At 52.5% G+C, this 115343-nt stretch carries 108 protein-coding genes and 2 pseudogenes (1 of these 110 running past the window's edge); 51 read left to right on the top strand and 59 right to left on the bottom strand.

The window, feature by feature from the left end:
* On the top strand, positions 1-96 hold the end of the coding sequence (locus INT21_RS19910) for an amino acid ABC transporter ATP-binding protein (RefSeq protein ID WP_009723183.1). The gene continues 633 nt to the left of window position 1, outside the view; 96 of the gene's 729 nt are visible here — the last part of the coding sequence; its start codon lies off the left edge, out of view; its stop codon occupies positions 94-96.
* A gap of 112 nt (positions 97-208) precedes the next feature.
* Here INT21_RS19910 and INT21_RS19905 read toward each other — a convergent pair whose 3' ends face one another.
* Entirely contained in the window at positions 209-802 is a 594-nt protein-coding gene (locus tag INT21_RS19905) for a histidine phosphatase family protein (RefSeq protein ID WP_193060681.1), read from the bottom strand.
* Between the two features lie 157 nt (positions 803-959).
* On the opposite strand from INT21_RS19905, the gene phnD reads away from it, so the two are divergent.
* The 8 genes from phnD to INT21_RS19865 all read left to right on the top strand — a co-directional run bounded on the left by phnD (position 960) and on the right by INT21_RS19865 (position 11241).
* Positions 960-1949: a phosphate/phosphite/phosphonate ABC transporter substrate-binding protein gene (gene phnD, locus INT21_RS19900; protein ID WP_089040299.1), complete on the top strand. Its 990-nt coding sequence runs from the start codon at positions 960-962 to the stop codon at positions 1947-1949.
* A 57-nt stretch (positions 1950-2006) separates the two neighbouring features.
* On the top strand, positions 2007-2813 hold the full coding sequence (phnC, locus tag INT21_RS19895; RefSeq protein ID WP_089040298.1) for a phosphonate ABC transporter ATP-binding protein: 807 nt from the start codon (positions 2007-2009) through the stop codon (positions 2811-2813).
* Positions 2800-3609: a phosphonate ABC transporter, permease protein PhnE gene (phnE, locus tag INT21_RS19890; RefSeq protein WP_089040297.1), complete on the top strand. Its 810-nt coding sequence runs from the start codon at positions 2800-2802 to the stop codon at positions 3607-3609. Before phnC ends, phnE (INT21_RS19890) begins: the two co-directional genes overlap by 14 nt.
* Entirely contained in the window at positions 3603-4412 is an 810-nt protein-coding gene (phnE, locus tag INT21_RS19885) for a phosphonate ABC transporter, permease protein PhnE (protein ID WP_089040296.1), read from the top strand. The genes phnE (INT21_RS19890) and phnE (INT21_RS19885) overlap by 7 nt, the downstream gene beginning before the upstream one ends.
* A gap of 87 nt (positions 4413-4499) precedes the next feature.
* Entirely contained in the window at positions 4500-4931 is a 432-nt protein-coding gene (locus INT21_RS19880; protein ID WP_089040295.1) for a host attachment protein, read from the top strand.
* 105 nt (positions 4932-5036) lie between these two features.
* Positions 5037-6908, top strand: coding sequence for a methyl-accepting chemotaxis protein (locus INT21_RS19875; RefSeq protein WP_193060680.1), 1872 nt, complete (start codon positions 5037-5039; stop codon positions 6906-6908).
* A gap of 10 nt (positions 6909-6918) precedes the next feature.
* A complete protein-coding gene (locus tag INT21_RS19870; protein WP_193060679.1) occupies positions 6919-9036 on the top strand; it encodes a methyl-accepting chemotaxis protein in 2118 nt (705 codons plus the stop codon).
* Between the two features lie 348 nt (positions 9037-9384).
* Positions 9385-11241 (top strand): methyl-accepting chemotaxis protein, encoded by a 1857-nt coding sequence (locus tag INT21_RS19865; RefSeq protein ID WP_193060678.1) that lies wholly within the window; start codon positions 9385-9387, stop codon positions 11239-11241.
* A gap of 20 nt (positions 11242-11261) precedes the next feature.
* Here the strand turns inward: INT21_RS19865 and INT21_RS19860 are convergent, their stop codons facing one another.
* On the bottom strand, positions 11262-12188 hold the full coding sequence (locus INT21_RS19860) for a LysR family transcriptional regulator (protein ID WP_009723195.1): 927 nt from the start codon (positions 12186-12188) through the stop codon (positions 11262-11264).
* A 183-nt stretch (positions 12189-12371) separates the two neighbouring features.
* Here INT21_RS19860 and INT21_RS19855 point away from each other — a divergent pair, with 183 nt between their 5' ends.
* Positions 12372-13148: a ferredoxin--NADP reductase gene (locus INT21_RS19855; RefSeq protein WP_038479478.1), complete on the top strand. Its 777-nt coding sequence runs from the start codon at positions 12372-12374 to the stop codon at positions 13146-13148.
* Between the two features lie 143 nt (positions 13149-13291).
* Here INT21_RS19855 and glnK read toward each other — a convergent pair whose 3' ends face one another.
* From glnK to INT21_RS19840, 3 genes are all read right to left on the bottom strand, one after another.
* The gene (glnK, locus tag INT21_RS19850; RefSeq protein WP_009098335.1) at positions 13292-13630 is read right to left on the bottom strand and encodes a P-II family nitrogen regulator; all 339 of its coding nucleotides are present in this window, start codon (positions 13628-13630) and stop codon (positions 13292-13294) included.
* 203 nt (positions 13631-13833) lie between these two features.
* Positions 13834-15081 (bottom strand): ammonium transporter, encoded by a 1248-nt coding sequence (locus INT21_RS19845; RefSeq protein WP_038479484.1) that lies wholly within the window; start codon positions 15079-15081, stop codon positions 13834-13836.
* Positions 15082-15126: 45 nt separating this feature from the next.
* Positions 15127-15465, bottom strand: a complete 339-nt coding sequence (locus INT21_RS19840) for a P-II family nitrogen regulator (RefSeq protein ID WP_038479487.1) — start codon at positions 15463-15465, stop codon at positions 15127-15129.
* A 360-nt stretch (positions 15466-15825) separates the two neighbouring features.
* Here INT21_RS19840 and INT21_RS19835 point away from each other — a divergent pair, with 360 nt between their 5' ends.
* From INT21_RS19835 to INT21_RS19805, 7 genes and pseudogenes are all read left to right on the top strand, one after another.
* Positions 15826-16167 carry an accessory factor UbiK family protein gene (locus tag INT21_RS19835; protein ID WP_089040291.1) on the top strand — a complete coding sequence of 114 codons (342 nt, stop codon included), beginning with the start codon at positions 15826-15828 and terminating at the stop codon, positions 16165-16167.
* Positions 16168-16352: 185 nt separating this feature from the next.
* Positions 16353-18488, top strand: coding sequence for a TonB-dependent receptor (locus tag INT21_RS19830; RefSeq protein ID WP_226930698.1), 2136 nt, complete (start codon positions 16353-16355; stop codon positions 18486-18488).
* Between the two features lie 49 nt (positions 18489-18537).
* Positions 18538-19506, top strand: a complete 969-nt coding sequence (locus INT21_RS19825) for a helix-turn-helix transcriptional regulator (RefSeq protein ID WP_226916747.1) — start codon at positions 18538-18540, stop codon at positions 19504-19506.
* Between the two features lie 168 nt (positions 19507-19674).
* Positions 19675-21801: a TonB-dependent siderophore receptor gene (locus INT21_RS19820; RefSeq protein WP_193085613.1), complete on the top strand. Its 2127-nt coding sequence runs from the start codon at positions 19675-19677 to the stop codon at positions 21799-21801.
* A gap of 158 nt (positions 21802-21959) precedes the next feature.
* Positions 21960-22865 carry an ABC transporter substrate-binding protein gene (locus INT21_RS19815; RefSeq protein WP_193085612.1) on the top strand — a complete coding sequence of 302 codons (906 nt, stop codon included), beginning with the start codon at positions 21960-21962 and terminating at the stop codon, positions 22863-22865.
* 86 nt (positions 22866-22951) lie between these two features.
* A pseudogene (locus INT21_RS19810) lies at positions 22952-23599 on the top strand (magnesium chelatase domain-containing protein); the annotation flags it as partial.
* Positions 23600-23684: 85 nt separating this feature from the next.
* Positions 23685-25469 carry a hypothetical protein gene (locus INT21_RS19805; protein WP_096277126.1) on the top strand — a complete coding sequence of 595 codons (1785 nt, stop codon included), beginning with the start codon at positions 23685-23687 and terminating at the stop codon, positions 25467-25469.
* Between the two features lie 536 nt (positions 25470-26005).
* On the opposite strand, the gene INT21_RS19800 is transcribed toward INT21_RS19805, so the two are convergent.
* Positions 26006-26461 carry a hypothetical protein gene (locus INT21_RS19800; RefSeq protein WP_089039601.1) on the bottom strand — a complete coding sequence of 152 codons (456 nt, stop codon included), beginning with the start codon at positions 26459-26461 and terminating at the stop codon, positions 26006-26008.
* A 376-nt stretch (positions 26462-26837) separates the two neighbouring features.
* On the opposite strand from INT21_RS19800, the gene INT21_RS19795 reads away from it, so the two are divergent.
* The 5 genes from INT21_RS19795 to INT21_RS19775 all read left to right on the top strand — a co-directional run bounded on the left by INT21_RS19795 (position 26838) and on the right by INT21_RS19775 (position 32250).
* Positions 26838-28040: a quaternary amine ABC transporter ATP-binding protein gene (locus tag INT21_RS19795; RefSeq protein WP_089039602.1), complete on the top strand. Its 1203-nt coding sequence runs from the start codon at positions 26838-26840 to the stop codon at positions 28038-28040.
* The gene (locus INT21_RS19790) at positions 28040-28876 is read left to right on the top strand and encodes an ABC transporter permease (RefSeq protein WP_089039603.1); all 837 of its coding nucleotides are present in this window, start codon (positions 28040-28042) and stop codon (positions 28874-28876) included. Before INT21_RS19795 ends, INT21_RS19790 begins: the two co-directional genes overlap by 1 nt.
* A 195-nt stretch (positions 28877-29071) precedes the next feature.
* A complete protein-coding gene (locus INT21_RS19785; protein ID WP_193060700.1) occupies positions 29072-29944 on the top strand; it encodes a glycine betaine ABC transporter substrate-binding protein in 873 nt (290 codons plus the stop codon).
* A gap of 160 nt (positions 29945-30104) precedes the next feature.
* Positions 30105-30527, top strand: coding sequence for a universal stress protein (locus tag INT21_RS19780; RefSeq protein WP_193060699.1), 423 nt, complete (start codon positions 30105-30107; stop codon positions 30525-30527).
* An 82-nt stretch (positions 30528-30609) separates the two neighbouring features.
* Entirely contained in the window at positions 30610-32250 is a 1641-nt protein-coding gene (locus tag INT21_RS19775; RefSeq protein ID WP_193060698.1) for a BCCT family transporter, read from the top strand.
* 80 nt (positions 32251-32330) lie between these two features.
* Here the strand turns inward: INT21_RS19775 and INT21_RS19770 are convergent, their stop codons facing one another.
* From INT21_RS19770 to INT21_RS19760, 3 genes are all read right to left on the bottom strand, one after another.
* Entirely contained in the window at positions 32331-33056 is a 726-nt protein-coding gene (locus INT21_RS19770) for a 3'-5' exonuclease (protein WP_089039606.1), read from the bottom strand.
* A gap of 1 nt (position 33057) precedes the next feature.
* Positions 33058-34968 carry a DUF294 nucleotidyltransferase-like domain-containing protein gene (locus INT21_RS19765; protein ID WP_193085611.1) on the bottom strand — a complete coding sequence of 637 codons (1911 nt, stop codon included), beginning with the start codon at positions 34966-34968 and terminating at the stop codon, positions 33058-33060.
* Positions 34969-35191: 223 nt separating this feature from the next.
* Positions 35192-35581, bottom strand: a complete 390-nt coding sequence (locus INT21_RS19760; RefSeq protein ID WP_089039608.1) for a DUF4168 domain-containing protein — start codon at positions 35579-35581, stop codon at positions 35192-35194.
* 182 nt (positions 35582-35763) lie between these two features.
* Between INT21_RS19760 and INT21_RS19755 the strand changes: the two genes are divergently transcribed.
* Positions 35764-36663: a DMT family transporter gene (locus INT21_RS19755; protein WP_443588582.1), complete on the top strand. Its 900-nt coding sequence runs from the start codon at positions 35764-35766 to the stop codon at positions 36661-36663.
* Positions 36664-36667: 4 nt separating this feature from the next.
* Here the strand turns inward: INT21_RS19755 and mtgA are convergent, their stop codons facing one another.
* The 3 genes from mtgA to INT21_RS19740 form a co-directional block, all read right to left on the bottom strand.
* Complete coding sequence (mtgA, locus tag INT21_RS19750) at positions 36668-37384, bottom strand: monofunctional biosynthetic peptidoglycan transglycosylase (RefSeq protein ID WP_193085610.1); 717 nt, start codon at positions 37382-37384, stop codon at positions 36668-36670.
* Positions 37385-37394: 10 nt separating this feature from the next.
* Positions 37395-38249, bottom strand: coding sequence for an S-formylglutathione hydrolase (gene fghA / locus INT21_RS19745; protein WP_193085609.1), 855 nt, complete (start codon positions 38247-38249; stop codon positions 37395-37397).
* A gap of 75 nt (positions 38250-38324) precedes the next feature.
* Entirely contained in the window at positions 38325-39434 is a 1110-nt protein-coding gene (locus INT21_RS19740; protein ID WP_089039612.1) for an S-(hydroxymethyl)glutathione dehydrogenase/class III alcohol dehydrogenase, read from the bottom strand.
* Between the two features lie 173 nt (positions 39435-39607).
* Here INT21_RS19740 and INT21_RS19735 point away from each other — a divergent pair, with 173 nt between their 5' ends.
* A complete protein-coding gene (locus INT21_RS19735; RefSeq protein WP_193085608.1) occupies positions 39608-40504 on the top strand; it encodes a LysR family transcriptional regulator in 897 nt (298 codons plus the stop codon).
* On the opposite strand, the gene INT21_RS19730 is transcribed toward INT21_RS19735, so the two are convergent.
* Entirely contained in the window at positions 40501-41868 is a 1368-nt protein-coding gene (locus INT21_RS19730; protein ID WP_193085607.1) for an L-serine ammonia-lyase, read from the bottom strand. The genes INT21_RS19735 and INT21_RS19730 overlap by 4 nt on opposite strands.
* Positions 41869-42066: 198 nt before the next feature.
* Between INT21_RS19730 and INT21_RS19725 the strand changes: the two are divergent.
* A pseudogene (locus INT21_RS19725) lies at positions 42067-42716 on the top strand (hypothetical protein).
* A 183-nt stretch (positions 42717-42899) separates the two neighbouring features.
* Positions 42900-44471, top strand: coding sequence for an AbgT family transporter (locus INT21_RS19720; RefSeq protein ID WP_193085606.1), 1572 nt, complete (start codon positions 42900-42902; stop codon positions 44469-44471).
* A 136-nt stretch (positions 44472-44607) separates the two neighbouring features.
* Here the strand turns inward: INT21_RS19720 and rpoD are convergent, their stop codons facing one another.
* From rpoD to rpsU, 3 genes are all read right to left on the bottom strand, one after another.
* Positions 44608-46464, bottom strand: coding sequence for an RNA polymerase sigma factor RpoD (rpoD, locus tag INT21_RS19715; RefSeq protein WP_038477590.1), 1857 nt, complete (start codon positions 46462-46464; stop codon positions 44608-44610).
* A 270-nt stretch (positions 46465-46734) separates the two neighbouring features.
* Complete coding sequence (gene dnaG / locus INT21_RS19710) at positions 46735-48651, bottom strand: DNA primase (protein ID WP_193068741.1); 1917 nt, start codon at positions 48649-48651, stop codon at positions 46735-46737.
* 178 nt (positions 48652-48829) lie between these two features.
* Entirely contained in the window at positions 48830-49045 is a 216-nt protein-coding gene (gene rpsU / locus INT21_RS19705; protein ID WP_007113641.1) for a 30S ribosomal protein S21, read from the bottom strand.
* Between the two features lie 220 nt (positions 49046-49265).
* Between rpsU and tsaD the strand changes: the two genes are divergently transcribed.
* On the top strand, positions 49266-50306 hold the full coding sequence (tsaD, locus tag INT21_RS19700; protein WP_193068740.1) for a tRNA (adenosine(37)-N6)-threonylcarbamoyltransferase complex transferase subunit TsaD: 1041 nt from the start codon (positions 49266-49268) through the stop codon (positions 50304-50306).
* A gap of 31 nt (positions 50307-50337) precedes the next feature.
* On the opposite strand, the gene plsY is transcribed toward tsaD, so the two are convergent.
* Entirely contained in the window at positions 50338-50907 is a 570-nt protein-coding gene (gene plsY, locus INT21_RS19695; protein WP_089040937.1) for a glycerol-3-phosphate 1-O-acyltransferase PlsY, read from the bottom strand.
* A 105-nt stretch (positions 50908-51012) separates the two neighbouring features.
* On the opposite strand from plsY, the gene folB reads away from it, so the two are divergent.
* Positions 51013-51369, top strand: a complete 357-nt coding sequence (gene folB, locus INT21_RS19690) for a dihydroneopterin aldolase (protein ID WP_095603986.1) — start codon at positions 51013-51015, stop codon at positions 51367-51369.
* Entirely contained in the window at positions 51366-51911 is a 546-nt protein-coding gene (folK, locus tag INT21_RS19685; RefSeq protein ID WP_089039619.1) for a 2-amino-4-hydroxy-6-hydroxymethyldihydropteridine diphosphokinase, read from the top strand. The genes folB and folK overlap by 4 nt, the downstream gene beginning before the upstream one ends.
* Before the next feature lie 20 nt (positions 51912-51931).
* Here the strand turns inward: folK and INT21_RS19680 are convergent, their stop codons facing one another.
* From INT21_RS19680 to INT21_RS19650, 7 genes are read right to left on the bottom strand one after another with little or no spacing between them, the layout of a single operon-like run.
* Positions 51932-53077, bottom strand: coding sequence for a polynucleotide adenylyltransferase (locus tag INT21_RS19680; RefSeq protein WP_193085621.1), 1146 nt, complete (start codon positions 53075-53077; stop codon positions 51932-51934).
* Between the two features lie 46 nt (positions 53078-53123).
* Entirely contained in the window at positions 53124-53939 is an 816-nt protein-coding gene (locus tag INT21_RS19675) for a symmetrical bis(5'-nucleosyl)-tetraphosphatase (protein WP_193085605.1), read from the bottom strand.
* A 22-nt stretch (positions 53940-53961) separates the two neighbouring features.
* A complete protein-coding gene (gene apaG / locus INT21_RS19670) occupies positions 53962-54339 on the bottom strand; it encodes a Co2+/Mg2+ efflux protein ApaG (RefSeq protein ID WP_089039622.1) in 378 nt (125 codons plus the stop codon).
* Positions 54336-55166: a 16S rRNA (adenine(1518)-N(6)/adenine(1519)-N(6))-dimethyltransferase RsmA gene (rsmA, locus tag INT21_RS19665; RefSeq protein WP_193068737.1), complete on the bottom strand. Its 831-nt coding sequence runs from the start codon at positions 55164-55166 to the stop codon at positions 54336-54338. The genes apaG and rsmA overlap by 4 nt, the downstream gene beginning before the upstream one ends.
* A 26-nt stretch (positions 55167-55192) precedes the next feature.
* Complete coding sequence (gene pdxA / locus INT21_RS19660; protein ID WP_193068736.1) at positions 55193-56242, bottom strand: 4-hydroxythreonine-4-phosphate dehydrogenase PdxA; 1050 nt, start codon at positions 56240-56242, stop codon at positions 55193-55195.
* A 12-nt stretch (positions 56243-56254) separates the two neighbouring features.
* Positions 56255-57292, bottom strand: a complete 1038-nt coding sequence (locus tag INT21_RS19655; RefSeq protein ID WP_193068735.1) for a peptidylprolyl isomerase — start codon at positions 57290-57292, stop codon at positions 56255-56257.
* Between the two features lie 39 nt (positions 57293-57331).
* On the bottom strand, positions 57332-59779 hold the full coding sequence (locus INT21_RS19650; RefSeq protein ID WP_089039626.1) for an LPS-assembly protein LptD: 2448 nt from the start codon (positions 59777-59779) through the stop codon (positions 57332-57334).
* Positions 59780-59849: 70 nt separating this feature from the next.
* Between INT21_RS19650 and INT21_RS19645 the strand changes: the two genes are divergently transcribed.
* The 4 genes from INT21_RS19645 to speD all read left to right on the top strand — a co-directional run bounded on the left by INT21_RS19645 (position 59850) and on the right by speD (position 63038).
* On the top strand, positions 59850-60860 hold the full coding sequence (locus tag INT21_RS19645) for an aminoglycoside phosphotransferase family protein (protein ID WP_193068734.1): 1011 nt from the start codon (positions 59850-59852) through the stop codon (positions 60858-60860).
* Positions 60857-61534, top strand: coding sequence for an N-acetylmuramate alpha-1-phosphate uridylyltransferase MurU (murU, locus tag INT21_RS19640; RefSeq protein WP_193061754.1), 678 nt, complete (start codon positions 60857-60859; stop codon positions 61532-61534). Before INT21_RS19645 ends, murU begins: the two co-directional genes overlap by 4 nt.
* Positions 61535-61604: 70 nt before the next feature.
* Positions 61605-62024, top strand: a complete 420-nt coding sequence (locus INT21_RS19635; RefSeq protein ID WP_038477634.1) for an OsmC family protein — start codon at positions 61605-61607, stop codon at positions 62022-62024.
* A 219-nt stretch (positions 62025-62243) separates the two neighbouring features.
* Positions 62244-63038, top strand: a complete 795-nt coding sequence (gene speD / locus INT21_RS19630) for an adenosylmethionine decarboxylase (RefSeq protein ID WP_030073826.1) — start codon at positions 62244-62246, stop codon at positions 63036-63038.
* A 72-nt stretch (positions 63039-63110) separates the two neighbouring features.
* Here speD and lpxL read toward each other — a convergent pair whose 3' ends face one another.
* The 12 genes from lpxL to INT21_RS19570 all read right to left on the bottom strand — a co-directional run bounded on the left by lpxL (position 63111) and on the right by INT21_RS19570 (position 73746).
* Positions 63111-64025: an LpxL/LpxP family Kdo(2)-lipid IV(A) lauroyl/palmitoleoyl acyltransferase gene (gene lpxL / locus INT21_RS19625; RefSeq protein ID WP_089039629.1), complete on the bottom strand. Its 915-nt coding sequence runs from the start codon at positions 64023-64025 to the stop codon at positions 63111-63113.
* A 12-nt stretch (positions 64026-64037) separates the two neighbouring features.
* Positions 64038-65138 (bottom strand): alanine racemase, encoded by a 1101-nt coding sequence (gene alr / locus INT21_RS19620; protein ID WP_193068733.1) that lies wholly within the window; start codon positions 65136-65138, stop codon positions 64038-64040.
* Positions 65139-65255: 117 nt separating this feature from the next.
* On the bottom strand, positions 65256-66227 hold the full coding sequence (gene rpoS / locus INT21_RS19615; RefSeq protein WP_038477648.1) for an RNA polymerase sigma factor RpoS: 972 nt from the start codon (positions 66225-66227) through the stop codon (positions 65256-65258).
* Between the two features lie 154 nt (positions 66228-66381).
* Entirely contained in the window at positions 66382-67473 is a 1092-nt protein-coding gene (locus INT21_RS19610) for a peptidoglycan DD-metalloendopeptidase family protein (protein WP_089039631.1), read from the bottom strand.
* 7 nt (positions 67474-67480) lie between these two features.
* Entirely contained in the window at positions 67481-68452 is a 972-nt protein-coding gene (locus INT21_RS19605; RefSeq protein ID WP_089039632.1) for a DUF368 domain-containing protein, read from the bottom strand.
* On the bottom strand, positions 68449-69126 hold the full coding sequence (locus INT21_RS19600; RefSeq protein WP_038477657.1) for a protein-L-isoaspartate(D-aspartate) O-methyltransferase: 678 nt from the start codon (positions 69124-69126) through the stop codon (positions 68449-68451). Before INT21_RS19600 ends, INT21_RS19605 begins: the two co-directional genes overlap by 4 nt.
* Positions 69113-69859, bottom strand: a complete 747-nt coding sequence (gene surE, locus INT21_RS19595) for a 5'/3'-nucleotidase SurE (protein ID WP_089039633.1) — start codon at positions 69857-69859, stop codon at positions 69113-69115. The genes INT21_RS19600 and surE overlap by 14 nt, the downstream gene beginning before the upstream one ends.
* Before the next feature lie 50 nt (positions 69860-69909).
* Positions 69910-70950: a tRNA pseudouridine(13) synthase TruD gene (truD, locus tag INT21_RS19590; protein ID WP_193068732.1), complete on the bottom strand. Its 1041-nt coding sequence runs from the start codon at positions 70948-70950 to the stop codon at positions 69910-69912.
* Positions 70943-71431 carry a 2-C-methyl-D-erythritol 2,4-cyclodiphosphate synthase gene (gene ispF, locus INT21_RS19585; RefSeq protein WP_089039635.1) on the bottom strand — a complete coding sequence of 163 codons (489 nt, stop codon included), beginning with the start codon at positions 71429-71431 and terminating at the stop codon, positions 70943-70945. Before ispF ends, truD begins: the two co-directional genes overlap by 8 nt.
* On the bottom strand, positions 71431-72147 hold the full coding sequence (ispD, locus tag INT21_RS19580) for a 2-C-methyl-D-erythritol 4-phosphate cytidylyltransferase (protein ID WP_193068730.1): 717 nt from the start codon (positions 72145-72147) through the stop codon (positions 71431-71433). The genes ispF and ispD overlap by 1 nt, the downstream gene beginning before the upstream one ends.
* Positions 72144-72497 (bottom strand): cell division protein FtsB, encoded by a 354-nt coding sequence (ftsB, locus tag INT21_RS19575; RefSeq protein WP_193068729.1) that lies wholly within the window; start codon positions 72495-72497, stop codon positions 72144-72146. The genes ispD and ftsB overlap by 4 nt, the downstream gene beginning before the upstream one ends.
* Positions 72498-72597: 100 nt before the next feature.
* Entirely contained in the window at positions 72598-73746 is a 1149-nt protein-coding gene (locus INT21_RS19570) for a GNAT family N-acetyltransferase (protein ID WP_193068728.1), read from the bottom strand.
* Between the two features lie 160 nt (positions 73747-73906).
* Here INT21_RS19570 and INT21_RS19565 point away from each other — a divergent pair, with 160 nt between their 5' ends.
* Complete coding sequence (locus tag INT21_RS19565) at positions 73907-75262, top strand: aldehyde dehydrogenase family protein (protein WP_193085604.1); 1356 nt, start codon at positions 73907-73909, stop codon at positions 75260-75262.
* A 197-nt stretch (positions 75263-75459) separates the two neighbouring features.
* Positions 75460-76323 carry a MurR/RpiR family transcriptional regulator gene (locus tag INT21_RS19560; RefSeq protein ID WP_038477687.1) on the top strand — a complete coding sequence of 288 codons (864 nt, stop codon included), beginning with the start codon at positions 75460-75462 and terminating at the stop codon, positions 76321-76323.
* A gap of 32 nt (positions 76324-76355) precedes the next feature.
* On the opposite strand, the gene INT21_RS19555 is transcribed toward INT21_RS19560, so the two are convergent.
* Together INT21_RS19555 and INT21_RS19550 are read right to left on the bottom strand one after the other, a co-directional pair.
* The gene (locus INT21_RS19555; RefSeq protein ID WP_038477690.1) at positions 76356-76715 is read right to left on the bottom strand and encodes a RidA family protein; all 360 of its coding nucleotides are present in this window, start codon (positions 76713-76715) and stop codon (positions 76356-76358) included.
* A 71-nt stretch (positions 76716-76786) separates the two neighbouring features.
* A complete protein-coding gene (locus INT21_RS19550) occupies positions 76787-77272 on the bottom strand; it encodes an Lrp/AsnC family transcriptional regulator (protein ID WP_083006767.1) in 486 nt (161 codons plus the stop codon).
* A gap of 218 nt (positions 77273-77490) precedes the next feature.
* On the opposite strand from INT21_RS19550, the gene INT21_RS19545 reads away from it, so the two are divergent.
* Positions 77491-79176: a 2-isopropylmalate synthase gene (locus tag INT21_RS19545; protein WP_193085603.1), complete on the top strand. Its 1686-nt coding sequence runs from the start codon at positions 77491-77493 to the stop codon at positions 79174-79176.
* Positions 79177-79180: 4 nt separating this feature from the next.
* On the opposite strand, the gene INT21_RS19540 is transcribed toward INT21_RS19545, so the two are convergent.
* Together INT21_RS19540 and INT21_RS19535 are read right to left on the bottom strand one after the other, a co-directional pair.
* Positions 79181-79522 carry a TraR/DksA family transcriptional regulator gene (locus INT21_RS19540; protein WP_193085602.1) on the bottom strand — a complete coding sequence of 114 codons (342 nt, stop codon included), beginning with the start codon at positions 79520-79522 and terminating at the stop codon, positions 79181-79183.
* Between the two features lie 18 nt (positions 79523-79540).
* Positions 79541-80395 carry a universal stress protein gene (locus INT21_RS19535; protein WP_193085601.1) on the bottom strand — a complete coding sequence of 285 codons (855 nt, stop codon included), beginning with the start codon at positions 80393-80395 and terminating at the stop codon, positions 79541-79543.
* A gap of 169 nt (positions 80396-80564) precedes the next feature.
* Here INT21_RS19535 and crcB (INT21_RS19530) point away from each other — a divergent pair, with 169 nt between their 5' ends.
* The 3 genes from crcB (INT21_RS19530) to INT21_RS19520 are packed head-to-tail and all read left to right on the top strand — an operon-like array spanning position 80565 to position 82322.
* Complete coding sequence (gene crcB, locus INT21_RS19530) at positions 80565-80951, top strand: fluoride efflux transporter CrcB (RefSeq protein WP_193085600.1); 387 nt, start codon at positions 80565-80567, stop codon at positions 80949-80951.
* Complete coding sequence (gene crcB / locus INT21_RS19525; RefSeq protein WP_089039644.1) at positions 80948-81334, top strand: fluoride efflux transporter CrcB; 387 nt, start codon at positions 80948-80950, stop codon at positions 81332-81334. Before crcB (INT21_RS19530) ends, crcB (INT21_RS19525) begins: the two co-directional genes overlap by 4 nt.
* 13 nt (positions 81335-81347) lie before the next feature.
* On the top strand, positions 81348-82322 hold the full coding sequence (locus INT21_RS19520) for an arsenic resistance protein (protein ID WP_193085599.1): 975 nt from the start codon (positions 81348-81350) through the stop codon (positions 82320-82322).
* Between the two features lie 50 nt (positions 82323-82372).
* Here INT21_RS19520 and INT21_RS19515 read toward each other — a convergent pair whose 3' ends face one another.
* Positions 82373-83230, bottom strand: coding sequence for a universal stress protein (locus INT21_RS19515; RefSeq protein ID WP_193061770.1), 858 nt, complete (start codon positions 83228-83230; stop codon positions 82373-82375).
* A gap of 19 nt (positions 83231-83249) precedes the next feature.
* The gene (locus INT21_RS19510; protein WP_089039647.1) at positions 83250-84740 is read right to left on the bottom strand and encodes a SulP family inorganic anion transporter; all 1491 of its coding nucleotides are present in this window, start codon (positions 84738-84740) and stop codon (positions 83250-83252) included.
* Positions 84741-85269: 529 nt separating this feature from the next.
* On the opposite strand from INT21_RS19510, the gene INT21_RS19505 reads away from it, so the two are divergent.
* The 5 genes from INT21_RS19505 (at position 85270) to INT21_RS19485 (ending at position 89231) form a co-directional block, all read left to right on the top strand.
* Positions 85270-86283: an isocitrate dehydrogenase gene (locus tag INT21_RS19505; protein WP_125750946.1), complete on the top strand. Its 1014-nt coding sequence runs from the start codon at positions 85270-85272 to the stop codon at positions 86281-86283.
* Positions 86284-86380: 97 nt separating this feature from the next.
* Entirely contained in the window at positions 86381-86950 is a 570-nt protein-coding gene (locus INT21_RS19500) for a sigma-70 family RNA polymerase sigma factor (protein ID WP_193085598.1), read from the top strand.
* A 12-nt stretch (positions 86951-86962) separates the two neighbouring features.
* Positions 86963-87178 carry a zf-HC2 domain-containing protein gene (locus INT21_RS19495; RefSeq protein ID WP_193061771.1) on the top strand — a complete coding sequence of 72 codons (216 nt, stop codon included), beginning with the start codon at positions 86963-86965 and terminating at the stop codon, positions 87176-87178.
* Complete coding sequence (locus INT21_RS19490) at positions 87165-87848, top strand: DUF3047 domain-containing protein (RefSeq protein ID WP_089039650.1); 684 nt, start codon at positions 87165-87167, stop codon at positions 87846-87848. Before INT21_RS19495 ends, INT21_RS19490 begins: the two co-directional genes overlap by 14 nt.
* A gap of 123 nt (positions 87849-87971) precedes the next feature.
* Positions 87972-89231, top strand: coding sequence for a PAS domain-containing methyl-accepting chemotaxis protein (locus tag INT21_RS19485; protein WP_193068720.1), 1260 nt, complete (start codon positions 87972-87974; stop codon positions 89229-89231).
* Between the two features lie 72 nt (positions 89232-89303).
* Here INT21_RS19485 and INT21_RS19480 read toward each other — a convergent pair whose 3' ends face one another.
* The 5 genes from INT21_RS19480 to dksA form a co-directional block, all read right to left on the bottom strand.
* Positions 89304-89954, bottom strand: coding sequence for a peroxiredoxin (locus tag INT21_RS19480; protein WP_095604014.1), 651 nt, complete (start codon positions 89952-89954; stop codon positions 89304-89306).
* Positions 89955-90056: 102 nt separating this feature from the next.
* Positions 90057-91094, bottom strand: a complete 1038-nt coding sequence (locus tag INT21_RS19475; RefSeq protein ID WP_193061774.1) for a CNNM domain-containing protein — start codon at positions 91092-91094, stop codon at positions 90057-90059.
* Between the two features lie 104 nt (positions 91095-91198).
* Positions 91199-92083, bottom strand: a complete 885-nt coding sequence (gene folE2 / locus INT21_RS19470; RefSeq protein WP_089039653.1) for a GTP cyclohydrolase FolE2 — start codon at positions 92081-92083, stop codon at positions 91199-91201.
* Entirely contained in the window at positions 92083-93189 is a 1107-nt protein-coding gene (locus INT21_RS19465) for a CobW family GTP-binding protein (protein ID WP_193068718.1), read from the bottom strand. Before INT21_RS19465 ends, folE2 begins: the two co-directional genes overlap by 1 nt.
* A complete protein-coding gene (dksA, locus tag INT21_RS19460; protein WP_193061776.1) occupies positions 93189-93674 on the bottom strand; it encodes an RNA polymerase-binding protein DksA in 486 nt (161 codons plus the stop codon). Before dksA ends, INT21_RS19465 begins: the two co-directional genes overlap by 1 nt.
* A gap of 104 nt (positions 93675-93778) precedes the next feature.
* Here dksA and INT21_RS19455 point away from each other — a divergent pair, with 104 nt between their 5' ends.
* Both INT21_RS19455 and INT21_RS19450 read left to right on the top strand, forming a co-directional pair.
* On the top strand, positions 93779-94438 hold the full coding sequence (locus tag INT21_RS19455; protein WP_193061777.1) for a DUF1826 domain-containing protein: 660 nt from the start codon (positions 93779-93781) through the stop codon (positions 94436-94438).
* A 76-nt stretch (positions 94439-94514) separates the two neighbouring features.
* Positions 94515-95222, top strand: coding sequence for an inorganic diphosphatase (locus INT21_RS19450; RefSeq protein ID WP_193061778.1), 708 nt, complete (start codon positions 94515-94517; stop codon positions 95220-95222).
* A 190-nt stretch (positions 95223-95412) separates the two neighbouring features.
* Here the strand turns inward: INT21_RS19450 and INT21_RS19445 are convergent, their stop codons facing one another.
* From INT21_RS19445 to doeA, 12 genes are all read right to left on the bottom strand, one after another.
* The gene (locus INT21_RS19445; RefSeq protein WP_089039658.1) at positions 95413-95880 is read right to left on the bottom strand and encodes an S-ribosylhomocysteine lyase; all 468 of its coding nucleotides are present in this window, start codon (positions 95878-95880) and stop codon (positions 95413-95415) included.
* Positions 95881-95934: 54 nt separating this feature from the next.
* On the bottom strand, positions 95935-96282 hold the full coding sequence (locus tag INT21_RS19440) for a putative quinol monooxygenase (RefSeq protein ID WP_193085597.1): 348 nt from the start codon (positions 96280-96282) through the stop codon (positions 95935-95937).
* Positions 96283-96343: 61 nt separating this feature from the next.
* On the bottom strand, positions 96344-97021 hold the full coding sequence (locus tag INT21_RS19435; RefSeq protein WP_193061780.1) for a haloacid dehalogenase type II: 678 nt from the start codon (positions 97019-97021) through the stop codon (positions 96344-96346).
* A 133-nt stretch (positions 97022-97154) separates the two neighbouring features.
* Entirely contained in the window at positions 97155-98588 is a 1434-nt protein-coding gene (locus INT21_RS19430) for an aspartate aminotransferase family protein (protein WP_193085596.1), read from the bottom strand.
* 70 nt (positions 98589-98658) lie between these two features.
* Positions 98659-100155 carry an NAD-dependent succinate-semialdehyde dehydrogenase gene (locus INT21_RS19425; RefSeq protein WP_193068717.1) on the bottom strand — a complete coding sequence of 499 codons (1497 nt, stop codon included), beginning with the start codon at positions 100153-100155 and terminating at the stop codon, positions 98659-98661.
* Positions 100156-100402: 247 nt separating this feature from the next.
* Positions 100403-103180 carry an aminotransferase class I/II-fold pyridoxal phosphate-dependent enzyme gene (locus INT21_RS19420; RefSeq protein WP_193068716.1) on the bottom strand — a complete coding sequence of 926 codons (2778 nt, stop codon included), beginning with the start codon at positions 103178-103180 and terminating at the stop codon, positions 100403-100405.
* 64 nt (positions 103181-103244) lie between these two features.
* Complete coding sequence (locus INT21_RS19415; protein ID WP_226912885.1) at positions 103245-104228, bottom strand: C45 family autoproteolytic acyltransferase/hydolase; 984 nt, start codon at positions 104226-104228, stop codon at positions 103245-103247.
* A 56-nt stretch (positions 104229-104284) separates the two neighbouring features.
* Positions 104285-105757: a biotin carboxylase gene (locus tag INT21_RS19410; RefSeq protein ID WP_089039663.1), complete on the bottom strand. Its 1473-nt coding sequence runs from the start codon at positions 105755-105757 to the stop codon at positions 104285-104287.
* Between the two features lie 154 nt (positions 105758-105911).
* Complete coding sequence (locus tag INT21_RS19405) at positions 105912-106781, bottom strand: carbon-nitrogen hydrolase family protein (protein ID WP_038477761.1); 870 nt, start codon at positions 106779-106781, stop codon at positions 105912-105914.
* Between the two features lie 193 nt (positions 106782-106974).
* Positions 106975-107451: an Lrp/AsnC family transcriptional regulator gene (locus INT21_RS19400; RefSeq protein WP_089039665.1), complete on the bottom strand. Its 477-nt coding sequence runs from the start codon at positions 107449-107451 to the stop codon at positions 106975-106977.
* Positions 107452-107459: 8 nt separating this feature from the next.
* Positions 107460-108491, bottom strand: coding sequence for a N(2)-acetyl-L-2,4-diaminobutanoate deacetylase DoeB (gene doeB / locus INT21_RS19395; protein ID WP_089039666.1), 1032 nt, complete (start codon positions 108489-108491; stop codon positions 107460-107462).
* 27 nt (positions 108492-108518) lie between these two features.
* Positions 108519-109718 (bottom strand): ectoine hydrolase DoeA, encoded by a 1200-nt coding sequence (gene doeA, locus INT21_RS19390; protein ID WP_089039667.1) that lies wholly within the window; start codon positions 109716-109718, stop codon positions 108519-108521.
* Positions 109719-109940: 222 nt separating this feature from the next.
* Here doeA and INT21_RS19385 point away from each other — a divergent pair, with 222 nt between their 5' ends.
* The 5 genes from INT21_RS19385 to INT21_RS19365 all read left to right on the top strand — a co-directional run bounded on the left by INT21_RS19385 (position 109941) and on the right by INT21_RS19365 (position 115304).
* Positions 109941-110876, top strand: coding sequence for a 2-hydroxyacid dehydrogenase (locus INT21_RS19385; protein WP_193085595.1), 936 nt, complete (start codon positions 109941-109943; stop codon positions 110874-110876).
* Between the two features lie 88 nt (positions 110877-110964).
* Positions 110965-111699 (top strand): hypothetical protein, encoded by a 735-nt coding sequence (locus INT21_RS19380; RefSeq protein ID WP_193061786.1) that lies wholly within the window; start codon positions 110965-110967, stop codon positions 111697-111699.
* A complete protein-coding gene (locus tag INT21_RS19375) occupies positions 111700-112632 on the top strand; it encodes a lysine exporter LysO family protein (RefSeq protein ID WP_193085594.1) in 933 nt (310 codons plus the stop codon). It begins immediately after the preceding gene.
* Between the two features lie 79 nt (positions 112633-112711).
* Positions 112712-113941, top strand: a complete 1230-nt coding sequence (locus INT21_RS19370) for a nucleoside recognition domain-containing protein (protein WP_193061788.1) — start codon at positions 112712-112714, stop codon at positions 113939-113941.
* Between the two features lie 130 nt (positions 113942-114071).
* Positions 114072-115304, top strand: a complete 1233-nt coding sequence (locus tag INT21_RS19365) for a DUF3422 domain-containing protein (RefSeq protein ID WP_120386423.1) — start codon at positions 114072-114074, stop codon at positions 115302-115304.
* Positions 115305-115343: the final 39 nt, after the last annotated feature.

Below are 115343 nucleotides of genomic sequence, written 5' to 3'. Positions count from 1 at the left end.
GGGCAAATCATCGAAGAAAACGCCCCTGAGCCGTTCTTCAATAACCCGCAGTCAGAACGTACCCAGCTATTCTTAAGCCAGATTCTGGGGCACTAAGTAACGCAATTGATAAAGCAGTTGATAAAGCAATGGGCCTCATCGAAGGCCCATTGTTATCTGCAACGATGCCGATTCATTGCCCGCTCTCTCACAACCACTGCCAACCCGACTAACTCCCCAGCGGGGTAATACTGGCAGGCTGCAGGGCAGGTTGCTCGCGGTGTTGCGTCAGCGGTTTATTGGCGAGTGCTGTGAGCAATATCTGTAGTGGATCGCCATGGCTCACCACCAGCACCGTTTCGCCTTCACAGCGGCGCTCTAGCTCCTCAATCACTGCATACATCCTTGCGGCGACCTTGCTGACCGCCTCCACCTGATGCTGTTGATGCTCAGCATCCTGGGCATCTAACTCCCAGACGTCAGGGTAATGCCTATCCGGTTGGCCATCGAGTTCACCGAAGTAACGCTCACGAAGGCGCTCCTCTTTTTCCAGCGTTAAGCCAAACGCTGCAGCAACTCTTTCAGCGGTTTGTGTTGTCCGCAAAAAGTCTGAGTGCAGCACCTTGGTGGGCGTCGGCCAACACCATTGTGCAACGACTGTTGAGAGCTGCTCTTCGCCCAGAGGCGACAAGCCGAAGTCGCAAAGCCCACGCCCAGGCGAACTAATAATGAGGCCTTGTTCGTTCGCTTGGCTATGGCCATGGCGCATCAACAGATAGCGATTTCGCCAATGGTAGAAGGCAGCTGTGAAAGTGTTTGACATATCTTCGTAATAAACCCTAGATTGAAAGAGATCGTTTTCGAAAAATAAACATCTAGCGCTACAAATGTCCACTTACGAAACGTACGCGCAGTAAAAGAAGCGCTGAATTCGATAGTGGATAGCACAACACAAAAATAACGCACATAAGAGGCTAACTATGGAAACGTCACGTTTCTGCAAGCGTCCGCTTGCCATGCTAGCGGCTGCATCACTGCTCCCCTTCGCACTCCTCTCTACCCATGCCTTGGCAGAGTGCGAGCGTGGTGACCTGGACCCACTGTACTGCGATGAAAACGGCGACATGGTGGCTGATCGGCCAAGCGACGAGTCTGGATGGGCAAACCCGGACACGCTTATTTTTGCTTATACCCCGGTAGAAGATCCGGCCATTTATTCGGATATCTGGCAGCCCTTTATTGATCATCTATCCGAGGTCACCGAACGCGATGTGCGCTTCTTTGCTGTTCAATCTAACGCCGCCCAAGTCGAAGCCATGCGCAGCGGGCGCTTACACATTGCTGGCTTCTCGACCGGCCCGACTCCTTTTGCCGTGAACTTAGCAGGCGCGGTCCCCTTCGCACTGATGGGGTCAGATGATGGTCAGTTCGGCTACACCCTGCAGCTATTTACCCACGTAGACTCAGACATTGAGAGCCTGGAAGACCTCAAGGGCAAGCGTGTTGCCCACACCTCGCCAACGTCCAACTCCGGTAATCTAGCGCCGCGTGCCTTACTGCCAGAGCTTGGCATCACTCCCGAAGAGGATTACGACATCGTTTACTCGGGCAGCCACGATCAATCGATGCTGGGCGTCGTCGCTCGGGATTACGATGCCGCGCCGGTGGCTTCTGAAGTGGTCGAACGTATGGCAGCACGCGGCCTTTACGATGAGGAAGATGTACGTCTGATCTACGAATCTGATCGATTCCCAACCACTTCCTATAACTACGCCCATAACTTACACCCGGATCTTGTAGAAAAAATCGAGGAAGCCTTCTTTACCTTCGATTTCGTCGGCACCGAGCTTGGCGAGGAGTTTGAAGGCGTCGAAAAGTTTATTCCGATTAATTACAAAGATAACTGGCAAGTGATTCGTACCATCCAGGCGGCTAATGACGTGAGCTATACACGAGAAAACCTGGAGTAACAACGATTGCGCCGCCCCCAGCGGCGCAATTATTCGCCTTTCGATGGAAACAATCACATGCTGGAAATTACCAATCTGGTCAAACGTTATGGCCACAACGAGGCGGTGCTGAAGGGACTCGATCTTAAGGTAGAGGACAACAGCGTTGTTTCTATTGTTGGCGCGTCTGGTGCTGGTAAAAGCACCATGCTTCGCTGTATCAATCGCTTAGTAGAACCTACATCGGGCTCTATCAAACTCAACGGCACCGAACTGGTGAATGTGAAAGGCGCTGAATTACGCCGTGCCCGGCGCAAAATTGGCATGGTCTTCCAGGGATTTAACTTACTTGATCGCCTCACCGTCATGGAGAACGTACTGGCTGGGCGGCTTGGCTACGTTAATCTCTATCAAGCAATCTCACGTCGCTACCCTCAAGCCGATATAGAGCGTGCATTTACCCTTATGGAGCGCGTTGGGATTGCTCATTACGCCAATAAACGTGCCGATGAGCTTTCCGGCGGTGAGCGCCAGCGTGTCGGGGTGGTGCGGGCATTAATGCAAGAACCTGACCTGTTGCTGGCCGACGAACCAACAGCATCGCTCGACCCACGCACGTCCGAGCAAATAATGATACTGCTGCAGAGCCTTGCCAGTGAGCTTTCGCTACCGGTATTGATCAATATTCATAACGTTGCGCAAGCAAAAACCTACACTGAGCGCATTGTCGGCTTACGCCACGGCAAGATGATTTTTGATGGCGTGCCTGCAGACTTCAACAAAGACGCTCTTGATGCCATTTATGGTGGTATTGAAGCGCCTGACGATGCTATTACCGAGCAGCCCGGTGCCCATGCTGAGGAGCCACGACATGACGCCGTCTGACTCCCCGTCTCCCCCACGTACCTGGAAAAAACCGCCATTCATTGCCAACCCCATCATCCGCTACGGCATTTTTATTGTCGCGGCGATTTATCTGGTGTGGGCTTTCGGTTCTTTGCCGTTTAACTGGGCGCGCATTTCAGAAGGCTTACCGCGGGCAGCGCGCATCTTTAGCGGGGGCTTTCCACCCAGCTTGGAACGTTACGAGTTGCTACTAACAGGCTTTAAAGAGAGCTTCCAAATTGCCATTCTCGCCACACTACTAGGCGTTTTTCTATCGATTCCTTTTGCGGTGATGGCCGCTCGTAACATCGCCCCGATGCCCATTTACGTGATTGGCCGCGCGGTCATTATTATCTCGCGCAGCTTTCACCCCGTTATCGTGGCTATTTTATTCGTGGCAGCCGTTGGGTTTGGGCCGCTGGCAGGTATTTTAACGCTGACTCTCTACTCCATCGGGTTTGTTGGAAAGCTGCTAGCAGAAGAGATCGAAGAGATTGACTGGGGGCAGGTAGAAGCCATGCGCGCGGCAGGAGCAGGCTACATTGCCACGCTTTATTACGCCGTCTTTCCACAAATATTGCCCCGCCAGGTCGGTCTATCGATGTACCAACTTGATAGCAACCTACGCGCCTCTGCGGTGGTCGGCATCGTCGGTGCAGGCGGTATCGGTGGCACATTAATGAATGCCTTTGGTCGCTATGATTACGACTTCGCCTTTGCGATTTTACTGGTCATTATTGCGGTTATTTTACTGAGTGAAGGCATCAGCGGCTGGGTGAGGAAAAAAATATGGTAGATCACGCTCAGCAACTTGCCGACCGTGTTTGGCATCGCTACGACCGTAAAGAACGCTTAATCCGCTACGCTGTACTGCTAGGCACACTGATGCTGGTGTTCTGGGCGGTTCGCGATATTGATATTTTCTGGCCCTGGGTATGGGACGCGCCCAACCAAATGTCTAATTTGGCTGCGCGAATGTGGCCGCCTAGCCCTGCCGGGTTAAGCAATATTCTGAACGCGCTGCTCGAAACAGTACATATCGCGACGTTAGCCACATTTCTGACTATTTTTCTCGCCTTGCCAGTCGCCTATATCGCCGCCCAGAACACCACCCCCAATCGTGCTTGCCTATGGCTGGGGCGCTTTATTCTAGTCTCCAGCCGCTCGGTTAATACGATTATATGGGCGCTGTTATTCGTGGCTATTTTTGGCCCCGGCGTATTAGCAGGGATCCTGGCGATTGTGTTTCGCTCGATAGGCTTTATTGGCAAATTAATGGGTGAAGCCATTGAAGAAATCGATCGTCGCCCGGTGGAAGCGATGGAAGCCACCGGTGCTTCCAAGGCAAAAGTGGTCGCCTACGCTATTGTGCCCCAGGTGATGCCAGCCTTTTTTGCCATCGTGATTCTGCGCTGGGATATCAACATCCGGGAATCCACCGTGCTGGGACTCGTTGGCGCAGGTGGCATTGGCGTGATTCTGCAAGGCGCTATCGACACCTTTGCTTGGCCGACAGTCGCTACTATTTTGATCGCGATTATCATTTTGGTACTGATTGGCGAAGCCATTACTAGCCTACTGCGCAGCAAAGTGCTTTAACCCCTTTTTACCTTCGCAAGTGTTTGACCAAACGGCAAACGCTTGCCATGGTTAGAGGGTAACTAACGACAAGGAGGACGTACGACGATGACCACCTATATCGTGGTAGCTGACGCCGCCCGCGCGCGTATTTTTACCCGTGATGCGTTGAATCTCACTGAGCATGAGAGCCTTGTACACGCAGCAGGCAGGCTGCACGAAGGTGATTTAATCACCGATCGCCGCGGTGCCGATGTTCATGAATCTACGTCAACCTCATCGCGCTCGTCTGGAGAAGAGGGCGCTGCCTCGCAGCATGAAAATGAGCTGTTTGCCAAAGAAGTCGCCAAGCGCTTATATGGTGCACGCGTCGATAACAGCATGGAAAAGCTTATTATGGTCGCGCCACCGAAATTTCTTGGGCTACTGCGAGAAAAGCTCGACAACACCACCCACAAACTGGTCATTCACACGCTTTCAAAAGATTTGAGTAAAGCTTCCCTGGCCGATATTCAAAACGCCGTTAGCGACCTACGCTAATGCTCTCTACGTCACCCTCGCTTTCCCACTAAGCACGCTTTTCTGCTAAAGAAGTGGTCGCTTTTGCCGATAGTCGTCTGACCCCTGACGATTTAGAGAGCGACCATGTTTTCCTCCCTGCGAGCCCGCATCTTACTAGCCGCCCTCACGGCCATTATTGTAGCCCTCATCATTAATGGCATAGCCAGCTACACCACCGTCAAGCATCACAACAATCAACAAGTAAGTCGCAATCTCAGTGCCGTCGTTAACGGTAACACCCAGGCGATTAATGAGTGGTTTAACGCTCGCTATACCATGCTGGCCAGCATGGATGATGCTGTTGGCAGCAGCGACCCGCTTGCCGCATTGCGACAGCTGTCTGATTCTGGAAGCTTCATGACGGCCTATATGGCTTATCCCTCTACGTCTGATGCTGTTTTTTCTGATAACTGGCAGCCGCCTAGTGATTATGACCCTCGCCAACGCCCCTGGTATCAAGACGCTGCCAACGCCAAAGACACCATTATCACAACGCCTTATGTCGATGCCCAAACAGGGGGGTTAATCGTTACCTTTGCACGCCCCTTCTACCGTAACGGGCAGCTCGCCGCTGTCATTGGTGCAGATATCACCATTGAAGATGTCATTGATATTGTGGCCAGTATCGCCCCGACACCTTCAAGCTTCGGTTTTTTGACGACGGAAGATGGCACGCTTGTGGCGCATCCTGACGCTGAGTTAACGCTTGAGCCGTCCTCAGTGTTGAGCAGCGATCTAACCAACGACAGCTTGGCCAAGATTATCCAAGCCGAAGAGCCTCAAGCGCTTGAACTGCAAAACAGTGGCAAGCTGCTGATGGGCAGCACAGTGGGCGGCAGTAGTGGCTGGCAGTTAGTCGTGGCGCTTGATGAGCACGAAGCCACCGCAGGCCTGCGTGCCATTGCGACTACCTCAATTATCACTTTGTTGATTGTCGCGGCCATCACCGCCGTTATATTTGGTGTCCTGCTTTCATTGATGCTTCGTAGACTGCTTGGCGTGCGCAACGCGATGGATAACATTGCCTCGGGAGATGGCGATTTAACCCTGCGTTTGCCAGAAGAAGGCAACGATGAAGTGACCCAAATTGCCAGCGCGTTCAACCGTTTTGTCGGCAAAATGGAAGCCGTATTGGTTGATGTCCGCACGAGCAGTGAAGCGGTTCATCACGCGGCCAACGAAATTGCCATGGGTGGTCAGGATTTATCACGCCGTACCGATAACGCGGCCGCAAGCCTGCAGCAAACATCTGCGTCGATCGAGGAAATCACCAGCACCGTTCAACACACTGCCGCATCTGCCCAGCAAGCCAACCAGCTCTCCCATGCCGCATCAAACGTTGCGAAGGAAGGCGGCCAAGTGGTGGCAAATGTCGTCACAACAATGGAAGACATTTCTCAATCCTCTAATAAAATTGGTGAGATTGTCACGCTGATGAACAGCATTGCCTTCCAAACCAATCTACTGGCACTCAACGCCTCTGTAGAAGCGGCCCGTGCCGGCGAACATGGCCGTGGCTTTGCCGTAGTGGCCGACGAGGTCCGCAAGCTTGCGGGGCGCAGTAGCGAAGCTGCCAACGATATTCAAAAGCTAATCGAAGACTCACAAAGCAAAGTCAACAATGGCACCTCTCTGGTACAAAATGCGGGTGCGACGATGCAGGATATTGTTGCCCATATCACCCGTGTTACCGATGTGCTGGAGGAGATTAACGCAGCCACCAGCGAGCAGAGCGACGGCATTAATCAAGTCAATATTGCCGTTGCCGAGCTTGATCGCATGACCCAGGAAAACGCTGCCATGGTGGAAGAGTCCACTACTGCTGCTGAGCAACTGAAAGAGCAAGCGGAGCATCTCGCGGGGACTATCAGCAGCTTTAAACTGTCCCACGCTGCCACGCCTGCTTTGCAAGTGCCCTACCAAACACCTGACAACCAACGTCGCCATATCGCCTAGGGATTACACTATGCATTTCCGCTCATTACGCTCTTTTGTCGTGGCACTAGCAGGCCCTTGCCTGTTAGCCATTGTGGCCGCCCTGGTGGTGTATAACTTGATCGCCGCCTCACACACTCAACAAACCGTGGATGACCACACCAGTGAGCTCATGGAAGGCGCGCTGGATGCCCGCTTAAACGCCATTGCCGAAGCAGAAGGTCAGCGCATTCAGCGCGAGCTGGACAAAGCGATGACGCTGGCCAGCCAACTCGCCATGACCAATGCGTTAATGGGCATGGACGATGCAGAAGGCCAACGCGCACTCTACTTAAGCCGCCGACAGCTATCAAACCTTGTGCGCCAAACCGTCGCCGACAACCCTGACCTAGTGGATGCCTATATCGGCTGGGAGCCCAACGCTTTTGGAGATGACGCGCGCTACGCGGGTGACGAGCGCTACGGCCATGACGCCAGCGGCCGCTTTATGCCTTGGTGGTACCGCACTGATGATGGCGAGCTGGCGATACTGCCGCTAGGTGAGGACATAGAGAGCGAAACGCCCCTGGCAAGCGGCGTGCGCGAAGGCGAGTACTACCTGTGTCCACGGGAAACCTTAGCTCCCTGTATTATCGACCCCGCGGCTTACGACTTCGGCGGTGAAACCCAGCTAGTCACCTCGTTCAACGCGCCGATCTTGGTAGATGGCGAATTTCGCGGTGTGGCGGGGATTGATTTGGCGCTTAACTTTATCCAAACCCTGTTAAACGATGCTAACCAGGCGCTTTATAACGGCGCTGGCCGGATGACACTGGTGGCGGGACGTGGCGGTTTGGTAGCGGATACCGCTGGCAAAGAAGCCTTGGGCTTGCCCGCTAGCGATTCGCTAAGTGACACGCTATTGGCAGGCATTGAGCAGGCAACAACGCAGGGCAGCCTACACAGCAGCATGGCCGATGGTATGTTCCAGCGTTATCAGCCTATCACCCTTGGCAATACGGACCAGCCCTGGGTGCTGGTACTGCAGCTTCCCGAGTCAGTGGTACTGGCCGAACTGAACGCCTTGCAAGACGTGCTCAGCGAGCAGCGTCAGCAAAACACGCTGGGCATGACGCTGGTGGGCTTATTGCTGGCCGCGATTGGTGTCGGCGCACTGTGGTGGATTGGTGGACGAATCGCACGCCCTCTTAAACGCCTAGCCAACCGGATGGAAGAGATCGCAACCGGACATGGCGACCTTACCCAACGCTTGCCAGTTCATGGCCGCGACGAGAGCGCAGCGGTAGCAGAACAGTTCAATGCCTTCGCGGAGAAAATCCAAACCATCTTGCTGGATGTACGGCGCAGCAGCGAAGCGGTTAACCATGCGGCCAATGAGATTACCCAAGGAGGGCACGATCTTTCTCGGCGCACCGAACAGGCCGCCGCCAGCCTGCAACAGACCTCTTCAGCCATGGAAGAGATCAGCAGTACCGTTGGCCACACCACCCACGCCTCACAGGAAGCCAGCGGGCTTTCCCAAACCGCCTCGGAGCTAGCGTCCCGTACTGACAGTGCGTTTGAGCAGGTGGTCGCCACGATGACGGATATTCGCACCAACTCTGATGAAATTCAGAGCATTGTCAGCGTCATTGATGGTATCGCTTTCCAGACTAACCTACTGGCGCTAAACGCATCTGTAGAGGCTGCCCGTGCAGGGGAGCATGGTCGTGGTTTTGCCGTCGTGGCTGATGAAGTGCGCAAACTCGCCTCGCGCAGCAGCGACGCCGCCAAAGATATTCGCCAACGCATCGATGCCTCGGCAGGTAAGGTAGAAAGCGGTACCCAAATGGTGCGTGATGCCGAAGCAGCTATGCATGAACTGGCTCAAAGCGTGACGCGCGTTACTCAAATGCTCGGCGATATCAGCACGGCCGCGCGAGAACAAAACGATGGTATCAGTCAGGTAAGCATTGCCGTCACCGATCTAGATCAGATGACTCAGCAAAACGCAGCCCTAGTGGAGGAGTCCACCACCGCCGCCGAACAGCTAAAAGATCAGGCGGATCGGCTCGATGCACTGGTGGGTGGCTTCACGCTTGAAGCACATGACAACCGCCACCCACAGAGCCAACACACGCTGCCTGCGCCAACGCCGGCACAGTACTAAACAGCGATTAAATCAGGCCGCCAGGAGATCGGCAGTAGCGGAGGTTTATCGCTACGCTGGGCTCCGGCGGTCATTATCCTGCCAGGCCTCATTGCGAGGCCCACCTCGTTATCCATCCTGCCTTAGCTCAGTTTACTCCAGGGCGTGTTCTCCCCCTTGCGAACCGATAACTACACGATCTTAAGCATACGCCTAAAGTCGTAATCATTGGTGCCGATAGTAGGGCTGCAGATAGTACTTATCAGATAGTACTTATCAGATAGTACGTAACAGATAGTACGTAACAGATAGTACCTACAAAGTGGCCTATTTCAGGCCTTAGCTTTCCTAACTAGCGAGACTATATTCATGCTGTCGTCCCTACGCTTGCGTATTCTTATCATCACATTAATGGTAATTACGCTAGCACTGACTATTAATGCCTCAGTCAGCTACCTGACCCTGCAAACACATAATGACCAGCAGGTAACTCAGCAGTTGGCCTCAATTGCACAGGGTAACGCCCTGGCCATTGAGGAGTGGGTTGATGCCCGAGCCGCCATACTAGAAGCCGCGCGCACGCCAGTGATCGATAATGACCCGCTTGCGCCACTCATTCAGGTAGCAGAGTCAGGCGGTTTCCTAACGGCATTTTTCGGCCAAGCCGATGGTAGCCACCTTTCGTCCGATGGCTGGGTACCAGACAGTGATTTTGATCCACGCCAGCGCGACTGGTACCAAGCAGCAACAAAGCAGGATCGTACTATCGTCTCGCTGCCTTACGTGGACGCTAATAGCAATCAGCTAGTGGTTAGCTTTGCTACGCCAGTCAAGCGTAATGGCCGTTTGTATGGGGTGATCGGCGGCGATGTCGTCATCGACAACCTAGTCAGTCAGGTCAACGCTATTCGGCCAACGCCTTCGAGTTTCGCCTTTCTAAGTAGCGGTGGCGAAACAGTCATTGCTCACCCCGACACTGCACTGACGCTCAAACCGCTGAGTCGAATTAGCGACACCCTGTCCCCTGCGTCCATCGAACAACTAAGTGCTGCGCAAGACGCGTGGGAGCCTATTGAAGTCGATGGCCTGGATAAGCGACTCTCAGTGACCCCCATCGCAGGAACCGACTGGGAACTCGGCGTGGCACTAGACGAGCATGAAGCTACTGCAGGGCTGCGGGCCATCCTCAAATCTTCACTGTTGACGCTAATCGCCATCATTGCTGTCACGGCGCTGCTGTTGAGCCTGTGGCTCAAACGTACTTTCGCTGGCCTAGAACGGGCGCGTGATGCCCTGGATGACATTGCCAGCGGCGAAGGTGATCTAACCCGCCGACTTCCCGAACAGGGCAGTGATGAAGTAGCTCAGATCTGCGGTGCTTTCAACCGCTTTGTAGGCAAAATGGAAGCGGTATTGGTCGATGTACGCACCAGCAGTGAATCGGTGCACCATGCCGCTAACGAAATTGCCTTGGGCGGCCAGGATCTATCCCGCCGTACCGATAACGCAGCTTCTAGCCTGCAGCAGACTTCTGCCTCAGTCGAACAGATAACCAGCACCGTAGAGCACACCGCTGCCTCGGCCCAAGAGGCCAACAAACTCTCTCAAACGGCCTCGAAAGTAGCGAAAGAAGGCGGGCAAGTGGTCGCCAATGTGGTTACCACGATGGAAGATATTTCCCAGGCCTCCCATAAAATTGGCGAAATCGTCACGCTAATGAACAGTATTGCCTTCCAAACCAACTTGCTGGCCCTTAACGCTTCCGTAGAAGCCGCCCGGGCAGGGGAGCATGGCCGTGGTTTTGCGGTCGTTGCTGATGAAGTACGCAAATTAGCAGGGCGCAGTAGTGAAGCCGCCAACGATATTCAAAAACTCATTGAAGACTCACAAAGCAGAGTGAATAACGGTACCGCATTAGTGCAAAACGCGGGCGCAACCATGCAGGACATTGTCGCTCATATCACTCGCGTTACCGATGTGTTGGAGGAAATCAACTCCGCCACGAGTGAGCAGAGCGATGGTATTAAACAGATCAATATCGCCGTGTCTGAACTTGACCGTATGACCCAGGAGAATGCTGCCATGGTGGAAGAGTCCACCACTGCCGCTGAACAGCTGAAAGAGCAAGCTGATCATCTGAAGGGCACCATCAGCAGCTTTAAGCTGTCTCGACACCCTTCGGCTCCCCTAACCGTCAACTCGCCCAACGTTTTGCCATCGTATTGAGTGACTATCGTATTGAGTGACTAAGGAATCGGCGGCAGTGGAATATCATCACTGCGCTTGGCACCCGCGGTCATCTCGCGGCAAAGTCGCAAGAACTCGCGCACCCCCGTGGTAAGGTACTTGTGGCGGTGCCAGATGAAAGTAAACTGACGTTTTAAGTCTAATTCCGGTGTTGGCAGAGGCACTAAGCTGCCACGCCGGAAAGCATCACGCAGTGCTAGCCTGGAAACGCAGCCAATCCCCAGGCCTGATTCTACTGCCCGCTTAATACCCTCGGTATGCTCAAGCTCCAACAGGGTATTAAACCGACTACGCCGATGCCGCGCGGCGTGCTCAAGAGTCATGCGGGTGCCAGAACCCTCCTCGCGCATAATCCAGTCTTCACGCAACAGTTGTTCCAGCTCAAGATGCTCGCGACCCGCCAACGGGTGGCGCGGTGAGCAGAAGACGCACAGCTCATCCTCTACCCATGGCTGACTAATAATCATATCGTCGTCGCACTGCCCTTCAATCAGCCCTAAATCAAGCGAGTGCTGGCGCACACTCTCAATAATGTGGCGCGTGTTACGCACCGCCAACCGCACCCGACTGCCTGGGTAGCGCTGCATAAAATCGCTGATCAACAGAGTGGCTAGATAATTGCCAATGGTTAGCGTTGCACCCACGTCCAATGCGCCTACGCCCTGCTGGCCGCGCAACAGTTCCTCTACCTCTTCGGCCCTGTCCAGCAAGGCCACCGCTTTTGGCAACAGTTGAAAGCCCAACGCATTAAGCTTCAGCCGTTTGCCCATGCGGTCGAGAAGCTGGCAGTCAAACTGACGCTCAAGCTCCGCTAGCGACGTACTGGTAGCAGATTGGGACATAGCGAGGGCACGCGCCGCCTGAGAAACACTTTCGTGCTGGGCGACGGCCACAAAGACTTCCAACTGGCGCAGGGTGTAATGCATAGAGACAACCTATCTTGTTTCGGCGACATATCTATTCTTTAGATAAGTGTTATCAGTATAATTCGCTTAACAGATATATCTCTCTTTATTTAGAATTAGTAGCAACATATTTAGCCATTTTTTATGCTTTTTTAGAATATGGCAGACGAGGCTTAGGCCACTCTGCCCATTGGAGGAGTTAGCATGAGCAAGTTTGCCCTGGAAGAAGTCCTCAGCGTTCACCACTGGAACGACACCCTGTTCAGCTTCCGCACCACTCGCGAGCGTAGCCTACGCTTCAAAAATGGTCAGTTTGTGATGATTGGCCTGGAAGTGAACGGCAAACCGCTGATGCGTGCTTACTCCATCGCCAGCCCCAACTACGAAGACCATCTGGAATTTTTCAGCATCAAAGTACCCGATGGCCCGCTCACCTCGCGCTTGCAGCACCTTCAAGTTGGCGACCAAATTATGGTCAGCCGCAAGCCTACGGGCACGCTGGTATGCGATGACCTGCTTCCCGGCCGCAACCTTTACATGCTTTCCACCGGAACAGGCCTTGCACCGTTTATGAGCCTGATCCAAGACCCAGAAGTGTACGAGCGCTTTGAAAAAGTTGTGCTGGTGCATGGCGTACGCGAAGTATCTGAACTTGCCTATGCCGACTTTATTACCAAAGAGCTGCCTGCTCACGAGTATTTAGGCGAAGAGATTGCCGAGAAGCTGGTGTACTACCCCACGGTTACCCGTGAAGAATTCCACACCATGGGACGCCTAACCGATCACATTCGCAGCGGCAAGCTGTTTGAAGATACCGGTCTTCCGCCGATTGATCCGCGCCAAGACCGCGCGATGATTTGCGGCAGCCCCGCCATGCTCGACGACACTAGCGCGCTGCTAGACGAATTGGGCCTGAATATTTCCCCGCGGATGGGCGAGCCGGGCGATTACGTGATTGAGCGTGCCTTTGTTGAGAAGTAAGGGGTGAAAAGTAAGAAGTGAAGAGTCAGAAATAGAAGGCAAGGAAAGGTTTGCCAACTCGTAAGTAACAACGCAACGCCCCGCTAAGCAGGCCGCTTAGCGGGGCGTTTTGGTAATTTTAGGCTGCGAAGCACCCGTCGCGATTAAACCGCGTCTTTACCGGTTTCGCCGGTACGAATACGAATCACCTGCTCCAGCGGCATAACAAAGATTTTGCCATCGCCGATTTTGCCGGTATTGGCAACCTGCGTAATGGCATCAATAACCTGTTCCGCCATATCGTCATCTACCGCAACTTCTAGCTTTACTTTGGGCAGAAAATCCACCACGTACTCTGCACCACGATATAGCTCTGTGTGACCTTTCTGACGGCCAAAGCCCTTCACTTCCGTTACCGTAATGCCCTGCACGCCGATATCAGAGAGCGATTCGCGTACGTCATCAAGCTTAAACGGCTTGATAATGGCTGAGATCAATTTCATTGCGACATCCTCTAGCTTGGTGGCCTTTTATTAAAGGTTGGCGGGACACTGCTGTTAGCCAAGCCCGTTAGCGTTAAGCATACACCGCTACAGGCAGAGAATAAAAAATCAGCGCCTATGGATTGTAACAATGCACTAAGGCAAAAAGGCCTCCCGTTAGGGGAGGCCAAAAGAGCACGCCAGCTCATTTCATTAGCGTAAGCTTATTTCTTAACGCTAAATTCAGGATAGGCTTCAAGACCGCACTCAGCAATATCGACACCTTCATACTCTTCTTCTTCGCTAACGCGGATACCCATGATGGCTTTCAGCACCAGCCACACCACTAGGCTGGCAACGAATACCCAGCCAAAGATACCAACGATACCGATCAGCTGTGCGCCGAAAGAAGCGTCGCCATTGGTCAGCGGAACCGCCAGCACGCCCCAGATACCCACCACACCGTGTACCGAGATAGCACCGACCGGATCATCAAGCTTCAGTTTGTCCAGCGTGACGATCGCAGCGACAACGATCAAGCCACCCACCGCTCCAATCACCGCAGCGCCTAGCGCAGAAGGCGACAGAGGATCCGCAGTAATCGCGACAAGACCAGCCAGTGCACCGTTAAGCGCCATGGTAAGGTCCGCTTTACGGAACCACAGTTTGGCAAGAATCAGTGCGGCAAGCACGCCACCGGCAGCCGCCGCATTAGTGTTAACAAACACTTGAGCAACGTTGTTGGCAGAGCTGATGTCGGACATTTTCAGTTCAGAGCCGCCGTTGAAACCGAACCAACCCATCCAAAGGATAAAAGTACCCAGTGTGGCCAGCGGCATGTTGGCGCCTGGAATCGCGTGGATAGACCCATCTTTACCGTACTTACCTTTACGTGGGCCAAGCACCAATACACCCGCTAAGGCAGCCGCGGCACCCGCTAAGTGAACAATGCCGGAACCCGCGTAATCGGAATAGCCGACTTCAGACAACCAGCCGCCGCCCCACGTCCAGTAGCCAGACACCGGATAAATAAAGGCTGTCATCACTACTGCGAAGGCCAGGAATGCCCACAGCTTCATGCGCTCAGCAACCGCACCAGACACAATCGACATGGCTGTGGCCACAAACACTACCTGGAAGAAAAAGTCAGAGCGCATTGAGTAGTAAGGCGCATCATCACCGCCTGCGGTCACTGCATCCACGCTGTTTTCAGCGCCAATCAAGAAACCAAGGTTGGGTAGGAAGCCACCCGCGCTGCTGGAATACATAATGTAGTAACCCACCAGCAAGTACATGGTGCAGGCAATCGCAAACAGCGCGATATTTTTGGTCAGAATCTCGGCGGTGTTTTTCGAACGTACCAAGCCAGCCTCAAGCATTGAGAAGCCAGCGGCCATCCACATGACGAGCACGCCGCAAATTAGGAAGTAAAACGTGTCGAGCGCGTAGCTCAGATCAGTCAACTCATTCATTTTAAGTTCCCCGTTGAACTATAGAAATGATCCGAAAAAACAGCTTCAAACGGCGTCTGCACCGCGTTCGCCTGTCCGAATCCGAATAACGTCTTCAAGCGGTGTCACAAACACCTTGCCGTCACCGATCTTGCCGCTGTTAGCTGCGCTACAGATCGCTTCCAATACGCTCTCTAACCGGGTGTCGTCCACGGCCACTTCAACTTTTACCTTGGGTAGAAAGTCGACGACGTACTCTGCCCCCCGATACAGCTCGGTATGCCCCTTTTGACGACCGAAGCCTTTAACTTCAGTCACCGTGATGCCCTGAACGCCGTTGTCAGCGAGCGCTTCACGAACGTCGTCAAGTTTGAATGGCTTGATGATAGCGGTGATGAGTTTCATCCCGGATCTCCCCTGCTGGATTAGGTAGCGGCAGCGCCGCCCGAATTAACTGCTTATCTCGTTAATGCGCATACCGTGCCACCCAACTTTTTTTTCTTATAAGTCAGCAGTTTGTTTTATAAAAATTAAGGTTTTTCGGTGGCAAGGAAGACTTAGTAGCCGCCGCCACTGCCCGCTTGCACCATAAAAGAACATGAATAAAAACGCGGCGCTCTATTTCGATGCACTCCTTCGATGCACCCCGCCGATAAAGAGAGGCCAGAGGCTAATTTGCAAACGATGCATGCGCATCGACGGCGGGTTGCGTATCCTTATTAGTAAGCAGTGCACATTTATGCGTGGTCATTTAAGGAGAGAGCGATGGCGCCTCAAGATCGCATTAGCCGTTTAGCCCAGCAAATTGGGGATCGTTTACAGAACGCCTCCCAAGCCCCGGAAGATATTCAAAAAGGCGTACAGCAGGTAGTGCGTGGTGCCTTTGACAGGCTGGAGCTGGTGTCACGGGAAGACTTTGATATTTTGATGGATGTATTGCAGCGCACCCGCTCACGCGTTGAAGCTCTAGAGCGCCAAGTGGCCAGCCTTGAGGCCGCCGTGGAAGCGTCTACCTCAACGAGCCCTTCCCCCATTGAAGCAGAAGCACCACCAACCCCCGCTCCTGAACCGAACAGTGATGGTTCAGAGGATGACAAGCCCGCCTAAATCCAGAACGGACGGCAATAGGTTGACGACGCCTATTGCCGACTAAGTGGTGGCTTAATACGTTGATGTTGATGACGTAAAGAGCGTCATACCCACTTAATAAACACGAATCAATATCATTGACTTTGATTGTTGTGGTGATACTCTCCGCCTCCTACTCCCTAACTGCTCGCGGATTGTTCACCATGTCTGACTGGTCTTCTTCAACGGCTACACTCATTGGCACGGGTCTATTACTAGGCTTTTCCGGCGCTGTTTTCGCCCAAAACACAACGTCTGGATCCACGCTAAACGCAAACGCTGGAGATACCATGGTGGTGGTTGGCTCCCGCACCCCAACCCAGATCAGTCAGATACCTGGCGCGGTATGGGTGATTGATAAAGAGATGCTGCAACAGCAGACCCGCAATGGTGCAGACCTAAAGACGGCTTTGGGGCAACTTGTGCCGGGGCTGGATCTAGCACCGCAAGGGCGCACCAATTATGGGCAAAACATGCGTGGTCGGGGCGTGCAGGTGCTTATCGATGGCGTATCTCTGAACAGTTCGCGTGGGCTTTCCCGTCAGTTCGATGCCATCGATCCCTTCAATATTGAGCGTGTAGAAGTGCTTTCCGGCGCCAGCAGCCTGTATGGCGGCGGTGCTACGGGGGGCTTGATCAATATCATTACGCGCAAAGGCGAAGAAGGCCTGAACTGGCGCACCGAAGCAGGCATCACCACAGGCTTCAACAACAGCGATGATATGGATCGACGTCTGTCGCAATCGATCAGCGGCGGCAATGAGCGGGTTCAGGGCTATCTGGGTACCTCCATTGTGGACAACGGCCGTCACTATGACGGCAGTGGTCAGGAGATCTTTCCCGATATTGCCCAGACCGACCTGCAGGACAATCGCAGCATTGATGTATTGGGCAACCTCTCGTTCCGTTTGACCGATGAACAGAGCCTGGAACTGGGCGCCCAGCTGTATCGTTCCGGTTACGAAGGTAACCGGGGGGTTTACTTTCCCAACCTCGACGCAGCCACGCCCAACTTGAACGATGCCGAGATTCGCGACGGCTACCGTTCACAGCGCGACCCGGAAACCGACCGCAAGCTGGTCAACGTCAACTATCACCACGCTAACCTATGGGGACAAAACTTCTATCTACAGGCCTTCCATCGAGAAGAGGAATCCAGCTTCCAGGCCTTTCCTTACCCTGTCTCGGATGGCCTGCAGTTTCGTGCATCGCAACAAAATACTGATTTAAGCGGTATTAAAGCGCTGTTTGAGTCGCGCCTGGGTGATGACATTTCATTGACCTATGGGCTCGACCTGGATCGCGAAAAATTCGATGCCAGCCAGATGCTGTTTAATACCGATGTATCAGATGCCACCGGAGGTTTGGTGCAGCAGGCTTCGGGCGTTGAGCCCCGCTACCCAGGCTATCAGGTGGACGGGCTTTCGGGCTTCGTCCAAGGTGACTGGCAGGCCACCCAGGCGCTTAAGCTCTCCGCAGGGTTGCGGCAGCAGCATATGGATGTCGAAGTGGGCGATTTCCAGGGTATTCCCGGCGGTAAGAACGATTACGAAGCCACGCTATTGAATGCCAGCGCCCTCTACGATTACGGCAACGGTCACCAGAACTGGCTGCAGTTTAGCCAGGGCTTCGAGCTGCCAGATCCCGCCAAATACTACGGCAAGAGCCCCGAGGTGAGTGTCAATAACAACCCTCTATCTGCCATCGAGACAGATCAGGTGGAGCTAGGCTGGCGCTACCAGGGGGGTAACTGGATGGCTCAAACGGCACTCTACTACGCTTGGTCGGACAAGGCAGTAGAGAACGCCCAGGATCTGAGCGTCAGCGTAGTGGACGAAAAGAAACGCGACTTTGGCCTAGAGAGCGCGGTAACCCGTTACTTCGACAACGGCCTGGAGGTCGGCGGCACTCTACACTTAGTGCGTTCCGAGCAGGAGAACAGCCAAGGGGAGTGGGAGAAGCGTGACGCCCGCTATGCATCGCTCTCCTCTTCAACGGCCTTTATCGGCTGGACCGACTACGTGCGTTCGGCGCGCTTGCAAGCCAGCCATACTTTCGATCTGAAAGACGACGCGGATCGTGAGATCGACGGCAACACCACCCTCGATCTATCGCTCAGCCAGGAGACCGATTTTGGCACCGTGAGTCTGGGCATACAGAACCTACTCGATGATCAGTACTCCACCGTCTGGGGCCAGCGGGCCGCTATGTTCTATTCGCCCTACTACGGTCCAGAATACCTCTACGACTATCAAGGGCGCGGACGTACTTACACCCTGAACTGGTCGATGGCGTATTAAGCACCGCCCCGCTACTCGCAGGCAGCCGCTCAACAGCGAGGTAATGGGAATGGCGACACTCGACACACTCGCGCCACTCACCACCTATGACCTGCTGGCCCTTGGTCAGCGCTTCGGGATCGATTACCGCTTTCCCGAAGCGCCTGACCACTCCCCATCGCCTTACGTGGCTCGCGGGCGTGTGATCGATTTCGAGATCACCCCAGCCCTACGCGTGACGCACTCAGATCTTGATGTTCTGCACGCTTATGCCTCCACCTCCCGTCGTACCGCTCCGTGGTTTCTCAGTGTGATACTTGAGGGCTGCATTCACGTGGGGCTCGGCCACCAGTCATTTCAATTACAGGCTGGCGACGCCTTCAGTGCGCACTTCAATCAGCAGACCGGGCTTGAGGTCTTCCAGCCGGCACCACAACGCTTACGCACCCTCAACGTGTCGATTCTAGATGGCCTCGAGTCTCTCTCTTCCTCGCCCATCAGCGTTGCCCCTCCAGCCACCCCAGTGCTACACACTTGGCAAGTACCGCCGCTCCTTCGCCATAGCCTAGAAACAGCACTGGCTTCGAACTGGTCAGCAGAACGGCAGTGCCTATTATGGCAAGGCCTCGCGCTCCAGTTACTCGCTCATGGCCTGCCTGCCGCTTGCCTGGAAACCGGCGACAAAAACACACAAGATGGCCCCCCTCCGGACCTTTCTCATCGCGATCACCAACGTCTGGAGCGCTTGCGCCAGCAGCTCGAACATTATCCCAACCAGCATTACCGGCTGGAGCAGTTGGCCCGAAATGCCGCTATGAGCCCTAGTAGCCTACGCACCAAGTTCCAGCGCTGTTACGGCTGCTCGATATTCGACTACCTACGGCGTTGTCGCCTGACCCAAGCTCAGGCGTACTTACGCAAAGGTTATAGCGTGCAGCAAACTGCCCACGCCTGCGGCTACCGCCACGCCAGCAACTTTGCTACGGCATATAAGCGGGCCTTTGGTGTCACGCCGCATGAGGTCTTCAAGTGTCGCTAACGTACTATCCATAACTACCCATAACGTCTTGCCGTAAGTTCCCCTACTCTGCATTTTTTGGCAGTGCGCATAACCTCTTTGTCATAGCGCATACCTTTCCAAAGCAATTAAACGCAATAATTCTCATTAACACATTGGTTAATTGCTTCTCATTGCAGGTATACCTCCATGTCTTTTACGCCTCGCCGTCTTTTACGCTCTCCACTCAGTGCCGCTGTTATCGCGGCACTCACGGCACCCTCGGTTTACGCTCAGGCAAGTGCGCAGGAAAGTACTCTGGAAAGTACAGCGCTAGGCACTGTGACGGTAACCGCCCAGCAGGCGGCCACTAAAGTCACCACCCCTTTTATTGAAACGCCGCAAAGCGTGTCTACGATTACCCGCGAACAAATGGAACACCGTGGGGTAGACACCGTTCAGCGCGCCACCGACTATACGCCCGGTGTTTACAGCAATCAGGTGGGCGCCTCCAACCGCTTCGACTACCTGGTACTACGGGGCTTTTCTGACGGCAGCTTGAGTAATACCTTCTTAGATGGTCTTAAAGTGATGGGCGATGCCAACTCCCATAGCAGTATGCGCATCGATCCGTGGTTTTTAGACAGCATTGAAGTGGTGCGCGGGCCTGCCTCGGTGCTCTATGGCCGCGCGTCGCCGGGTGGTGTGGTGGCGCTAAACAGTAAGCGCCCTGAGTTTGAACCAGGCGGTGAGCTACGTTTTCGGGTAGGCAATAATAACCAGCGCAGTGCCGCCTTTGACCTCACTGGGCCAATTGGCGCAGAGCAGCGAGTAGCGTTTCGCCTGACCGGCATTGCCAGCACCGCCGGCACCCAGTTTGGCCCCGCCGAAGAGGAGCGCTATGCCATTGCGCCGCGGCTAACCTGGGATATCACCGACGACACCAGCCTAACGGTTGAGGCCTATCTACAGGATGAACCCGAAGGCGGTTACCACTCCGGCGTGCCCTATGAAGGAGCGGTAGTACCCAGAAACGGCAAGCAGATCAGTAACAACTTCTTTGATGGCGAAGATGACTACAACGCCTACGAGCGTACTCAGCGCATGGCTGGCTATACTCTGGAACATCGCTTTAATGACGACGTAACGGGTCGCCAGCTACTGCGTTACCTCAATTCCGATGTGGTGCTGAATCAAGTCTACGGCTATGGCTGGACGTCACCCACCTCTGATGAACTAACCCGCTACTATTCTGGCAGTGATGAGTCCCTGGAAGCTTGGACTATCGACAATCAGCTTGAAGCCACCGTCAGCAGCGGCTTTATGGATCACACACTGCTTGTCGGGGTCGATTATCAACAGCGGGAAAACGACGTATCGTGGCCCACTGGGTATTTCCACCCCATCAATGCCTTTAACCCTGTCTATGGCAGCGGGCCGATTGAATTTTACGCACCTACCCGTGAGCGCCACGAGATTGATCAAACCGGCGTTTATCTACAGGATCAAATCGCCGTCGATAACTGGCGCTTCACGCTAGGCGGCCGCTACGACTGGGTGAATATCGACAATACCAACCGCGATAGCGGTGACACCAGTTCACTTAGCGACACCCAGTTCAGCGGCCGCGCCGGTGTGGTCTACCTGTTTGACAATGGAGTAGCGCCCTACCTGAGCTACTCCACCGCCTTCACCCCTACTAGTTTTGTGGATGAGAGTGGCGACCTGCTTCAACCAATGGAAGGCGAACAGTGGGAGGCCGGCTTAAAACTCCAGCCTAACGGCAGCGCCAGCCAATTCAGCGCGGCGCTGTTCCATATCAGCCAAGAGAACGTCGCGACCAAGGTGCAGCCATCCGACCCTTATCGCGCGGTAGGTGAAATTGAATCCCAAGGACTGGAGCTGGAGGCACAAACCCAGCTAACGGATACCCTCTCGGTTCAGGCAGGCTATAGCTTCACCGACATCACCTACGCCAAAAGCGATGATGGCAACCAGGGTAACAACGCGATTTACTCCCCACGCCACCAAGTACAGCTGTGGGGCCACTACGAGGCCAATAAGGGCTGGCTAAACGGCGTGGATGTCGGTGTTGGCGTACGCCACTATGCGGATATTGCCGCCGATCGAGCCAACACCGAAACCGTCCCTGACTACACCCTGGTGGATGCCACCATTGGCTACGATCTAAGCCAGCTCGGCGTGGAAGGGGTGGAAACGCGCCTCAATGTGAACAACCTGCTGGATAAGGAGTACGTGGCCTCCTGCAACTCGCTGGAGTACTGCTACTTCGGCGCCGAACGCGGTGTGACCGCCAGTGTTCACTACCGTTTCTAAACTTCCGTTTTAAGCCCTTGGCTAAGCATCATTACGTAATCGTTAACATATCTGCCCAGGCCGCTGTGCCTGGGCATTTTTCCTTGAAGACAAGTTTGCAAACAATAAATATTATCGTTTAAATACAGTTCTTATTTTCTGGATAGCCTCTCACCACCATGCGCCACACTAACCTGTTCTCTTTGCTCGCGCGCTGCGGGCTGTTCGCCGTTTGTATGCTGAGCGTTTCCACTGCCCAGGCGCAGTGGGCCACGGTGGATTGGACCATCGCTGAAACACTACTGGCCATTGATGCGCCAGTTAGCAGCGTTGCTCAACAGAGTGATTATCACCAGTGGGTGGGCGAGCCACAGATACCCGACACTGCCACCGATATGGGGCTACGCACCCAGCCTAATTTAGAACTACTGGCCCAAGTGCCTCCGGAACAGACGCTGATCTCGCCCATGTTTTCCGGTTTAACACCGCGCCTGGAGCGCATTGCCCCGGTCACTTCATTCTCGCTCTACTTGCCCGGCACCGATACCTGGCAAGAGATGCAAACCCTGACCCGTGAGCTGGGCGAGTTAACCGGGCACCAGCCCCAGGCCGAGCAGCTTATTGAAGAGACCCAAACGTTGATGACCACGCTGCGCGAATCTCGCCCCCTTTCTCAGTCTGAAACTGCGCCGCTGCTGATGGTACAGTTTATGGATGCCCGCCACGTGCGGGTGTTTGGGGAAAACAGCTTATATAACGCCGTGCTGGAGCAACTTGAGCTGCCCAATGCCTGGGATCAACCCACCAATGCCTGGGGGTTTGCACTAGCGGGGATTGAAACGCTGGCGCGCTACCCAGAAGCAACGCTGGTGATCATCGACTCACTGCCCATCGGAGCCGAAGAGCAGCTCGCAAACAGCGGCCTGTGGCAGCAACTCCCCAGCGTCAGGCATGACAGGATAGTCCGTCTACCGCCGGTATGGAGCTTCGGCGCACTGCCCTCCGCCCAGCGTTTTGCAAGGGAGTTGTTTGCTGCACTGTCGGCAGGCAGCCCAGCTCAAGTAACCGACTCAACTGTTAACTAAGGTCAGTTTTCCAGGCGCACGCTATTTTTAAACGTTCCAATTAACGTAGGGTTATCTCAGGAATAAAAAACTAGCGAGGGGGCGCCATGACACTAGCCATTGTGGCCACGCGCGCAGGGGTTGGGCTGGAAGCACCCGCCGTGCATGTCGAGGTACATCTAGCCAACGGCTTGCCGGGACTAACGCTGGTGGGGCTGCCAGAAACCGCCGTCAAAGAGAGCCGAGAGCGGGTGCGCAGCGCGCTCATCAATGCCGGGTTTGATTTCCCCAACACCAAGCGCATTACCCTCAACCTTGCCCCCGCCGACCTACCTAAAGAGGGCGGCCGCTTCGATTTGCCGATTGCGCTCGGCATTCTGGCCGCCTCTGGCCAGATTCCAGTAGATGCGCTAGAAGGCATGGAGTGCGCAGGTGAACTGGCATTGGATGGCAAACTACGCGCCGTGCCCGGCGTATTACCCTTTGCTCTCGCCACACGGCGCGTCAACAAAGCACTGATTATTCCCCGCGCCTGTGCCGACGAAGCCGCGTTAGCGGGCGACTTACCGGTTTTACCTGCCGACACCCTATGGCAGGTCGTTGCTCACTTGCTGGGACAAGAGAAAATATCGCCCCACCAACTGTCTGCCTCGGTGAGATCCACGGCCCCCATTGCCGACTTAGCCGACGTGCGCGGCCAGCAGCAGGCACGCCGCGCACTGGAAGTGGCGGCCGCTGGTGGCCATAACTTGCTGTGAATTACATTAATAAAAACGACTAAACAAAAAACTGCACGACTGGCATACTGCACTTAAGAAAAAAATAGGTGCTAATATTTGCATGGCTAGTCGAAATCTAATCACTAATTTTGAAGAATTTCCTCACGATGGTCGCCACTGGATGATACGGTGGGTAGATGGGTACCAATCGCATGAGGGACGAACATCAACCCCCTCTGTTGGCGTCAAGCTTTGTCCAGTAAGCTCGAACCCAAACAAACAAGAAATCTGCAAGCCTGCCAGCCTGAGTGAAGAGATCCTGGTACGCGCACATACGGGAATAGTTCCAGAGCTTGTTTTAGGTACCATATACAAAAATGGGCGCCTAATTGGTCGCGCTAATGCTCAAACTATTAATATTAATGCAGATTTAACAGATAACAGTTCTAGAATTGTTAAAGCAAACGATATCATGCCTGAAAGGCCAAGTTGGTGGAAAGATGAATTCCCATACCGTTGGATAGGGCAGTCAGAATACAATCTTGGAAAAGACTTTTCTAACAGCTACTGCGTTGTAATTCAGCAAGCACAAAGTACCTATATAATCCCTTGCCACGAAGTTTTTAGGGCCCTCATGGCACCCTCTTCTGAGTTCGCACTAGCATTAACAACGGGGCCATGGGCAACAACTAGGGAAAGAATTGTTAATATACAAAAAACTGGAACAATTTCCGATGACGAATGGTTGGTAATTTTAAGAAAGAGAATTAAGGATAAGTTTGCTGATAATGCAGCGAATCTCACTATTTCTGAACATGGCATTCAAGCAGCTAATGCTATTTATGCTAATGCCTTAAGGGCTACTGGTGAGTCTTATATATATGCAGGCATTCCTTTTCTAGTTAACAATTTTAAATTTTCTGTACGTGCAGTTCAAATACAATCAGAACCTAACAAATATCTTTGCTTGGAGATAATCTCAGCAACGTGGCCTTTTAGTAACTTGACAATCCACCATGGTCGCGACAATAGTGGCGAGACAGGCAAAGACACTATAGATTCAGATAAAGATAAGCCTTGGCCAAATGGCAGTCAGAACAACAGCAGCCCAAATGATGATTTAGCGATTTCTTCTAAAGAAGATCCTGCAGCGAATTCTGGGCTTGATGAAATCAGCTCTTTAGGGGTTGCTTGGAAAAACAAACCAGAATTAAAAAAAATTGAAAAAGAGGTTAGTTATAAATACCTTACAGGAAAAGTAACGCCTATTGAAAATCAATTTTTCAAGTATGGCACTTCTGGATTACCGACGCATGGAAATACAGAAACAAAGGAGGTTTCTGCGGAACAGGTCGGCCAAACAAACATGCCTTATAGGTTTTTGCAGTTAAAGAAAATGTTGAATCTGCTTCGCAATAAAAAAATAATAAGTAATCTTTTCTGCTATCAGCCACAAGAAGGCGGTCTGTTTAGAGATAACATTCTGACTTGGCCATTACCCAAAAGAGTTATAGACGAGTATCAAAAAAAACACAGAAGGGACAAATGGACCACGTTAACACTTTCAAAACATAGAAGCGTTTTAGTTTATCATTTTGACTACAGCGGAAGTAGAGTATTTCTTCTTGAAATTGAATGTAGAGAAAATGAGGGTGGGTACTGTGCGTTACTGCTTGAGATAACAGAAGAAAACCATCAAGCGACTATCAAAAAAGTTATAAACCACATAGCATTTTTCCGTGGAAATTTAAAAGGAGCTGAAAGTAAAATTCGAGCTTCTTCGGGTGTTTTAGATATGAAAACATGGGTACACGCATATAATAAAAAGCAAGATAGCAGTTCATCTATAAAGCCACTTAACCATGTAAGCTTCACCAAAGCTTTAAGAACGCTCACAGGCGAATAAAGACTAAAGTAATTTAAAATATATAAGCTAGGTGAAACGTACCGAAAGACGTCATCCAGAGGGCGGTTTTTGTAAGAGGCTACTTTAGCAGCCCTTCCGAAAGCCGCAATTCATGCTAAACAGCATTGCCCTCTTGCACCTTCAAACAATCCTGCCAGATTCACTATGCGACGATTTGGTCAGCCTCTGCGTGCCAGAAGAGACAGATATCCAGCGAAGCTATGTGGGATGCATCGACTCAACACGAATCGCCAAACAGGCACAACATGGATTCCCGCTAAGGGCCTGCGGGAATGACGAAGTGGCGGGGCATGCGGGAATGACGAGGGCGGCTCGGAGTACTGGGGTCGAGTCATCGTCAGGCACTTATCAAACAAAGCAAATCGGCGGTTTTTTTGCGTTCAGAAAGAAAAAAGCCAGCCAGCCTTGCCACAAAAAAACCCCGCTGGCGCGGGGGAAAAGGATGATAAACCGTGTGGAGCAGCCGCAGGGAACAGACAGCTGGGTCGGCTTATCATCGTAGGGAGCGTTAACGATTACTGGCCGCTATTCATCTCATCGTCATTCTCATCAGCACCTGGCATCGGGTCAGTACCTTCACCAAATCCTGGGGTTTCTTCAGGATCTTCTGGATTGCTAGCCTCTTCATTGGGCATAGATCCTTCGCCGGTCATAGACTCTTCACCGGGCATAGGTTCTTGTGATGCCGCTGCTTCATCACTTAGTCCAGGATCGCCCATGGCGGAGTCATCTGACGCTGCAGGCTCATCGTTCATCATGGGGTCAGAAGTAGTATCCGATGCGGTAGCATCACTTGCAGTAGTTGCCTGTTCAGTAGAGGAAGTCGCATCTTGTTCCATCGTTTCTGGCTGTTCGGCAGGCGGCATGGGTTCTTCATCGCTACCACAACCAGCAAGGGCTAATGTGCTAACGGTAGCTGCTAACATGCACAATGTAAGAACACGGGGGCGTTTGGTAACTTGATTATCCATTAGTCTTACCTTCCTTCTAGCCAAAATATCGATTAACTGCTTAATCTACTGCATAGCTCATACCAAAAAACCAAAAAATATAATTTTTTTATAAAAATCAAAATCTTATAAAAAACACCAGATTAATTCTATGTCCAGAAAATTGTTGCTAAGGGTTAAAACTGACACATGTGACACCTTTTGACGTTTAGCGGAGGAGGCGTTGTGACACACCCTGCCCACTTATGTATAATAAATATTAATAAATAACTAAACCAAAACTTAAATTCTAATTATGAACCGTTTTGTGTCGCTGTTTGCAGGGAAAGCCATCTGGTACCAGAAAGCGAGCTGAGCAACGACACAAGGCTGCTCATTCACGCAAAAGGCATCGCTGATGGACGAGACACGCCCTGTCAAAATTCAGGTTCGCGGCTTAAGCAAGGTATTTGGCAAGCAGCCGAAAAAAGCCCTTGAACTTCGTGACCAAGGTTTAAAACGCCCTGAAATTCTTGAGAAAACTGGTCAAACGTTAGGCCTTTCAAACATCTCATTCGATGTCTATGAAGGCGAACTGCTCGTCATTATGGGGCTTTCTGGTTCTGGCAAGTCAACGTTAATTCGGTGTTTGAACCGCCTGATTGATACCACCGAAGGCGAAATAATCATTGATGGCGAGAATATTCCCACGTTAAGCGAAAAGGCACTGTTAGAGTGTCGCCGCCGCCACTTTTCTATGGTTTTTCAAAACTTTGCACTGTTCCCACACCGTACTGTACGCCAAAACGCCGAGTTCGGGCTTGAAATCCGCGGTGTCGATAAAGCTGAGCGTAAGCAAATTGCCCAAAACGCGCTAACCCAAGTGGGGCTAGATGGCTGGGAAGAGGCTTATCCGAATCAACTTTCCGGTGGTATGCAACAGCGTGTCGGCCTAGCCCGCGCCCTAGCGAATGATTCCACCGTGCTATTAATGGATGAAGCCTTTTCAGCGCTGGACCCTTTAATCCGCAAGGATATGCAGCAAGAGCTGTTGCAACTGCAATCTAAAATGCAGAAAACAACCGTCTTCATTACCCATGATTTAGATGAAGCGCTCAATATTGGTGATCGCATCGTGCTGCTTAAAGATGGCGAAGTCGTTCAGATTGGTACACCTGAAGAAATATTAACCCAACCTGCTGATGACTATGTGCGCCGCTTTATCGAAGGTGTCGATCGTTCGCGTGTATTAACCGCCGAGAGCGCCATGCGCCCCGTGCGCTCTACCGCCCGCGAAAGCGACGGCCCGCGCACTGCACTACATCGTATGCGTGACCACAGTATTGATTCAATTTATGTCACTGATCGTGACCGCCGCCTCATCGGCCTGTTAGAGGCCGATGAGGCGAGCAAGGCGATTGATGCCAAGTCAGATACTATTATTGATCACCTGACTCAAGACTTCCGCAAAGTCCCCCCAGAGGAACCCCTGCAAAACCTGTTCGCTATGTTTAGCGATAAAAGCTTTCCCATCGCCGTCATTGACGAGCAGCGGCGGTTGCTAGGCGTCGTTGTGAAGGGCGCAGTACTGGATGAATTAGCACGGGCAGGAGAACAGTAATGGATATTCCAAGCATCCCCCTTGGCGATTGGATCGAAAGTGGCCTGACCTGGTTGACCAGCGAATATTCAGCCGTCACCCGGGCAATTTCCCGCTTTACTCAAACCGGCATTGATGTTTTGAACGATAGCTTGATGTGGCTACCTGAGTGGGCGCTACTTGGGTTAATCGCCCTACTCTGCTGGAAGCTAGCGGGTGCTCGCTTAGCGATTGGTTCAGTCGCCGGGCTAGCCTTGATTTGGAATCTGGGTCTCTGGAACCCGATGATTGAGACGCTCACGCTGGTGGTTTTCGCAACCCTGGTTGCCGTGGTTATCGCATTGCCTGTCGGCATTGCTGCGGCATTGTCTAATCGGCTGTACCGATTGATCATGCCGATATTGGACTTTATGCAGACCATGCCTGCCTTTGTTTACCTGATACCAGCCATTCCGTTTTTCGGCATTGGTTCTGTATCCGCCATTTTTGCAACGGTAATTTTCTCGATGCCGCCGGCGATTCGCTTCACAACGTTAGGTATTCGCCAGGTGCCGGTTGAGCTTATTGAAGCCGCCGATGCCTATGGCGCAACGCGCAGCCAAAAACTTTTCAAAGTTCAGCTTCCGCTCTCGCTACCTACGGTGATGGCGGGTATTAACCAGACCATTATGCTGGCACTTTCGATGGTGGTTATCGCCGCTATGATTGGTGCAGATGGCCTGGGTAGCGAAGTGTGGCGCGCTATTCAGCGACTACGCCCCGGTGATGGCTTTGAAGCGGGTATTGCCGTGGTCATTCTGGCCATGCTACTTGACCGTTTAACTCAGTCACTACGGAAAACGCGCCGCTCACAGTGAACCAAGCTATGAAAGGTCACGCAGACAATCACACTGCGTTGACCGGTCTTCTTGATGAACGCTTTTTACATGTGCATGCTGGTCGTATCTTCGAATTCTTAATTTAAGTGCATCTGATAGCATACTTACTACGGTTGTGGCGCTTACTCACCCTATTGATAACTGCCAACAACTGTTTCCCCAAGGAGCAAGTGAATGAAAACTCGTACGTTGAATCACCGGATCCGCCTCGCCTCATTAGCCCTCATTGCTGGCACTGGCATTGCCGCTGGAAGTCTGGCCCACGCCCAAGACCAGGGCACTATCAACCTTGCCTATGTTGAATGGTCGTCTGAAGTAGCCTCTACCAACGTCGTCGCTGCTGTATTAGAGCAAGCTGGTTTCGATGTTGAACTAACGTCACTTTCTGCCGCCGCTATGTTCCAGGCACTTTCCACTGGCGACGCCGATGCCATCGTCGCCGCTTGGCTACCCACGACTCACGCTGACTACATGGAGCGTGTAGGTGACAATATTGAAGATCTCGGCATGAACTTGGATGGCACCAAGCTGGGATTGGTAGTACCGGCTTATACAGATGTCGATTCTATTGCCGACCTAAACGACAACGCCGACAGCTTTAACGGCGAGATCATTGGTATTGACCCCGGTGCAGGCCTAATGGCGCTGTCCGAAGAGGTCGTGGATACCTATGACCTCGGGCTGCGCCTGCGTAGCGGTAGCGGTGCCACCATGACCGCAGCGCTTTCAAGCGCGATTAACAATGAGGAAGATGTTGTGGTGACTGGCTGGACACCACACTGGATGTTTGCCCGCTTCGACCTGAAATACCTCGAAGACCCGGAAAATGTCTATGGCGGTGCTGAGCAGATTCACACGGTGGTGCGCCAAGACCTAAAAGATGACATGCCAGAAGCCTACGCCATCCTTGACGCCTTCGAGTGGACGCCCGAGCAGATGGGTGAGGTCATGCTGATGAACCAGGAAGATGGCAGCGACCCCTACGAAAATGCTAAGCAGTGGGTTGAAGATAATCAAGATGTAGTCGAGCTGTGGCTAAGTAACTAATGTTGTCTTGGCTAAATCCAGTTTATTAGTAGAATGATTAATGAGCTGAAGTTGCACTTCGCTTCAGCTCATTTGTTTAAACCCACTGTTTTCAAACAACAATATAGCTTTAATTAGTACGGTAAACCCATGCTAAATGGAGCCATATGAGGAGCGTACTGTGTTTAAGAACATTATGGTACCAGTCGATCTTGCTCATCTAGAGCTACTGGAGCCTGCCTTAAGCGTAGTGGCAGACATTGCTAAGCGATATGACGCTCATATCATCTACGTTGGCGTTACCGCAAATACACCTACAAGCGTTGCCCGCACTCCCCAAGAGTACGAGCAAAAACTTGAAGCTTTTGCCCACGAGCGACATAAAGTGCACGGTCAACCGGTAAGTATTAGGGTTTACAGCTCGACGGATCCCATTGCTAATGTGGACAAGCAGCTTGTTGATGCAGTGGAGGAAACGGGGGCTGATTTGGTGGTAATGGCAACACATTTACCCCGCCACCTGGACATTATTATGCCGTCCCATGGCGGCAAAGTAGCCACCCACACAGACGTCTCCGTTTTCCTGATTCGAGTGACCCAATAAACGCGCTCTTGCGTTGTAGAAGCAATGCGTTGACAACTCGCGCTTAACAGCGCGCACTTTTAATAATGATGGGAGCAAATTTGTGGATAAAAAACCGCAAAATCGACCACCTGAAGAGCCAGTATCAGAGGGCATACCCGCCCCTGACGGCCCAGCGAATCTAATAGATACCGATTACGTTATCGGTCAAGACAACATCACTACCACCAGGATGGGGGTGAGCCTTGATCTACATGGCAAGGTGTTCACCATTTCATCGATTGTGGTGCTTCTGTTTGTCGTATTAACCCTCGCGCTACAAGACACTATCGCACCGGTGTATGACGCCATTTTTAGTTTCTTGACCGGTAATTTAGCGTGGTTCTTTATACTTGCCGCCAATGTTTTCGTTATTCTGTGTCTTGGGTTAATTGTTTCGCCACTCGGTAAAATTCGCATCGGCGGCGCTGATGCAAAGCCCGATTTTACCTATGTGGGCTGGTTTTCAATGCTATTTGCTGCGGGCATGGGCATCGGTCTGATGTTCTTTGGCGTTAACGAGCCATTGACCCACTTTGGTACCTCTTTTGATGGAGGTAGCTGGGCACCATTAGCGGGTGCGGAGGGCGATGCTGCAGGCGCAGCTGCGCTGGGTATGGCAGCGACTATCTTTCATTGGGGCCTTCACCCCTGGGCGATTTACGCAGTAGTAGCGCTGTCACTTGCCTTATTTTCGTTCAACAAAGGGCTACCGCTGTCTATGCGCTCGGTATTCTACCCAATTCTGGGTGAGCGCGTCTGGGGTTGGCCGGGGCATTTAATCGACATTCTGGCGGTCTTTGCCACGCTGTTTGGCCTAGCGACATCGCTTGGTTTGGGGGCGACTCAAGCAGCGGCAGGGTTAACCTACTTGTTTGGCGCACCAGAAAGCGATATCACGATGATTCTGCTCATCATCGGCATCACGATTATTGCTATCGGGTCGGTTATGGCCGGTGTCGACAAAGGCGTTCAGTTGCTTTCAAAAGTCAACATCGCCATGGCGGCTTTGCTGCTGTTCTTCGTTATTGCCGTGGGTCCAACACTGCTTATTGCGACAGGCTTCTTTGAAAACCTAATTAGCTACGCCGTTAACCTGCCGGCTCTATCGAATCCGTTTGGCCGTGAAGATGCGAACTTTAGCCAAGGCTGGACGGCCTTCTACTGGGCTTGGTGGATCTCCTGGTCCCCGTACGTAGGTATGTTTATCGCACGGGTTTCTCGTGGCCGCACCGTTCGTGAATTCTTAGTCTCGGTACTGATTGTACCCTCCGTGGTATCGGTACTGTGGATGACCACCTTTGGCGGCACCGCCATTGATCAGTACGTTAGCGAAGGCATTGAAGCCGTGCGCGACGCCGGTGTGGATCTGCAGCTGTTCATCATGCTTGAACAACTACCGCTGTCACAAATCACCTCGTTTGTTGCGATTCTACTGGTCATTATTTTCTTTGTGACCTCTTCTGACTCAGGCTCACTGGTTATCGACTCAATTACTGCAGGCGGCAAGGTGGATGCACCGAAGCCTCAGCGCGTGTTCTGGGCGATTATCGAAGGGGCTATCGCAATTGCGTTGCTGCTTGGCGGTGGTCTGACCGCACTGCAAACTATGGCGGTTTCTACCGGTTTCCCGTTCACCATCATCTTGCTGGTGGCATGTTATGCCATTATCAAAGGGCTGATGAGCGAGCCTAAAGCGGTATGATGTGAATCGCTAACCATTGCACCGAATCGCAAACGGGCAGCCAAATGGCTGCCCGTTTGCGTTAAATAACGCTGCACTGCTCAAACCCAAATATCTTTCAACTGCGTCTCAGGCGTGTAGTGATGACTGATCTGCGCTTGTAACAGTTCGGCTGTCGCCAATGCATCAACCAGCGCGTGATGTCCTTGATAGACAGGCAGGCCATAGCGTTCTCGACTGGCATTTAAACGAATCGAAACAGGCGGACGCCCTAACCAACGGCGAAACCGTGCCCATAACGTTTGTCGATGCATGCGCGCTTCAAGCGACATCGTATCGATCATCGGGAACATCACCCCGTCTCCCCGTCGTGCCTTTACGGCAGCATCAAGAAACGGGCGTTCGATGTTGCGAAAATGTACCACCACAAGTCGCCCTGCCAGCACCGCTAGGAGCTCATCCAGCACGGCATCAAAGTCCGGGGCAGTGGCGATTTCAGAATGAGTGATGTGATGGTAAGCAATGGACGCCTCATCTAAGGGTCGCGAGGGTTTCACTACCCAGTAGCGACGCTGAGCAAGCGGAATGCGATCCAGTGTGAAAGGCACCACCCCAATGCTGACAATCGCATGACGCCGCTCGTCCAAACCGGTTGTTTCCATATCTAACGCAACCATCGGCACTTGCGCGATAGGCGTATCCGGACTAGGTAGCGGTGTTGCGAAAAATTCCCTAAGCGCACCATCATGGGTCTTTTCGGCACGCTCAGCCATATAGCCTATCCAGTTAGCTTGAACTACTTTTTGGCGGGGCCGAATTCCACGCATATTATCGCCCCTGCCGCTGAGTGGGTATTGGGTAGCGGAACTTTAAGAATTTTTGCGCGTTGTTGAGTACTTGGAAAGCATCTTTAAGCGTGTGGCGCTCGCTATCCTCAACATTCTCCGGTTCGATATTGTTATCGGGGAAACGGTCTTCCTGTAGGTCAATCACTTGATGACGAATCCGCGACATGCATAAAAACTCCAGCGCATAGCTCAGTTTGTCGCTAACGCCCGTCGCCAGTAGCTGAGTATTGCTAATATCGTTTAAGCGCTGGAACGAGTTTTGCGCTTTAGACCCACAGGCCAGCGCATGTACCCGAATAAGATCAACCATCGGAGCAGTACCACGCCGCTTTAGGTTGATTGAGTTGTTATGTTTGCCATCTTTTTCCATCACAAACGTGCGGAAGAACCCAAGCGGCGGTGTTCGATTCAGCGCATTACGGGCCATGGCCGCCAAAAACAGTGGCGACTGGGGCGCCGTTTGGGCAATCAAATCCTGGAGTGCTTCAACAAAATGGTCTTCGCCGTAAATGCTGTCTAAATCGAAGAAAATCGAACTATGGAGTAGTCGTTCAGGGGTTGGGTTCGCCATCCAATCTTGGAAATAGCGCTTCCAAACATGCAACGGCTGACGCCACTGGCGGTTAGTCGCCATCACATCGCCTTTACAGTAGGTATAACCGCAGGCATCTAAGCCATCGCTAACAAAGGCAGCTAACGCGTGGAAGTAGTCGTCATGCTCGTCGGGATTGAAGTCGTCTGACAAGACCAGTGCATTATCCTGGTCAGTGACGATACTTTGCTCATTTCGAGCCATGGAGCCGTTAACCATAAAGCAGTAAGGTACCGGCGGTGGCCCCAGCGCTTCTTCGGCAAGCTCTAGCAGTCGCCGCGTAAAACTACGCCCAATGGTCGACAGGGCACTCCCCACCATCTGCGAATTAGCACCTTCTTGCACCATTCTTACAAAAGCTGCGCGCACATCTGGCGCAAGTTTGGCTAAGCCCTGGGCGCTAGACTGGTTGAAAATATTGCTTACTAGGTACAGCCCACTTTGCGTCTCGTAACGAATAATATCGGAGAGGTGAACAACCCCAACCGGACGCTGGCGGTAAAGCACCGGTAAGTGGTGAACATTGTTACGCAGCATCGTCAGCATGGCTTCGTAAACCGACGCATCCGACTGAATGGTAATTAACCGTTCGGAAACAACGTCTCCAATGGCCGTTTGCGCTGACAGCCCTTCAGCTACAATGCGGGTACGGAAGTCACTATCCGTCAGAATACCGCACATTTGCCAGGTTTTGCCTTCGCTGTCCTGAAAGCTATAACGCGGATTATCGCTGCCTTCATTAATTACTAGCACCGCCGACGCTTGAGCCTCGTTCACTTGCTTAGCGGCTTGCTGGACGGTAGTCGTGGACTCAACCATGACGGGATAACGCGTCACCAATTTGCGTATTCGCGTGACCATCATGTCGTTAGATTTTTTCTGCTGCTCTGCAGCGGTTTCTAAACGGGGGCGTTCGAGTTCAACAAAGTCCGCAAAATCGTCATCTTCTTCACATAACCGCTGAAAGACGGCGTTGGGAATAAAGTAGATCAGCGTGTCTTCGATCGCTTTGGCTGGAAAGCGCACTTTATGGTTTCGAAGCAGGCTAAAGTGGCCAAAGATATCCCCTTCACCCAAGCGGTTATATAGCTCGCCCTGACGACGATAAACCTCAACGGCACCGCTACGGATAAAGCACAGCTCATCAAGCATATCGTTGAGCTCTAAAATGTCGCTACCGGTTTTGAAATAGCGCACTTCTACTTGCTCAGCTATGGCGTCTAGCAATGCATCCGATAAACCATCGAACGGGGGAAACTGCCCCATATGCTGACGTATTTCTAACAGTTCAACATCCATGCGATCTCCTGCACTTGGCGCGGCAGCATCATCAATAGATGAAGTTTGTCTTGGATAGCGTGTACCGTAAACCCTTCAATCACAAATGAGAGCGAACAAAAGCAAAAAACCCAGCGAAAAACGCTGGGCTTTGTGCAGTAACAGACTGGCAGCAGCAGGACAGAATACTTCGCAGGTTAAGGAAAATCTGTCACTATCCACAACGCTATCTGACGGGGACTAATTATGACTGGTTAGCCATTTCCTGAACACGCTGCATCATTTCAGGATCTTGCTGGATTGACTGACCAATGGCGTTAAAGGTATCAACATCTAGACCGCTATCTTCAACGACTTCGATCATGCGGTCGTTGGCTTCAGCGCGAACTTCCTGTTGGGCGTTTTCATCTTCTGCTTCCTGCAGACGCTGTGTGTACTCTTGTGAGATCACGGCGATTTCTTGAGAAGCATCGGCAAACTGCTGTAGCTGCTCATCAGAGAAATCCTGAGCGGGCGCTTGTTGGGCCGCCATCGGATCCTGAGCGGGGTCTTGGGCTTCCTGTGCATGAGCGGTGCCAGCCAGCAGACCAGTAGCGAGAAGAGCAGCAGAGAACAGAGCAGTCATACGTTGCATAGTAAGAAACCTCATTGATGCGTTATGAATGTGCACCGTGTGACGCGTTGTTCAGGCACAGGTTCAACTTTTTATGTAAAAGTTAGTAACAGAAAAAACATTTAAGTAACACAGAACTAATCAAAAAGGGTCTACGCCGAGGAACTATGTCCAACACTATCAATAGTTTAAAAAATGTAAACATGGCTTCTTTGGGCCTTGCCGCCATGCCTGGATTATTTGTTTTGCTCTGGAGCACGGGGTTCATTGGCGCAAAATTTGGTCTGCCCTACGCAGAACCTTTTACCTTTTTGTTTATTCGTTTCATGCTCACCCTCATGTTGCTTGCTCCGCTGACGTGGCTAATGCGCATAGCATGGCCTTCATCGCCAGCGCTTTGGCTGCATATAGGCGTTTCAGGACTTTTGGTACACGGCACGTATTTAGGTGGGGTTTTTTACGGTATCTACTTGGGTATGCCTGCCGGGCTGGCAGCGCTATTGGTTGGCCTACAGCCGCTGCTAACCGCAGCCTGTGCTGGCCCGCTGCTGGGGGAACGCTTAACCACCCGCCAGTGGCTGGGGCTACTGCTCGGCCTTGTGGGCATCTGTCTGGTGTTGGGCAGCAAGCTAGAGTTCGGCACCTCACTTTTTGCTGGCTTTGGCCTTGGTGCCTTAGTTAGCGTAATGGCTGCCTTAGTGGGAATTTCATTGGGGACGCTTTATCAGAAACGCTACTGCACCAGCATGCCACTGCTTTCCGGGGCGGTTATTCAATACATAGCGGCAGGCATGCTGCTGGGCATTGGAGCACTGCTGTTTGAAACCCGCCAGGTCGAATGGAGTATAACGTTTGTGCTCACTCTTGGCTGGCTAGTACTTATTCTGTCTATCGCCGCCATCCTGCTATTAATGGTGTTGATTAAAAAGGGCGAAGCATCCCGCGTTGCCAGCCTGTTTTATCTGGTGCCACCGGTGACTGCGCTACAAGCATGGTGGCTGTTCGACGAACGCCTCCCCCTGCTGGGACTGGCAGGTATGGTCATTGCCATTGCTGGGGTGGTTATGGTGGTACGCAAACCTAGCAGCAAAGGAGAAGCTTAAAGGGCTACAAGCGCTCCAAGTAACGAACACCACCTAGATTACGCATTTGCTGAAGAATCCACTGGCTGCGGCGCTCTACCTGGGCATCCGGGCGTGATGCGCTGCGGGTACGCGGACTGGGAAGAATAGCCGCTAGCAGGCTTGCTTGCCGTTCGGTCAATGCACTGCCAGAAGCACCAAAATAGTGCCCTGCCGCCGCTTCTAGTCCAAATACACCCGTATCCCATTCAGCGACGTTTAAATACACTTCCAGTATGCGTTGCTTGCTCCACAGCATTTCGATTAGCAATGTAAACCATGCTTCTAGCCCCTTACGGGCCCAGCTACGGCCGCTCCATAAAAAAACATTCTTGGCTGTTTGCTGGCTGAGCGTGCTGGCACCCCGCAACCGTTCGCCATCAAGACTGGCCTTCAGGGCACGCTTCAACTCCACTAAATCAAAACCACGATGCTGAGGAAAGCGCTGGTCTTCAGCAGCGATCACCGCCAATTTGGCATTGCTGGATAGATGTTCCCAGCTTCTCCATTGGCGTTGAATATCGATAGGTTCGCTGTTTATCCAGCTTTGAATTTTGCGCTCTACCATCACCATTGAGCCAGGAGGTGGCACAAACCGGAAGAGTAAAACCAGCGCAATTGAGAGAACAATAAAAGCCAGCGCGCCACGCCAAATAAGACGCCATATCAAACCAAGAAAACGGCGCAACGCGCGATTGAGCATTTCGATATCCTTAGCGCTTCATGAGGTGTTCTGCATGATAGCGCATATGCTCCTCAATGAACGAGGCGATAAAGAAGTAGCTATGATCGTAACCTGGCTGGCGGCGCAACGTCAGTGGGTGATCATGCTCTTCACACACGGCTTCCAAACGCTCCGGCATCAGTTGCTCATCCAGGAACTGGTCAGCCTCACCTTGATCGATAAATAGCCGTTGACGAGAGGCACCATTAGCGACCAGCTCACAAGCATCGTACTGGCGCCAACGCGACTGGTCGTCGCCTAAATAGCTGGTAAACGCATTTTGCCCCCAAGGACAGTTCATGGGGTTAACAATAGGCGCAAAAGCGGAAACCGAACGGAACCGGCCAGGGTGACGCAACGCCAGAATTAACGCGCCGTGACCGCCCATGGAGTGACCACTGATCGACTCACGCCCATTCACAGGGAAGTGCTGACGCACCACCGAAGGCAGCTCTTCAATCACGTAGTCATACATGCGGTAATTCGATTTCCAGGGGGCTTGAGTGGCGTTCACATAAAAACCAGCGCCTGACCCTAGATCGTAACTTTCATGCTCACCGGGCAGATCGGTGCCGCGTGGGCTGGTATCGGGGCAAACAATCGCCACCCCCAGCTCAGCAGCAATACGGTGCGCGCCCGCTTTCTGCATAAAGTTTTCATCGTTACAGGTTAGACCTGACAGCCACCAAAGCAGCGGTACGCGCTCGCTCTCTGCTTGAGGAGGCAGGTAAACCGCGAACACCATGTCGCAATCCAGCGCCCGGGAGTAGTGGCGGTAGCGCTTGTGCCAGCCACCAAAACTGCGATTGGCAGACACTAGTTCTAAAGTTTCACTCATGCTCATGGGCCGGCTCCTTAAAAAGATGAAAACGCGGAGGGTTTCCCCTACCGCGCTCATTTACCCTATTACCAATGATACTCAGTAATGCAGCACGGTACGAATGCTCTTACCTGCATGGAGCAATTCGAAGGCTTCATTAATTTGCTCAAACGGCATGTCGTGGGTAATAAAGTCGTCGATATTCAGCTCACCATTCATATAGCGCTCGACGTAACCCGGTAACTCACTGCGTCCTTTAACACCACCAAACGCAGAGCCTTTCCAAACCCGCCCGGTGACCAGTTGGAAGGGACGCGTGGAGATCTCTTCGCCCGCGCCCGCAACACCAATGACAATCGACTCCCCCCAGCCTTTATGGCAGCACTCAAGGGCCGAACGCATCACGTTAACATTGCCGATACACTCAAAGGAGTAATCAACACCACCGTCGGTCATATCGACGATTACCTGCTGAATCGGGTCGCTGTAGTCTTTCGGATTAACGAAATCAGTCGCGCCAAACTGCTTGGCCAATGCAAATTTATCGGGGTTCACATCGATGGCAATAATCTTCGCGGCTTTTGCCATGACTCCCCCTTGGATGACCGCCAAACCAATCGCGCCCAAACCAAAAACGGCGATGGTGGAGCCTGGCTCTACTTTTGCCGTATTCAGTACCGCACCGATACCGGTAGTAACGCCGCAGCCCAATAGGCAGATTTTATCCATCGGCGCTTCTTTGGAGACCACCGCAAGCGATACCTCCGGCAGCACGGTGTACTCACTGAAAGTCGACGTGCCCATGTAGTGATGCAGCATTTTGCCATCTAGTGAAAAGCGCGAGGTGCCATCAGGCATCACACCTTTACCTTGAGTAGCGCGCACGCTGCCACATAGGTTTGTTTTACCGGATAGGCAGAATTTACATTTGCCGCACTCGGCGGTGTACAGCGGAATAACATGGTCACCCGGCTTAACGCTGGTCACACCCTCGCCAACTTCTTGCACCACACCAGCACCTTCGTGGCCCAATACCGCTGGGAAATTACCTTCGGGGTCAGCGCCAGAAAGGGTATAAGCATCGGTATGGCATACGCTCGTCGCTGCCATCTTCACCAGTACCTCGCCCGCTTTTGGACCTTCCACATCGATCTCAACTAATTCAAGCGGCTTACCCGCTTCGAGTGCTACGGCGGCACGTGATTTCATCTATGCATCTCCTTAACGGTCACATAAGACTGAAGACTGTTTTATCGGACTCGTTTTAATCGAATCAGATTTAATGACTGCAGTGTAGGCCAGCTAGGCGAGTGAGATAAAGCGGGATACACTCACAAGATTATTGCCACTGAGCAACAATCAGAAATTAATTAAGGATAATCGTGCAGCGTTGGGACCGTATCGAGGCATTCGTCGAGGTGGTAAGACTGGGAACATTCTCAGCTGCCGCACGCCATTTAAAGGTATCGACATCGCATATTAGTCGCTTGGTGAGCCAGCTGGAAAATCAGTTGGGTGTTCAGCTTTTGTACCGCACAACACGGCAAATTCGTTTAACCGATGCTGGGGCAATCTACGTAGAACACTGCCGCCATCTTTTTGATGGCCTGCGCGATGCAGAGCAAGCGATCAGCGAGCTTCAGGCAAATCCACGTGGGCTGCTGAAACTGACCTCGGCAACAACATTCGGCGAACGCTACATCGCGCCACTGGTGAATGACTTTCAGTGCCTGCACCCGCAGCTTGAAGTGCATATGCACTTCACTAACCGCCCCGTAGAAATTATTGAAGAGGGCTACGATATTGCCATTCGTATGGGGGTACTCAAAGACTCTAGCTTGATTGCTCGGCGGCTATGCGAGCGGCAGGAGTATGTCGTGGGATCCCAGGCTTACTTCCGTCAAGCTACCCGGCCGCATACGTTATCGGAACTTAGCCAGCACCGTTGCCTGATAGGTTCGCGGCCTAACTGGTTGTTTGAAGTCAACGGTCAGCGCCGCGAAGTTAAAGTGGAAGGCTGCTGGAGCGGCAATTCCGGCCCCGCGCTGCTTGACGCCGCACTTAAAGGACTGGGGCTTGCTCAATTGCCGGATTACTACGTAGCCCCCTATCTTGCCAGTGGCGAACTGGTGTCCGTTTTGGAACCTTTCCAACACAACGATACGGCGGTATGGGCGGTATACCCTCGACACCGCCACCTATCACCTAAAATCCGTCAGCTCGTCGATTACTTGGTGGCCAATATTGACGCGACGCTGCCACCTCGCTTTACTCACTAACACTCAATGGCGTTAACAGCCAAACCACCTTTTGACGTTTCTTTGTATTTATCTTGCATATCTCGGCCAGTGTCACGCATGGTGCGAATCACTTTATCCAACGATACAAAATGATCACCATCACCATGCATCGCCATACGCGCAGCATTGATCGCCTTCACCGAGGCAATGGCGTTTCGCTCAATACACGGCACTTGAACCAACCCCGCCACAGGGTCGCAAGTTAGGCCAAGATTATGTTCTAGACCAATCTCAGCAGCGTTCTCTACCTGCTTTGGCGAGCCGCCCAGCACTTCTGCAAGCCCCGCGGCAGCCATCGCACAAGCAGAGCCGACTTCTCCCTGGCAGCCAACTTCCGCACCGGAAATAGACGCGTTCTTTTTACACAATATGCCCATCGCCCCAGCGGCCAGCAAGAAGTCCACTATGTCGTCGTCACAGGCATCTGGCTCAAATTTCAAATAGTACGCCAGCACAGCAGGCACAATACCGGCAGCACCGTTTGTCGGTGCAGTGACCATCCGTTTACCCGCGGCGTTCTCTTCATTCACCGCCAGCGCAAACAAATTGACCCAATCCATCACAGTAAAGCTCGATACAATTAAGCGTTGGTTCTGCGGCGGTGAAAGCAGCTGTTGGTGCAAACCATGGGCACGTCGCCGAACATTTAATCCACCGGGCAAGTGCCCCGTCGCTTTTAAGCCATTTTCAATGCTGGTGCGCATGGCTTGCCAAATCGTTAGCAGCTCTGTGCGAATCACCTCTTCACTGCGCCATGCTTTTTCGTTTTCAAACATGAGCTCACTGATACGCAAACCATTTGTTTGGCAGAGCGCTAACAACTCATTAGCCGTTTCAAATGGGTAAGGTAGCGCGGTTTTGTCTTCGTCTAGCCCACCCTGATCGGCGCAGGCTTGATCAACATAAAAGCCACCACCAAGGGAATAGTAAGTATTCGCCGCAATAACCGTATCGTCCTGATAAGCCGTTAACACCATAGCGTTCGGGTGAAATGGCAGGCAGTGGTCGTCCCACTCAATATCCTGGCTGCGATCAAACGATAGCGCTTGCCCATTAGGCAGCGTTAACAGAGCGCCTTCATCTAGCGCTCGTAGCCGCTCAGTCATGGTGTCAGGGTCAATTGACTCTGGCGTTTCACCCATCAAACCCATGATGACCGCACTATCAGTACCATGCCCGATGCCGGTAGAAGCTAGCGAACCGTGAAGCCTAACCACAATGCGCGTCAGCGACGGTGAGGTAACCGCTTGGCTAAAATCGCGCGCCGCACGCATCGGCCCAACCGTATGAGAGCTTGATGGGCCAATCCCAATTCTGAAGAGATCAAAAACGCTTATTGCCATTGTGTTGCCTGCCCCTCAGCGGTAGTTGTTGATTACCTAATAACCTAGTTACTTTGCAGCCTTAATCCACTATTAGTCGAGCAGCTCACATTAAGTTCGACGTGCGAGCACAGAAGTGTGGCGATATAATGAACATTCTTCTATGCATGTTTTTAAGCATCTCTCTTACAACGTCATCTCTCCGATAAGGATGTTGGTATGCCATCTTCCCCACCGCAGTGGCCACTCAGTTTTGGATATACGCTTCTGCGCGCAACGCTTTATATGCTTTTTGTCGCTGGTATCGCCCAGGGTGGATATTTTGAGGCTCTCTACCTACCCGATGTGCGCTATACCGAACTAGGCTTTACAGAGTTCGCTCAAACCCTGGTGCTGGCCAGCTGTTGTGGCTTACTCATCTACGTGCGCCAGGTACTCAAGGTATGGCCTACTGTTACGCTACTATTGCTGGCGTTTGTGGCTGCATCACTGGTACGCGAACAGGATTACTTTTTTGATTACTACGTTGCAGAAAATACTTGGAAAGTGCTGGTAGCGCTCATTGTCATCCCTAGCCTTGCCTGGGTAGTCGTGCAGCGACGCCGATTTATTGAGGAATTCTCTCATTATAGCAACACGTTCGCATTTGGGCTGTTCACTGCCGGTGTTCTCGTTACCTACATTTTTCCCGCCTTTATGGTCGCCAAGACTTCTGGCGAGCCGTCATGCAAGACACTTATATTCGCGAGTTCAAAGACGTCGCAGAGGAAGCCATTGAGCTTTTAGGCTACAGCCTGATTCTATTTGCCATGATTGAGCTTCTGCTGATTGCTCGGCGCATTTACAAAGCGCGACAAGTCGCACGCTAATCCTCTCATCTCCCGCTAGCAGCCCTTCTCTATCGCCGCCTTACGCTCTGCGTAGGCGGCATTCATTTTTTACATCTCGTTATACACAAAGCCATTTGCGACCCTGTTAGCTTCAACGTAGTGCCGTCACCCCGATTCATGGGCATTTTTGCTGAAAAACAACCTACTGACGACACAAACCTTATGACAAACTCACAAAATCGCCAAGAAACCCTAAAGCGAGGTGCATTTACTCGTTTTCTTGATAGCGTTGAGTGGCTGGGTAATCTACTCCCACATCCTGTTACTCTCTTCGCTATTTTATGTGTGCTGGTAGTAGTCGCCAGCGGCATCGCCGGTGCATTAGGGGTATCTGTTGCTGACCCTCGCCCTGCTAACGAAGGTGAATGGATAGCGGTTAATTCGCTGCTCAATGCCGAAGGTCTGCGCCGTTTAGTCACTGAAATGGTGACCAACTTCACTAGCTTTGCACCGCTAGGTACAGTACTGGTAGCCATGCTGGGGGTCGGCGTTGCTGAGCACTCAGGACTGCTTTCAGCCAGCATGCGTGCGCTGGTTCTCAATCGCTCGCCGCGCATTGTCACCTATGCAGTAGTGTTTGCCGGCATCATGTCGAACATGGCGGCTGAGCTTGGCTATGTCGTATTAATTCCTTTAGCGGCCATGATTTTCCACTCATTAGGACGTCATCCATTGGCGGGCCTAGCGGCTGCGTTCTGCGGTGTTTCTGGAGGCTACAGCGCTAACTTACTGATCGGTACTGTTGACCCACTGCTATCGGGCATCACCCAGGAAGCAGCGCGTCTTCTTGACCCCGCTTACATTGTGGGTGCAGAAGCTAACTGGTTCTTTATGTTCGCCAGTACGTTCTTTGTCACGCTTATTGGTGGCTTTGTTACCGAGCGAATCGTAGAACCCAAGCTAGGTAAATTCGATTCTGCCTATGCTGATAGCGGCATTGAAAACCAGCGCATGGAAGGGCTATCCGACTCAGAGAAGCGCGCCTTAAAAGGGACCGGACTTGCGACACTAGCATTAGCCGCTCTGGTCGCGGTCATGGTTGTGCCCGAAAGCGGCATATTGCGTAACCCCGAAACAGGGCTAATTAGCGGCTCGCCCTTTTTGCGTGGCATTGTGGTAATTGTCGCGGTGTCCTTCACCGTGTTGGGGTTTGTCTATGGCCGTCTAGCAGGCACCATGCAAAACGATCGCGATATTGTCGATGCTATGGCGAAAAGTATGAGTAGCCTCGGCCTTTATATCGTTCTGGTCTTTTTTGCGGCGCAGTTTGTAGCGCTATTTAACTGGAGCAACTTTGGCACCGTAACAGCCGTTGCCGGTGCCGATCTACTGCAATCTATGGGGCTACGCGGCCCGGGCCTATTCGCGCTGTTTATTATTATGTGTGCGTTCGTCAACCTATCACTAGGCAGCGCCTCAGCACAGTGGGCGGTAACAGCTCCCATCTTTGTACCGATGCTAATGCTGATGGGCTACGCCCCTGAAGTAATTCAGGCGGCATACCGAATCGGCGACTCAGTGACTAACTTAATTACGCCCATGATGAGCTACTTTGGCTTGATTCTTGCCGTGGCAACCCGCTACCGCAAAGATATGGGCATTGGTACGTTGGTGGCGGTTATGCTGCCCTACACGCTATTTATGCTGATTGGCTGGAGCCTGATGTTCTTTATTTGGGTATTCGTTTTTGGCCTGCCTGTCGGCCCAGGATCAGCCACGCATTACACGCTATAGCCTTTTTTGTCATATAACGCTCATGGCATAACGCAAAAAGCCCGCCGTTCATAGAACGGCGGGCTTTTTGTTCATGGTGACGACTATCAGTTCACCACTTTCTATTTACTACATACCACTTACCACAGCCTACAAATCACTCATCAAGGAACGAGCGCAGCGGCTCAGAGCGGCTGGGGTGGCGTAGCTTGCGCAGCGCCTTTGCTTCGATCTGACGAATCCGCTCGCGAGTAACGTCAAACTGCTTACCCACTTCTTCTAGCGTGTGGTCGGTATTCATATCGATACCGAAACGCATGCGTAGTACTTTCGCTTCACGAGCAGTTAAGCCGCCAAGGACGTTACGCGTTGCTTCGATCAAGCCTTCGCCGGTGGCCATATCAATCGGCAACAGCATAGTGCCGTCTTCGATAAAGTCACCTAAGTGCGAATCGTCGTCATCACCAATCGGCGTCTCCATAGAGATCGGCTCTTTGGCAATTTTTAGCACCTTGCGTACTTTGTCTTCCGGCATTTCCAGACGTTCGCCCAGCTCTTCCGGCGTTGGCTCGCGGCCCATTTCCTGCAGCATCTGACGAGAAACACGATTGAGCTTATTGATCGTCTCGATCATGTGCACCGGAATACGGATGGTGCGTGCCTGGTCAGCGATAGAACGCGTAATCGCCTGACGAATCCACCATGTGGCATAGGTCGAGAATTTGTAACCGCGGCGATATTCGAACTTATCAACCGCTTTCATCAAACCAATGTTGCCTTCTTGAATCAGATCCAAGAACTGCAGGCCACGGTTGGTGTATTTCTTAGCAATCGAAATTACCAAACGCAGGTTAGCCTCAACCATCTCTTTCTTAGCACGGCGTGCTTTCGCCTCGCCGATAGAGAGCTTGCGGTTAACTTCTTTGAGGTCGGCCACGGTGAGCTGCACCATGTCTTCTTCAAAGGCAATTTTGCGCTGCGAACGAGCAATATCGGCGCGCAGTGGCTCAAGACGGTCAGCATACTTGGGCTGCGCTTCCTGGAAGGTGTCCAACCATTTTGGATTAGACTCGTACCCAGGGAACGACTTAATGAAGGTTTTGCGCGGCACTTTAGCTTTCTTCACGCACAGCTGCATGACCGCTTTTTCTTGGGCACGCACCTGCTCAACGCTAATACGTACTTGGCCAACCAAACGCTCAAAATGCTTCGGCACCAGCTTAATCGGCGAAAACAGCTCGGCTAAACGCGATTGCTCACTTTTAAGCTCAGCGCTACCACGCCCATATTTCGCCAACGCAGCTTCAACAGCGGCATTCTGTTCACGGATTTGTTCGAAACGAGCTTTCGCTTCTTCCGGATCAGGGCCACCTTCGCTGGCCGTGCTGTCGTCGTCTTCGTCGTCACCGTCGCTGTCGAGATCATCATCATCGCTCAACTCGGCTTCCGGCTCAGGCTCGGGCACTTCGGCTTCTGCAACGCCTGGAATCCCCTCGTCGGGGTCGATAAAGCCAGAGAACAGATCAGACAAGCGACCAGGCGCTTCTTCATCCTGCGTGGCATCGTAAGCATCCAGGATAGAAGCAACAGCGCCAGGCAAATACGCCAGCGCTGACATCACTTCCCGCGTGCCCTCTTCTATCCGCTTGGCGATTTCGATCTCACCTTCGCGGGTTAGAAGTTCAACCGTACCCATCTCGCGCATGTACATGCGCACAGGGTCGGTAGTGCGACCGACGTCGCTTTCCACGGCGGCGAGTGCCGCGACGGCCTCTTCCGCAGCGGACTCGTCCGTGGAGTGATCCGACATCATCAAAGTGTCTTCATCTGGCGCTTCTTCAACGACACTAATACCCATGTCGTTAATCATGCCAATGATGTCTTCCACTTGATCCGGGTCGGCGATATCCTCGGGTAGATGGTCGTTGACCTCGGCATAGGTCAGGTAGCCCTGTTCCTTGCCGCGCGCGATCAACTCCTTCAGACGTGACTGCTGCTGCGCATTTCCAGCCATAGAAACCCTATCTCGACGAAGAAGAATGAAACACCTGGGGCGCTGAATCGATTAAACTCAACAAGCCGAACAGTATAGCGTAAATAGCAGGAATTTTTCCAGCGAAACGTATTTGCGCGGTCATTCAGGTGTGTTAGGTTGTTCGGTTAGGCCAGCGCCTGGCGACTGACCCTTTATTTGGTGCCAACGTTAGGGAAATTCAACCCTAGCGCCTCAAACTCTACTCATTCCAAACTCTACTCATTCAAAGACAAACGCCGCAAAGCCGACTTAATGTCGTTGAACAAGCTCCATCATTAAGCTTGCCAAACGTTGCCGCTGCGCTTTATCCAGCTTTTGCCCAGAACGCTCTAAATCCAGCAACGCCTGATACTCTTCCTGAGGCGATCGCTTGCGCTGAACCTCTATTAGATGTTCAACCAACCCTGTCAGCTCAGTCTCGCGGGTTCCCTTGGGAATCAGCAACTCCCGTGACGCCAACTCAGCCAAGACCTGACCTTCATGGCTCCCCTGAAAGTGCGCCAACACCACTTGCGGGCTGCGATAACGCCCGGCACGTAGCAACTCAATCAAGTCACGGCATAGCGGTGCTTCTTCACTCTCCGGCAACCAATCCAGGGAATCCGGCAGCGACGTCACTAAACCAGGCTCATGCAACAGTAGCTGCACAATACGCGCCACGGTTGAAAGCACTTGCGGGCGAGGCGACTGAGCGCGCCCCTTTTGTGCCTTTTTACCAGCAGGCTTTGCGCTGACCAGCTGCTCCTCATGATGCTCAAACGGCATCATGTCGGGCGACTCAAGCGGCTCCCAGTGCACGGCTTCCTGCGAAGGCGCTTTCTGCGCCTCTTTTTGCGCCTCTTTTTGCGCACTGGCGGCCGCGCGTTTCTCAAGTAGCGTTTTCAGTTGCGATTGTGCCAACCCACTGCGCTTAGCTAACGCCTCCAACAGTAACGATTTGAGCATGCCTTCAGGCACTTTGTTCAATGCCTCAAGCACCTGACTTGCAAACCGCTCTCGCCCTTCCACGGTATTCAAGTCACGCCCCTGCGCTGCCTGCTCAAAAAGAAACTCAGATAGCGGCATCGCACAGGTAACGCGATCTTGAAATGCGTCGCTACCTTCACGGCGCACTAGCGTATCCGGGTCATCACCTTCCGGCAGAAACAGGAAGCGCGCTTCACGACCGTCAATCATCTGCGGCAAGGCGGTTTCCAACGCACGACTGGCCGCTTGACGTCCTGCACGGTCACCGTCAAAGCAAAACACCACACGGCTGACTAAACGAAATAGTCGGCTTAGGTGGTCTTCTGTTGTAGCCGTCCCTAAGGTTGCGACAGCGTTGTTGATACCGTACTGCGCCAGCGCCACGACATCCATGTAACCTTCAACGATGACGAGCTGCTCAAGCTTGCTTGACGCTTGGCGAGCCTCATACAGTCCGTACAGCTCACGTCCTTTGTGAAAGACAGGCGTTTCTGGCGAATTCAGATACTTAGGCTGTTCATCACCCATTACCCGACCGCCAAACGCGATGGTACGCCCCCTTAAATCCCGAATGGGAAACATCACTCGATCGCGAAAGCGGTCATACGTCCGCCCCGTGTCTTCACGGTGAATTAGCAAGCCATACTCTACTTGTACAGGCTCACCAATACCTCGCGCACTCAAGTGCTGCTTCAGGGCTTCCCACCCACCAGGCGCATAGCCAATACCATAAGTACTGACAACATCTGGCGATAACCCGCGTCCTTGCAGATAACGCTGTGCTCCCTGCCCTTCCTGCATTTTTAGCCGTTCTCGATAAAAACTGGCAGCAAGTTCAAGAAGATTAACGCCCTCTTTGCGCTTTTTTTCGCGTTGCTGGGCGCGCGGATCATCGGCACCCTCACGAGGAACATCCAGCCCCAAACGACTAGCCAACTGCTCAACCGCATCGGGAAAGGGTAGTTTGTCGTATTCCATTAGAAAGCGTAGCGCATTACCGTGGGCACCACACCCAAAGCAGTGATAAAACTGTTTATCAGCGCTAACCGTAAACGATGGGGTTTTCTCTTGATGGAAAGGACATAGCCCAGAATAGTTACGCCCGGCCTTTTTAAGCTGCACACGCTCACCAACCACCTCGACCACATCAACGCGGCCTAACAGGTCATCGATAAAACGTTGTGGAATTTGGCCTGCCATGAACTGCGGGCATCCTCGCGCAAAGCGCTAGTTCGCTTGCCTAGAGTCATCAAGCAAATTGCCAGATCACCATAAACAGCGATGAAACAAAACAAAAAACAAACGGCCACCTAGTGGCGGCCGCTTGACATCCCTCTTGAGATGGCCAGCTAACTGCTCCGGCCCCCTCGGGTACGGATCAATAGAGCCGTTCGAAACGCTTTTGCTCACGCTGAATTTTCTTGGCGTGGCGTTTTACGGCAGCTGCCGCTTTGCGTTTACGCTCAGCAGTCGGCTTCTCATAGTGCTCGCGGCGGCGTACTTCAGAAAGAACACCGGCTTTTTCGCAAGAACGCTTGAAGCGACGCAGGGCGACGTCAAACGGCTCGTTATCACGTACTTTTACAGAAGGCATTAAGCACTCACCTACCTTAAGGAGTCTTGAGTTCGGATAGTACGTACACTTTTAGAATACAGTGTACGACCCAGTTTTACAGCGCACAGTAGTCTAGTCGTGGTTGGCGATCTTTGCAAATGCTTACGCGCCTTAAGCATGAGAATGCTAAACTAGGCGACTGATTAGCAGCACTGGTTTCTAACCTGCAACTTTTTAACTTACAACGAGTTCTTCAGCTATGCGCGTACTGGGCATTGAAACGTCTTGCGATGAAACGGGCGTCGCGATTTATGATACTTCGCACACTGGAGGCCGCGGCCTGCTCGCCGACGCGCTGTATAGTCAAATTGCCATGCATGCCGAGTATGGCGGCGTGGTGCCTGAACTCGCTTCTCGCGACCATACGCGCAAACTGTTGCCACTGATCGAGCAAGTATTGCACGACGCCAAGCTGACGCGTAACGAGCTAGACGGCATTGCCTACACTGCTGGCCCGGGGTTAGTCGGCGCGCTCATGGTGGGTGCCAGCACAGCGCATGGTATGGCACGTGCGTTGAACATCCCCGTACTTGGCGTACACCACATGGAAGGCCACCTGTTAGCCCCTATGCTGGAAGATGACGCTCCTGACTTCCCTTTCGTAGCCTTGCTGGTCTCTGGCGGACACACTCAACTTGTCGAAGTACAGTCTCTAGGACACTACCAGTTACTTGGGGAATCCGTTGATGATGCTGCAGGTGAGGCCTTCGACAAAGCGGCCAAAATGCTCGGGCTCCCCTACCCCGGCGGCCCTCACGTTGCTAAGCTTGCCGAACAGGGCAACCCAAAACGCTTCCGCTTCCCACGGCCAATGACCGACCGCCCTGGCCTAGACTTCAGTTTTTCGGGATTAAAAACCCACACGCTGACCGCTATTCGCCAATTAGATGCTGCTGGCGAGTTAGACACCCAGGCCAAGGCTGATGTGGCGAGGGCATTTGAAGAAGCCGTAGTGGACACCCTGGTTATCAAATGTCGCCGGGCACTGGATCAAACCGGATTGAAGCGCTTAGTGGTGGCAGGTGGCGTTAGCGCTAATCAACGCCTGCGCGAACGCCTCGCGATTGAAACACAGAAACGCAACGCGCGATCTTATTACCCTCGCGGGCGCTTTTGCACCGACAATGGCGCGATGATTGCTTATGTCGGCGCCCAACGACTGGCGGCGGGTGAGCAGGATGACAACGGCATTATGAAGGCTACGCCGCGCTGGCCGTTGGACACCTTAACGCCTACTTAACACCTATAGCTCCTACATCTATAGCCCCTGACTAGCCGCGTAGATGCGGCTCTTCTCCGCGGCGCAGGCGGCGAATATTTAACCCGTGACGGGCAAGCACCAGCAGGCTGAACCCACTCACGACCACAACATAGTCAGGTGCTAGCCACGCACAAGCCAGTGGCGCGACGAATGCACTAACGAGCGATGCTGCCGCTGCCATGCGTAGCCGCCAGGCAAGCAGCATCCAGCACACCGCACTAAGCAGCGCCACGCTGGGTACCAATATCAGCAGCACGCCAAACGCACTGGCAACCGATTTACCACCGCGAAACCTATGCCATAGTGGATAGCTGTGACCTAGCAGAACAGCAAATCCAACCGCCCCTTGCAACCAAACAGGCAACCCTAGCAATTTGGCTGCCAGCACTGCAGGCGCCCCTTTTAAGGCATCGAGTAAAAGCGTGGCGACGGCTAAACGCGGCCCGTACAGGCGCAGTACGTTCGAAAACCCAGGGTTACATGACCCCCGATATCGCGGATCAGGAACACCTGCTAGCCGGCATACGCTCAGCGCCGCTAACCAGCTTCCGCTTAAGTAACCCACCACCATCCATATCACTCCGCCCACCATCTTGACTCCTACCCAGCGTTAGATCGTACCTAGCTGTCGTTTCGCGCTATCCTCAAGTACAATCCCCCGCTTGTTGACGCTAGAGGAATAGCTGTGGATCGCATTTTGATCGAAGCGCTGGCAGTAGATACCGTCATCGGTGTGTACGACTGGGAGCGCACTATTGTTCAGTCTTTGAGCTTGGACTTATCGCTCGCAACGGATATTCGTCCCGCCGCTGCTGCAGATGATTTGAGCCTGACGCTTGATTATGCAGCCATTTGCCAGCGAATTCAGCGCTTTGCTGACGAGCACCAATTTGCTCTCGTCGAGACATTTGCCGAGCGCCTAGCTGAGTGCTTACAGCAGGAGTTTTCCATTATCTGGCTGCGCCTTACCGTACGCAAACCGGGGGCCGTTCCACAAGCCGCTAGCGTTGGTCTTGAAATCACCCGCGGCACGCTTCCATGAGCTTGGTTACTCTCAGTTTAGGCAGCAATATCGATCCGGACACTCATATCCGCCTGTGCCTAGATGCGCTCGAAGACACGTTTGGCCCCCTTCAAATATCGCGCATATTTGAAAGCGAGCCGGTAGGATTTAGCGATAATCGCAACTTTTACAACCTTGTGGTTGCCTTTGATAGCGATTGGTCGGTGGGCGAGCTTCAGGCGTGGTCTAAGCAACTCGAAATTGCCCATGGCCGCACTCCCGATATGCTCAAGTGCAGTCCTCGAGCACTGGATATTGACCTGCTCGCAGTAGGCGGTATTTGCGGCACTGTTGACGGTGTTGCCCTGCCCCGAGGGGAAATCACGCACAATGCCTTCGTTCTACAGCCGCTAGCCGAACTGCTACCCGATCAGTATCACCCTATCTATGGTTTGTCTTACGCTGCGCTATGGCAGCGCTTTGAACTGGGGAGTCAACGCTTATGGGCCATCGACTTTCATTGGCGTGGGCGCTGGGTTTCCCAGGCAGACTCTGTGCCAAAGGCGGTGTCCGCTCGCTGAGCAAAGCCTATAACCAGCCCTTAGTGCGCATCCATCAGCGCACTTGCTACTGCCTGTTGGCGGTGTTCACGTAGCGCCTTACCTAAAGCTGCACCGCGATAACCCGCTTGCAATAGCGCTTGAGGGTCAACGCTTTGTGCAGCCTGCCACGCCCGATCCAGCGGTTCGAGCGTATTCTCTGCTAAACGCTTAATAAGTTGTAACTGTGCCTTAACCTGCGCGGGCTTACGCCAACCATCCAAACGCTCCAGCCAGTGCAGAACGCGTTCGTCACTTAATGGCTCGGCTAAGATGTCCCTACTCAGCGCTACATGGCGCGCCAGCTGCGTCACCGCATTAGGTAATCGCAATCTTATCGCCAGCGCATCACGCTGAGCATCATTCAATACCGACACCAGCAACGCGTAGCGCCAGTGAGCCAGTGGAAGTGAACTGTCGATAGCCAGCTGTGCAACCGTCTCAAGCGCCATCGCCTCAAGCGCGTTTGCCAGCACAACGTCATCTGTTAGCTCAGGCCACCAAGCAGCCAGCGCTTCGCTATCGTTTAAGGCAGTGAAGTAACGGTCAGGATTTGGTTCACCCAGCGCTTTTTCGGTTTCGACCCACACTCGCTCCGCAGCAAGGTGGCTAAGCTCACCACTGCGACTTACATCTCGCATTAGTTCGAGGGTTTCAGGCGCGATGGCAAACCCTAAATGTGCATAACGGGCAAGAAAGCGTGCCGTGCGAAGTACTCGTAAGGGATCTTCACTAAATGCCGGGGACACATGGCGTAATAGGCGCTGCTCAATATCCCGCTGACCGTTAAAGGGGTCGGTCAACGCGCCATCAAAGCGCTGCGCAATCGCGTTGATGGTTAAATCACGTCTTGAAAGGTCTTCTTCTAAGGTCACATCAGGACTTGCGTGTACTTCAAAGCCGCCATAACCGTGGCCAGACTTTCTCTCAGTGCGCGCTAGCGCATACTCTTCGGCGGTATCAGGATGCAGGAATACCGGAAAATCGCGCCCCACTGGTTTAAAGCCCCGCTGCTGCATGACTTCTGGCGTGGCACCGACGACGACCCAATCATTGTCCACTACCGGCCAGCCTAACAGCGCATCGCGCACTGCCCCACCAACACGATAAACATTGAGTCCTTTGGTTTTCGCATCCACCTGAAACACGGCTACCGCCCTTTTTTCAATATCTGGTGTTTTAATGTCTCGTATTTTAATGTCTAGGCTGACGGCTAGGTACGCTGATGCGCTCACCCGATTCCAGATTGAGAGCGGTTAACGACCCACCCCACACGCAACCAGTATCCAGCGCTTCAACCTTTATCTTGGCGTTCAGGGTTTGGCCCTCTAATGCCGCCCAGTGCCCGAATAACAGTTGAAGCGCATCTGCTCTTGGGTATTGAAACCAAGGGGCGAATCCGTCAGGCGCACTTTCCAAGCCTTCTTTGGCAGCGAAGTCTAGCCGACCATTAGCGTCGATAAAGCGCATGCGGGTAAATATATTGACGAGACAGCGCAAACGGTCAATCCCTTCTAGATCCTCATGGAACCGGTCAGGTTGATTACCAAATAGCTGCGTTAAAAAATCACCCGAACGCTCACTAAGCAAGGTCGTCTGCACTTCTTGACTAAACGATACCGCTTGCTCGGCGCACCACGTTGGTAATACACCGGCATGGGTCATCAGCGTATTGTTTTCATAAACTGCTAATGGCTGGCTTTGCAGCCAATCCAGCACCTGTTCGCGCTGTGGGGCCGCAAGAATATCGCTGAGGGTATCGTTTTTTTTCAGTTTGCCGCCGCCACGAGCCACCACCAACAAATGAAAATCGTGGTTACCCAGCACGCATCGAGCGGCACTACCTAACGCCTGCACTTCCTGCAAGCAAGCCAGCGAGCCAGGGCCACGATTGACCAAGTCGCCAACCAGCCAGAGTGTATCGTTTGCTGCATTGAAGCTTAGCTTTTCTAGCAAACTGACAAACTCGGCATGACAGCCGTGCAGATCACCAATGGCATAGGTGCTCATCGCTCCCCCTTTTTGAGAATGGTCAGTGAAGCTGACGCGGCACCGCTAGCCTAAAAGGGGCAATGGGCACTTCAAAAGCTCGCTGGGTGTAGGTGTTAAGCAGCGTGTAAGCGCCTTCCATAACGCCTACCGGCGTTTGCAGAATGGCTCGACTGGTGTAGCGAAAACGCTGCCCCGGGCCAATTAATGGCTGCTGGCCCACCACCCCTTTGCCACGCACCTCTTGGCTATCACCGTTACCTTGGGTAATTTTCCAGTAGCGCGCCATGAGCTGCACGCTATGAGGGCTTTGGTTATGCACCGTCACGGTGTAACTAAACACGAAGCGCGACTCACGGTCATCTGACTCGGCTGCACGGTACTCAGGCGCGACGCTAACCTCAATGGCTAGGGCACTCACGCGTCGGTACTCCCATTACCACCAAGCGCTTCGTCAGTAGCCACTTGGTTGGCAATAGTGACGTACTCTGCAACCGTCAAAGTTTGAGGACGCCGTGCTGGGTCAATGCCTAGTGCTTCTAATGTTTCTACGCTTACCCTGCCTTTCAGGTTATTGCGCAGTGTTTTGCGTCGCTGACCAAACGCCAGCTTGACCAATTCAAACAGCAGTGCTGGGTCATCTGCTGTTTGGGGCAAGCTTTCGTGAGGCGTTAGCCTCACAATGGCGGAGTCAACTTTCGGCCTGGGAACAAAGGCTTCCGGCGGCACGACAAACAGCTGATCAACGTGGCAGTAATATTGCGCCATCACCGACAGGCGCCCCCAATCAGTGCTACCTGGTTCAGCGGCCAAACGCTCAACAACTTCTTTTTGCAGCATAAAGTGCATATCGGCAATCGCATTGCCCATGGTTAAGAGATGCACTATCAATGGCGTCGAGATGTTGTAAGGCAGGTTACCGACGACTCGCAGCGCAGGGCCATCCCCTCTTAGCGCGGCGAAATCAAACTTTAGTGCGTCACCCTCATGGATAACAAAGTCAGGGTAGTTAAAAAACTGCACCCTTAAGCCCGGAATCAGGTCACGGTCTAATTCAATGACTTCAAGCTTTCCTGCCGCCTCTAGCAACGGAGCAGTGAGCGCGCCTTGCCCAGGGCCAATTTCGACGAGTCGGTCGCTTTCGCGAGGCCCAATGGCACGGACAATACGCGAAATGATGCCGAGGTCACGCAGAAAGTTTTGACCAAAGCGTTTACGAGCGCGGTGCTGCTGAGGCACTTGAGACATCTAACAGTGTTCCTTGGAGGGTTGATTCATAAAGCATTTAAGCCATTGGCGCGCTGTGCGGAAAGTCGCTTTGCTAGCGCGAGAGCTACGCCTAAGCTATTGGGGTCGGCAGTACCGCGACCGGCTAAACTGAGCGCGGTACCGTGGTCTACCGAAGTACGCACCAGCGGCAAGCCAAGTGTAATATTCGCCGCCTGACCAAAGCCTGCGTATTTTAACACTGCCAACCCCTGGTCATGATACATCGCCAGCACCGCATCAACGCCCGCTAAATGGCGCGGCGTGAAAAGCGTATCAGCTGGCAGCGGGCCTTGAACATCAAGGCCTTCAGCGCGCAGCGCTTTCAGCGCGGGGATAATAACATCGAGTTCTTCGCGCCCTAAATGGCCATCTTCTCCGGCATGGGGGTTTAATCCACACACCGCAATGCGCGGAGCGGCAATCCCAAACTGGTTTTTCAGATCAGTCGCAAGCAAACGGCTAATACGGGTAATTTTGTCGTAGGTAACCGCATCCGCCACGTCACGCAGCGGTAGGTGTGTGGTGACAAGTGCGACGCGTAGGTCACTGCTACCCTGCCAACGGCTCGACTGAGCATGCAGTGCTTGGTCGGTAGCCAACAACATCACGACCTCATCAACCCCACAGGCATCGCGCAGCCATTCGGTGTGGCCAGTGAAGTTAGCAAAGCCGCCTTCGATAATCACCCCTTTATGCAGCGGCGCAGTGACCATGGCCGCTGCATGCCCCTGTAGACAGGCGTCGACAGCGATTTGCAACGTCTCTAGCACATAGCCTGCATTAGCAGGATTGAGCACGCCGGGGAGCGCTGATTCGCGAAGGGTCGCGGGCCACACAACCAAACGCCCTGGCGAGGAAGTCACACTGCTTCCAGGGGCTGCTTCTATCACATCAAGAGGAAGCCCCAGCAGCGACGCACGCTGTTTCAGCAGCTGCGTATCGCCAATAGCCACCGTGTTATTCAATTGACCATTGGCGGCCAGCATCAGTGTGATTTCTGGCCCGATGCCCGCTGGCTCTCCGGTGGTTATCAGCAGTGGCGCGCTATTGCTCATTAGATTGGCTCATTAAAGGCGAATATCGACAAAAGCCTGTTCACGCATTTCACGCTGCCACGACTGTAGCTCTTCGTTAGCACGACGCTGGAAAATGGCCTGACGAACCTGCTCACGGCGACTTTCATCCGTCACATCCTGACGGCGACGCTCTAGCACTTCAATGACGTGGTAGCCAAACTGAGAGCGCACTGGCTCAGAGAGCTGGTTAGTACTTAGCGACCCCATCGCTTCTTCAAAAGCTGGCACCGTTTGCCCTGGACGCACCCAACCAAGCTCGCCGCCGTTCATGGCACTACCACGGTCGTCGCTAAACTCACGAGCGACGGACGCAAAGTCTGCCCCCTGCTGTAAACGCTGGCGAGCCTGCTCAGCGCGGGCACGAGCCTGGTCTTCATTGCGTGTTGGCGTTAATTCTACCAACACGTGGCGGGCACGTATCTCTTCAATGAACGCTTGCCCCTGCTGAGATGGCTGCTGGCTCAAGAAGCGTTCAACGTCACGCTCAGTCACGGTGACACGTTGACTAATTTGGCGCTGCTGCACTTGGCGCATCAGCATTTCGCGGCGTATTTCTTCACGTACGCCACCCAGGGTCATGCCGTCTGCCTCCACGGCATCGGCAAACTGTTCTAGCGTCATGCCGTTAGACTCAGCAATGGAGCGCAACTGACGATTTAGCTCCGTGTCATCCACGCTAAGGTTGGCTTGGCGGGCCATTTGCAGCTGGATTTCATCCATCACCATGCGCTCTAGTACCTGCTGAGCCAGTTGGCTACGGGGCGGTAAGTTACCGTCCTGGGTTTGCGCCTGCTGCTCTACCTGGGCAATGCGGTCATCAAGCTCACTGCGCATGATGACGCCGTCATTAACGACAGCCACAACGCTATCCAGCATTTGCCGCTGGGTTGATTCGAAATTTTGGGCGTAAACCGACAGCGGCACAAGCGCAGCACTCGTTCCAAGGCAGAGCGCCATCATGCCGCCCGCAGAAAGCAGTTTTGCCCGCTTTTTCAAGCCATCGGTCAGCAGGGTCTTTCTGGTAGTCATAAAGAATCTCTTTCAGTCAGTCGCCATTTAACAAAATCGTTACAGCGGCGTTGGGCGGTAGCCGGGAATGGCCTGTTCAAAGTAGCCGTCAGCCTGTTGACCAACGCCACCCAGGCCACGGAATACAAAGCGTAAAAATAGCCCGCGATCATTAAAGTCATCACCCACAGGGGCGGTGTCGTTATCGTCTACCCACTCACGCCATACTAGCTGTAAGCCGTAGCAGCAGTCGTTCCATTGAACGCCTGCCAGCCGCTCAAGCGCGCGGTCATTGGTTTGATCGTGCAGATAGCGACCAATCAAATCAATCCTCGGGCTGGCTTTCCAAGCAAGTGACAGATCCCACTCTTCCCGGCTGTAATCTCTAAATCCGTCATCACCGGGTACGACGCCTGGATCGAAACCTTCGATCTCCCAACGGTAACCAAGGTTCACTACGTGGCCAGCGGGATGGCGATAACGCGCATCAACGCTAGAGCGTTCGGTCTGTTCACGCTGGTCGTCGTATAACCATTCATACCCCGTACTCCACCGATCATTAATCTGCCAATCGAGGCGCGTCACCAGCGGAGAGCGATCGCGAGTAGCTTGATAGCGACTAAGCGGATTCACACTGGGATCATCCTCTGGACGAGCAGGCAATGTGTCTGGGTCGCCCTCACTATCGATGCGACGCTCGGATAAATAAACACTTTGCCCAACCCCAAAAGTTAATCGATCCCGTCCGGTGGCGTCTTCAATAAAGCGAGATTGTACGCCAAGCGACACGCGATTGAGATCACCTAAACGATCTGCGCCAGAGAAACGATGAGGAGACCATAGCTGATCCCACGAGAACGCTCGCTCGCGGCTGTCAAAATCAGGCAGTTGTGTTTGATTAGTACGTGGAACGTATGCGTAGTTCAAACGTGGCTCAAGGGTTTGGCGATAGTCTCGTCCGCTCAGTTCTAATTCACGCTCAAACACCAGGCCACTATCTATCGATGTGACCGCCGCACTACGGCTGGGAGACGTACCTCGATCAGTGACGCGATCGCCATAATCCAACTCATAAGCGGTATGCCATAACTCGGTACGCGGCTCGATATAGCCCCAGGGTTGCTCAAAACGCCAACCGATAGCCGGCGTGAGATGCAGGCGCGTGCCGATGGCGGCTTCGCGCTCAGGCACCTGTCGCTCGTCTACATCACGCCAGAAATAGGTCGCGTTAGAGTGCCATTGTGTATAGAGACCGCCACCTAACTGCCAGTCAGAGTTCGCTGTCAAACTTGGCAGACGATAAAATGGCTTATCGGAATCACTCAGCGGATCTTCCAACCGCTGGAAGCCTTGGGCCCGGGCATCTAACTGCCAACGCTCACCGCGGTAATCTACCTGAGCGAGCCGCTCCATACTAACGCGCTCACTATTGCCAAACTCACCACCAAAATCATCGAAATAGCGCCCATCGCTAGCGGCACCATAGCGCAATTGGTAATCACTGCGTGGCGCCAGCGTTCCTGCATGCTGTGCATCAATATACCAGCGATCATTGCCTTCGAAGCGGTTATCACCATTTTCGCTGCCGTCATCACTATTGATATATCCGCCTTCTACCGTCCCTCGGCTCTCTTCAAGCAGGTAGCGGTACTCACCATTGAGCAGCAGCCCACGGTCAGACATCCAGCGCGGTGTAATGGTGGCATCTTGATTTGGCGCTATGTTCCAGTAAAAGGGCTGCGCATAGTCAAACCCCTCATTGGAAAAGCTAATAGAAGGTGACAGCAATCCTGTATGACGGCGGTCATCAATGGGGAAACGTAGCCAAGGCCAGTAAAAAATCGGTACGTCTTTTACTTCTAAACGTGCGTGTCGTGCGGTACCAAACCCTTTTGCTTGATCCAACTTTATATCGCTACTAACGAGTTGCCAGCTATTGGCACCTGGATCACACGTCGTAAATGAAGCATTGTGCAGACGATATTGCTCTTCACCGGTTTGCTCTAATTGACTGGCCTGACCGCGTAAATGCTGTTCGTAAAGCACATAGTGGCTGTTGCGTAACGAGGCTCGGTCATCGTTGAGCATTAACGTGGCTTGCTCGCCGCGCACCAACGCCTGACCATTTCGTATGGCGAGATTGCCTTCTGCATCTACGCGTTGGCGGTCGGCGGGTAAATACATCTGCGCCGCCTGCAACTCTGTGTTTCCACGACGCAGTACAACATCACCGCGCAACAACGCTTCACCATCTGCGGCGTAATCGGCTTCCTGAGTCTCCACCGACAACATTTCAGGGTTATCCACCGCTGGCAAGCGGTAGTCAGGCATCACATATCGCCCTCGACACAGCTGATGCGGTGCTTCATCTTGGCTCCAGGCCTGCCAATCAAGCGCCTCGGCAGGCAGCGTCTGGCCTTGTGCCACCGCTGAAAATGAGGCGCCAGCGAGCAAACTGCCCAACAGCGTGTGCGCAACCGGTACGGTACGCGAGATTCGCTTGCCCATGTTCGTTATCCTTGGCATCCAGAATCGGTATTATACAGCCCGCATGATGCCCGACCAGCAAGGAGCTTGCATGTCCTCTTCTAGGATTGACGCCCTCACCCAGTGGGCGGCTGAACAAAATGGCCTAAATAGCGCCGCTATCCGCCTCTCTCCAGCGGGCGGTGACGCCAGTTTCCGGCGATATTTCCGGCTGACACTGCCCTGCGGCGGTACTCGCATAGTAATGGATGCCCCCCCTGACCAGGAAGACTCAACACCGTTCGTCGCTATAGGAAAGCGCTGGTACGCGGCAAAACTGCCCGTTCCGCATATTTACGCCGCCGATCTCGACGCAGGCTTTTTGTTGCTGGATGACCTTGGGGATACCCCATTACAGGCCCTATTCACTGATGACGCGCGCATTCAGCAAAGTCATTTCGATGCACTGTCGTTACTGGCCAAGTTACAAAACCGCGCCAACCCTGCCGCGCTGCCGCCTTATGATGCGACGCTGCTGAACCGAGAGCTCGACCTTTTTCCTGAGTGGTGTTTAAACAATTGGCTGTCGTTATCAACGCCAGCCAGTTGGGATGCGCTGCGTGGCCACCTCGTTGAGCAAGCCCTCGATCAACCCGTCGTCAGCGTACACCGCGATTACGATGCGATGAATATCATGGTGCACGACCAGCAGCTTTACATGATTGACTTTCAAGACGCGGTGGCAGGGCCAATCAGTTACGACGTTATTTCCTTACTGCGCGGTCGCTACTGCCGCTTTTCTCCGGCGCAGTTTATGCAGTTTGTCGACTCGTTCTATCACCAAGCGCGTCAAGATGGGCGTCTCTCTCGCCATGTCAGTAATGATGAATTTCTTATCCAATGCCAAGCCATGGCCGCTCAACGCTGCCTAAAAGTGCTGGGAATTTTTTGCCGCTTAACGCTTCGTGATGCCAAACAAGGCTATTTATCACGCCTGCCGCATTTTTTAGCGCACTTAGAAGATAGCCTAACCGCGCTGCCCCAGCACAGCGAGTTTGCTGAATGGGTAAGTGACACACTGCGCCCCGCCATTGCCCTACGTTTAGCGGAAAGCACTTTATGAAAGCGATGATTTTAGCCGCGGGACTTGGCAAACGGATGCGGCCGCTTACCGACCACTGCCCAAAACCACTGCTACCAGTAGGCGATAAGCCACTTATTGTGCACCATCTCGAACGGCTCAAGCGTGCAGGCATTGATGAGGTGGTTATCAACGTGAGCTATCGCGCAGAGCAGATCATGGCAGCGCTTGGTGATGGAAACGACTACCAATTACGGATTCTTTGGAGCCATGAAGAGACGCCCTTAGAAACCGGCGGAGGCATTCAAAAGGCACTCCCCCTGCTTGGCGATGCCCCGTTTCTGCTGGTCAATGGGGATGTCTGGTGCGATTACATTCCCTCAGAATCACTGCTACAGGGAAGTGACGTCGCCCATCTTGTGCTAGTAGATAACCCTTCCCACCACCCTAGCGGTGATTTTTCCCTTATCAACGGGCGCGTTGGCGTGGAAGGCCATCAGCGTCTCACCTTTGCCGGCATTAGCCTGCTACACCCGGACCTTCTTGCCGATCAGGCGCCTGGAGCGTTTGCCCTAGCACCACTGCTTAAGCAGGCAATGGCAGACAAGCGCGTTAGCGGTGAACACTTTTCAGGCCACTGGGTCGATGTGGGCACTCCAGAGCGCCTTGAGGTTCTTGAACACCACCTATTGGCGCAACAGATCAGCAAGCGATGAAAAAGTGCGTCTATCGCTAGAAATGTTATGCTTCGCAACTACCTATAGGTGCCTAGATGAGGAGAGCGACGTGAAAGCACGGGTAAAATGGACAGATGGTCGCCAATTTGTAGCAGAGTCCGGTAGTGGGCATAGCGTCGTTATCGACGGCCCTCCTGACCACGGCGGCCGCAACACCGGCCCTCGCCCAATGGAAATGCTGCTGATGGGCATGGGTAGCTGCACCGCCTTTGACATTTTGAATATTCTGGATAAAGCCCGCGCTGATGTCACCGACTGCATCGCGGAGCTTGACGCAGAGCGCGCTGATGAAGTGCCCTCCGTGTTTACCAAAATCCACGTACACTTTGTGGTGACTGGCCGCAACTTAAAAGAGAAGCAGGTACAGCGAGCGGTTGAGCTCTCTGCAGAGAAGTACTGCAGCGCATCTATTATGCTGACACAAGGCGGCGTTGAGATTACCCACTCTTTTGAGATTGTCGACGCTTGAACGACTCGGAGCGCCATCTTCCCTGTTTATTAAAAAAAATAGCGCGGCTGGATGCATACCATGCGCTTGGCGGGCATAATACGCTCGCTTGTTTTTACCCCTACTGCGTAGCAAACAGCCGCTTTGCAGAAAGCGACTACAGCATCACGGTGACAAGTTACTATCGGTTCCGGCGCTGGCTCGTCGGGGTGTCTTCATCTGCCATAGGGAGGTTCGGACGTGTCAGATAATCTCCGACTCCACGGGTTTAATAACCTGACTAGCTCGTTGAGCTTTAACATTTACGACATCTGTTACGCCAAAACCGAAGAGCAGCGTGCGGCTTACATTGATTATATCGATGAGCTTTACAACGCCGAACGTTTGACGCAGATTCTAAAAGACGTCACCAATATTATTGGCGCTCATGTGCTCAATATTGCTCGTCAAGACTATGAGCCCCATGGGGCCAGCGTTACGATTCTGATTGCTGAACACGAGCTGGATGAAGCAAACCCAGAGCAAACTGAACCAGGCCCTGGACCGCTACCTGAAACAGTCGTGGCGCATCTTGATAAAAGCCACGTGACAGTACACAGCTATCCTGAGTCGCATCCTGACAACGGTATCAGCACCTTTCGATTGGATATTGATGTGTCTACCTGTGGCCACATCAGCCCATTGAAAGCACTGAACTACCTAATTCACAGCTTCGACTCTGACATTGTCACCATGGATTATCGGGTTCGTGGCTTTACCCGCGATGTCGATGGTAAAAAGCTGTTTATTGATCACGACATTACCTCGATCCAGGATTACTTGGCAGAAGATACCAAGCACGCCTATCAAATGATCGATGTGAATGTTTATCAAGAAAACATGTTCCACACCAAAATGCTGCTGAAAGACTTCGAACTTGATAACTATCTGTTCGGCACATCGCGCCGCGACATTACCTTCGAAGAAGCACGGGACATTGAAAGCCGTCTGCGCAAAGAGATGTTAGAGATTTTCTACTCTCGAAATCTGGACTAACATCTGCTTTCAAAGTTAACGAAAAGCCGTTTTGCTACTAAGCAGAACGGCTTTTTTTGTTAACGGATATCGCTAGTAAACACTTGGCTCACCTTCCGGACGCGTTTTAAAGCGCCGATGAAGCCATAAGTACTGCTCAGGGTACTTACGAATAGCTTGTTCGATAAACTCATTTACCCGAGTAGCGTCGGCCACTTCATCATCGCTTGGGAAGTTATCAAGCGCGGGCAGGCAGCTGATGGTATATGTCTGGTTATCAGGATTGCGGTGGAACATCAACGGCACCACCGGCGCCCCCGTCATTCTGGCGATTTTTGCGGTCAGCCTAATGGTAGCGGCTTGCTGGCCGAACAGTGGCGCGAACACGCTGACATCGCGGCCAAAGTCTTGGTCTGGTGAATACCACACAACATGGCCCGACTTTATTCGCCGAACAACACCACGCAAGTCATGTCGATCAATCGCCTGACCAAAAATTCGCGAGCGGGCACGGGTCATAAAGCGTTCGAATAAGGGGTTGTTGTGGGGTCGATAAACCACATCGGCAGGTAAAAATAGCGAATGCAGCGCTCCCCCTAAATCCAGTGTGGAGAAATGAATCCCAACCACCAGCACGCCCTTGCCTTGCGCTTTAGCCCGTGCGAGATGCTCTTGGCCATGATAGGCCACCCGGTGCCGTAACCCTTCCGCATCACGGCACCAACCCGTGGCTGTTTCCACTAAGCCAATACCGTTGGCGATAAAAACCTCTTTTACCAAGCGGCGCTGCTCATCAGCACTTTTTTCCGGGAAACAGAGAGCAATATTTGTCTCAGTGATATGCCGCCGGCGCTTTATAAAGCGCCATGCTAACAAACCAATTACTTTCCCCACCCATAACTTAAGCCGCCAGGGAAACCAGGCAACAAGATGCATCGCGCCTATCGCAAGCCAGGTTGGCCAATAACGAGGGTGTGCAAACGACTGCGGATATGAGCTTTTAGACATACTGGTAACCGTTTAAACAAAGGCTCCATGGTAGCGACGCGACGCTCTTGGTAGCACTCCCGTTAACAGGGTATAGCTGATGGTATCGCAATAGCGTGCTACCTCATCAATTGACAACACAGCACCGTTGCTAGCAGCTCCCCACAGCACTACCTCACTACCGATAGCAGCCCCCGGCACGTCGGTGACATCTACGGTTAGCATATCCATGGAGACCTTGCCGGCAATCGCACAGCGCTGACCATTCACTAACACCGGGGTGCCGTCTATGGCGTGGCGATCATAACCATCGCCATAGCCTGCCGCAACGACGGCAATTTTAGAACGCCGAGATGCGCGCCAACGGCCACCATAGCCAACAGGCTCACCCTCCTCTAGTTCACGGAGGGCAATAATTTCGGAGCGTAAACTCATCACCGGGCGCAGTTGCCGGGTGGTCTCGTTGGCTTCTTCCAGCGGGTCACTGCCATACAGCATGACACCAGGGCGATTCCAGTCGCCATGTGCGATTGGCCATGCCAGTGTTGCGGGGGAGTTTGCTAGGCATAGGGGCGCATCAAGCGCTTCCGCTAATGCCGTTAAAGCGGCCATTTGCTGATTAAAGTAGCTGCCCTCACGTGCATCTGCTGTCGCAAAGTGGCTCATCAAATGCAGCGCGGTTACCTGTGGTGCGCTAGCTAACCGCTGCCAAACATCAGGTGCCTCGTCTAGAGAAAAGCCTAAACGATGCATACCGGAATCCACTTTCATCCATACCGGAATAGGTTGACGGGGTGAAAAAGCCAATAAGGCCGCCACCTGCCACTCACTGTGAACGCTGATCCAAAAATTGTGCTGATCAACGAGCGCCAGCTCGTCAGCGGTAAAAATACCTTCCAGCAATACAATAGGTTTTTTAATTCCCCCTTCACGCAGGCTAATCGCTTCTTCTATGCAAGCGACAGCAAATGCGGGCACCTCAGCTTCTAGCGCACGCGCGCACTCAAGCGCACCGTGACCATACGCATCCGCTTTAATAACGGCTACCGAGCGACTTTGAGGGGCGCAGCGGCACGCTAGCTGATAGTTATGACGCAGGGCGTCTAAATCAATATGGGCCACCAAGGGGCGCATCACGTTTCTCACTTACACAGTCAATAGTTAACGGTTCAACCAATGGGCGTCAAAAACAACGCACCGAGCGATGAACTCGGTGCGTTATGGTCGGTATGACACAATAGCTTACTGCGATTAGCTCTCGAAAATAGCGTTAAGGGAAAGGCCCTGCTTTTCCAATGAGCGGCGCAGTTTCTTTAGTGCTTCTACTTGAATTTGCCTAACACGTTCGCGAGTTAAGCCAATTTCTGCACCAACTTCTTCCAACGTAGCGGACTCATGACCTCGCAAACCAAAGCGGCGTACCACCACCTCACGCTGCTTATCACTGAGCTCATCCAACCAGTGGTCTACGTGCTCACGCACATCGCCATCCACTAAGCATGCTTCCGGCCCTAGCACATCGTCGTCGGTTAAGGTGTCGATTAACGGCTTATCGCTTTCGCCACCCATTGGGTAATCTACCGAGGAGACGCGCTCATTAAGCCCAAGCATCTTCTTAACCGTTTCTACTGGCTTGTCGAGATGATCGGCGATCTCTTCTGCTGTTGCTTCATGATCAAGCTTTTGGGTCAGTTCACGCGCTGCACGCAGGTAAATATTTAGCTCTTTAACCACATGGATCGGCAAACGAATGGTGCGCGTTTGATTCATTAGCGCACGCTCAATGGTTTGTCGAATCCACCACGTGGCATAGGTAGAAAAGCGGAACCCTCGCTCAGGATCAAACTTTTCCACCGCCCGAATTAGCCCAAGGTTACCCTCCTCAATCAAGTCAAGCAGCGTAAGCCCCCGATTAAGGTAGCGCCTGGCGATTTTAACAACCAGGCGAAGGTTAGACTCGATCATCCTTGACCGTCCAAGCGGGTCACCTTTACGCGCTAAACGGCCGTAGTAGACCTCTTCTTCCGGCGTTAATAACGGCGAAAAACCAATTTCATTGAGATAGATTTGTGTCGCGTCCAAGCTTTGAGTCGATTGACGCTCATCACGGCTCAACGCTTTTTCAAAGGCGTCCTCCTCCGCGGAGACATCATCAACACTATCCAGCGCCTCTTCAACAGCGTCCAGGTCAACCTCCTGTAGATCCTTCTCCAGCATACTCATGGTAGTATCCCCCGTTATTTCGCCTAACCGCCATTTAGAAAGGTAAAGGTGGCCGCACTCCCTGTGCACTTACACCATTTTTGTTATATGACGCCCTAACTCTAGCTATTCGGGTACCCCAAGCACACCAACTGAAAGGTTCGCTTGGCAATGATTAACGGGACGGCAGATAGTCCAAGGGATTTTGAGGCTGCCCATCACGGCGTACTTCAAAGTGCAGTTTGACACTATCTGCATCGCTATCCCCCATCGTGGCAATCACTTCTCCCGCTTCAACGACATCATTTTCTTTAACGCTTAAGCTATCATTATGCGCGTAAGCACTCAGATACTGATCGTTGTGTTTGAGTAGTATTAAGTTACCGTAACCCCGAACGCCGCTACCTGCATAGACAACGATACCAGGGCCTGCCGCCTTGACAGGTTGCCCCTTTTGACCGTCGATATCAATCCCAGCGGTGATAGAGCCCCCCTGGCCAAACTCTCCGGTTACCTGGCCTGTTGCTGGCCATTGCCAGTTAACATTATCAACAGGTGTAAAGGTGCGAGAGGAGCGGTCAACGCGAGCGGTTTGGCTCGGCTGCTCAGCCTCAGCAGGCGGCGTAGCCGCTGCTGGCTCAGGCTCTGGGGTTGGTTCAGGTTTGGGCTCTGGCTCAGGCGTTGGTTCTGGCTCACTCGCGGGCTCTGGCTGAGACGCCTCAACAGTAGACGTCGCCTCGGTGTTAGCGGCACTTGCGCTATCAGCCACTTGCTGCGCGGCGGCCACCGACGCCTGCTCAGCAGCTTGCTCAGCACGTTCCGCCCGCTCAGCCGTTAAACGCTGATTACGCTCAATCGCACTCTCATCAGGCAGTAACCAATCTAGCTGCTGATCGTTACTTGCCACGGAAGTCGTTTGAGGATTCAGACCTGTTGCAACAGCGCCCGAAGCAGGGCGCTCTGGGGCAGAGGAGCCTGCTGACGGGTTACTTGATGCCGCCGCTCCTGCACGCAACGCAATGGTTTGGCCTGGGTAAATTTGATAAGGCGCATCAATATTGTTGATTTGCGCCAACTGACGATAATCAAGATTGTGCTGCCATGCGATGCCATAAAGGGTATCGCCTGCTTTAACAGTATATTGAGGTGAGTCTGCTACCGCGCGGCGCGCTTCACTTAAATCACGCACTTGTGGGGTGTTTTGCTGCTGATTGGCGCAGCCGCTGACAGCTAACGCCAATACTGACATGATGAAAACCTTACGCATGGAAACCCTACTCCTTTTCAACGTCGCGCGCGTTTCCTATTGATCTATGCCCGGCATAGTGCACTGCGCGACGGTTTAATAACACCACCAATAGTGCGCCAACCACCATTAGTGCCACAACGCCTACCGTTTGTGCAGATGCACCAGACAATACCGCATAGTCACTAGGCAACAGATAACGATGAGCCAACGGGATCATTTGCCCATCAGGGCCAAGCTGATAACGTACCAGCTCTTTCCACGGCCATAACACGGGTAACGAGCCAACAATAAACCCGAGCAAAAGCTGTAGCGTAGAATCATGATGGCGACGCAGAAGCCACGACAGTAGTCGCGAGAATAACGCCAAACCAACAACACATCCCATGCCAAAAAGTATGATAATACCGATATCAAAGCTTCGAATAGCCCCTAAAATGGTGCCATAAAGTCCCATCGTAAGCAGCAAGAAGCTACCAGACACCCCTGGCAACAGCATGGCGCTAATAGCAATACAGCCTGCTACCATGACTACCAGAGCTTCATTACCAATAAGTAACACCAGCGGCATCATACCTGGCAGCGACTTGGCCAACAGCAGCCCTCCGACCATCGGCAATAAGTACCAAAATTTCCAGCCTTTTCCCGCCTTGGCGACAACAAACCCCGACGCGGCCACCAAGCCGAAGAAAAATCCCTCTATCAGCAGCGGCTGCGCTTCCATTAGCCAAAGCGCTATATGAGCCACACTGAAAAGGCTAACCGCAACGCCAAGTAGCAGCGGCACTAAAAAGGCCAAATTCAAATGCTGAGCCAGCGCTAGCCAACCACCACGACGCCAAGCGATGAAGGCGCCGGGACCAAACTGTTTGATGGTATTAATGAGTTCCTCATAAATACCGGTAATAAATGCGATCGTTCCACCTGAAACACCGGGCACCGCATCGGCTGCCCCCATCCCTGCGCCTTTTAAAAACAGCTCTACAAATCGACGCTTCAATCCACCACTCCTTGCAATAGAGGTACAAAGCGTACGGGTTCGAGCCGACGCTTTTCAAAGGCACTACCAATGCGTTTTATTTGGGTGAGCCATTGGCTACCGTCAGGCTCTTCCAATGGAGCAATGAGCACACCATCATGGCTAAGCTGCTCCAATAGAGCTTCTGGCAGCGTTTGAGCACAAGCGGTTAACAAAATCACATCAAAAGGCGCAGCTTCTTGCCACCCCTCACCACCATCAGCTACTGCCAGCGTCGCTGGGGCATCAAGCCGCCAAAGCCGCTCTGCAGCGCGTTGATGTAATGCATAAATGCGTTCGACCGAGTAAAGCATTGGCACCAGCCGGGACAGTATCAGCGTTTGATACCCCGAACCGGTCCCTACTTCAAGCACACGCTTTGGATTAGCCCGCAGCACCAGCTCGGTCATGCGCGCAACCGTCAAGGGTTGCGATAGTGTCTGACCAAAACCGATAGGCAGCGCGGTGTCTTCATACGCACGATGCGCCAGCGCTTCATCAACGAACAAATGCCTTGGCTCAACTGCCATAATATCGAGCACCCGCGCATCCTGAATACCCTGCTGCTCAAGCCGCTCTACCATGCGATCTCGAGTCCGCTGAGAGGTCATGCCTCGTCCGCGCAGCTCGTTGGGCGAAAGCTCAGGCAAAAGCATCCAACCAGTCCTGCACGTCGCTGCGCGCGGGATGGCGCGTTAAGTCAGTTTGTAGTGGCGTAATGGAAACATAACCCGCTTCGATAGCAGAGAAGTCAGTATCTTCACCATCATCGGCGTTAGCCGCCACCGGTGCTATCCAGAAGCGCGTACGACCACGCGGATCTTTTACGGGAACAGGTTTCTCTGCTGGTCCGCGATAGCCTAAGCGGGTCACTCTGACGCCTTTAATTTCTTCCCACGGAACATCTGGCACGTTGACATTCAAGAGGGTGCGGGGTGGCAGTGATAGCTGATCGGCAGCACCGATTAAGCTGGCCGCCACTTTCGCTGCCGTCGCGAAATAGCGCTCACCACACAGCGACATAGCAATGGCAGTCATGCCCAAATTGCGCCCTTCCATGGCAGCCGCCACAGTGCCTGAATAGAGTACGTCATCGCCAAGATTGCTGCCGTGATTAATCCCCGAAATCACCAAGTCAGGACGCTCATCCCAGACGCCGTTCACGCCCAGATAAACACAGTCGGCAGGCGTACCGTCTACGCTATAAAAGCCATTATCTAACGCGGTTAAAGAGAGCGGACGAGAAAGCGTCAGCGAGTTACTGGCGCCGCTGCGGTCTCGATCGGGAGCAACCACACGTAAATTCGCATGGGCGACTAGCGCATCATGAAGTGCCCGCAAGCCCGGTGCATGGACGCCATCGTCATTGGAAAGCAGCAGTCGCCGCATTAACGTCTCCTTTATGGATGCCTAGCAAAGATAAGCGCAGGTTAGGCGCATTAAGCAAAATCCGGATGAGCAATTAACTCACTCACCACCGCCGTGGCAAAACTTCCCCGTGGTAAGGCAAATGAGAGTACCACGGCATTAGGTAATATCTCGATACTAGGCGAAATTAACCTTGCTCGCAGCGCCCGATGGGAGCGTTTCACAGCGCTTTTCACCAATCCCTCGCACAGCATTGGATGGCACGCTAACAACCGTTTTTCGTAGTCAGCCACTTGATACTCAGCGAGTTCCCCGACACCCCACAGGGCACCGGTTGGATGAATATCAAGCGCAGCGGCACGACCGATCAAGTCGTCGTCAACGGCATCAACGGTAAACACGCTGTGTGTGCCATCCAGCATCAGCATATCGCCCGCTAGCGGCTGGCACCACGTTCCATCCGTCAAACGCTCGCTCAGCAACTCGTTAAACAAGAAACTACGCGCGGTGGAAAGCATCATTCCTTGGCGATCATCTCGCTTGCGCCAACCTTTCGCTAGAAGAGCTTCTGCACGCTGTAAATTCCGCCCTTCAGGACCAAAACGCTGGGGTCCGAAATAGTTAGGCACACCGTGGCGACAAAGCGCCTCCCAGCGGTCAAAAAAATTCGGACGTTGAACCGCTTCGCCACTCAGCCGCAACGTAAAGTGGTTCGTGCGATGGACACCGCGTTTGAGTTTTCGGGGATGCCTTGCCTGGGCCAACACCGTAATACCCACTGCCGCTAATGATTCGCTCAAATCACTTGGCGCCTCGCGTCCGGGCAAATGCACGCTTAGCCACTGCCGCGTCACTGCGACACGATCCTTCATCCCGGAGTAGCCCACATCTCGAAGTGTGACACCACACAGGCGGCTGACGCTTTTTACCACATCTAACGTGGTTTGATGGCGCTTTTCAAGACGTAACCACAGGTGCTCACCATGATTTTCAGGCGTAAAGTCCAGCTGCTCGTCGACGACAAAATCTTCTGGCTGAACGCGATAGCAACCTGGACTAGGGGCACCGAACTCGGCATCTAAGCAGCGCTGCCAAGCGGGTAAATTAAGCATTTAACGCCTCTTGGTGTTCAATCAACACCACTGCCTCAGCGGCGATACCCTCGCCTCGTCCGGTAAACCCAAGCCGTTCAGTCGTCGTGGCTTTAACATTGACCTGCCCAAGGCTAATACCTAAATCTTCAGCGATGACAGCGCGCATCGTATCAATATGCGGCGCCATTTTAGGCGCCTGCGCCATTAACGTGGCATCCAGGTTAACCACACAGAAGCCCTCTGTGTGAACCAGTTGAACCACGTGGCGCAATAAATGGCGACTATCTGCGCCAGCCCATGCTGGGTCAGTATCGGGGAAATGCCGCCCGATATCGCCGAGCGCACAGGCACCCAGCAGTGCGTCACTGATAGCATGCAGCAACACATCGCCATCCGAGTGGGCAACAAAACCATGTTCGAAAGGCAGCTTAACGCCACCAATCATCAAATGGTCGCCAACGCCAAATCGGTGCACGTCAAATCCGTGGCCAATTCGCATTAACAACTCCTTTCAGATTCAGAGGATTGGGCTACTTGCGACGCCATGATAGCGGCAGCAAGGGCAAGGTCATCAGGATGAGTGATCTTGAGATTATCACGACGCCCACTAACCAGCTTGGGGGCCTGACCAAGCGCTTCCACAGCCGAGGCTTCATCCGTGACCACACAGTGATTAGCGACAGCGTATTCAAGGGCGCGCCGCAAAAGCGCATAGCGAAAAGCTTGGGGTGTTAACGCGTGCCACAGCCGATCCCGAGGCTCTGTCACGGCGCTTAATTGTTCGGCATTGGCCCGTTTCATGGTGTCAGCAACCGGCATCGCCAAGAGTGCGCCACTTGGGTGCTGCTGAGCAGCGTCATAAAGCGCCAGCAAATCAGATGATGTAATGCAGGGGCGTGCGACGTCATGCACCATCACCATATCGTTGTCTTGCGCTTTTATAGCGTGCAGCGCATTTAAAACGCTATCCATTCGCTCCGCGCCACCCGCCACTCGTTGCCACTGGGGAAATGGCACCCATTCAGGCTCGAACCAATGATCATCACTATCCAAGCACAGCACAAGATGCGCAGTGGGGAAGGCTCGGTGTAGTCGACTAAGTGTATGGGCAAGAATGGGCTTTTCGCCCAGTGGCAGGTACTGCTTAGGCTTATCAGCGCCCATTCGCTTGCCTTGCCCAGCGGCGGGCACGATTAGCCACAACGTGTGACTCATTCGTCTATGTCCTCGCTAGGCGAGCTTGGCTGAGTCACTAGCCCCGCATTGATGCCCACTAGCTCTGCTTCAATGGCAACACCCGGCACCCAAAAGAACTGCTCATCGCTACGCACCATGCCCATGTCGCTACGCGCACGCTCTTCAATCGCATCCAGGCCGGTTTTTAGGTCGGTAACTTCAGCCGCTAACCGAGCATTGCGCTCTCGCATCGGCACATTGGCAGCCTCTTGAACGGCAACGCGCTCCTCTACCAGCTGCAAATCCTCCCAGCCACCATTACCTAGCCAAAGCTGGTATTGGAGAAGCCCCAATACAGCAAGCAGCGCAACCGTTAGCCATTTATGCATCACCGCATCCCTTTGTTTAGGCCTGAACGAGGCGCATTATGCCATCATGGGCTATTTCCAGCGAGTCACGCTTTATATGGCTGGCTTTATAAAGCGATTTTCATTTGAACGGCAATGCGTCGCTCGCCGCCTCACGATAGGCGCTGATATGGGCCCCCTCTTCTTGGCAAAATTGGGCGACTCCAGCCGCTAGGCCTGGGTGTACAAGATAGTGCAGCGAACGTACCCGCTGGGGCGCAAAGCCGCGCACCAGCTTGTGCTCTCCTTGAGTACCGGGGTCGAACAAAGAGAGTCCCTTTTCCAGACAAAATTCAATGCCTTGGTAGTAGCAGGCTTCGAAATGGAGACAGTCGGCAACCACCTCGCTTCCCCAATAGCGGCCGTACAAAGTGCTATCGCCACGAAAATAGAGAGCAGCGGCAACAGGCTGGCCATCCAGCAGCGCCTGAACCAATACAAGCGCCTCAGGCATCGCATGACGTAATCGCTCAAAAAAAACGTCATTTAAGTAAGGAGGACGGCCCCGCTCGTGGTATGTGATCGTATAGCAGCGAAAGAAGTGCGCCATCGCTTCTTGCGTAATTGCCTCGCCCTCTAAACGGCGTAGCGTAAAGCCTTGCTCGGCAACCAAGCGACGCTCACGTTTAATCATTTTGCGACGCTTCGACGTAAGGCTCGCCAGGAAGCCTTCAAAATCACCAAAGGTGCGATCTCGCCATTGGAACTGAACGCCTTCTCGGGCAATTAACGCTGGAAACTGGCGCTGCCAGGCATCCACTTCGTCATCTTGTGCAAACAGGAGGTGCCAACTCGATAACGCTTGCTCTTCACAGTGCGTTTGCCACGCCGCTGCTAATAACCCGCGAACATCCTCCGCGTTGGCATCATCGGCAATTAAAGTACGCGTACCAGGCACCGGGGTAAACGGAATGGCACTTAATGCCTTGGGGTAATAATGGCCGCCTGCTCGCTCCAGTGCATCGGCCCATCCCCAATCAAACACATACTCACCGTAAGAGTGGTGCTTGCGATACATGGGCAACGCGCCCACTAAGCGGCTACCTTGCCATACGCACAGATGGCAAGGCTCCCAGCCGGTCGCCTCGCAGACAGAGCCACTGCTCTCTAAGGCATGCAAAAACGCGTGTCGTAGGAAAGGCTGGTCGCTACTCACCAGTGCGTCCCATTGGACGGCATCCACAGCGTCGATAGCGGGTAGCATAATGCATGACAGTGAGCGCGAAAGCATGATGCCTCCCGAGGCATATCGTTTAAATGGTGAAAGTGTGACCTTACCACCAACCAGACTGTCAGTGCTTTTGTTGATGCTGTCATTTCTATTTAGTGTGAGGTATTCAAGTAGCAGGACAAACGACTATTGTTATTAAGAATTAACCCAAGGAGCTGCCATGAAACGCGATTTAATGCGCCTGTTGCACACTCAGCGTCATGCGTTTGGCCAAGCGCCCTTTCCCTCATTAAGGTTACGACGAGAGCGCTTAGCCCGCCTTGCACGAATGACTAAGCATCACCAGCGGGAGATTATCCAGGCCATTCAAACTGACTTCGGCAAGCGTAGTGAGACAGAAATACGCTTAGCGGAGATTAACGCGGTGCTGCATGCCATTCATCATACACGGCGACACCTCTGGCATTGGATGCGCCCATACGCTGCCAACATGCCATGGCGCTTATGGCCCGCCCGCGCCCGCATCGCTCCTCAGCCACTTGGCGTGGTGGGTATTATGTCGCCCTGGAACTACCCCTGGAGCTTAGCACTGATGCCCGCTATTGATGCTGTCGCAGCGGGTAATAGCGTCATGATCAAGCCCAGCGAGCACGCCCCCAATACCAGCGCCCTGCTGGCTAAGCTAGTACCGCAATACTTTACCGATGAAGAAGTATGCGCTGTTGAAGGCGGCCCAGAAATAGCACAAGCGTTTAGCGCACTACCTTTTGATCATCTGGTGTTCACCGGCTCGACGGCGGTGGGCCGCCAAGTTGCACGTGCCGCTGCCGAGCAGTTAACCCCAGTGACGCTTGAACTAGGTGGTAAATCACCCGCTATCGTGGCGAGTGATGCTGATCTGGATCGTGCGGCCGCCTCAATTATATTTGGCAAGGGAATGAATGCTGGCCAGACCTGCATTGCGCCGGATTATGTGCTCGTAGAAAGCCGCCATCTGGAAGCCCTTATTCAGGCGCTAAGTCGAGCTATCGAACAGCAGCGCCCCAGCGATAAAGAGGCCACGGGCTTTGTCAGCCCCCACCATCAGAAACGCAGTGAACGGCTGATAGCACAAGCGAGAGATCACGGCTGCCGCATCATCGATATCGGGCAACACGCACCAGCGCTCGTTATTGATCCAACCCAAAACCTTGAGCTGATGCAAGAGGAAATTTTTGGCCGTGCACTACCGCTTATCAGCGTTAAAAACATCGACGACGCGATTACCTTTGTGAATACCCGGCCTCACCCACTGGCACTTTATGCCTTCACCGACAATAAGTTGCTGCAAACAACCTTGCGTCACACCACTCGCTCTGGTGCGCTGGTATTTAACGAAACGCTGCTCCATCACGCGGTTCCCGCGCTGCCCTTTGGTGGCGTTGGTGAAAGCGGCATGGGGGCTTATCACGGTCGCCACGGTTTTGAACGATTCAGCCATTTACGAGGTATTTTTTATCAATCAAAACGGGCCTCTAGCACACTGATAAGGCCGCCTTATAAACGCTGGCTATTAAAATTACTCAGGATTGGCTAAAGCTGATGAATAACAGCCTACCATCGGTTTCGAAGCCTCCTTACCCGGAGGCTAAACAAGGCTAGGCAATCGTTTAGCGACGGAGTTTATTCCCCTAGCCGAAGCGAGTGGTGATATTCTTTTAGCCAACGCTTTTTTACCTGGTGCAACGAATTGGGCACCCAACGTTCAAAAAAACATTGCCATGGAGGCTATTGATGGCGCATGACCTGCTTGACCGCTTACGCGAACGCTTAGAAGAATTAAACCGCTCAGAACGCAAAGTTGCCAATGTCATCCTGGAGGACCCAGCAGTAGCCACCAGCTTGAGCATTGCAAGCCTTGCCCAAGCGGCCAGCGTCAGCGAGCCCACGGTCAATCGGTTCTGCCGCAACTTCGGCGCCAAAGGCTACCCCGATTTTAAAATCAAACTTGCCCAAAGCCTCGCAGGCGGAACGCCCTATGTGACGCGCGCTGTCGAGCCTGGCGATACAGCAACGCAGTATACCCATAAGATTTTTGGCGCGACGATTGCCGCCCTGGACGAAGCCCAGCGCGAGGTCGATATGGCCGCTGTTGAGCGCATGGTTGATTATCTTACTCAAGCAAAACAGATCCATTTCTTTGGCTTAGGTGCCTCAGGTGCCGTCGCCCAGGATGCCCAGCACAAATTCTTCCGCTTTAACTTGCCCGTCATGGCCTATGTAGATGTGCTGATGCAGCGCATGGTGGCTGCCGCCTGTCATACCGGTGACGTAGTGGTGATTATCTCGTACACAGGCCGCACCAGAGAACTGGTCGATATCGCACGCGTTGCTCGCGAAGCAGGCGCCGTGGTGCTGGGGATCACCGCCCCGAACTCACCGCTTTCCTTAGAATGTACCTCGACTCTCGAAGTCGCCACCCCCGAGGACACCGACCACTATATGCCCATGACCTCGCGGATGATTCAACTAACGCTGATCGATGCCTTAGCCACTGGGGTTACACTCAGGCGCGGCGAAGACTTCCTACCGCACCTGAAGAAAATCAAAGATAGCCTGCGCGATACCCGCTTTCCTGTGGAAAAGGCAGGTAAGTAATCAGTAAGACAGCTATCGCTGATACGGGCCCTTTAACTGCTGACGGCAGTGGTAACGGTAATTTCTACTTTTAACTCATCAGCAGGCAGCGGCGCGCATACACAGGTGCGTGCCGGTGCATAGCCTTCGGGCACCCAGGCATCCCACACCTCGTTCATTGCAGCAAAATCATTACCGTCTTTAAGGTAGATGGTCGCGCTCAGTAGCTGCTCGCGGCTGGAGCCAATTTCTTTTAGCAAGGCATCGACCCTTGCCAGCATACTCTCGGTTTGCTCCTTAATTCCTTCGTGGCGCGCTTCAGGACCGCTTACCTGACCACACAAATAGGCCACACCTTGATGAATAACGGCACGGCTCATACGGGCTTTTGTATCATGGCGCTGAATTGTCATGGTTCAATCTCCTGGGTAAGACAAAAAAAGCAGTGTAAACCGCCACCGCTTCGTTGCCTATGCCTTCTTAATCAAGCGCGCTCCGTAGGCACGGGGCGATGCTCAAAGACTCGTCGCAAAACAAAGCTGGTGTGGGCTCCGGTGACGCCTTCAATACGGTTGATCACGTGCAGTAAAAGGTGCTGATAATCGTCCATATCACGAACCAGTATCTTGAGCTGAAAATCTGCCGCTTGGCCGGTGATAATCAAACACTCAATCACGTTGGGAATTTTACGAATATGACGTTCGAAGTTATCAAACCGTTCGGGAGTATGTTGATCCATTGAAATGTGCAGCAACACCATCAGTTGATAGCCTAGCTGCCGCGCATCAACATCGGCCCGATATTGGGTAATTAAGCCGTGCTCCTCTAGCGCACGCACCCGGCGCAAGCAAGGTGAAGGGGAAAGCCCAATGCGCTCGGCTAACTCCTGGTTACTAATCCGCCCTTCCTGCTGTAACACATTCAGAATGTGGCGATCAAAACGATCAAGTTCAAGCGGCACGACAGGCATAACAAGCAGCTCCTACCAATAAAAAATAACAATACGACATTTATTGCCAATTATTGGCGATAAAACCATATTTTCGCAATAACCTTTCGCCTTACTTCAAGTAAACTGTATTGACTGTCACAAGCAGTCCCTACACGGTGCCTTACCCAGACACCTGTTAACGCGGCTTACGCCACAAGCGGCCGTCCAACTAACTTACCGCCTTCAGGAAACTCACCATGTCTGCTTTTGATCATCGCAAATACCGCCCTGCTCCGCGTGTTCCCGCCTTCAACCGCCAATGGCCTGACCGCGACCTAACGCAAGCGCCCATTTGGCTAAGTGAAGACCTACGCGATGGCAACCAGGCGCTACTAGAGCCGATGACGGTTGAGCAAAAGCAACGCTTTTGGCAGCAGATTATTAAGGTAGGTATTAAAGAAGTGATGGTGGGCTTTCCCTCAGCTAGCCAACCAGACTACGACTTTGTCCGCTGGCTAATTGAAGAAGACCAAATTCCAGACGATGTCACTATTGCGGTACTCGTGCAGTGCCGTGAACACTTAATCGAGAAAACCTTTGCATCGCTGACGGGCGTCAAGCGCGCCATTATTCACCTGTATAACTCCACTTCGACCATCCAGCGCGAGCGGGTGTTTGAGATGGATCGAGCTGGCATTACCGATATTGCCGTGCAAGGCGCTACCTGGGTGAAGACCTATGCTGCCCAACACCCAAATGCTGACTGGCGTTTCCAATATTCGCCGGAAAGCTTCTCTAGCACTGAAATCGATTTTTCACTGGCCATCTGCGAAGCGGTGATGGATGTCTGGCAGCCAACGCCTGACAACAAATGCATCCTCAACTTGCCCACCACGGTAGAAGTTGCGGGGCCGCATCATCATGCTGACCAGATTGAATACTTTTGCCAGCACATCAGCCGTCGCGATAGCGTGATTATTTCGGTACATACCCACAACGACCGTGGTGGTGCAGTTGCTTCAGCAGAATTGGCACTGTTGGCGGGAGCTGACCGCGTCGAAGGCACGCTACTGGGTAACGGCGAGCGCACCGGCAATATGGACATTGTTACCTTGGCGATGAACCTGTACAGCCAAGGCATCGACCCACAGCTGGATCTTTCCAACCCAGACGAGATCGTTCAGGTGGTGCATGAGTGTACCGGTATTACTATGCACCCGCGCCACCCTTGGGTCGGCGAGATGGTGTATACCGCGTTTTCCGGCAGCCACCAGGATGCTATTCGTAAATCCCTCAAGCATCAAAAACCCGACGAGCCGTGGCAAGTGGCTTACTTACCCATTGACCCGCATGATATTGGCCGCGACTACCAAGCCGTTATCCGGGTGAATAGCCAGTCTGGGAAAGGCGGCATGGCCTTTTTGCTGGAGCGAGACTACGGCATTAATTTACCGCGTTGGATGATGCTGGCCCTTGCCCCTTACGTGCAACAAGAGAGCGAGCGCCGCAACGGCGAGCTTTCCAGTGAAATCATTCGCCAAGTGATGTTTGATAATTTCACTCAAGATGCGCCACTGGCATTGGCCGATTACCGGCTATCAAAAGGCCAGCACGAGGGAATAGAAATAACCCTTTGGCAAGGCGCTGAAACACTGCGCTTGTCAGGTACCGGCAACGGCGCCATGTCATCCTTCACTGATGCCTGGAAGAAGCATTCAGGCAGCAATGTAGCCATTATTGACTACAGTGAGCACTCCTTGGGTGGCGACAGCGAAGCCAATGCGATTGCCTTTGTGCAGCTGAATATTGATGGACAACGACTTTGCGCTGTGGCCGAAGACAGTGACACCGTTAGCGCATCACTGAAGGCGCTGCTGTCAGGCATTAATATGGCGCAGGCCACCAAGCAGCATCAGCAGAAAGACGCTGCTATTGAGGCCTAAGCGCTTACTCAGCACACTCGATACATGTCAGCACTAGCGGGTCCCAGGTGAGGCGTTTGGCACCAATCCATTCGCCACACTCGATGCACTCGCCAAAGTTCTCTTGCTCAATACGCTGCAAGGCGCCGCTGATACGCTTAAGCGTCATTTGGCGGCGCTGCTCTTCTGCCTTTGCCATGGCTTGGCCCTGCAGCGCATCCATACGTGACAGCCGCCCTACCGACGTTTGATCAAGCACCACCGTCTCTCTTGAAGACGCGCTTTCAATGCTCTCCTCTCGTAAAGAAACCTCTAGCGCTAACAGCTTTTGGTGTATCGCGGCAGTGTCTACCTCAGGGTGGTTCATCTGCGCCTCCTAGTGACCTCAGCGCAGAATCAGCACCGGCAAATGGGCATTGCGTAGCATGGCGGTCGTCGTACTGCCCACTAACAAGTGACGAATACGCGAATGGCCATAGGCACCCATGACCAACAGGTCAATACCGTGCTCCTGCTTGTAAGCGCGCAAGGTTTCTTCCACTTCGCCAGCGCGAATTGCGCCTTCAGCGTGGTGGCCGGCAGACTCAAGAACACCAATTGCCCACTCAAGCTGTGATCGGTTTTCTGCCGTCTCAGCGCCCACGATCACTACATGGCAGGCAGCACCTTCAAAGAGCGGGCTTTTGGCCAGCATCTCAATGCCTTTGCGAGCCGTTTTGCTGCCATCAAACGCCATCATCACGTTTTTCGGCTGCGTAAACTGCTTAGGCGCCATCAATAGTGGGCGATGCATCTCACGCACAACGCGTTCAAGGTTAGAGCCTAAATGGCCACTGGCTTGATGCGCAGTTTCGCCACGCTTGCCTAACACCAGTAAGCGCATCTCCTTTTCGTTCTCAACCAAGGTCTCTACCAACGTACCGTTACGCTGAAGGCAGAGTGGATCAGCAATACCAGCTTCGATTGCGCGTGCTTTTGCCGCATCGAGCATATAGCGCCCCTGCTCACGGGCAACTTTCGCGCGCTGTTCTTCAATATCAGAAAGCTTTTCAAGCAGATGCTCTCGGGTCCCTAAACCTAAGTGACCGGTTAGGTCAGGCTCTGCCACCAGGGAGTGGTTATCCAGGGTATGAATAAAGCTTAATGGCGCACCAAGTGCCTTGGCGGCCCAGACAGCATAATCACAGATACTTTCTGAATATTGAGATCCATCAATAGCGGCGAACACGCGATCAGACATAGAAGCGACTCCTTGAGCGGGTGCGTTAAGATTTTTATTATTCTCACTCTTTTTTACACGAACTTATTGACCAGCGACACCTTAACGCGTTCTTTGTATTCATCCCTATCGTTATGGGGTGGATGGTACACTTAGCAGCCTATCAACGCGGCCAGTTAAAGGAGTTACGATGGGGCATGGTATCGCGAGCATGCTACTGGTAGCACTTGGCGGCGCATTGGGCGGCATGGGTCGCTATGCCGTTTCTAACCTTATGGCCCACCTGCTGGGCAAAGCCTTCCCCTGGGGTACCTTACTGGTGAATGCCAGCGGTGCGTTTATAGCGGGCGGACTTCTTGGTTACTACGGCGTGCCAACCACACAGCCGCTGTGGCTATTTAGTGTTGCAGGCTTGCTAGGTGGCTACACCACCGTTTCTTCATTTAGCTTACAAACTATTGAGCTGTGGCAAAGCGGCCAAGCGCTGCGTGCCGCCTTAAATATTGCTGCTACCTTGGTGCTCGGCATGGTGATGGCCATGCTCGGTTGGCTGTTGGCTAAGGGGTTGTTGCTATGAACTGGCGAGCTTACCTAGCCGTCGGGATTGGTAGCGGGCTTGGCAGTGCACTTCGCTACGGGGTATCTCTCGTGTCTTTGGCGGCATTTGGTGGCTATTTCCCCTGGGGCACGCTGTTGGTTAACGTGCTGGGTTCTGGGATCATCGGTTGGATTGCCGCTACCGCCTCACGTTTCCCTAACGGCAAGCTTGCGCACTGGCAGCCGCTGTTAGTGGCCGGTTTTTGTGGCGGCTTTACCACGTTTTCACTCTTTAGCCTGGAAACATTGCACCTTATTCAACAGGGGCTTTCTGGGCTAGCGCTGCTTTATGTACTTATCAGCCTACCGCTTTGGTTACTGGCGGCCTGGCTAGGAGAACGCATAGCGCTTTCTCGTCTATAACCATAGGTATTTTATGCGCGAGCAGTTAGAGCGACAGCAGTCCTGGTTTTACCTAGGGTTTATCTGCTTAGGGCTTACATTAGGTCTGATAGCTCCCTTACTAGCGTCATCACTTGAACAGCTGCTATGGCCGCTCCTCGGTATACTGCTCTACGCCACTTTTACTCAAATACCGCTATTACATATCAAGCAAAGCGTTACCGATAAACGCTTTATGGCAGCGCTGCTGATTGGCAACTTCATTATCATTCCTGCGCTACTGGGAGTGTTGGTGCTAGGTCTTTTAGTAGTGGGGCGACCACTTCCCCCACCGGTAATGGCGGGTGTTTTACTAGTGCTACTGATGCCCTGCACAGACTGGTTTATTACTTTCACGCACTTAGGCAAAGGCGATGCCGCCCGCGCTGTTGCGGCAACACCACTGCTGCTGCTCATCCAAATGGTCGCACTGCCCGTTTATCTGTGGCTATTTTTAGGCGGCGAGTGGTTTCAGTTAACCTTTTCTACCAACCTTCTCAGCGCATTTGCTGGCTTAATTATGCTTCCTTTGGGATTGGCATGGCTGACGGAGTTTGCTGCCCAGCGCTACCATGTCATTAACCAAGCCTCTGGGTATCTTGGCTATCTACCAATACCGCTACTTGCGCTGGTAGTGCTAGTCATTGCCGCGTCGCAGGTGAATAGCGTGCTAGGGCTTAGCCATGTGCTGTGGCAGGTTGTGTTTATCTTTATCGGCTTTTTAGTCATCGCTGGGTTGTTGGGTAAAGCGTTAGGCAGTCTATTCAAACTACCGCTTACCAGCGCCCGAACACTTGCCTTTAGTTTTGGCACGCGCAATTCGTTTGTCATGCTGCCCATTGCGCTTACCCTGCCCAATGGCTGGCAAGCCGCGGTAGTCGTTATTGTTTTTCAATCGCTAGTGGAGTTATTTGGCATGATAGCGTTGATACGCTGGGTGCCCGGCAAGCTAATTCCGAGCCAGCTATAAAAAACGCCGGCCCCTTAGCGTGGTGACCGGCGTTAAAGCGTACGTATTGATTAACGCAATATCAGTACCGGAATTCGGCTACCGCGTAACATCGCTGTGGTGGTACTGCCGACCAGCAAGTGGCGAATACGCGAGTGGCCATAAGCGCCCATCACTAGAAGGTCGATCGCATGCTCCTGCTCGTACGCTTGCAAGGTGTCGTCTACCTCACCGGAACGGATGGCGCCTTCGGCTTGGTGGCCGGCATCGCGTAGCGTCGTCAACGCCCAATCAAGCTCGCTGCGATGCTCGGCGGTTTCAGCACCCACAATCAGCACATGGCATTCGGCACCGGTAAATAACGGCGAACGCGCCAGCATTTCCACCCCTTTACGGGCAGTTTTGCTACCGTCAAACGCAATCAGTACCTTTTCAGGTTGCTTAAAGGCTTTGGGCACCATGAGCATTGGGCGATGCATTTCACGCACCACACGCTCAAGGTTAGAACCTAGGTGGCCGCTGGCGTGGTGAGCGGTTTCACCACGCTTGCCTACCACCAACAAACGTATGTCTTTCTCTAGCTCTACCAAGGTTTCGACCAGCGTGCCGTTAAGCTGGCGAATAATGGGATCAGCGACTCCATCTTCTACTGCCCGTGCCTTGGCAGCTTCCAGCATCAGCTTGCCTTGTTCACGGTTTACCTTAGCGCGCTGTTCATCAAGCTCAGAAAGCTCTTTCATCAAGCGCTCGCGGGCACCAAATCTTAGGTTACCCGACAAATTTTGCTCTGCTGGCACATCAGAATGATTATCCACCACATGCACAAAGCTAAGCGGCGCATTTAATGCCAAGCTTGCCCAAGCGGCGTAGTCACAGACGCTTTCTGCATACTGGGAGCCATCAATCGCGGCGAGTACGTGTTCAGTCATATCGCTCTCCTTGCGGTGGTTAGTGGCCGCCCATTAGCTTTTCAACTGCTTCAGGGTCGTTGTGTACCGCGTAACGATCTACCACGGTGGCACTGGCTTCACTCAAGCCCACCAGCTCCACCTCAGTACCTTCACGACGGAACTTAATCACCACGCGGTCCAGGGCCTGAACAGCGGTAATATCCCAGAAGTGGGCACGGGAAAGGTTGATGGTGACCTTATCGATGCTCTCTTTAAGATCGAAGGCCGCAATAAAACGCTCAGAAGAGGCAAAGAACACTTGGCCAACTACTTGGTATTCACGCTCTTTACCGGGTTCTACTTCTTTCGAGCCGATATACAGGATGTTGCCGACTTTATTAGCAAAGAACATCGCCGCCAGCAGTACACCGACAAAGACACCAATCGCTAAATTGTGCGTCCCAACAGTCACCGCTACTGTGGCTAGCATAACGATATTGGTACTCACCGGATGTTTTTTAAGGTCGCGAATCGACTCCCAGCTAAAGGTGCCTATCGATACCATAATCATCACCGCTACCAGCGCTGCCATAGGAATCTGCGAGACCCAATCCGCGAGGAAGACCACCATCAACAACAGAACAACACCAGCGATAAGCGTTGAGAGTCGAGTCCGGCCACCGGATTTTATGTTGATGACTGACTGACCAATCATTGCACAGCCTGCCATACCGCCCAGTAAACCCGATCCGATATTAGCGATACCCTGACCTTTACACTCACGGTTTTTATCGCTGGGTGTATCCGTTAAGTCATCAACAATGGTGGCTGTCATCATAGATTCAAGAAGGCCCACCACCGCCAGCATGATGGCGTAGGGAAAGATGATCATTAGCGTTTCTAAATTAAGTGGCACGCTAGGCCATAAGAACATTGGCAGTGTATCGGGCAGTTCGCCCATATCACCTACCGTGCGTATATCCATGCCGCTTACCATATACACCCCGGTAAGCACCACGATGCATACCAGAGGAGAAGGGACCGACTTTCCAATCGCCGGCAAGTACGGGAAGAGATAGATAATGCCTAAGCCTGCTAGCGTCATGGCATACACATGCCACGTCACATTAGTTAACTCAGGCAGTTGCGCCATGAAGATTAATATCGCTAGGGCATTCACGAACCCGGTGACCACCGAACGGGATACAAAACGCATCAGCTCTGCAAGTTTTAAGTAGCCTGCGATAATCTGTAATACCCCAGTCAATAGCGTGGCCGCTAGTAAGTACTCCAGGCCATGTTCGCGAACTAAGGTAACCATCAGTAGCGCCATCGCACCGGTAGCTGCTGAAATCATACCCGGGCGACCACCAGTAAAGGCGATCACTACCGCGATACAAAACGAGGCGTATAGGCCCACTTTGGGGTCAACGCCCGCAATAATCGAAAATGCAATCGCTTCAGGAATTAGCGCTAGGGCAACAACGATGCCTGAGAGCGTGTCGCCTTTGATGTTAGAGAACCACTCTTGCTTACTGAAAAGTGCCATTCAGGGAGTCCATAGTTGAAGGTGAAACACTACGCACTACCGCCACACCGAGGTGAAACGAGAACGCGCAATTAAGCGAATAGGTTGTCAAAACAGTGCTGCATCACGAAGATACGGGGCAGCATCAATAGCCAATGAACGGCCATAGGATGCACAAGCGCCGACATAACGCGATAGGCGTCATGGCGCTTATATAAAGGAGGGAGTTACTTAGGGCGGAGTCATCAGCCCAGAAAAGATGTGAGTAAATGCAGTCATAAGTAATATTCTGTACGGTTGCAATAAGCAAGGTGCGACAAAGCGCAGCATTCTAACAGCATCACAGCCGCATTGCATCTCACGCCACTCTGGTAGCTCACACTGTGATACGCGCTGATACGCCCCCACCTCTACTTAGGCAGGGTGACCTCGCGACTGATTGTGGCGTACCATTGCGCCACCAGAAACAATGACAATTGCCAACGTTTTATGTTGAAGCGGCACACATAGTCACGTGCCGAATATGCCCGCCAAAGAGGAGAAATAGATGATGAGTCAGTCAATTGCGGTGATTAAAGGCGACGGTATCGGCCCCGAAATTATGGATGCCACCCTGCGCGTACTTGATGCGCTGGAGTGCGGCCTGAATTATGAGTTTATCGATGCTGGCCTGGCGGCGCTTGAAAAACACGGTACGCTGATTCCTCAAGAATCGCTTGATGCCATCGAGAAGTACGGTATTGCCCTGAAAGGCCCGCTGACCACCCCTATTGGCAAAGGTTTCTCCTCCATCAACGTGCAGTTGCGTCGTCATTTTGACTTATACGCCAACGTGCGCCCTGCGATTAGCTTCCCCGGCACGCGTTCGCGTTACAACGATATCGATATGATTACCGTGAGGGAAAACACCGAAGGGGCCTACCTCTCTGATGGCCAAGAGATGATTGACGATGGCAATACCGGCATCTCAGTCATCAAGGTAACCCGCCAGGGTTCCGAACGCATTGTGCGCTATGCGTTTGAGCTAGCAAAAAATAACGGCCGTAAAAAAGTCACCGCTGTACATAAAGCTAACATCATTAAAACCAGCTCTGGCCTGTTTTTGGATGTCGCTAGGGAAGTCGCCAAAGAGTATCCCGAGATCGAATTCCAGGAAATGATTGTAGATAACGCCTGCATGCAGCTAGTGATGAATCCGCACCAGTTCGATGTCGTTGTCACCACCAACCTGTTTGGCGATATTCTTTCTGACCTATGTGCTGGACTAGTGGGCGGATTAGGCTTGGCGCCCGGTGCTAATATCGGCGAAAAGGCTGCTATTTTTGAAGCAGTTCACGGTTCAGCACCGGATATTGCCGGACAAAAAATCGCCAACCCTTGCGCCCTGCTGTTAGCAGCCGCCCAAATGCTTGATCACTTAGGCATGAACGAAAAAGGCGACGCGATTCGTCACGGAATTCGCGCGGTGCTGGAGACACGCCGCGATATGGTGACACCCGACATGGGCGGCACCGGCACAACCGATACATTTGCCCAAGCGCTCGTAGAGCACTTAACCGCTTAACTGTTTAGGTGCTTTTCCCGTCACCGCAACGCATTTTACGCGGTGATGGGATCCTTGAGCTTTAAGTCTGACTTTTCTTAGCTTAGGGAAGCTCACATTGCCTATCTCCTCACAGCAAGCTGCCGAACACTTCAGCCATATGCGACCTCGCCTGCTTGCATTTGCACGCTTGCAGCTTAGAGAGAGTGCTGCCGCTGAAGATGCCGTTCGGGAAACGTTGCTCACCGCGTTTGAAAAAACCAGTTCATTTGAAGGGCGCTCAGAATTTGAAACCTGGGTATTTGGCATCTTGAAATTTAAGATACTTGACCATCTGCGCCAGCAGAAAAAACAGGGGCGCTGGCAGCCGCTAAATGACTCAATCGACGAGGACACGTTAGACCGGCTATTCAAATCAAATGGGCATTGGCAGGCCAGCGCCCGCCCGCACGACTGGGGAGAACCTGAGCATATTTTAGAGAACCAGCGCTTCTGGCAAGTGTTCGATGCCTGTTTAATAGCGCTACCCGACAGTATCGCGCGCGTATTTACCTTACGAGAGCTGATGGGATTATCGACACAGGATATTTGTAAGGAACTCGACATAACAGAAACTAACTGCTGGGTTATCTTACACCGAGCACGGTTAAGGTTAAGAGCGTGCTTGGATAACGGCTGGACTCAGTAGGAGCCAATAAAGATGCTAATGTGCCGTGAAGCAACACGTTTGATGTCACTTAAGCAAGATAGAGCACTCACTTTTCGCGAACGTACTGCACTACGCATACATCTCTCTATGTGCAGCGCCTGCCGCGCCTGTAGCCGACAATTTGACCTGCTTCACAAAATTGGTGAGCACCACCCTGCTGTACCAAAAAAATCGACAGAAAGCGGTGGTCGTTATGAGCCTCGCTAGTGCTTTTCCCATCAAAGGAACAGCACTAGCTAGCCTATTTTTTAGCCCGTTATTATTTACAACCGCTAGCGGGCAAGAGATACGCTTTACACCTAACCAAATCATGACCTGGCCTACCCGAAGCTTCGAAGGCGAAACACGCTATTCCATTGTTGAGAAATCAGGCCAACGAGTGCTTGAAGCCAATGCTCAGGGCCAGGCCTCTGCACGCTACCTGGAACGCGATATTAATTTAAATGAAACGCCCTATCTTCACTGGTGCTGGCAAGTAGACTCAATCTATCCGGGCGTTGATGAGACAGCGAAAGCGGGCGATGACTATCCAGCACGGGTTTACGTGGCTCGCAAGACAGGGATTCTTCCCTGGCAGGTCGAATCGGTTAACTATGTCTGGTCCTCTACCCAACCTCAGGGTGCCTCGTGGCCAAATGCCTTTACTGACCGAGCACAACTGATGGCGTTGCAAAGTGGCAATAGCGCAGTTGGGGAATGGGTGGCAGAAGTACGCGATGTCCGTGCTGACTACCAAGCTCTTTTTGGCAGTGCTCCTAGCCAAGTCAACGGTATCGCCTTAATGAGTGATGGTGATAATACAGGCGGCAACGCCACCGCGTGGTTTACCCAACTAGGCTTTTCTAGCCTTAGCACTCCCCCTACATGTCCCCAATAGTCAAACAAGGCTAGCATACCATTTATTTATACAAAACCATTACAAACAGAGTGCCTTTTATTAAGATCTGATCTACTATCACCCTATTCTCGGTGACAACAGACTAGATTTAAGGGACTACCAATGCTCGCATATTTCGCTTCTGACGCCTTACGTAGCGCCCTAACCCAACATACTGCGTGTATCTATTTTTCATCGGAAGGCATTATCCAAGAGGCTAGTGAGTCGTTTTTAGCCTCTATGGGGTACTTATTAGCTGACATTAAGGGGCAGCATCACCGTATTTTTTGTTTTCCTGAAGAAACGTCTAACCGTCAATATGATGATTTTTGGAAATCACTTGCAGCAGGTGTAAGCCAGCAGGGGCGTTTTCGGCGCATGAATGCACTTGGCGAAGAGGTATGGCTTGAGGCTACCTATTTACCGATCAAGAACCGTCGTGGCAACGTTGTACAGATTTTAAAAGTAGCCACTGACGTGACCAAAGAGCACCAAAACGCCGCTAGCGAACGTTTCATTCTTCAAGCCCTAAATAGCTCAATGGCAGTCATTGAATTCACAACTGACGGCTTTATTCTGGATGCCAATACTAATTTTGAACAAGTAATGGGTTATCCTCTGCACAAACTTCGTGGCGAACATCATCGACTGTTCTGCGATAACGATTTTTACCGAGAACACTCAGATTTCTGGCAACGCTTAAGCCAAGGGGAGTATAAGCAGGGTAAGTTCTTACGCCTAAATGCCAAAGGAGGCGCCGTTTGGCTGGAAGCTACTTATAACCCTATCTTTGATGACGAGGGTAAGGTGGTAAAGGTCGTTAAGTTTGCTACCGATATTACTCAAGCAATGCTGGCAACTGAAGCTGCTAAAGCCACAGTAAGCAGCGCCCAAGCATCGTCTAGCCAAACCGAGCGAATTGCTCAAAATGGGTTAACCCACTTGCAAACGGTGCTTTCCGACTCACAACATGCCGCCCATACGCTCAACGAAGCACAGCAACTAATCACTGCACTAAACCAACAAGCGGAACAGATTAACAAAATCACTGCATCAATCGCGCAAATTGCCAGCCAAACAAACTTGCTTTCATTAAATGCCGCGGTGGAAGCAGCAAGAGCAGGTGAACAGGGCCGTGGATTTGCTGTAGTAGCAAATGAGGTACGCCAATTAGCCAAAGGATCAAGTGAAGCGGTGAGCGAAATCACTCGAGTCCTAAAAGAAAATAATGCACTTGTCGCCCGCACCACCCAGGCAATGCAGCAAGTGGTCAAGCAAGGTGAAAGCAGTCAAACGAGTGTTAAAGAAATAGAGTCAATTGTGAGCGAAATTTTGCAAGGCGCGCAGAGTGTTTCTCACTCTATCGAACGACTCTCTCTTTAGCACCTTGATAAGAAAAAACTCGCCATGTTTATGGCGAGTTTTTTAGTCTTAAAACGAGGTAGCGTTAACTTATTAGCGCAATTTCGTTTTACGCAGGTACGGCAGAACAGCGTCAAATTCACCGAACTTCTGCTTAGCATCTTCATCAGACACGCTCGGCGGAATAATAACGTCCTGACCAACTGTCCAGTCAGCAGGCGTTGCAACGCCATGTTTTGCCGTGGCTTGCAGTGCATCCAGCGCACGCAGAATTTCTGCGAAATTACGGCCAACCGTCATCGGGTAGGTCATCGATAGCTTCAACTGCTTATCCGGCCCGATAATGAACACCGAGCGTACCGTTGCGCTATCGGCGGGGGTGCGGCCATCTGGCAGATAAGCATCTTCTGGCAGCATATCGAACAGTTTGGAAACCTTTAGGCCTTCATCGGCAATAATGGGGAAGCCAACCTTATTGCCGCAAACTTTCTCGATATCGCTTGCCCAGCGTTTGTGGTCTTCAACGCCATCCACAGAGACGCCAATAACTTTGGTGCCGCGCTTTTCCCATTCGGGGCTCAGCGTTGCCACTGCGCCGAACTCTGTAGTGCAGACCGGGGTGAAATCTTTAGGGTGAGAAAAGAGGATCGCCCAGCTATCACCGATCCAGTCGTGGAAATGAATCGGGCCTTGGCTAGTTTCTGCTTCGAAATCAGGCACTACCGCATTGATACGTAATGACATCGTTCCTCCTCATTAGGGTCAAGTGACCTTAATACCTTATATGACTTTCAACGCCTTCACTATAGAACGTTTCGCGCTATAGCAGTGAAACATTTGCTATGCTCAATCCAGCGACGTGGCGTCTTTCTCTTCCCGCTTGATGCGCTTTACCCAGCGCTGTTTTGCATAGTGGCGCAAGTTCGCCACACTGTCGGTTTCATCGACAATATCTTGACCTAATATCGTCTCAATGATGTCTTCTAGGGTGATAAGGCCCACAAAGGTGCCGTGTTCATCATAAACCACCCGCATGTGCAGGTGATCCTTCAACATTGATGTAAACACCTGCTCGACATTGTTCGATACTTCGACACTACCAATTGGGTGCATCAGCTCGCGCATGGTTTTGGCATCATCGGCGTGATACATATCGGCCTTGTGCACATAACCAAATGCCTGCTCACCGTTATCCATCACAGGGAAACGCGTGAATGGCATTTTGCCATACTGCTCGTCAAACTCCTTGACCATCATGTTAGGCAATACCGTTTCACAGACAGTACGGGGCGTCATCGCTTTATTGACCGCAATTTCATGCAAATTCAGCATGTTAATAATGGTGCGTGACTCATCCGCATCCAACACTTGCTCTTCTAAACCTACCCGCGCCAACACTTTAATTTCATCGCGCAAGTCAACATCATGCTCCGACTTTCCTAAGCGGCGCGTAATCTGTTCAGACATCCAGATAAACGGCAGCAACCCAATGATCATTGGGTTCAGTAACCGTGGCAACATCGGTGATAGACCTCGCCAATAGGTAGCACCAATCGTTTTGGGAATGATTTCAGAAAGAATTAAAATCAGCATGGTCATGACGGCAGACACAATGGCAATAGAGGCTTCGCCAAACACGACCGCGGCCTGCGCCCCCACTGCCGTTGCACCGACAGTATGCGCAATGGTGTTAAGCGTTAAGATCGCGGCCAACGGCCGATCAATATTGGTTTTTAGCTTCGTCAGCGCTACATGAAGCTTGGGATTATCTTCTTTTTGCTTGGCGATATAGCTCGGCGTAATAGACAGCAACGCTGCTTCAAGGATAGAGCACAGAAAAGAGAACGCGATTGAAAGGGTAGCAATCGTGATAAGAAGGAACATGGGAGCTCATAGTGATGGATGATGCATCGTATATAAGGCCACGACTGCTTGGTGTCAATGCATAAACACATGTTTATTCTCTTACAGCCAGCAAACAATATTTATCACCACTGCCACTCACTTCTCGCCACTGCATCGTGGGCATGTAAACTTTCTGCGTGAACTACCTTTAGCTGGAACCCTGAAATATCAGCCATCTTTCTAAGCGCTCCATCCAGACGTTTGGCGGCATCTTCACAGAACATCAGATTCTGACCATTGGCGAGCGCAAATGCCTGCTCATCAATACGTTTAACAGCTGTCTGTAACGCTGTCCCCAGGGCGTTCTCAATACGCTCAATAAGGTCAGCAAGCGGTATGTCATCGTTTCCTGCCAGCCGTATGGAACAGTGGGCAACACTGCGCTGACTATGTGGAGTGGCGAGTACCCCTTCCTCGCTGCCTAGCCACGCGAGTACGGCCTGCTTGGTTAAGGGAATCTCTTCAAAATCTTCCGCAAACGCTTGCTGAATTAGCTGTCTTGCTAATGCCGCTGAGCAGGGGCAAGTTGAGGAGTAACCAACGGATACGTCTAGCTCCACCTTGAAACCTGACGGTGTGAGCTGGCTGTGCAGTGTAAACGGATAGCCTTTCCAACCTGACAAAGGGCTGATCAGCGCGTCACGTTTAAGTAATGCCTCCCCACTGAACGTTAGGTAAGCGTTTTCTGATAATGCGTGGTGACTCTCCAAAAAAGCCGCAAGAACACGATGAAGTAACGTGGGCGTTAGCGCCTGGTGCTCTAATGCATCCAATGCGGTATACAGCCGTGACATGTGGATACCGCGAGCACCGGCTTCTTCAAGGCTAACGCCCGCTGACACATTAGCGTTTACTTGGCTCCCCGCCAGCCTTACTGGCAGCGCCACGCCTTCCATACCAACCCAGGAAAGCGTGCCCGGTAAACGGGCAGGTTGTTGGGCAATATCGGGTAAAGTAAAAGCCGTCATTAAATTGCCTCGTTCGTTGATGAGTTAAAGGGTGTGAAATAACGATAAAGCTGCGCCACAGTGGCAGGCGCGACATTTTGAGTAATGAAGACAAACCGAGAAATGCGGTCATTAACACACTGCATCGGCAGAGGCGTCGGCGGGTGGAAAATGTGCTGGACGCCGTGCAGCGCGAGCGGTTCATCACGGTCGGTAAGGTGCACAATCGCTTTAATGCGTAGCATTTTCTCGCCCATCAACGACATCAATAGATCCAGCCAGTTTTCCAAAGCGTCTGGGGTAATTAATTCCTCAACGCAAAAACAAAACGCATTGATATTCTCCCCATGGCGAGTCAACGTTGGCTGGCTAGTGGGCTGCACAAAAGCAGCGTTACTGTCGCCCTGCTGCTCCCCCTCGTGCTTAACATCTTCAGCATGGATAACGCTGTAACGTGCTGACTTCAGCCACTGCTCCACCTGGTGTCGTTGAGAATCCCGACGAAAAAGCCCTGCGCCTACCAACAATTCAGGCGAAAGATTACCGTTCACCACCTGCCACTGCTCTGCGGCGGGATTGATAGACGCCAGTTGGTTAGCCAGTGGCGCTAAGCAAACTTCGTCGACCAGGTCAGTTTTGGTGATGAGTAATCGGTCAGCTATCGCAATCTGGCGCTGTGACTCACGATGCGCCTGCAACGTTGCCTCACCGTTCGCGGCATCAACACAGCACACCACGCTATCCAACTGGAAACGGTGGGCAAGCCAATGATCGGTCATTAACAGCTGTAAAATAGGGGCGGGATCGGCCAGTCCCGTGGTTTCAATCACAACACGGGAAGGTGCTGGTTTTCCCTCTGCCAACAGCGAATCAATAGCCTGCTTTAGCGTACGGCTTAAGTCTCCCCTCAATGTGCAGCACAAACAGCCGCTGCTCATCTCCACCACCGCTTGCTCATCACTCTGGGTAATCAGTTGATGATCTAGTCCAATATCACCAAACTCATTAATTACGATCAGCGTGTTTTGCATTGACGCTTGGCGTACCCAGCTATTGAGTAACGTTGTCTTACCGCTCCCTAAAAATCCGGTCAGTACGTTAACCGGTGTCAGCGTGGAGAACTGCATCACTCCCCCCGTGCCTTGCGGAAATGGTGCTCTTTACGCTCCTGGCGCTCCTTTGCCTCAATGCAAAGCTTTGCCGTGGGACGAAAAAGTAGCCGTTGAAGACCAATTGGCTCGCCAGTTTCTTCACAGAAGCCGTATTCGCCATTTTCGATGCGCTGTAAGGCTGCATCGATATTAGTGATCAACCGACTTTCGCGATCTGCTTGGCGAAGTGACAACCGCAGCTCCTCCTCAAACGAGGCCTGGTCAGCCTCGTCGCTATCCCTCTCATGAGAGGCGATAGCCGTTTTCACCTCGCTTAAATGCGCTTCAAGTTCCGCTCGCTCGTTTAAAAGCCGCCGACGAAAAAAAGCAAGCTGCGCGGCATTCATGTACTCGTCCTCTGATGAGGCCAACAGCAGAGCCTCCTCAGCTTTTTTTGCATCTGGGAATTCAGCGCCACTGTCTGTTCTGGCAGTTACTGACTGAGTGATATCGGGTTGCAATGGTTAGACTCCTTTTGATAAAAACGTTATAACATAACAAATAAAGCTCTGCGACCTAACCTTTCTCAATGCTAATGCACTGCTAAACGTAACAGGAGACCTACATGCCCACTCCACACTCTCATCAAGCAGTCTCTTGGCGACTACCACAACACGCCGCACTGGATACCGACATCAGCGTGCTTCCGCGTATATTTGAAGAGCAGATTAACATCGCTATTCTGCACCGCGCTCTGCCCGCCGATGTGGCGCTTAGCGCAAACGCACAGAGCCAGACATCGCGCGACTGGCAGTACGCATGGCTTGGCAGCCCGACAGATGACTTTAAAAATGACTTGCGTCGCAAGCTACCAGAGCCCTCAGCAGGAGATGCGCTGGTTGACGATATCGCAACCGCTGCTGAAGCCATCGCATTCCTGTTTGATACCGATACCGTGGGCATTCGTCTACGCTTATTAACAGCGGCGATGTGCCCACGTTTTCACTGCGACAACTTGCCGGTACGTTTAGTGACCACCTATGTCGGCCCGGGTAGCGAATGGTTACCTGAAAATGCGCTTAATCGCGCGGGGCTGGGTGCGCCAACACCTGATCGCCCAGAGATTATCAGCGACCCAAGCGCCATTCAGCGGTTGCATGCCGGTGATATCGCGTTGCTAAAAGGCAGCGGTTGGGTGGGCTGTGAAGAGCATGGCTTAGTGCACCGCAGCCCCTCTTTGGAGGCAGGTCAAAAGCGGCTATTGCTAACGATAGACCCCGCTTGATCGACTTACCCCTGTCACTAATTCGTCACTCCCCCCTGATAGGATTTATCGAATTAAATCGCTTACGGGAATGGTCATGGATAACAAACTACTGCTGGCAGGTGTAATAAGCATCTCGATGTTAACGTCGACGGCGTATGCTGAGTCATTAGGCAATCTAGCCTTTTCTGACACAACGCCCTATACCTCAGACATGACCCTAAAAGATGATTTCACCATTGCCGGTGATGACGATTTAATGGCGATGGATGCCATTAACAGCAACGGTTATGCCAACGCCATTATCGAAATACCCACAGGCACGTCTGCCAAATGGGAAGTTAGCAAAGAGGACCCGAACGCGGTTTATTGGGAGTATAAAGACGGCGAGCCGCGCATTGTAAATTACCTGGGTTATCCAGGCAATTATGGCGCCATTCCGGGTACTGCCCTGCCCAAAGAACTAGGCGGTGACGGTGACCCACTCGATGTCATCGTCTTAGGCCAAGCGTTACCGCGCGGTGAAGTCGTTGATGTACGTGTTATTGGCGTTTTAAAAATGTTAGACGACGGCGAGCAAGACGACAAACTGGTGGCAGTACTTACCCAGGATTCACCGTTTGCCCATATTGAAAGCATGCAGCAACTCGATAGTGAGTTCCCTGGTGTTAGCCAGATTGTTGATATCTGGTTCGCGAATTACAAAGGCCCTGACGGTGGTATGGAAGGTCTTGGGTTTGAAGACGCCGAGTCAGCGTTAGCCGTACTAGCAGCAGCTGCTGAGAATTTTTCAGCCACGCAATAATCTGATTGAATCAAACCGCCGTATTTTAAACTGTTTAAACATCACTGTTCTATTGATAGAGCAGTGATGTTCTATGCCTTTTTTCCCCATGCTTAACGTTATTGGGCGTTTGCCATTGGTTAATGACCCAACACTAAAACGCCCCCAGTAAGGAGGCGTATTGCTGATATTGCATGCTTTCATTTACTGGTTAAGCAAATACGTCAGTCCACTCACTGCGCTTAGCCAGCAAGCCTTTGGCTAGCGCTTGGGCACCTTCCAGGCTGTGACTGGCGGCCCAGCCGCACTGCATCTCATTACAGGCGGGTACTTCCGTGGCAGTCAGCACATCGTTGAGCGTTTGCTCGATAATGCTTAGCACGCCGTCATAATCGTCGTGGTTAATCATCGCGATATAAAAACCGGTTTGGCAACCCATCGGGCTGATATCAACCACTTTATCGGTGTGATTACGCGACATTTCAGCCATCAGATGCTCCAGGGAGTGCAGCGCAGGCATCTCCATGTGCTCTTTGTTGGGCTGACAAATACGCAGATCATACTTGTGGATACGGTCGCCATTTTGGCCTTCTTTAATATCGGCCAAACGCACGTAAGGTGCTTTTACCTTGGTATGGTCCAAGTTAAAGCTTTCGACGTTCATTTTCTTTTCAGTCATGTTGGCTCCGTCATCTAGGTACAACGCTTACTTATTCTACACCGTTACTGCTTTTCACACCTTGGGAGCGTCGAAATTCCACGGCTCGTCGGTATAAACACACACGTTGGCATCTTCAATATCGCCGTCGGGTGGCTCGACGTGCTTAGCGAAAAAATCTTGTATCTCTTTGCGCTGACAGTGGGCTTCAAACTCTTCTCGGCTGGCCCAGATTTCATGAAACACGATCGGGTGGCTAGTGCCCTGGGCAAACGGATTGTCGATTTGCCGAGTCACAGTGTAGTGAATACAAGCATCTTCGCGATGGGTGTTTGGCTCTAAAGACTGCAGCGCTTTAAATACCGCTTCTTCTTTTCCCGCTTTGGGCTTAAAGCTGGCGATACAGTAAATTTTTTCCGACATGGTCATATCCTAAGCGATTAAGTTGGCATCATTATGCGGCTTGTCGGTGTGGGTTAACAACCTAACGGCTCATTCGTTCAGCCAGCATTTCCAAATCAGGCACTGTCATATCCGGCTCTCCTCCCCAGGGGTCGAAGGGCGCATCAGGGTGACGGCGCACCCAGGCGCTATGTAAACCTGCATGCGTTGCTCCAATCACATCAAAAGGATTACTGGAAATCAGCCAGGTATGTTCTGGGCGTGCTTCTAAACATGCGCGTAAGTAAGCGTATACCGCAGGATCAGGCTTGAAGCGCTTAACGTCATCAACACTTACCACCGCATCCATGTGGTTTTCCACGCCTGCGCGGGCCAGTAGCTTAGTGACAGCTTCTTGAGTGCCGTTAGAAAACGCCACGCAGCGAATTCCAGCATCACGTAGTTGATCTAGGGCAGGCAGCACATCTGGGAATGCAGGTAACTCTGCATAAACCGCCATTAAGTGGTCATGGTCATTATCAGAAAGACCGCTTTGCATCGCACGATCAGTGAACACTAATGCCTCCCGGATACACTCCGAAAACGGCACATAGGCTCCCATCAAACCATGGCGAAAGCTGTATTCCAGCTGTTTTTCCCGCCAGCGCTTAGCAAAATCCCCAGCGATGGCTGCGTCACTGAGGCGGCGCTCCAGCTCAACCGTTACCCCTTGGGTATCAATGAGCGTGCCGTATACATCAAAAGCAAGTACCGGTTGCATGATAACTCCTAGCCTGATGGGTCGGATAATGGTGGGAGATAGGTGATCTCATGCATTTAGCATAGCTGCCCTCCTCAAAAACAAAAACGCCGCTGCGATATAGGCAGCGGCGTTTGGGGAGCGTTAAGCGCTATTAAATCGTAAAGGCCGCTTCTTGCTCACCGGTTTTAAGATCACCGGAACGCACCAGCTCATCCGTCACGCGATCAATGGCACGCTTGGCGCGACCAATCATTTCGTCAACTTCACCACGGTTAATGGTCAGTGGCGGTGCAAAGCCTAGAATATCGCCTTGAGGCATCGCACGGGCGATCAGGTTTTCTTCCATTGCCGCTGCTGCAACACGCGGGCCAACTTTCAACGCCGGGTTGAAATGCAGGCGCTGTTTGGCGTCTGGTGAGAACTCTAGAGCGGCCATTAGGCCAACACCGCGTACGTCGCCAAGCAACGGGTGACCTTCAAAGGTGGCCTTGAGCTGCTGCTGGAAGTAGCCGCCAGTTTCAGCAGAGTTACCCACTAGGTTTTCGCGCTCGATAATATCCAAATTGGCAAGGCCTGCGGCACAGCCTAGTGCGTGACCTGAATAGGTCCAGCCATGACCGATAGGACCAAACTCGCCAGTACCCTGCTCAAGCACTTTCCATACTTTGTCGCCAACAATCACGCCAGAAAGCGGCTGGTACGCGCTGGTTAGCCCTTTAGCAATGGTGACCAAATCAGGCTTCATGTTGTAGTGGTGGCTACCGAAGTCCGAGCCGGTACGGCCAAAGCCACACACGACTTCGTCGGCTATCAATAGCACGTCATACTTGTTCAGCACTGCTTGAATCGCATCCCAATAGCCTTCTGGCGGCGGTACGATACCACCGGTACCCAGCACCGGCTCACCGATAAATGCTGCGACGGTGTCGGGGCCTTCTTCCAGAATCATTGCCTCTAATTTCTCGGCACAGTAGGCAGAAAACTCAAGTTCTGTCATACCGTGCTGTTCTGCCGCGCGCAGATAGTAGTGCGGCGCTTCAGTGTGGCGAATGGTGTCGATTGGCAGGTCAAAATGGTCGTGGAACGCTTTAAGACCGGTTAGCGAACCAGAGGCGATGCCGGAACCGTGGTAACCACGCATACGCGAGATCACTTTTTTCTTCTGCGGACGCCCCAGCACGTTGTTGTAGTAACGTACTATTTTGAGCTGTGTTTCATTCGCATCAGAGCCTGACATGCCGTAATACACCTTGGACATGTTCATGCCAGCGATTTTCAGAATACGCTCAGAAAGCTCAATCTGCGGCTCGTTCGAGTGGCCTACATAGGTGTGGTAATAAGAAAGCTCTAGCGCTTGCTTATAGATCGCTTCAGCAACTTCAGTGCGGCCATAGCCGATATTGACGCAGTAAAGGCCCGCAAAGCCGTCGATAAACTCACGGCCATCTTTATCTACGATATTAATACCTTTACCGCCAGTGATAACACGACCCGGCAAATCGCCGTGGGCGAAGTCGCGCAGGTGCGTAGAGGCGTGAAAAGTGACTTTACGGTCGCGTTCGATCAGATCCTGATGCAAGCTCATAACGTTCTCTCTATACAGTCCCTCCCCACCGTGTGGGGAGGATGCTTAAATTAATAAAACCGATTAAACATCAACTTCCCGATACTGAACCTAATGCCCCAAGGCAGTAGTACTTCGTTTCTAAATACTCATCGATACCGGTAGCGCCGCCTTCACGTCCAAGGCCGGACTGTTTCACGCCACCAAAAGGTACCGGTGGGCCAGTCATTTTCACGGAGTTGACGCTAACCATGCCGTACTCCAACGCCCGCATTAACTTCCAGATGCGGCGAATATCATGGGTATAGATATAGGCCGCTAAGCCGTATTCGGTGTCATTGGCCATTTCAATAACTTCGTCATCGGTACTATAAGCGGTAATACCGGCCACCGGGGCAAAGTTCTCTTCACGCCAGACTTTCATTTGCGGTGTTACGTTGGTCAACAGCACTGGCATAAAGAAGTTATCGCCCGGTGCTTGGCTCTGGTCACCAGCAATCATCGTGGCACCTTTGGAAATCGCATCATCAACAATCGATGCTGCTTTTTCGACTGCCTGGCGATGAATCAGCGGGCCCAAATCAACCTCTCCATGCAAACCGTTACCCACGGTAAGTGCCGCCATGCGCTCGGTAAATTGCTCAACGAACGCATCGTGGATAGATTCGTGAACCAAAATGCGGTTGGCGGCTAAGCAATCTTGCCCAGCCGTTTGAAACTTGGCCGAGACTGCAGCATAGGCTGCCTCTTTGGGATCCATATCCGGACCAACGATAAACGGCGCGTTGCCACCTAACTCCAGCGATAGCCGTTTAACCGTATTTGCGCTCTGTTCAATCAACAAGCGGCCAACACGGGTAGAACCCGTGAAAGAGAGCGCTCGGATACGCGGCTCGCTGCACAAAATTTTAGAGACTTCTGCAGGATCACCCAGCACGACGTTAAAAATACCTTCCGGAATACCTGCCCGCTCGGCAAGCTCCGCCAGCGCCAGCGCCGAGAACGGCGTTTCATTGGCAGGCTTGATGATCACCGGACATCCAGCGGCCAACGCCGCTGCAGCCTTGCGGGTAATCATGGCCAGCGGGAAGTTCCACGGCGTAATCATCGCCGCAATGCCTACCGGCTCTTTAATGGTGCCCAGTGATGCATTGGGAATATGGCTAGGAATGGTTTCACCGTAGGTGCGTTTCCCCTCTTCAGCGAACCAACGCACGAAACTGGCACCGTACTCTACTTCGCCACGGGCATCCGGCAGCGGCTTGCCCTGCTCCAACGTCATGATGGTGGCTAGGTCTTCACGATTGGCTTGAATCAAATCGTACCAAGCCAGCAAGCGCTCGCAGCGCTCGTCAGCGCGTAGGGCACGCCACTGTACAAAGGCAGTTTCAGCAGCATCTACGGCAGCGGTAATTTGCTCAGCTTCCAGCAAGGGAATGTGGCCAATGGCTTCATTGGTCGCCGGGTCATACACCGCTTCTTCGCGGCCGCCGTCACCATGGGTCCATTTACCGTCTACGTAGGCGTACTGACGGAACAGACGCGGATCTTCCAAGCGCTTAGTGAGCGTGGTCGATAGTGTGGTCATGGGCACCTCCCCAGGTTGCAGCCAGTGACGGTGAAGCCAATCGCTGGCGACAAACCGTTGCACAGAAAATGTTGCTAAAAAATCGGTCTACAGCCCAACGTCTCGATGGGCTGTTTCAGTGTGTCTAGCGTAAGGGAGATACCGCACGAAGTGTTTTTGAAAGCGCCGGATAATTCCGGCGCTTTTTTTGTGAAAGCATGCTTTATAGTGATTTTTTTTGGCAGCGCCTCTATTTAATCTGCTGCATTTAACCTGCGGCGGGGTTAATCAGAGCCTCCTCAGTAAACACCACTAGCCCTAACTCCGGCCGATAGCCATGGATCTCAGTGACATCCAGCGCCTGCAGAAAGGCTAAAATTTCTTCGCTGATGACCTGTCCTGGCACTAATACCGGAAATCCTGGCGGATAAGGGATGACAAAACTTGCCGATACAACATCGCGTCCAGCACGCATTTGCGACTGCAACTTGCCATTATCGAAGCGTAAGTACTCAGTATTCTCTTCGTCGTAACTCAGAAAGTAAGCACAACGAATATCACCCTGGGGCGTATCAGGATTCGGCCGGAAGGCGTCGTGGAAACGACTGAAGTCAGGTAGTGGCGGCAAATCATGATTCAGCGAATGCACCTGATTCTCGATGATTTTGCGCTCAGGGCGGCTACTGTCTTCCAAGCGATATTCGAACTCTTTCGCCAACTTGATCAGCACATCCAATAAGTAGGCAATAGAGCCCCGTGTCGTGCCGATATTGGTCATAAACAGTACGGTGTTGCGGGAAGTCTTGTTGATCTGAACCCCGTACTTATTCATCAGGTATTCATTTTTAAAGGTATCACCGTCAACGCCTGTATTACCGATGGCAATCGTGACACGGGTAGGGTCAACCACAAACTCGTCTCGCGCCCAGGCTTCCTCCATCTTATTCCACCCTGTCACCGGGTCGTAATAGGACTCTACACCCGACTCGCGGTAGGCTTCAGGCACCATGTCGCTATTTTTTAATACGCGGAAATATTTCTGCAGTAATGGGTGGGTGTAGAGCTGTTCGCGAAGCGAAAGCGCTGTCTCTACCTGGGCATGTACCAGTTCGAAACCTTCCATTTCCGCCTGCATTCTTCCCACATCCAGCGATGCCACAATCTGATAATTGGGCGAGGTAGAGGTGTGAGTCATGTAGGCTTCATGGAAAGAAGCCTCCACTTTCTGGCGAAAATCCTGATCCCACACGTGAATCATGGAGCCTTGGCGTAACGAGGTCAGCGTTTTATGGGTTGAATGGGTTGCATAGGTGCGAATGCGTACCTCGTCTGGGTCGGGCATCAGTCGCTGGTCAAGCCATGTAGCGTCATCTTCTGGATCGAGCTTATCGAACTCGGCTTTCCAAGCCGCATACTCTTCCCGATAACTCTCACTGCGGTAACGATCCCGCAATGTACGTGCCGTGTTCATAGCGGTACGTGGCCGATACGTCGGGTTAAAACCAGCGAAGGCAAACCATGCTTCATCCCAAAGAAAAACCAGATCTGGTTTAATCGCTAAGCACTCTTCCATCACCCAGCGCACGTTATAGACGATGCCATCGAAGGTGCAGTTGGTCAGCAACAACATCTTAACTTTGTGCAATTGTCCGGAACGCTTGTAGGACAGCAGCGTTTTCTTGATTTCATGCAGCGGCACCGCACCGTACATGGAATAATCATCAAGCGGATAGGAGTCTAAATAACTGACATGTGCCCCAGCTAGCACCATGCCGTAATGATGCGACTTGTGACAGTCACGATCGATCAACACAATGTCTCGCGGCTTAATCAGCGCCTGCACCACAATCTTATTGGCAGTGGACGTACCATTAGTCACAAAGAAGCTACGACGAGCTCCAAAGGCGCGGGCAGCGTACTCTTGCGCCTTTTTGATTGGCCCAAACGGTTGCAACAGCGAGTCTAGCCCCCCCGATGTTGCGGATGTTTCTGCCAGAAAAATATTAATGCCGTAGAAGTCGATCATGTGCCCTGCCCAGTGGGATCGAGTCACCGACTTGCCCCTGGAAATGGGCATGGCATGAAATACCCCAGTGGGTTTTCTACTATATTCACGCAGAGCATCAAAAAACGGTGTGCGATAGCGATTATCAATGGCGCGTAGAATCGTATGATGCTGCTCGATGTAATCCGTTTCGCGGTAGAAGATACGGTTGAAGTGCTTAATATCTCGGCTTGCCGTAGCTTCAACATCACCACTCGTCACCAGAAATTGATCAATTTCTGGGCGCAACTCATGAATCATCGAACTCAGCAGGATACTGCGATCAGCTTCGCTATGGTGCTCCAACTCATTTTCTGAGAGACCTTCCAGATAATTACGCAAAGCACTGAGGTTATACTTGGACTTATACGGAAACTCGTAGCGAATCAGACATGCTTGTATATTAGGATTCACCAATATTGCAATCAACGCATCTTCAAAGCTTTTTACCGTTACAACATCGTAAACAAAGCGATCTTCAGGTCGGCGCATGTTATGAAATGCTTCACGCACCACATCTTCTTCCTGGTTAGAAAGATTATCTACGATCAGCAGTTCAAAGTAAGGTTGCGCCGAGCTATTGGAAGCCGGGTGCCCGCGGCGAAGTTGATTAAGGGCGTCCAAAGCCTCCATGTCTTCAGCACCCGCATCCGTCTCAGAAAGATCTACATGCCGTCGACGATAGGACTCACTGATCAACGCCCTTACCAAACGCTTAACGACTTTATCCAACAGCGCATATTCACCGCGATTAAATAGCGTCCAAAGGTGGCGAAAATCCTCTTTAGATGGAAATGCGTGGTAGTCCTCAATGATCTCTAAGCGTGTCAACTTGATGTCGATAGCTTTAATCAAGTTTTTGGCGCGATCCTCTTCTTTAAGGCGCGTCAAAATTCCCAAATCACGTTTAAGCTCATTCCAGGTATCAGCACGAAGTTGGGAAATTTTGTGATAAAAACCCAGGGCGGTGTAGGAAGTTTCGGTTGGATTATTCTCTTGCATGACGACACCCATCCTTTTTAGGTATTTATCTGGACAAGACACTTGCCTCAGCAACAGTACTAAATCAGCCGGACAGCCCGCGGGAGCCATAGCGCACGGTAATTTGCTCTTCAGGAAACACATCGAAGCTCAAATCTAATACTCTACCGGGCCAGCGAAACTGGGTAAGCCTTTCCTTAGTGCGATATACCGCGGTATACACTGTGCCCAGGCCACGCCGATAGTCATGGCGAAACAAAGGGGGAGCGGAAAAAGCCGAAATTAGTCGCTCTTCAGTGGTGGCGTCGTCATCCACCAGAATCGAGAGCTGACGCTCGCGAATCAAGGTTTCAGAGGCCAGCGCATGGGCATACCATTCGATTTTCTTTTGATGATTGGTAGCCACCGCCACCCGCCGAATGCTGGCGCGGCGATCCGGTGCAATCATCGCCGTGACATAACGCCCTGAAGCATCTGCCACGGTAATGTTGTAGGCCATATGGGTAGGCACTCTCGCAAGTACCGCAGCAGCTTCGGGCACGGTATCGCAAAATTCGAGAATGTAGCGAAGAATAACCGGCGCACCAAAGCCATCCCCCACCACCTTGCGCCCACCAAAGGCCAGAGAAACAGCAAGCCCAGAATCGTTCATCCCGTCTAGCACGCCCCACAGGCAATCAGACATGGCGATAACACGGCGCTGATTCCAGCGGGTGTAGAGAATGGAGCCCTCGCACAACTCCGGTGGGTAATCATAGTTGCGTGCCAGCACAGTTGACGTCGGCCTTGCTAGTACCGCCTGTGAGCAACCGGTAATATACGGCGGCGGACGATACAAACTCAGTAGCCGTGACGAAAGATCCCCGCCACCGGCTACTTCACACAGCGTGCGGTAAGTCGCCAGCAATTCGGGCATGTGCTTGCGTAAGGCGTTATGACACTCCAGATAAGAGGGACGCTCACGCTCACCTTCGGCCAGATACCAGGGCTCATAGGCAGGCCAGTGGTAATGGAACAACGACTGCCATTTTGGCCCCGCCACCTCTTCATGCACGGTGCGAAACGTCAAGGCTTTGTCCAGCTCCACACCAGGCGCTCGGCCTGCAACAAAGTTGCTGTCCATGGTTAAAGAATTTTGAAGTTGCCACCGCCGATAGCATGGCTGACGGCAACTTCCTCCACCACTGGGTCTTGCAACGCCTGTCCGGTGTACTGACCACGGATGCCGTCTATCCAAGCCTTGGCACGCTCATTCAGTTGGAAGTCATCATCCATTAACCGCCCCCGGGTGATCAAAATACCCAGGTCGGCCCCTTCATACCGGAAGTCTCCTGCGCCACTAATGCGCAGAAAAAAGGCTTCATGCTCGTTCTCTGCCGCGTGGGGGTGATAGCTATAATGATCATAAGCAATTTCGCCCTGAGCATTCATGCGCCATACGCCGGTAGTAGGCGCTTCCGTTAACAGGTCAACGCTTTCATCGGTATGCTTGATAACCAGCTGGCTCCAGCTGTCGACACTTTCAGGGTGCGCCCAACGCTCATTGATATCATTGATGTCCAGGTCAAAATCGACATCCGAAAATTCAAGCAGGTGAAACAGGAACAGTGGAATATCAGAATGAGCAAAAGCCGCCACATTCGTCAGAGAGCTTGCTCCTGTCACACGGGGGTTAAGTTCACCCAGATACACTTCATGGGTATCCATATCAATCAGGAAATCGAGTTCAAAATAGCCTCGATAACCCTCTTCGCGCAGTGCCTCACCAAACTTAAAGGTGTACTCGCGCGCTAAATCACGCACTTCCTGACTAAAGGCGCCGGCGAACATTTCGTTGCCACACCAACCGCCCTTATAAGGAGTCAAGGATTTGAAGCCTACAAGCTCTGTCATCAACGGGCCAACGACCGTACCGCAACGCGTGGCACAAGCTTCTATCGCCGAGCCGCGACAGTTGATGCGCTTCATGATCTTGACCTCGGGTTCGGCTTCGATCTCTTCAGCATGCTTGTAATAGTCTTCTTCACTGGCAATAAAGAAGGTGGTATGACCAGAATCGCCAAACGCGGTCTGTACCACTAAATCGTTACCGAGCGACTCGCTGACCTCTAGAAGCTCCTGATAACTGCCTACCCTGGCCAGCACGTTGGGCACGCTGGGCACGCCCGCTTTATTGCCAATACGCACCGTCTCAATCTTATTATCCATCCGCTTGCGCAGTTCGGCGGGAGGGAAGGCAACCCGCAGGCCCAACTGCTCACAAATTTCTTCGGTGTGCTCATCGAACATTAAAAACGCTGCCACCCCAGCGCTTTCGCCATTGGCTCGTGATTGAATGAAATCAATGACTTCTTTGTGCTCAAGCAGATAGTTATTAATATCCTCAATGCTCTCGAAGTCGCGGGGAAACTTCTGTTTAGGCACGAAGACATTACGCTGCTTGCCTTCAAAGCAGTCAATATAGTTAATGTGACGGAAGCTACCGACCCAATCACCGATACCCAGAAGATTGAAGTTCGTCGCAGAAATAAAGTAAACCGGCTCTTTATTGTTTAGAAAATATCTACGGACATCTGCAATGGACGTTATTTTATTCATTGTTTTCGCTCCTTGTATGACACGTACTGAAGGCCGTGTTGAACTAGTGCTGCCTAGGAGTTTCGCTAAATATCGCGATATTCGCCTAAATTGATCATCCAGCTTGGCGCGAAATCCATTCTTCTTGTGATGATGGGTCAAGCCAAATAGGCTCCTAAAAAATGTCTTGGTCGGTACGTACTGGTTTAGCAAGTGGTCCTAAGGTGTCAAGGAAAGGGGAAGATCCGTTTTCGCTACGGTATAGCGAAAAATCGACTTCACGGTCACGGAAACTTTTCAGTGGCTGGCCCAAACCGCGCAACCCTGTTTCGCGCTCGCGGCGGACGCGGTTGAGGTCAATTTCGATGGGTATGACTTCTTCACCAATACCCGCTTGATGGATCACATCGCCAGAGGGGCCAACGACGATAGAGCGGCCATTCCCCAACGCGCCAGCGCCATTGATATCGAAGAAGTAACACTGGTTGATCGCCGCATTGGTGCGGGCAATTGACAGCTCAATATCTCGGTCAATGGTATCCGTCATCGTGGGGTGGAGAATGACTTCGGCCCCCATTGAAGCCAGGGTACGAGTCGTTTCGGGAAACCACATGTCATAACAAATAGAAACGCCAAAGCGGCCTATCGTTGGCACATCGAAGACCACAAATTCACTGCCGCCCTCGACGCCAGCTTCGTAAGGCCGGAACGGAAACATCTTACGATAACGCGTTACAACTTGGCCCAGAGGGTTAATCACTACCAAGGTATTGTAAGTATGCTCGCCGACTTGCTCGAACATTGATCCCGGAATTAACCAGATGCGGTGTTGCGCAGCCAATTGGCAAAAAAATGCTTCGGTATCGCTGGGCAACGTTTGAGCGTGGAGCGGCGAAGCTCCCATCGGCATTAATTCGCTGAACAGCACCATTTGAACCTGAGGAAAACGATTCATTAGCGCATCGATCCGATGGCGCATAGCCTCGGTATTGTCGCCATGGTGCAGGGCATGCATTTGAACACCGGCAATGGTGAAATATGACATTAGCTTCTCTCTGCGTCAGGCGATCTGACTGTTTCCGCTTAGTAAATTAACTTCTATGGATGTCTTTCACTAAGCTAGTGGTGAGTGGCATTAATTTTCATGTTAAGCCAATGAAACGCTGAAATAGCGTTGATCAAACACCTGGATAAATTGTTAAATTCGATTTAGATAGATCGATTTACACAGGCCAATATTACAGAAAGTCGTTTGATCCAATACCTGGCTCGGTCCGCTTAACCGATTTGGTCACGATATAGGTGAAATAACGCTCTATTCCCACGTCCGAGACTAACCAACTATCGATCAAGCGTTGATAACTGTCGATGGAAAACACTTCAAACTTCACCAGATAATCCACACCGCCACCTACCGCCACGCACTCTGTGGCGTCTGGCGTTTGCATGACTAATGCTTCAAAGCGGGAAAAGCTTTCAGCATTGTGCTGTTTGAGCTCGATCTGCACCCATACGGCGTTGCGCGGCACTAATACATCGGCATTAATGCGCGCGGTATATCCTTCGATAACGCCCGCATTTTCCAGACGTTTAACTCGCTCCCAGCAGGGACTCACCGAGAGGTTGATGGCTTCCGCCAGCTTCGACTTAGTGATTCGTCCATCCCGAGAGAGAATATCGAGAATTTTTAAATCATAACGGTCCAATTTCATCATGCGGGTTGTCACGCCTCCAGGCGTTCAACAACATCGGCAATCACCGCCAGGGTGTCCCCCATATTGATTAACGATGGCGCACGGCGAGCCATTAAGATGCCGTCACGTTCCGCTTTGTAAGCCACAGGAGCGGTACCGCTGCGGGTCATATCGTAAACATAGGCAATGGTTTGGCCTTTTTTCACCTCATCACCCAACGCCACTAGCAGCTCTAACACCCCAGAATGCTGGCTTTGCACGTAACAGCTGGCATCTGGCATATCGAGGTACATTTGCCCACCCTCGGGCATTTCTACTGTGCCTTGCACCAAACCGTAATGGATCAAAAAATTGCGCACACCGCGCTCAGCAATCGCAATGCTTTGCGGCGTGGACGTACCGCCGCCGCCAAGCTCAGTGGCCACAAACACTTTGCCCTGGCGCTCACAGGCCGTATCGAACAGTTTTTCTGCATCTAGCTCAAACATCACCATCGCATAGGGAGCGCCGAACGCTTTAGCGCCTTCCAACGCCGCCTGCTGTTGGGACTTATCGTCTAAAACGTGAGAAGCGCCGAACGGCAAAATATCCAGCGTACGGCCACCAGAGTGCAAATCGAGCACTACATCGCTAATCGGAACCAGCGCGCGGGTAAAATAATCAGCGATTTGCGACGTTACGGTGCCGTTTGGGTCCCCTGGAAAACTACGATTCAAGTTGCCTTTATCCATCGGCGACGTGCGCTTTCCAGCCATGACTGCTGGCGTGTTCATACACGGTACGATAATGACTCGCCCGCTCACCTCTTCCGCTTTCAACGTGGAAGAAAGCTTCAACAACGACGTTATGCCTTCGTATTCATCGCCATGATTCCCACCCGTTAATAACGCCGTGGGGCCTTCGCCATTTTTAACCACGGTAATAGGTATCATTACCGCGCCCCAGGCAGACTCATCGGTGGAAATCGGCAGTTTTAAAAAGCCGTGCTGTACGCCATCGGCGTCGAAATCAACGGTGGCGGAAATAGGGCTAGGCCGCAGTTGGTTCGGTTGAAGCGTCATTGTATGTCCCTTGTATTGTATAGACAGCTACTTAACAAACAGCTGGCGCGGAAAATTGGCCAGGGTTTCACAGCCATTTTCAGTAATCAGAATGCTTTCGGTAATTTCCAGTCCCCAGTCTTCTACCCAGAGGCCAGGCATGAAGTGAAATGTCATTCCGGGCTGAAGAATAGTTTCGTCTGAGGGGCGTAAGCTCATCGTGCGCTCGCCCCAGTCCGGCGGGTACGAGATACCAATCGGATAACCACAGCGCGCGCCGCCACGGTCAAAACCGTATTTATCCATCGCCGCACCCAGCGCCATGGCAATATCCGCCGTACGATTGCCCGGCTTAGCCACGGCCAAGCCACTCTCAATGCCTTCCAACAAAGCAGATTCAGCACGAATAAAGTCGGTTGGCGGCGTACCTAAAAATACGGTGCGCGACATCGGCGCGTGGTAGCGCTTGAAGACACCAGCAATTTCGAAGAACGTGCCTTCACCTTTACGAAATGGCGTGTCGTCCCAAGTAAGGTGCGGCGCAGCAGCGTCTTTACCGGTTGGCAACATCGGCACAATGGCGGGGTAATCGCCGCCAAACACTTTGCCATTCTCGTCAATAAATCCTTCGATGCCGACGCGGTAAATTTCCGACACCAGCTTACTTTTGGGCAGCCCGGGCTCAATAACCTCCAAAATACGCGTGTGCATCCCTTCAACAATTTTTGCCGCCACACGCATATAAGCTATTTCTTGCGGCGACTTAATCGCTCGGCACCAATTCACAAGTGCGTTGGCATCCATAAAGCGCGCATGGGGAAGCTCACGCAAAAGGCTTTGATAGGCTTTAGCAGAGAAGTAGTAGTTATCCATCTCCATGCCCACCACACCGGTATGCCAACCACGGTCAGGCATGATCGATTGGGCAAGATACTCCATTGGATGCATATCCGGATTTTGAACATAGTAATCCGGATAGTAGGTAATATTATCGGGGTCTATCCAGCAGGTGCGCAGCGCGCCGTTGGCATCCATACGGCGGCCAAACCATACAGGTTCGCCTTCAAGGCCCACCAATACGCATTGATGAACATAAAATGACCAGCCGTCGTAGCCAGTCAACCACGCCATATTGGAAGGATCACTGACGATCAGAACGTCAATACCACGGCCCGCCATCTCAGCGCGCACTTTCCAAAGCCGATTAGCGTACTCTTCACGTGTGAAGGGCAGGGAAACCTCAGTCATCGGGCAACTCGCCATCAAAGATCACTAAGAACCAGCGCTATCTATTGTAAGTTAGGCGCGCTGGGCCACAGGATCGACCTGGCCACCCCCGCAGTAGGCCTGCCAATGTCGTCTTAGGGCGATACTAGCACCGACCCTTGGTTGCCGGTCAAAGCCTTTATGACAAAAATTGTGGTAAGCCGTGGTAGCGTAACCATAGTTAACATGTAGTCAGGAGGAAAAATGAAAGTAGTCATCCATATTGATGATTCAGCCCAATGGCAAGCCGCTCTAGAAAAAGCGTTGCCCCAGGCCACTGTATTGACAAGTGACGCACCTGAAGATGAACGCAAAAACGCCGACTACCTTGCCGTTTGGAAAGCTCCAGAGCATTTACTGCAGGAACAAGACCAGCTCAAAGGCATTATCAACCTGGGAGCAGGTGTTGATTACTTACTGAAAACACCCGGCCTTCCAAGCGATGTTCCTATCGTGAAATTACGTGATGCTGGCATGGGCGAACTCATGGCAGATTACGTGCTATATGGCGTACTGCACTTCTACCGCAGCATGGATAGCTACGCCACTCAACAGCAGAGCGCTACCTGGAAGCCCCAAGCCGTGCCTGAAAAAACACAGTGGCCAGTTGGCGTATTAGGCCTTGGCGCAATCGGCAGTTACGTAGCCACTCACTTGTCGCAAGCAGGGTTCCCCGTACTTGGCTGGAGCCGCTCAGCTAAACAGATTAGCGGCGTATGCTGCCTGCATGGCGATGAAGGGCTTGATGAACTGCTTGGCCAAGTGCAGAGCTTAGTCACTATTTTGCCAGATACCGCGGCTACGGAAGGTATTCTTAACGCAGAACGGCTAGCAAAATTACCCGAAGGTGCCAGTGTTATTAACCCCGGTCGCGGCAGCCTAATCGATGAACAGGCGTTACTCGATGCGCTCGGTGAAACGAATAAGCCAGGACATCTGCGTGGTGCCCTGCTAGACGTTTTCTGTGAAGAGCCTCTTCCAACCAACCACCCCCTTTGGCAGCATCCAAACGTGGTAGTAACGCCTCATATGGCAGCACCTACACCACTCAATGACGCCATTGATCAAGTCATTGCGTATATTAAGGCATTTGAAGCGGGTGAATCGTTAGCAACGATTAGCCCAGCAGCAGGCTACTGACGCTTAGCCATACGCACGCTATACTGCACGGGGAACCAAGCGCTAGCTAAAGGCTCTTAGGAAAACACTCGAGAAGGAGGAAGGGCCTTTGCGTTATGTTACAAGAGGCATCAGACACCCTAAGTCTGCGAGCGCAATGTTGGGCGCTTGCCTGTTTTCCCTGTGCGGCTTAGCAACAGCAGATACTCCACAAGGTGAGCAAACTCTGCAAGCCCCACACCCCTTCCAGGCCCAATACCGTTTAGAAATACGCGGCTGGCCCGGCGCAACCATTACCCATACGCTCAGCAATGAGGGGCTCCACTGGTTAAGCAATATGAATTTTGCTGTCGCGATTGCCCGAGGTGAGGAGCGTAGTCGCTTTTCGATAGACGATACCTCGACTCGCTCTTTGCTCTATAACAGCAGTTATTCGCTACTGGGTGTCGGCGACAGTTACCAGCTCAACGAAAGTGATATTAGCTCGCTTGATCGCCAGGCCGCTCTATTCGACCTTTCCCGACGAGCAGGTCATGAAGGCTGCATGGTAAGCACTCCCTGTGATATCGAGTTTGTTGATCACCGCGGACGCGACGAACACTTCCAGTACTATGTCGATCAACAGAATATCAACGAGCCCAACACCATTTCCGTTCCCGCCGGTGAGTTCGAAACCACGCGCGTCACGCTGATTGATAAAGAAAAGCCCGACCGATATCTACACATTAATTTCCACCCAGGTTGGCCAGGACTAATCCTCTCGGCAGAATATCGAAAAGAGGGGCGTCGGCAGACGTATCTCACCATGACTCAATTCAACCCCGCTGGGGGTAACGCACCTTAAATGCTTTCTGGATTACTGATTGTTTTATTGCCTCTCTTGTTAGGCTACTTAGTACGCGTTCGTTCTACCCGCTTACTGAACCTCATCAACCGAGCCGTTAATGGCTCGGTTTATTTGATTCTATTATTGATGGGGGTAAGTCTTGTGGGCCTTGAAAACCTGGGCAGCCAGCTTTCAAGGTTAGGCGGTAACGCGCTGCTGCTGTTTAGCATTACTACCGTGCTCAACTTGGGTGCACTGTGGTGGCTATCACGCCAAGTGGCTTTGAAAGCCGGTAATTCACCAGTGGTGAAGAACGCTCCTACTAGCAAACTGGCGGCTATGCAGGGTTCACTCATGTTGGTAGGTGTGGTGGCCGCTGGCGTGGCATTTGGTTTGCTGATTGGCCCGATGATTGGGGAAACGCTGTTTACCACCGCCGACTGGCTGGCAGAATGGGTGCTATACGCACTATTGATGCTGATTGGCTGCCAGCTACGCAATTCCGGCATGCCACTTAAACAAATTTTGCTGAATCGCCTGGGACTTGCCATCGCGGTTACCCTTGCGCTGAGCTCGCTACTCGCTGGCTTGTTAGCCGCCCCGCTTCTCTCGCTTAGTTGGAATGAAGGCTTAGCCATGGCATCTGGCTTTGGCTGGTATTCGCTTTCGGCTATTTTGATTGGCGACCAACTTGGTCCGTTAATGGGCGGCGTGGCGTTTTTCAACGACCTTACGCGCGAACTGCTGGCCTTTATTCTGATTCCTCTCGTTATCCACCGCCACACCGCGCTAGCCATTGGCTATGGCGGCGCAACGTCGATGGACTTCACCCTGCCGGTGATCCAGCAGCACGGCGGAGTGGCCTGTGTCCCTATTGCCGTGGTCAGCGGATTTATCCTGTCACTACTCTCTCCACCACTGATTCTGTTTTTTCTTTCGCTTTCGGGTTAGCGATTGCAGGCAATCATTGGGTAGGATAAGCAGCGTTATAAACATACAACTGCCTCACTGCCCAGGATGCCTGCCCACCATGCTAAACGGAATTTGGTTAAGCTTTTTCATTGCTGCGTTTGCAGCCTCGTTGTGGCAGTGGTTAGTCGGTGGCGATAGCGAGGTTTTTGCTCGCTTAGTGCAGTCGCTGTTCGATATGGCAAGCGTCAGCGTGGATATTATTTTAGTGCTACTAGGCACGATGACGCTTTGGTTGGGCTTTCTTTCGATTGCCGAAAAGGCCGGCATGATTCGCTTACTAGGCCGCGTGCTTGACCCACTGTTTTCCCGCCTAATGCCAGAAGTGCCCCGGGGCCACCCTGCCATGGGGCTAATTAGCATGAACTTTGCGGCTAACATTCTAGGCTTAGATAACGCTGCCACACCGATTGGCATTAAAGCCATGCAATCGCTGCAGAGTCTCAATCCGAGCCGCGATACCGCCAGCAACGCACAAATTCTGTTTTTAGTGCTCAACACATCATCACTGACGCTGCTACCTGTCACGATCTTCATTTATCGTGCTCAGCAAGGCGCGGCTGAGCCCACCCTGGTCTTTCTGCCGATTCTGCTGGCTACCAGCGCCTCCAGCCTGGCAGGGCTACTCGCGGTTGCACTCGTACAGCGCTTAAAACTTTGGCAACCCGTGGTGCTGGCTTATTTGGTCGCTGCAGCGCTTGCCTTGGGGTTATTAATTACCACGCTGGCGGGCATGTCGGCCCAAGCATTGGCGGCTGCTTCAACACTGGTGGGTAACCTAACGTTATTCACTATTGTCATGATGTTTTTAGTGGTTGGCGCACTGCGTGGTGTCAGGGTGTATGACGCCTTTATTGAAGGGGCAAAGGAAGGTGTCAGCTTTACCGTCACCCTGCTGCCGTATCTTATTGCCATGCTGGTGGCGGTTGGCGTACTGCGTGCCAGCGGCGTTCTGGACGCAGGACTAAGTGGCATCCGTTGGTTAGTGGAAGGGGTTGGCTGGGACACTCGCTTTGTCGATGCGCTGCCTACCGCCTTTGTAAAGCCCCTTTCTGGTAGCGGCTCGCGGGCCATGATGATCGAGACGATGAACACCTTTGGTGTCGACAGCTTTCCTGGCCTGCTAGCCGCTACCCTGCAAGGCAGCACCGAAACGACCTTCTACGTGCTAGCGGTCTATTTTGGCGCGGTCGGCGTTACCCGTATTCGCCATGGCCTGGGCTGCGCGCTCATCGCCGACGCCGCGGGCATCATCACTGCCATTGCCGTCTGCTACTGGTTCTTTGGCTAACGCCGCTTGGCAACTAGGTTAGCCATCAAGCTGGCTATTCGTAACAACATTCGCCACAACGCTCTTAACAACACTCTTTACAACACTCTTTACAACACTCGTAACAACAATAGATCAGGTAATTTGTTTCATGCATGCTCAACACACGGCATTACATAACGAGCTTCACGCGCGGCCTCCCATCTATTTTGAGGGGCCTGCTTGTCTTCATCACTACGCTTTTACGCTTGAAGGCGATGACGTTACTAGGTTGCTTAATCGCCTAGCAGAACTGACAGAGGTCACTGTCACGCCCGATCAGGTGCAACAAATAGTCAGTTGCCAGGGTTGCTTAGTAAAGTGGGAGCGGCACACCGAATTTTTTACGCTGACCATTAAGCACGACAACAACAGCAACCCTCGCATATGGCCAACACCACCTACGTTTTTAGCCCGTTTACTCGCGGATGTTGCCGATAAAATAATCAGTGCCAGCGTCTTGCGCGTGGAAACGGCCAATCGATGGGCAGGTAGCGTGGAGGCCTATGGATTAGATCAGCCAGCGGGCTCAAAGGTAGGCGGCGGAGATGCCACGGTTTGGAGCGACTTCAACCTGGATGATCAGCAAAGAAACCGATTGCTAATGGTTAACGATAATCTGGATAGCTATCGACTGGGCAGGATGGCGAGACGCTTATTTGATATTGAGACTTACCGCATAATGGCGATGCTGGCGCTACCGGAAGCCAAAGCACTCAGCCGTGAGCTACAACACTATGAAACGGAGCTGTCTGCACTCTCTCATCAACACGCCGAACAGCACACCTCCCCTGCCGAGCCGTTGCTCAACGCCTTGACACTGCTCTCGGCAAAACTCGAACGCTGCGGTGTACAAACACGCCAACGCTTTAGCGCGACCGATGCCTATGCCAACATCGTGTTGGCACGCATCAATGAACTGCGCGAGGAGCGTATCGGTAATTATCCTCGGCTTGGCATGTTTATTTTGCGACGATTTGAACCGGCCGTGCGTTACTGCGATGCCATGAACCGTCGCGTTGAGACGCTGGCCACCAGCGCCACACGCTTAAACGACTTGTTGCGTACCCGCACCCAGGTCGAAATCGAGAGGCAAAACTACAAAATTTTGCAGAGCTTAGATGCCCGCGCAAGCAGCCAGCTAAAAATCCAAAAGGCCGTTGAAGGCCTCTCGATCATCGTCATCAGCTACTACATTTTCAGCTTAATGAAACTGGGGCTGGAAAGCTTAAGAGCGCTAGGTGTCGATATCGAACCCAATGTTGCCGCTTCCGTCATAGCGCCACTGAGTGCGCTTATTATCGCGATCTTAACGTGGCGAATTTGGAAGGTTAAAAAGCACTAAGTGGCTATTCAAAATTTATCGTGCGCTCAGACCCGTAGC

Source organism: Halomonas sp. 3F2F (assembly GCF_014897805.1).
In the GTDB taxonomy this organism is placed as follows: domain Bacteria; phylum Pseudomonadota; class Gammaproteobacteria; order Pseudomonadales; family Halomonadaceae; genus Vreelandella.
The sequence above is the reverse complement of the archived record's forward strand: the minus strand, read 5'-3'. Positions and strand labels throughout refer to the sequence as shown.

Excerpts from the sequence above, each read along its gene's own strand:
- INT21_RS19905 (WP_193060681.1), bottom strand. The coding sequence starts at position 802 with ATGTCAAACACTTTCACAGCTGCCTTCTACCATTGGCGAAATCGCTAT.
- phnD (WP_089040299.1), top strand. The coding sequence starts at position 960 with ATGGAAACGTCACGTTTCTGCAAGCGTCCGCTTGCCATGCTAGCGGCT.
- phnC (WP_089040298.1), top strand. The coding sequence starts at position 2,007 with ATGCTGGAAATTACCAATCTGGTCAAACGTTATGGCCACAACGAGGCG.
- phnE (WP_089040297.1), top strand. The coding sequence starts at position 2,800 with ATGACGCCGTCTGACTCCCCGTCTCCCCCACGTACCTGGAAAAAACCG.
- phnE (WP_089040296.1), top strand. The coding sequence starts at position 3,603 with ATGGTAGATCACGCTCAGCAACTTGCCGACCGTGTTTGGCATCGCTAC.
- INT21_RS19880 (WP_089040295.1), top strand. The coding sequence starts at position 4,500 with ATGACCACCTATATCGTGGTAGCTGACGCCGCCCGCGCGCGTATTTTT.
- INT21_RS19875 (WP_193060680.1), top strand. The coding sequence starts at position 5,037 with ATGTTTTCCTCCCTGCGAGCCCGCATCTTACTAGCCGCCCTCACGGCC.
- INT21_RS19870 (WP_193060679.1), top strand. The coding sequence starts at position 6,919 with ATGCATTTCCGCTCATTACGCTCTTTTGTCGTGGCACTAGCAGGCCCT.
- INT21_RS19865 (WP_193060678.1), top strand. The coding sequence starts at position 9,385 with ATGCTGTCGTCCCTACGCTTGCGTATTCTTATCATCACATTAATGGTA.
- INT21_RS19860 (WP_009723195.1), bottom strand. The coding sequence starts at position 12,188 with ATGCATTACACCCTGCGCCAGTTGGAAGTCTTTGTGGCCGTCGCCCAG.
- INT21_RS19855 (WP_038479478.1), top strand. The coding sequence starts at position 12,372 with ATGAGCAAGTTTGCCCTGGAAGAAGTCCTCAGCGTTCACCACTGGAAC.
- glnK (WP_009098335.1), bottom strand. The coding sequence starts at position 13,630 with ATGAAATTGATCTCAGCCATTATCAAGCCGTTTAAGCTTGATGACGTA.
- INT21_RS19845 (WP_038479484.1), bottom strand. The coding sequence starts at position 15,081 with ATGAATGAGTTGACTGATCTGAGCTACGCGCTCGACACGTTTTACTTC.
- INT21_RS19840 (WP_038479487.1), bottom strand. The coding sequence starts at position 15,465 with ATGAAACTCATCACCGCTATCATCAAGCCATTCAAACTTGACGACGTT.
- INT21_RS19835 (WP_089040291.1), top strand. The coding sequence starts at position 15,826 with ATGGCGCCTCAAGATCGCATTAGCCGTTTAGCCCAGCAAATTGGGGAT.
- INT21_RS19830 (WP_226930698.1), top strand. The coding sequence starts at position 16,353 with ATGTCTGACTGGTCTTCTTCAACGGCTACACTCATTGGCACGGGTCTA.
- INT21_RS19825 (WP_226916747.1), top strand. The coding sequence starts at position 18,538 with ATGGCGACACTCGACACACTCGCGCCACTCACCACCTATGACCTGCTG.
- INT21_RS19820 (WP_193085613.1), top strand. The coding sequence starts at position 19,675 with ATGTCTTTTACGCCTCGCCGTCTTTTACGCTCTCCACTCAGTGCCGCT.
- INT21_RS19815 (WP_193085612.1), top strand. The coding sequence starts at position 21,960 with ATGCGCCACACTAACCTGTTCTCTTTGCTCGCGCGCTGCGGGCTGTTC.
- INT21_RS19805 (WP_096277126.1), top strand. The coding sequence starts at position 23,685 with ATGGCTAGTCGAAATCTAATCACTAATTTTGAAGAATTTCCTCACGAT.
- INT21_RS19800 (WP_089039601.1), bottom strand. The coding sequence starts at position 26,461 with ATGGATAATCAAGTTACCAAACGCCCCCGTGTTCTTACATTGTGCATG.
- INT21_RS19795 (WP_089039602.1), top strand. The coding sequence starts at position 26,838 with ATGGACGAGACACGCCCTGTCAAAATTCAGGTTCGCGGCTTAAGCAAG.
- INT21_RS19790 (WP_089039603.1), top strand. The coding sequence starts at position 28,040 with ATGGATATTCCAAGCATCCCCCTTGGCGATTGGATCGAAAGTGGCCTG.
- INT21_RS19785 (WP_193060700.1), top strand. The coding sequence starts at position 29,072 with ATGAAAACTCGTACGTTGAATCACCGGATCCGCCTCGCCTCATTAGCC.
- INT21_RS19770 (WP_089039606.1), bottom strand. The coding sequence starts at position 33,056 with ATGCGTGGAATTCGGCCCCGCCAAAAAGTAGTTCAAGCTAACTGGATA.
- INT21_RS19765 (WP_193085611.1), bottom strand. The coding sequence starts at position 34,968 with ATGGATGTTGAACTGTTAGAAATACGTCAGCATATGGGGCAGTTTCCC.
- INT21_RS19760 (WP_089039608.1), bottom strand. The coding sequence starts at position 35,581 with ATGCAACGTATGACTGCTCTGTTCTCTGCTGCTCTTCTCGCTACTGGT.
- INT21_RS19755 (WP_443588582.1), top strand. The coding sequence starts at position 35,764 with ATGGCTTCTTTGGGCCTTGCCGCCATGCCTGGATTATTTGTTTTGCTC.
- mtgA (WP_193085610.1), bottom strand. The coding sequence starts at position 37,384 with ATGCTCAATCGCGCGTTGCGCCGTTTTCTTGGTTTGATATGGCGTCTT.
- fghA (WP_193085609.1), bottom strand. The coding sequence starts at position 38,249 with ATGAGCATGAGTGAAACTTTAGAACTAGTGTCTGCCAATCGCAGTTTT.
- INT21_RS19740 (WP_089039612.1), bottom strand. The coding sequence starts at position 39,434 with ATGAAATCACGTGCCGCCGTAGCACTCGAAGCGGGTAAGCCGCTTGAA.
- INT21_RS19730 (WP_193085607.1), bottom strand. The coding sequence starts at position 41,868 with ATGGCAATAAGCGTTTTTGATCTCTTCAGAATTGGGATTGGCCCATCA.
- INT21_RS19720 (WP_193085606.1), top strand. The coding sequence starts at position 42,900 with ATGACAAACTCACAAAATCGCCAAGAAACCCTAAAGCGAGGTGCATTT.
- rpoD (WP_038477590.1), bottom strand. The coding sequence starts at position 46,464 with ATGGCTGGAAATGCGCAGCAGCAGTCACGTCTGAAGGAGTTGATCGCG.
- dnaG (WP_193068741.1), bottom strand. The coding sequence starts at position 48,651 with ATGGCAGGCCAAATTCCACAACGTTTTATCGATGACCTGTTAGGCCGC.
- rpsU (WP_007113641.1), bottom strand. The coding sequence starts at position 49,045 with ATGCCTTCTGTAAAAGTACGTGATAACGAGCCGTTTGACGTCGCCCTG.
- tsaD (WP_193068740.1), top strand. The coding sequence starts at position 49,266 with ATGCGCGTACTGGGCATTGAAACGTCTTGCGATGAAACGGGCGTCGCG.
- folK (WP_089039619.1), top strand. The coding sequence starts at position 51,366 with ATGAGCTTGGTTACTCTCAGTTTAGGCAGCAATATCGATCCGGACACT.
- INT21_RS19675 (WP_193085605.1), bottom strand. The coding sequence starts at position 53,939 with ATGAGCACCTATGCCATTGGTGATCTGCACGGCTGTCATGCCGAGTTT.
- rsmA (WP_193068737.1), bottom strand. The coding sequence starts at position 55,166 with ATGTCTCAAGTGCCTCAGCAGCACCGCGCTCGTAAACGCTTTGGTCAA.
- pdxA (WP_193068736.1), bottom strand. The coding sequence starts at position 56,242 with ATGAGCAATAGCGCGCCACTGCTGATAACCACCGGAGAGCCAGCGGGC.
- INT21_RS19655 (WP_193068735.1), bottom strand. The coding sequence starts at position 57,292 with ATGACTACCAGAAAGACCCTGCTGACCGATGGCTTGAAAAAGCGGGCA.
- INT21_RS19650 (WP_089039626.1), bottom strand. The coding sequence starts at position 59,779 with ATGGGCAAGCGAATCTCGCGTACCGTACCGGTTGCGCACACGCTGTTG.
- INT21_RS19645 (WP_193068734.1), top strand. The coding sequence starts at position 59,850 with ATGTCCTCTTCTAGGATTGACGCCCTCACCCAGTGGGCGGCTGAACAA.
- murU (WP_193061754.1), top strand. The coding sequence starts at position 60,857 with ATGAAAGCGATGATTTTAGCCGCGGGACTTGGCAAACGGATGCGGCCG.
- lpxL (WP_089039629.1), bottom strand. The coding sequence starts at position 64,025 with ATGTCTAAAAGCTCATATCCGCAGTCGTTTGCACACCCTCGTTATTGG.
- alr (WP_193068733.1), bottom strand. The coding sequence starts at position 65,138 with ATGCGCCCCTTGGTGGCCCATATTGATTTAGACGCCCTGCGTCATAAC.
- rpoS (WP_038477648.1), bottom strand. The coding sequence starts at position 66,227 with ATGAGTATGCTGGAGAAGGATCTACAGGAGGTTGACCTGGACGCTGTT.
- INT21_RS19610 (WP_089039631.1), bottom strand. The coding sequence starts at position 67,473 with ATGCGTAAGGTTTTCATCATGTCAGTATTGGCGTTAGCTGTCAGCGGC.
- INT21_RS19600 (WP_038477657.1), bottom strand. The coding sequence starts at position 69,126 with ATGCTTTTGCCTGAGCTTTCGCCCAACGAGCTGCGCGGACGAGGCATG.
- surE (WP_089039633.1), bottom strand. The coding sequence starts at position 69,859 with ATGCGGCGACTGCTGCTTTCCAATGACGATGGCGTCCATGCACCGGGC.
- truD (WP_193068732.1), bottom strand. The coding sequence starts at position 70,950 with ATGCTTAATTTACCCGCTTGGCAGCGCTGCTTAGATGCCGAGTTCGGT.
- ispF (WP_089039635.1), bottom strand. The coding sequence starts at position 71,431 with ATGCGAATTGGCCACGGATTTGACGTGCACCGATTTGGCGTTGGCGAC.
- ispD (WP_193068730.1), bottom strand. The coding sequence starts at position 72,147 with ATGAGTCACACGTTGTGGCTAATCGTGCCCGCCGCTGGGCAAGGCAAG.
- ftsB (WP_193068729.1), bottom strand. The coding sequence starts at position 72,497 with ATGCATAAATGGCTAACGGTTGCGCTGCTTGCTGTATTGGGGCTTCTC.
- INT21_RS19570 (WP_193068728.1), bottom strand. The coding sequence starts at position 73,746 with ATGCTTTCGCGCTCACTGTCATGCATTATGCTACCCGCTATCGACGCT.
- INT21_RS19565 (WP_193085604.1), top strand. The coding sequence starts at position 73,907 with ATGAAACGCGATTTAATGCGCCTGTTGCACACTCAGCGTCATGCGTTT.
- INT21_RS19560 (WP_038477687.1), top strand. The coding sequence starts at position 75,460 with ATGGCGCATGACCTGCTTGACCGCTTACGCGAACGCTTAGAAGAATTA.
- INT21_RS19555 (WP_038477690.1), bottom strand. The coding sequence starts at position 76,715 with ATGACAATTCAGCGCCATGATACAAAAGCCCGTATGAGCCGTGCCGTT.
- INT21_RS19550 (WP_083006767.1), bottom strand. The coding sequence starts at position 77,272 with ATGCCTGTCGTGCCGCTTGAACTTGATCGTTTTGATCGCCACATTCTG.
- INT21_RS19545 (WP_193085603.1), top strand. The coding sequence starts at position 77,491 with ATGTCTGCTTTTGATCATCGCAAATACCGCCCTGCTCCGCGTGTTCCC.
- INT21_RS19540 (WP_193085602.1), bottom strand. The coding sequence starts at position 79,522 with ATGAACCACCCTGAGGTAGACACTGCCGCGATACACCAAAAGCTGTTA.
- INT21_RS19535 (WP_193085601.1), bottom strand. The coding sequence starts at position 80,395 with ATGTCTGATCGCGTGTTCGCCGCTATTGATGGATCTCAATATTCAGAA.
- crcB (WP_193085600.1), top strand. The coding sequence starts at position 80,565 with ATGGGGCATGGTATCGCGAGCATGCTACTGGTAGCACTTGGCGGCGCA.
- crcB (WP_089039644.1), top strand. The coding sequence starts at position 80,948 with ATGAACTGGCGAGCTTACCTAGCCGTCGGGATTGGTAGCGGGCTTGGC.
- INT21_RS19520 (WP_193085599.1), top strand. The coding sequence starts at position 81,348 with ATGCGCGAGCAGTTAGAGCGACAGCAGTCCTGGTTTTACCTAGGGTTT.
- INT21_RS19515 (WP_193061770.1), bottom strand. The coding sequence starts at position 83,230 with ATGACTGAACACGTACTCGCCGCGATTGATGGCTCCCAGTATGCAGAA.
- INT21_RS19510 (WP_089039647.1), bottom strand. The coding sequence starts at position 84,740 with ATGGCACTTTTCAGTAAGCAAGAGTGGTTCTCTAACATCAAAGGCGAC.
- INT21_RS19505 (WP_125750946.1), top strand. The coding sequence starts at position 85,270 with ATGAGTCAGTCAATTGCGGTGATTAAAGGCGACGGTATCGGCCCCGAA.
- INT21_RS19495 (WP_193061771.1), top strand. The coding sequence starts at position 86,963 with ATGCTAATGTGCCGTGAAGCAACACGTTTGATGTCACTTAAGCAAGAT.
- INT21_RS19490 (WP_089039650.1), top strand. The coding sequence starts at position 87,165 with ATGAGCCTCGCTAGTGCTTTTCCCATCAAAGGAACAGCACTAGCTAGC.
- INT21_RS19485 (WP_193068720.1), top strand. The coding sequence starts at position 87,972 with ATGCTCGCATATTTCGCTTCTGACGCCTTACGTAGCGCCCTAACCCAA.
- INT21_RS19480 (WP_095604014.1), bottom strand. The coding sequence starts at position 89,954 with ATGTCATTACGTATCAATGCGGTAGTGCCTGATTTCGAAGCAGAAACT.
- INT21_RS19475 (WP_193061774.1), bottom strand. The coding sequence starts at position 91,094 with ATGTTCCTTCTTATCACGATTGCTACCCTTTCAATCGCGTTCTCTTTT.
- folE2 (WP_089039653.1), bottom strand. The coding sequence starts at position 92,083 with ATGACGGCTTTTACTTTACCCGATATTGCCCAACAACCTGCCCGTTTA.
- INT21_RS19465 (WP_193068718.1), bottom strand. The coding sequence starts at position 93,189 with ATGCAGTTCTCCACGCTGACACCGGTTAACGTACTGACCGGATTTTTA.
- INT21_RS19455 (WP_193061777.1), top strand. The coding sequence starts at position 93,779 with ATGCCCACTCCACACTCTCATCAAGCAGTCTCTTGGCGACTACCACAA.
- INT21_RS19450 (WP_193061778.1), top strand. The coding sequence starts at position 94,515 with ATGGATAACAAACTACTGCTGGCAGGTGTAATAAGCATCTCGATGTTA.
- INT21_RS19445 (WP_089039658.1), bottom strand. The coding sequence starts at position 95,880 with ATGACTGAAAAGAAAATGAACGTCGAAAGCTTTAACTTGGACCATACC.
- INT21_RS19440 (WP_193085597.1), bottom strand. The coding sequence starts at position 96,282 with ATGTCGGAAAAAATTTACTGTATCGCCAGCTTTAAGCCCAAAGCGGGA.
- INT21_RS19435 (WP_193061780.1), bottom strand. The coding sequence starts at position 97,021 with ATGCAACCGGTACTTGCTTTTGATGTATACGGCACGCTCATTGATACC.
- INT21_RS19430 (WP_193085596.1), bottom strand. The coding sequence starts at position 98,588 with ATGAGCTTGCATCAGGATCTGATCGAACGCGACCGTAAAGTCACTTTT.
- INT21_RS19425 (WP_193068717.1), bottom strand. The coding sequence starts at position 100,155 with ATGACCACACTATCGACCACGCTCACTAAGCGCTTGGAAGATCCGCGT.
- INT21_RS19420 (WP_193068716.1), bottom strand. The coding sequence starts at position 103,180 with ATGCAAGAGAATAATCCAACCGAAACTTCCTACACCGCCCTGGGTTTT.
- INT21_RS19410 (WP_089039663.1), bottom strand. The coding sequence starts at position 105,757 with ATGAATAAAATAACGTCCATTGCAGATGTCCGTAGATATTTTCTAAAC.
- INT21_RS19405 (WP_038477761.1), bottom strand. The coding sequence starts at position 106,781 with ATGTCATATTTCACCATTGCCGGTGTTCAAATGCATGCCCTGCACCAT.
- INT21_RS19400 (WP_089039665.1), bottom strand. The coding sequence starts at position 107,451 with ATGATGAAATTGGACCGTTATGATTTAAAAATTCTCGATATTCTCTCT.
- doeB (WP_089039666.1), bottom strand. The coding sequence starts at position 108,491 with ATGACGCTTCAACCGAACCAACTGCGGCCTAGCCCTATTTCCGCCACC.
- doeA (WP_089039667.1), bottom strand. The coding sequence starts at position 109,718 with ATGACTGAGGTTTCCCTGCCCTTCACACGTGAAGAGTACGCTAATCGG.
- INT21_RS19385 (WP_193085595.1), top strand. The coding sequence starts at position 109,941 with ATGAAAGTAGTCATCCATATTGATGATTCAGCCCAATGGCAAGCCGCT.
- INT21_RS19375 (WP_193085594.1), top strand. The coding sequence starts at position 111,700 with ATGCTTTCTGGATTACTGATTGTTTTATTGCCTCTCTTGTTAGGCTAC.
- INT21_RS19370 (WP_193061788.1), top strand. The coding sequence starts at position 112,712 with ATGCTAAACGGAATTTGGTTAAGCTTTTTCATTGCTGCGTTTGCAGCC.
- INT21_RS19365 (WP_120386423.1), top strand. The coding sequence starts at position 114,072 with ATGCATGCTCAACACACGGCATTACATAACGAGCTTCACGCGCGGCCT.